Genomic DNA, 115,343 nt, shown 5'->3' on the forward strand with positions numbered 1-115,343 from the left:
GAGCACTCTTTACAACCTGTACCCTTAATCTGACCCTTATTTTCGGGACTATTACAAGGCCATGATTTCATTAATTTTTCTCATGCCCACAACAAAAAAGGTAAAACTACTTATTTGCATCTAATTAATTGAAAATAATGAGCTATTCTTAAATAAGTAACAGTGAACTGCCGAGTAGGTAGCTGATAATGTTTCGCTTACATGACGTGTGATAGTAAAGGTGTGATCTGCCGAGTAGGTAGCTGATAATAACGACAGTGAATTTTTGGTACCGAAGAAAGCGTGAACTGCCGAGTAGGTAGAGTACATTCACAACATCAACACTGTTACTTCCCAAACAGCCAGTCGGCTGTTTGTTTTAACCCCAAAAGAGGACTATATTCCTCAACACTATTGTAAAGTAGTTGATAATAAACGAACCACCTTCATTCGAGTACAAGAGCAATTTACTGCTGAATAAGTAGCTAGCTAAGGAAGAAGGTCTCTAACATCACACCCGAGCACCTTCGCTAACTGATAAGCTTTTTCAAGTGTGATGTTGACCTCTCCGCGCTCGATTCTCCCAATGTAACTTCTGTCGATATCCGCAAGTAACGCAAGTTTATCCTGAGAAATGGATTTGCTTTTCCTCATGAGACGCAGATTATTGCCGAAAGCTTTCGCCAACTCATTCATTTCATTCAACTCTTAAAATGAATGACTATCGACTCTTGATGCAAATATTACCACGGACTATAATCCGCACTTTTCGCTGCAGCAGAAGATTATGACTAAAAAAGTTCGAGTTAATCGTGATATCTACGAAATTATTTCACTACCGTCGATGAGCGAGTTTCGAGTTACGCAAATCAGAAACCTAATTACCGAGAAGTCCGGGCATTACAGTAACAAAGATACCGCAAGACTTTATGTGGCTCGTCAACTAGAAAACCTCGAGAAACAGGGGGTCCTGAAGAGCCAAGGTTTACGTCACAATAAAACATACAAGAAAACCTGTATGTTTGCGGAAGCGAACTTCATCTTGAGGGATAAGCGTGTTTCGACAAAACGGTCTACCAATGGGGGGCCAATTGATAGCGCTTCAGTCAAATCCATGCTGATAGATGAAAAAAAAGACATCGAATCTAACCTCACAATCGCACTTGCTGAAATTGATGAATACAAGCTCCTTATGAGTCGTTCAAAAAGTCTCCACAACCTTTTGCTACCATCACATGTAGATGCCGTCAATAAAGCTGCTGCATTAGTCGCGAAACTAAATGTCTGGACAGACGCTATCAAGCTTGTAACTAAACAAGAGGCAAAGTCGTGTTAAGAAAATGGCAAGCCGAGTGCATTTCATTAGCCCTATCGAAGTATAGGAGTGGACACGCACACTTTCTTGCTCAGGCTACACCTGGAGCGGGTAAGACAATCATGGCAGCGACGTTAGCAAAACAAATGTTCGACTCAAAGGAAATCGACTTCGTGCTGTGTTTTTCACCCTCAAAGGCTGTCGCAGACGGGATAAAATCAACTTTCTCACAACTACTAAAATGTTCATTCAATGGCGCGCTCGGTGAAACAGGCTGCTCTATGACTTACCAATCGCTTCGGTTCGTGACCAAACGCTTTTGGGATACCCTATCAAAATACAAAGTGCTTTGTATATTTGATGAAATCCATCATTGTGGCGGAGATAGTGAGCTCAACAGTAACTCATGGGGTTACCAGCTATTAAGAGACGTACAACATGCTGCAACTTTCACTCTCACACTAACTGGCACACCATGGCGTTCTGACAAGACACCAATTACGTTAGCGTCCTACACCGACCCCGAAGGAAAAATCGTATGTGATTATCGGTATTCGCTTGCTCAAGCAGTTCAAGATGGCGTTTGTCGTAAACCGAAAATAGCCTTGATTGATTGCGAAGAAGTAAAGGTTATCGAGAGCGAAGGTTTACGTTCATATAACACCATCGATGAACTGTTAAATGAAGGTGATGTAACATATGCTCTAATACTCAAAGACCAACAAGCACTTCTTCACTTAATCGGGGAAGCAGTTAGCCGGCTCATTAGTATTCAGGCAGAAAACCCAAACGCCGGTGGACTCATTGTGGCGTCTTCAATCCAAGAAGCTAATAAAATAGCCAGTATCTTAACTCATAGTTACGCGCAATCTTCGGTAGTCGTTAGCTACAGAGATACAAGTTCTCACGAAAAAATAAAGGAGTTCAAAGAGACCCATTCCAAGAACTGGATTGTTAGTGTTGGTATGGTCAGCGAAGGGACCGATATTCCTAGGCTGCAGGTCTGTTGTTACCTAACCAAGATTAAAACAGAGCTCTATTTCCGCCAAGTACTCGGTCGTATCCTCCGTGTCACAGAGTCACCTAATCAGGAAGCTTGGTTATACACCTTCGCCGAGTCGAACATGATTAGATGTGCAGAAGAAATTGAGACTGACATTCCGGATACCTGTTTATACCTAAACTACGACTGTCCAGACTCACATCCGTCTCGCGTGGATGAATCAAGCAAAACGAAAGCTTTAGATGCTCAGCTTTTTCCAGCATCGGTAGCAGAGATTTCATTTAACTGGAGTGATGACTTGTCTGCCTCTGAGCCACCTAATGGCAAAAGCACCGATTCATTTGAGTCAAGTATTCAACTGGCAAGATTCAATCAAAGAGTCATTGAAGCTTTTCGGGGAGTGTAGCCATGCTGGAAGTGCACTGGACTGATGCTACCAATTTGAGTCTGGTAAGAAGGAGTAGTTTTAAGCAAGCTCTCAGGTACTATAACAAAATGTACCTCAATCAGGACAACTCAAACATATTACCACCACTGCCATTTTTGTTTGACTCCGGTTTTTTGCTTTTAAGATAGTCCTCCCACCCAATATCCTTTGGTGGAGGACGTAGCATTTGGTCTGTAATTTTGACATCCTCTCCAAAAGGATTAGTCCATGTACTTAACTTGTCACCACTCGTTAATTCTGCTGCGAAAACAAAGTCCTCTATTGTAATAGTGTCATGGTTGTTATCAATTGCTTCTACAGATGCATGATAAATTAGATTTCTCAATGACCGCATATTTCCTTGGGAGAAAGCGTACAGCTTTTTTTGCAAGTCATCATTGGCAAGACCAACCTCTTTCTCAAAAGGTAGCGCTCTGTCAAGATGGCTCAGAAATGTCTTGAATACACCCTTACCTCCTTGATAGCTGAACGGTCGAAGTTCAAATTGGATTGAGAACCTTCCATGCAATTGTGAATTTGCTCTTAACACGACCTTTGAGTACGGCATACCAAAAAGAACGATCGGGCACTTCGTTCTATTGAGTATCATCTTGAGCCAGTTCCCCACTTGTGTGAGAACCCGATTTGATTTCTCTTCAACTAGATGCTGAAATTCATCAATAATTATCAATTTAACGCCAACAGCGGGGATTAAATCGGTAAGTTTTTTCGTAAGCCTCGTTAAATCGGTCGTATAAAGCGCTAATGGGTCTCCCATTTCGAGTAACAACTCCCTTGCCGCGTCCACAGGCTTAGCATTGTCTGGTAACTCTATATGCAGTGCGGGAACTATATCTCCATCTATCTCAGAGTCTCGCTGGTTCTGACCTAAATATTTTTTGATAATTGTCGTTTTACCTACGCCCGATGCACCAAAAACCATCATGCATGTAGGCTCAGATTCAAAATCTGACAGATCTCTACATCTATCCATATAGCGCAATATTTTTGTAACACTTGGCGTCGAAACGAACGCTCTTTTAGCTTTTGAAATGCGCGCTTCTCGAGTTTCATTCATCTGATGGTTTCTCAAACATAATCAATATCCCAATCTTCATCATCAACATTAGCAATTTCTTCTTCATATTTCTGAGACTGGACAGGGACATACTTGTCAGCACTAATAGCCTTTGCTCTTGCAGTATTCTCTTGATGTCTAGCTCCACGCCTCCGAGCGCTGACTTTCTTAGTCTTCACAATTGAACGATCAGCGATTTCTTCAATTTTTATCTCTGCATCAACTTCCTTGTCTTCATCATATTCTGCTGAATTTAATTCGGCTTGATACTTCATATTGTATTTATGTTGCCAGAGAGAGACTCTACTTGCATATTCATAATATATGGCGTTAACCGTGAAGTACTCGTTCTGATCTTCATCTAACACCCAAATAACCGCCATACACTCTGGATTATATTTGAACTGAACTTTATGATTTCCTTTCTTACCCCTATACTCAGCTAAACGTTCACTACTGTATGTCAGTTCTTTATAAACCGTTACACCGGCTTTGGTTAGTTGTTTGTGATCAACGATAGCGAATTTAAAGTCCAACTCATCTTTAGATCCTGTAAACTCTTCAGGCTCCCATTCTTGACAACCCCTTTTCCATGCTACATTAGGACAATTAGTTCCTCTCTGGTTAGAATTCTTATGATAAATATCTACTAACCAAATCAAGTAAATTTCTCTAATTTCATCTAGTGTAAGAGTAGCTTCACCCACCGAGTCATAACCTTCTCTCTGAAGGTATTGGCTAAAAGCTTTCCCAGGTAGATCGTCAAGTAGAGAAGTATTGATAGTACCGTAATTACGTTCGACATTCGGTTTATTGTCAGGCGTTTCGACTCTGTTTTGATGTACATTGATCAACAATGATTCGCATGCTTTATCAAAAGCTTTAGACAAAAACTCTTTACCATTATCAGTCACGAGTAAGTCAGGGATACCGTAACATAACCAATCATTCTCTACTGAGTCGAACGAGCTCAAAAGATCATCTTTCCGAAGTATTGCATTTTTAAGTGCGAGTGATACTGATACGTAGCTAGGTGGTTCAAACCCTAGGTAAAAACCAATAACTGCTTTACTGTAACAATCAACTAATTGAGTAAGCCAAGGTCGGCCCAATGGCACGCGATGTTCTTCATGTACAGCAAAGAGGTCCACCACCGTATGGTCTATTTCTACCCTCTCAAGGACGTAAGAAGTCAGTATTTTTTTCCCCATCCGACGGAACTCTCTTTTCGCAACTCGCTCGCCCTTCTTCGCGGCAAGTAATTCAAAAGGGGTCTTCTTTTTAACCCGTTTCCGAAGGGACTCATACGTGGGATACTTGTACTTCGTTCCATTGTTCAAATTATGCTGACGTAATTTTCTTCTCACGCGCTTGTAGGCGCTTTTTATACGTACTTTTCGTCCAGATATAACTCTTTCTACAGCTTGTTTCATCAATGCGTCAACGAATCCTGGTACTTTGACTTTACTATTACCCTTATCTTTATTCCTCGGAGCTAAGCTAACTGGATTAAAATCAGATGCTCTGAAAACCAACCACCACCGATATATTGATATCGCACTTGGAATATTCCTGTCATGCAACCGTTGCAGTGCAACACGGTGTGGTTCAATAGTCTTTGGAATGATCTTTTCGCACCTACCGGCTAAATAACGAAGTATACTTAAACGAAAAGTAATTTGAGTGGCTATATTGTCAGGAAACGCGGATATATCTCGATATGTTTCTTCATCAACATCACTGATATCGACATGCTCAGACTCCTGTTGTTCAAGTGTCGACTTCCGATGAAAATTCGAGAATGATTTCTTAGGCATAGCAACCCAAGTCAAACTCAGATTCGAGAGATAGTGGCTCCTCTAAACTTGTTTGGAGTAGGTTTCGAGAGAGCAAATCGCACAGAAATGGAAATACTTTTCTTCCATTTAGGCCAAGATGATTGCCTAAACTTTTCGCTGTTTGTGTACCATTCAGTTTTAAAGTCGTGAGGAGAGTTTGATGAAAGTGGTTTAAGTCATCTCTTGAGGCATATCGATGCAAAATTCTTAGATTGCTAAAAATGACCTCATCTAGTATTTCTTCTTCCGTAACCAACTCTAGTTCCAAACCCAACTCAAACGCAGCTTGTACCTTTGCTTCCCATTCACATTGAAATTCCGATTTTGAACTTTCCATATTAGATTTTACTTCATACAACGTAAATTCACCGGTATCAAACTGAACTAGAAAGTCTGGAACATAGGTATGGGTCTTGCCATCAAGGCAATATGAGAGTCGTATCGGCTGTGAGCAAAAACGAACGATGCTAGGCTCGAAATCGAAGTGATAACAAGCGGCACATTCTAAAAAAGACTCTACCGTGACTCTTTTTCCCATCTTTGCACTGACGTAACGGTGTATATTTTTTCCACGTGACTTAGTCAGGTTTCGGGCAGGAGTATCAAATGCACTTTCAAGTGCTATGAAAGTCGCAGTGGAAGGGAAAGGTAGAACAGACATCATGTTGCCTCTTCACGGTTTTGTCGTAAACTTACTTAAGTCTAGACTATGAAGAGGCAATATTAAATTATGGTCGAACCAAATATCAGATTATGGTTGTAAATATCAATTTATGGTTGTTTCAACACGAACTCAATATCACTGAATTATTCTTTACCGAATACGTTGTTTTCTTGCTCTTGTACGCGAATGAACGTAGTACGCTTAGTCAGTTCTTTAAGTTTGGCAGCACCTACGTAGGTACACGTTGAACGCACGCCACCAAGAATATCCTGGATAGTGTTGTTTACGTCGCCACGGTAAGGAAGTAAAACAGTTTTACCTTCTGCTGCACGGTAGTTAGCAACGCCGCCAGAATGCTTGTCCATTGCTGACTGAGAAGACATGCCGTAGAACTTCATAAATTTCTTGCCGTCTTGGTCGATAACTTCACCGCCAGACTGCTCATGACCTGCTAGCATGCCGCCAAGCATTACGAAATCAGCACCGCCACCGAATGCTTTAGCAACGTCACCCGCACATGCACAGCCACCGTCACCGATGATCATGCCGCCAAGGCCGTGTGCTGCGTCTGCACATTCAATGATTGCAGAAAGCTGAGGGTAACCAACGCCTGTTTTAACGCGTGTAGTACATACTGAACCTGGACCAATACCTACTTTAACGATATCGGCACCCGCTAGGATCAGCTCTTCACACATGTCGCCAGTCACAACGTTACCCGCAGAGATAGTTTTTGTTGGGAACTCTGCACGTACTTTTTGTACGTATTCCACTAAGTGCTCTGAGTAACCGTTTGCAATGTCGATGCAGATGAACTCTAGATCTTCGCTAAGCGCTAGGATTTCTTTTGTTTTCTCGAAATCACGTTCAGACGTACCTGTTGATACGAATACTTTGTTTAGCGTCTCTTTAGATGCACCTTTTACGAACTCTGCCCACTGCTCAACCGTGTAGTGTTTGTGCATTGCAGTCATTACGCCGTGCTGCGCAAGAGCCGTTGCCATTTCAAAACTACCCACTGAATCCATATTTGCAGCGATAACTGGTGTACCAGACCATTGACGACCACTGTGCTTGAATGTAAAATCGCGCGTTAAATTTACTTGAGAACGACTTTTTAGTGTTGAACGCTTAGGGCGAAACAGTACATCTTTAAAGCCTAACTTAAGTTCTTGTTCGATACGCATTGTAAAAATTCCTCGATTTATTAGTACATGTTCCAGTGGGCATATGTCTAAACATAATGCGTTGGCTAGCCGTTGGCAGACGGTTCACCTTTCTTCGGACACAAAAAAACCGGAGCGTTGGCAGACGCTCCGGTTTTCAGCATTATAGGTCGAGAAAAGTTTCCCGCAAGACTGATATTTTAATTTTTTTTGTGTTACTATTCCGACAAGCTACAAACCTAGCGCCTACGCAATATTCTATAAAGCCTCACATAGACACCTAACTCATTGATAAAAAACAGTTTATCCGAAAAAATCCGCTCAAACCGGCTAAGATTTCAATGAACGCAAACGATTTTATCCCGGTCAACATAACAGCAAACAGTCATCACCTGCACGCAAATCGTACAGCCAACGGGCGCAAAACCGATTTTCAAGAAACATTTTTTTACTCATCTTGGTAGAAAAACGGTCGTCAGAGTCCCTGGCTCATTTACTCTCACTATTAAAGAGGTGATTATTAGAAAATTGCCGAATACCTAGCAGAATGTCTGAAGCTAACATACCCGTTTCTCCATTCCTCAGCGCTTCTTGATCTGCTGCCAAGCTATGAATTAACGTTCCTAACACAGCGGAGTGAAAAGCCGAATGCCCCCCTATCAGTAGAGCTAGTATCGTCCCAGCTAACAAATCTCCGGTCCCTCCGGTGGCCATGCCCGGGTTACCTGCATGACAAACTACGGTATCCTTCCCGTTATCAATAAGGGTGCCAGCCCCTTTCAAAACGACAATCCCACCATATCTAGCTTGCAATTTTCTAATGGCTTCAAAGCGGTCTTGTTCAATTTCAGCAACAGAGCAACTTAACAGCATTGCCGCCTCCCCAGGGTGAGGAGTAATAATGCAATTGAGGGTATTTAACGGATAATACTCCTTGCTCAGCCAATAAAGCGCGTCAGCATCCAAAACGCAGGGAAGTTCTTTTTTGCTGACCGTATTAACGACCTGCTCATATACTTTGCCTCCCCATTTATCCCTGCCTAATCCCATACCAAGCGCGACACCTGAGCACCAATCTAATCGGCTTTGAAGTGACAACGAATTATGGCTACTCACCATCGCTTCAGGTAACAGGGAACGGATAGCCATAGCGCTATCCTCGTGACACTGCACAGCAACAAGTCCTGCTCCTGCCCTAAGAGCAGCGGCAGAGGCAAGGTAACATGCGCCGCTCATCCCAGAACCACTCCCTACAACCAGAGCTCGACCATGACTGCCTTTGTGAGCATCTCGTTTGCGGGGAATTAGTTGTTCTAACCAAGTTAGCTGACTCAGCGCCACATTTGAAGTAATGAGGTCATCAAATACATGCTCCACCCCCAATCCGGCGAAACATAAAACACCGGTATAAGCACGGGCCTTCCCGGTTACGAGTCCACGCTTCAGCCCGATAAAGCTGATAGTAGCGTCCGCTTTTACCGTGTGGCCAAGTAATGCGCCTGTATCAGTATCCAGACCTGACGGCGTATCAATTGACAATATGGGGCAACAAGCCTGATTGATTCTATCTATTAAGTGTGCATAAAAAGGACGGACCTCACCGGTAATTCCAGTACCGAGTAAGCCATCGATAATCACATCGACCGACTCAGGGATTTCGTTGCAAGGTGCATGAATTTCTCCTCCTGCGGCAACAAACGCCTCCATTGCACGTTTTGCATCCCCGCTCAGAGAGCTTGTCTCTCCGATTTGCCACAATAAGACCTGAAAACCCGCTTTGATGGCCAAACCACCCACAATATAACCGTCACCTCCATTATTCCCTCTACCACAGCATATTAAGATAGAACGAGCATCAGGGTAGCGTTCAACCAACAAATCGAAAACCGCCTGGCCAGCTCTTTCCATCAGAGTATACATGGCAAGTTGGAGGTGCTCTGCCGCCTCTTGTTCGCCAGCGCGAACCTGCTGAGAGGTATAAAGGTATTCCGGTAATCGGTAGAAAGTTTGAGAAGAGGAGTTCATAGGCGCGTCCTGCATAACACTCATCAGAAGTAATTAATGTTAGCAGACTGATCGCGCCAGTGTTGTGAGCAAGCTAGAAGGAATATTGAGGCCAGAAAATGTGGAGCGCAAATCTGAGAACGATCGCAAATATTGTGAGAGCAACACCTAACCGATATCGCTTATACTCCGCCACGCTCATCGGTACTCGTTTGTAAAACATGGTGACAACGCCCTTCCAGTCATGGCTACGTCGACCATATTGAATTATGCCCGTGATGATGAACAGTATTCCAGCCAACAAAAGTGCCTTCTCTGTCCAAAATAATCCTTGTTCCATCATATCGTTACTGACTCCTTAACTAGATACAGACTTAGTGTAAGTCGATAGCACGAATATATCTGTAGGACTATAGTCTAATAACAACTGACTTATTAAGTCGGATGCGATGTCACGCCATTCATCAATTTCCATGACCAAATGTTGATGTTGTTGAGTCGTCATTAGATTAAGTGACTGTGCGATGTATTTAGCCGCAACATCTCTGTTGTAATCTATCTTTCTTGCCAGTTGTACGCTGTAAAAACTTTCTGAATTATTGAGAAACCTTTGAAATTCAGGCTGATAATAGGCAAGGTCGTTACGTCTGTTTAGTAATTGACGCATGTAATACTGCATTTGCTGTCTGTGTGCCTGCCAGTCGAAAATAGTAACTTCCATATCGTCTGACCACGCTTTTGCTAACGCTTTCTGTTCATCAGTAAGATCACCATACCAGCGGACCATATTCTTCTCTATACGCTCTCGGTAAATTTCTCGAATCTCAACCTCACTAAGGCCCTGGTACTTTTCAACAAATCTTCGATCCTGCTTCTCGAAGTTTTGCAGTAGTTCTTTCACCTGTTCGTCAGACATCTGCAAAGTCAACGCATACAAGTCAGGGGTCACTTGATTCATTAACCGCTTGGTATGAATTTTGACATCATCCATCTGCTTCAATACATATCCTGCATCGATCTTCTTAGGGTCCTGGTTTCTGATTTGGGTAAGCTGTTCGAGATATTGAGGGAGCTCGTTTTCTTTATGCCACTGCCCCAGAAGCGTAATGCGTTCACTCAGAATATCCTCTTGCCCGTCACTCAGGGTCACGTAATCATCAATATACTCAACCAGCACCCAATCCAGATTGCTGTACAGAAATTTGGTTGTGCAGCCAGAGATGATGATTAGGCTGACCAAAACACTCAAACGTAGTTTGCTAAACAACAGTCTCATAGTCTGTCACTCGTCCTTGCTTTTACCGATGCCCTTTATACGATGGTTACCTTAAGATTAGTTTTAAATATCAAAAAGCGCCCATTTTGAGCGCTTAGTAATTGTGTTAAATCTGAGGTCTGGTGGTACTGTGCGTGGAAGGCGGAAGGTGTGGCAACGTAATTGGCGGCTGCTCACCGGTCAGCGACTTTAAGAATGCTGTTATCTTTCTCGACTCACTTTTGGTTAAACTTTGTCCCAATTGAATGTCAGCCATTACTTCAACCGCTTCCTGAAGGTCCCAGACCGAGCCATCGTGGAAGTATGGGTAGGTCAACTCTACGTTTCGCAACGTAGGAACCTTGAAGACGTATTTGTCAAACTCCTTACCAGTAATAGCGGCACGTCCAATGTCAGGATTATCCGTTTTAAATGCTTTGACCAGCCCCATCTTCTGGTACATTTGCCCACCAGCCAAAGGACCACTATGGCAAGCTATACACCCTTTTTGTTTGAACAGCGCATATCCTTCTAGCTGATCGACCGTCAATGCTGAATCATCGCCTTTTAACCATTTATCAAATTTAGAATTGGGCGTACGCAAAGTTTTCTCAAAGGTTGCTATTGCATCCGTCACTTCCGCAATTGTAAAGTTTTCACTTCCGTACGCCTTCTTAAACCACTGTTGATATTGAGGTATGGATTTTAGAGTTCCTATCGCAAGATCATGTGTAAAAGCCATTTCCTTGGGGTTTTCAATCGGCCCCGCCGCTTGTTCTTGAAGATCTTTTGCTCTTCCATTCCAGAATTGGACAAAGTTGAGATCCGAGTTCAGAACCGTCGGTGAGTTTATGGGGCCAATCGCCCATTTGTGGCCTATTGAGCTTGGTAGGTTGTCCACCCCTCCTTTTGCTACGTTATGACACGAGTTACAAGAAATCGTATTGGATGCAGATAACCGTGGTTCGAACCATAGCATTTTACCAAGTTCAACCTTCTGCTGGTCCAGCCCAACAACAGGCTCTATGATCTTAATAGGTTCTGCATCTTGTCGTTTTGCATTAACACTTAATGCCACACTCATAGCTACCATTGTAAACAGTATTTTATTCATTGCTTAGTCCTTTATCGCGTGTTTGCGGTTAGTAATTGCAAGCGAACAAATAGAAAACATGAAGGTTCTACTTATAAATTAATTCTATATTTATTGTTATTTTACATGGAGTTACTAACTCCATAAGCAATGAATACTAATAAAATGACCTTTAGCATTAAAATGCAAAAATTAGATTAAATTAATAGAAAAAAGGAATGTAAAAACCTATTGATCATCAGAGCCCTTTAAAAATCTGCCACAAGTATTTAGTGACATTTCTAACTGTACCTTTTAGTAACAAATTGTTTACCCATTTGATTGATTTAAATCAGTTTTATACATTTGAAAAAGAAAACTAGTGAACAAGGTCAGTTCAAGAATCTCTGGTTAACACTGTAAATCCTTTTAAACACGGTCACTTCAGCCAATTCTTACACCCCGCTACGTGTATAAAATGTAGGTTCGAGTCACAGATCTAACTTCCAGAACGTAATAATCGATATTCCTAAATTCAACTATCATTTCGCTAGTATTTGAAAAAAACTTAGGAGCTCCATGATGAAGAAGACGCTAATCTCATTTATGTTAACAACAATGTTCGCTTTGCCTACGTACGCTAACCTCATCGTTGATATGGAAGGCGTTGATGAAAAAGACTACATTTACGACTTACATAAATGTGAACAAGCCGCTGCTCAGGTTCAGAAAGGTCAAACATCCGGTGGTGCCGTAAGTGGTGCAGTTAGAGGAGCCGCAATAGGCTCTGCGGGTGTTGCCATAGCAGGTGGTTCTGGAACAGAAGGTGCGAAGAAAGGCGCAGCTGTAGGCTTGGCCGCCGGTGCACTGAACCGAAACCGTTCTGCAAGAGAAAATAACGACCAATACAAAGAAGACCAACAGACCGTAATGCGTAACTGTATGACTAATAGGGGTTATGTGGTGTTAAACTAGCTGTAGTATACTCATCATATACACATCAAAGCTATTAAATCCAAGGTATCTTTTTTCAATGAACGACCTCAATGCATTGCGTGTCTTTTTAACTCTGATGCAGACTCAGTCCACTCTAAAAGCCGCCAAATCATTGGGGCGTTCACAATCTTACATCTCTAAAACGCTCGGACAGCTTAGGGTAGATCTCGATGATCCTTTGTTTGTCAGAAGCTCAAACGGGCTTACACCCACAAGTTATGCGCTCTCAATACAGCCTAAGCTCGAAAAAGCGCTGTCTGAGATTAGCGACGCACTAAAACCTGCCGAGTTCAGTCCCAACAATCTTGACAAGATTACGCTCCACTTGGTCGAGCCCTACCTTATCTCTTGTGGTAAGGAAATCATAGATGCGATAAGAGCAGCAACTTCTGCACCAATCGAACTGCGCCAGTGGAGTAAGGTGTCTGAGTCGTTGCTATTAACTGAACAAGTTGATCTTGCCGTGCATGCACTTACAGACAAGCCTCAATCCATTTACCAAAAATATGTTCATACGGGTACGGGTGTCCTCTACGGTAATCTGGATGGTGAATATGTAAAATACGTTATTCCCGACTTCAACGAACATATCGATCTGTACAAAATGCTCAACAGTGACGCACAGGCAACCATTTTTGTTGATAACCACACGCTCATGACCCAATTGCTCGACAATTGTTACACTGTTCGCTATTACATTACCGAGCAGCCCGAAAAAGCGCAGGTTCAACTGGATATGGCTCTCCTCACCAAGGCATCTCGAAGGAATGAAGCAAAGATTCAGTGGTTGATGGCACTGATCGAACCGATACTGAAGCGCTATACACCAGCGCCATACTCGAAGCTATCCAATTGAATTTGCTCTACCTCTTACTGAAAAAAACCGGGTCATTCCCGGTTTTTTTTTTCGAGTAGATTAAGCACTAAGGGCCTGTTCCAGATCAGCAATAATGTCATCAATATGTTCGATACCAACAGATAGTCGTATCATTTCTGGTTTTACTCCGGCTTCAAGCTGTTCAGTTTCACTCATTTGTCGATGTGTAGTCGACGCCGGATGGCAAGCAAGAGACTTCGCATCACCAATATTCACCAAGCGCTTGAAGATAGCCAATGCATCATAGAAGCGTACACCCGCTTCGTAACCATCTTTTAAGCCGAATGAGAGTATCGCGGACGGCTTGCCCCCCATATATTTTTGGGCGAGTTCATAGTGTGGCGAATCTTCTAATCCAGCGTATGATACCCAACTGACTTTATCGTGATTCTGTAAGTATTGAGCGACCTTAAGCGCATTCTCCGTATGCCTCTCCATACGTAAAGGCAGGGTTTCTAAACCCTGAAGTAGCATAAATGCGTTCATAGGCGATAGTGCCGAGCCGGTGTTGCGCAATGGTACCGTTCTGGCACGCCCGATAAACGCTGCCGGACCGAAGGCTTCGGTGTAGACAACACCATGGTACGAGGGCTCTGGTTGATTAAATACCGGGAAGCGCTCTTTATGTTGGTCCCAAGGAAAGTTACCGGAATCGATGATAACGCCCCCTAGCGAAGTTCCGTGGCCTCCTACATATTTTGTCAGTGAATGGACAACAATATCCGCACCATGTTGAATCGGTTTGCACAGAACTGGCGTCGCTACCGTATTATCGACGATAACTGGCACGCCTTGTTCATGGGCCAACGTTGCAATACCAGCCAAATCAACGATGTTACCCGCAGGATTTCCGATAGATTCACAGTAAACTGCCTTTGTGTTTTCATCGATCAACGCAGCAATCGACTCCGGTTTATCATCTTTAGCGAATTTAACGGTGATACCTTGCTTTGGCAGCATATGCGCAAACAAAGTATAGGTTCCACCATAGAGCTGAGGTGTTGAAACAATATTATCTCCAGCCTCAGCCAGAGTTAGAATGGCGTAGTTGATTGCAGCACTTCCCGCACTGACCACCAGTCCAGCAATACCACCTTCAAGAGCAGCCATCCTCTGCTCCAGCACATCGTTAGTCGGATTCATAATACGTGTGTATATGTTTCCTGGAACCTCTAAGTTGAAGAGATCAGCGCCATGTTGTGCGCTGTCAAATTCATAAGCAACAGTTTGATAAATTGGCGTCGCTACAGACTTTGTTGTCGGGTCGGTCTGATAACCATGATGTATTGATAGCGTTTCGTCTTTCATTGTCCTTCCTTTCACCTCAGTGAGCATTTTTCATCCATTAGCCGTTCAGTATTTCACTAATGAATAAAAAAAACTTTGCGTCGCTCCAAAAAAGGCCGATCAAAACCATCTAGACTTAATTTGATAACTTTTAATGTCTCAGAATGAATGGACTCGATATGAATAAGACCAACAACAGGGCGCTCAACTCAGTGATCGGGGCACTTGTCGCCGATTCCGCATCAATGGGGTTTCATTGGTTGAACGATCAGGTCGCGATAAAAACCTTATCCAATGGAACCCCTGAATTTCACGCTCCGAACAAAAAGGAGTTTGCTGATCGCGGTTATTTTGCCCATGCGGGCAAAATCCCAGGTGACAATTCTCAATATGGAGCACAACTCGTCGCCATGCTTGACGCTATTGCACTAAAAGGAAGTTATGAAGAACAAAGTTATATCCAATCATTCAAAGAATGGTTTGATTTTGGGGGGAAGTGGCAAGGGTATATTGATGAACCAACAAAAATCACTCTTCTGACGCTCCATGAAAGAGAAGCCAATGAGCAACCTCTTTCGCAATGTGGTGCCGACAACTGCCAGCTCCCCGCTATTTCTAAACTGCCCGGTCTGGTCGCGTTACATCACAGTGATAGCACTTTGCTTTCGTTGGCTGAATCGGCCGTTCGTGTGACCAATAATAACAATGCCGCAGTCGAATACGGTATTGCTGCCGCTCAAATTATCAGATCTGCCATTGAAGGCAAAACCCCTACCCAATGTGTCCAGAGTGCACTAAATCTGTCTGAGCGGGTTGACGAAGCCATCAACGTTGCGCAAGAACTGGTACTAAAGCCTTCGTCAGAGGTTGCCACCCAGTTGGGTATGCACAGTTCCCTGGACGTCGCCTTTCCCGTTACATTGCATTTACTCCTCAATGCAACGAGTTATGAAGCGGCTGTCAGAGAGAACATCCTGTGCGGAGGAGACAGTTGCGGTCGAGCTATTTTATTAGGCGCGACCCTTGGCGCATGTTACCAAGGCGGAGCCAAGGACATACCCAGGGATTGGGAGACCAGAGTTACCATTCCTAAATCATTACTGGCCTGCCACAGGATATTATTTGATCAATAATTAGCATGCAACTTCAAAACTGATGACATATAGCTGCTGTTCGTTAGGGTAGATTTCTCGTATCACTTGCCTTAGTTGTGGCAACGTCATGTTCTCCTGAAGTGCATGCTGTTCATTAATGGTGTTAAAATTCAGCGATTCTATGGTAAGAATTTTCAACAGGCCGAAGACCCGACCTGTTTCAAAAGTAGCGACAGGGATAACTTTATTAAGTTCGAAATCGATTTCCGTTCTGTCGCGTATCGTGATCGTCTTTTTGCCTGACAGAATATCGGCTTCAAAGCGTTCAAAAAAAGTAATTTCGTTGCGCATCTACTGTTCCTAATTTACTAAACTTACTGTGCTACCAACTCTTGAAGCATGAACATCTAATCGCAGTGACATTTGCTCTTTCAACTCAGAAACATGCGAAATAATGCCTATAGTTCTGCCGGTCTGTTGCAATTCAACCAATGTTTGAACCGCCAGATCTAACGATTCGGGATCTAGGCTACCAAAGCCCTCGTCAATAAACAGGGTATCGAGTCGAATACCACCACTATATGACTGCACGACATCAGACAATCCAAGTGCCAGTGACAGTGCTGCCATGAATGACTCACCTCCAGAAAGCGTCGCCACATCGCGCCATTTTCCGGTATAAGCATCTTCGACAATAAGGTCGAGACCAGAGCCGGCATTACCCTTGGTACGCGCCTCTTTGCGCTTTAAATCGTAGCGCCCCTTGCTCATTAATCTCAGTCGTTGCGACGCCTGTATCAGAACATCATCAAGCAAAACACCAAGCACAAAGCGGTGAAGACTGATTTTATTGCCGGTACGCCCATTGGCAACGTCACTCAAGGTTCCTACGACCTGGTATTGCTTGTCGAGCTCCTCATTTTGCTGACGTAAGGTTTCGATTCGTTTGCGTACTTGCAATAAGCTGTTTTGCTGCGACTGGTATACTTGATACTGCTTAAGCACGGTTTGATAGGCCACATCAGCTTGCTGTTTATTCTCTGTTACTTGGTCTATCGCTGGCAATGACTGCTCGCTGAGCTGAGCTGTGAGTAAGTTCAGCTGCTCTGATATACGAATGCCTTCATGCTGATAATGTTCGATTTGTTTTGCCATATGCTCAGCACTTTCTTTGCTAAGTTTGGCATTCAAGAACGCTTGCTCTGACTCAAATACACTAGCGTCTAGTGCCACGTTCCATGTTGCCGACACGCTCTCGCGAGCAAGCTCCAGCTCTTCAAACTGTTTTTGCAACGTATCGAGGTGAGATTCAAACTTCGTGAGCGTTTCACTCGCCTGTTTTAATGCTTGTGCCGCATGTTCTAGCGCGGCGGCTTTTTGAACAAGTTCTGTCTCAATAGCTTGCTGGCGTCCCAGCACCGCTTGCGCTGTCGCATACCCAGTATTGTTGCTCGACTCTAATGAGCTGACTACGCCACTCAGTTGCTGAACTTGGTTAGTGGCCTCATTCACTTCGATGGTCGTTTGTTCAAGCTGCTGAGACAGTTCAACACGCTTTGCTGCCGCCTGCTGATATTGCGTCTGCAATAACTCGATGTTCAGCGCTTTCAATGCGGTAATGCGCGCGGATAAATCGGCAATCGTCAGCTGCACACCTTGAGCAAATTGACCAAGATCCTTCTGATGATCGACCCCCAAGGAATCCAGCCACTCCTGCTTGCGCGAGGTTTGAGTAGCGATTTGACCCTCAAGCTCAGCGAATGCCCGTTGATGGCGAGTGAGCTCATCTTTCGCAGAGGTTTCCATTTCTCTCAATTCATTAACCTGCTGTAGCGTCACCATTTCGCCTGCAAAAGTGGCAACATTGGGATGCTCTGTGCTGCCGCACACAGGACATGGGCTATCTTGCTCTAGGGAAGCGGCGAGCAAAGCGGCTTGTCCACTGTGCCAAGCAATTTCTGCTTCAGTACGCGTTTGACGCGTCTTGTTCACCACAGACTCTTGTAACGCTATTTTGCTGATCGACTCTGTTCGCTGTTTGTGTTTGGTCTCTAGCTGCGCATCTATCTGGCTAATCGCTTGCAGAGCCTGCTGCTTCTTGCTCTCAATATCTAAAGACAGGGTGAGTTCACTAAGCTGCGACTTTTGTTTTTCAGCATCGACGAAAGCACTATGCAGCGATTCTTCTTGTTGAGTTAACGCTTTGATTTGACCGGCAAGTGTGGTTTGAGATGCACTAACACTGCCAAGCTTTTGATTTGCCTGCTGCAGTTCAACTTTCTTGCTGTCGAGCTCTTTAAGGCGCTCGAGTAGAGCGTTTAATTCGAAGCGCTCTTGCTTCAACGGCTCAGCATTATCACTCGCTTTTTTCGCGTCATCATACGCGGCCTGAGCCTGTGACTGATTCTGCTTCGCAGCTGCAATTTTGCCCCGCCCAGTTTGCAAGCGCTCTGCCAATATGGCGGATTCTTTGGTCAAGCGCAGTTGGCTGTCATACTCCGACTGGATAGCAGTAGCAGCCTTATGAGCATTGAGCTGAGACTTAGCAAGTTCAATCGCTTCGCACCCTTGTTGATGCTTTAACTGCGCCTGTTCAAGTTCAGCTTTGACAGAAAACTTTTTGCCTAACTCAAGCGCGTTATCAAGCTCTTGCTGCGCTTTGGTTCTCACGTTTTCCGCTTGATTAAGTTCGCTTTCTGACCGTTCCAGCAGCGGTGCTAGCTCAATTAGCTGTTGCGAAAGCTGCGACTCCGACTCCACTGATGCAACATCCAGCGCACCTTTAATCTGGTTATCGAACTCTTCTTTAGCCTTGCGAATGCCTGCCGCTCTTTCAAACAACACACGCTCAATTGTGGTGTAAATTTGAGTTTGGAACAGTTGGCCAAAAATCGCTTCACGCTCTTTCGAGCTAGCAGTTAGCAGCTCTCGAAACTTACCTTGTGGAATAACCATGACCTGACGAAACTGCTTTACATCCAGCCCCATGAGCTCCTGAATGGCTGTGGCAACCGGTTTAGGTTTATTAGCAATAAGCTCGTCGTTATCAAGGTTAATAAGCTGCGCCGTGTGCGTTTTTTTGGTCATCCCTTCGCCGCGCTGCTTGGGCACCTCTTGATCAGGGCTACGGGTAATTTGGTAGCGAACCCCGGCCAGTTCAAACTCAAACGTAATGGTGGTTAACAGCTTGGCATCGGCATAGTCACAACGCATCTGATCGCCAGTACGCTCGCTGCCCGTAGTTTCGCCATATAGCGCATAACAGATCGCATCCAAGATAGAGCTTTTGCCAGAGCCAGTCGGCCCGTTGATCAAAAATAGCGGCGAGTCGCCCAGGGTGCGAAAATTGATATGCTCAACACCAGAAAAGGGGCCAAAAGCTTGCAGAGTCAGTGTTAACGGTTTCATAGAGTTACTGCTCCTGTTTCGCCTGCTGAAGGGTGTTTAGCACATCCGCAATCATCTCGGTTTGACTATCTGTCATGTCATCACCCTGCACTTCCAAAAAGAAGTCTTGAAACATATCGAGTTCCGAACGCCCTAATCTCGCTTGTCCCATTTCAGTTTCAACACCAATCAACATGCCCGGTTTCTCTAAGTGCAATACGTTTGGATACACCTCACGAAGCTTGGCCATTGGGTCTAAAATCGCATGCTTATCGGTAAGGCGAACCAGCAAATAATCATCGGATTTAGGGTCAGTTTTACCTTGCTCCAATAAGTCAGCCAAGTCACCTTCAATGATTCGCATATCATGTGGACTTGTGAGCGGAACACTTGTGATGACGGGTTCAGATATTTCAGAAGTAAACTCCACCAACGTCATCGCTTTATTGTGGTGCTGCTCAGAAAACGAGTACTTCATGATAGAACCAGAATAACGAATATGTTCCGCACCGCGCTTTTGCGCTTGATGAAGATGCCCCAAAGCAACGTAATCAAAGTGCTGAAAATGTTCGTAACTGACACGATCAGCTCCGCCGATAGATAGAGTACGTTCAGACTCACAGGTTTGTGCACCATCTATAAAGCAGTGGCTAAGCAGGACATTACGCTTATTTGGGTCTAAAACCGCATTCAACTGCTCAGCAAGGTGCTCGTGCGCCTCATCATGGTTGCTCACCGAAACTTTATAGTGATGTCTCACTTGCTCAGGATCGGTGTATGGCAAGCCGTAAAACAGCACCGATTCACCGTTTTTATCTTGAATTTCAATCGGAGTGGTAATTTGCGCTAACGAACTGATGATGTGCAGTCCAGCTTGGCCAAACTGTCTGGAGCCAAAGCCTAAACGTTTAGCGCCATCATGGTTTCCTGAAATCATAATGACTGGAATGCCAAGTTGCTGAATGACGTGGTTAAGAAACTCATCGAGCACTTCGATGGCAGCAGTTGGCGGCACTGAGCGATCGTAAACATCGCCTGCAATCAACAATGCATCGATATCATTCAAGGTGAGATAGTGAGTAATTTGCTCAAGTACGTGCTGCTGGTCTTCAAGCAAAGACACATTATGAAATTGCCGGCCGAGGTGCCAATCAGAAGTGTGGATAAATTTCATTCAGTTCAACTTGTTATCATCAGTTTCCTTTAGCCAAGAGTATATCATCCGCTGAAAACTTGCGGTTGAAAATCTGCGCTTACGCAAGAGTTAGCAGTAGCCGCCATTTTCTTAGCCGAAACTGCCAAAAAAAACCTAATTTATGAATTTTGAGGTGAGATTGGTTATAAATAATTTGTGACATTATGAAATTTAACTCATTACGCACAGGCGATAATCCAATTTAGTCTATACGATATCGTCAGACTTTCCGGGATCGCACAATTAGATATACAAACTATTTAGAGACGCAACCACAGCCCTAACTGGCTGATTTTACTCGCTTCATTTACCTGCCGCATAAAGTCAGGTAATCAAAAGACCTTTTCTTTCTAGTCAACTATTTTGGCAAAAAGGTCAAACCGGTTGTTTGTTTCTTGTTCCAGTCTATTCAGGGATGACGGACTGTCTTTTAATCCGATTAGTAACTTAGCAATTAACGCCAATTGATGGCGTTTATAACAATAATAAAGGAGATGCAATTGAAGGCTCCAGAGCGAAAAGACAGAATTGAAGACCTACTCCAGGGTGTGGCCAAAGAGGTGTATGCCTACTTGTATGAATGTGGACGTTCCTCTTCTGACGGTTGGGTTTCTGCCGTAACGATCCAGAAACAGCTGGGCTTAAAACACCACTGCACCCCACAGGGATGCCTCAATGATACGCCTAAAGCCTGGATTTTCGGTGTCATCATGCGCCGACTTCAGGACCAGGGGAAAGTAGAATACAAAAAGGTGGGCTCTCGGGTCACCTACCGAACTAAAAAGATTCTACATTAACAACATGGTTTAAAAAAAGGAGCTAAAGCTCCTTTTTCACCGGGAGCAGTAAACTAAAACAGGCGCCGCCAAGCTCACTGTGACTTACCTCCACGTCTCCCCCATGCCTCAACATTATGTGTTTTACAATTGCAAGACCGAGCCCATAGCCACCAGAAGCACGATCTCTGGCTTTATCAACGCGATAAAACGGTTCAAACAACATCGGCCAGTGTTCGGGTTCGATCCCTTTTCCGTCATCATGAACTTCTATCGAGATTACCTCATTATTGGGAACCACTTTAACGACTATTGTGTCATTGGCATAACGTTTGGCGTTACTAATCAAGTTCACCAATGCCCGACAAAGTAAAAACTTATCCATATCCACGTACAGTGAAGCCTGATAGCTTTGCAGCAAAAACGTTTGACCTAAATCTTTTTGCCACTTCTCATGGTTCGAATTCAGCCATTCTATCAGATCAATGTGCTGCAGATTGACTGCCGCATCGGGGCGCTCAACCCGTGCGTAATACAACAATTCATCAACCAACTTTTCCATATCTTCAGTATCTTCAATAATACTAAGAATCTGCTTTTTGGCATCTTCATCGCGAACTTGTTCTAGCAATATTTCACTTTGCCACTGAATCCTGAATATTGGCGTTCGCAACTCGTGGGCTACCGCATTAGTCAGGGCCTTATTACTCACCATCAAGTTAGCAATTTTGGTCGCCATTCGGTTAAAAGTGCGGTTGAGTTTTCCTAGACGAACCCAATGACGTTCAGAGGCACGAGCGTCAAAATTGCCGTTGGCGAATTCCATCGCTGTTTTTTCAAGAACCCTTAACCTGCGGCTCAAGAACCAAATAAGGACAAAACTAAACGCGACAAAACTGGCTAAGAAAAACAACCAGACCACTTGATTACCGAATTCTATCGCTTTGATAAGTTCTGAATCGGGGTCATCGGAAAGCTCAAAATAATGTGGGTTGTTATCAAACTTGAGCCAAAGATGATCCTCCTCATCAAGCATGAAATGGGTATCAATACTCTCAGTAAAATGTTCTTTAACATGCTCTGGCAAATCTGCTGCAGGGTACTCAGAAAGCAAACGGTGGGTCTTCTTGGCAAAGATCTCAAGCAGTTCAATCGCGTTCTCATCACTCTCATTGGTTGAGACATGATTCATAATATCCCGGAACGCTTCTACACGCAGATTCGCATCAACAAGATCAGGATCGGTCTTACCATAAATCAGATATTCATAACCATAAATGCTCGCTGCAAACAACAGGATCAAGCCGACCAGTGATTCTAAAAAAATTCGCCACACAGTAGGTAACCTTAGCTCTTCCAACCGTCTGCAACAAATAGGTAGCCTTTACCTCTTACAGTAATAATGCCTTTAGGGTTGGTTGCATCATCGGAGAGTTTTTTACGTAACGTAACGATTCGGTTGTCGATTGTCCGGTCAATCCCATCATAGTCAATGCCACGAAGTTGTCGGGTAAGGTAATCCCTCGATAGCACTTCACCAGACGATTTACCTAGTAGCCACAATAGGTCAAACTCACTGTCGGTGAGTAGTACATCAGCATTGTCATAACGACAACTTCTGCTCTTCTGGCAAATGATCAGGCTACCAAACTGCATCGTGTTTTCATCGGCGTGTATCTGTTCATCACTAGGTCGACGCAACAAATTACGAACACGCGCCAACAACACCCTTGGTTTTATTGGCTTAGACACAAAATCATCTGCGCCAGTCTCCAGAGCGGCGACATGGTCAAAATCGTCATCACTGGCCGTCAACATTAATATCTTACCTTGGTAACTGTCTCTTACTTCTCTACAAATCGATAGCCCGTCCTGACCGGGCAACATCAGATCCAGAATGGTGATATCAGGGTTAAAATCAGTAATCAGCTCTCCTGCTTCATTACCATCAAAAACTGTCTTTACCTCAAATCCTTGAGCCTTGAAATAGTCACCTAACATTACATTGAGTTTTGTATCATCTTCTACAATTAACAGTTTTTGATTTCCCATAATTTAGCTCACTACCTACACATAGATCGCAACAATACATAATTTTACATTGCACTACAATCCACTCAATGAGCAGCTATGATGGAACAGTGTTACACACAAAGCCGCTATATTATTTTGCTTTTAAACGATTAAATCTTGCATAACAATAACTTATAGAACATATCAAACAGATAAATTGAACAGCGTTCAATATTTTAACTCAGATTATTGTGATTCACCCCATGTATGGGTTTGTAATAACAGCTTCTACAGTTCTTTACATACAATAAGCCCCTCAATTAAGAGGGGCTGATGTTATAGCGGATTTTTATGTTTTTTGACTATTCATCTTCTTCTAAAGGAATCAGTTTCGTGTTTCCACCACGAATCTTTTCCCTACGATGTTGAATCATTGCATAGAAGCCTGGAATCAGGAAAGTACCGGCCAATAGCACACACAGTAATCCCCCCACCAGTGAAATACCCAGAGAGTTTTGACTCACGTGTCCGGCACCAGAAGCGAATATCAGTGGCACGATACCCAAGATGAATGACCAGGAGGTCATATTCACTGCGCGGAATCTCAACATACCGCCTCGTACCGCTGCATCATCTATAGCTACATCTTTGTCTTCTCGTTCTATTTTGGCAAATTCCACTATCAGGATAGCGTTCTTTGCCGCCAACGCTATGAGTAAAACAAGACCTATCTGAGCGTACAGGTTGAGAGGTGTCCCAGTCAGGTTTAAAGCGATAAACGAGCCTAAGGTTGCGACCGGCACCACCAGTATAATGGCCAATGGAATCGTCCAACTTTCGTATTGCGCCACCATAAACAGGTAAATAAAGATCAGTGCGAGAGCGAAGGCATAAATAGCCTGATTACCCGCAAGTATTTCCTGATATGCCATACCAGTCCATTCATACTGATAGCCCATTGGTAGCACTTCAGCAGCGACACGTTCCATTGCTGCAATAGCATCACCACTCGAATACCCCGGTGCAGCCTGACCCTGTATCACTGCACTGCGGTACATGTTATAACGCCATGCAACATCCGGTTCAAAGACCTGCTCGTAAGATACCAACGTACTCAGAGGAATCATTTCTCCCTTCGCTGAACGTACGTGGAACAGTTGTAAATCATCCATCCCACTACGGTATTCAGCGTCGGCCTGTACCGTCACCCGGAAGTTCTTTCCGAACATGGTAAAGTCATTCACATACAAGGAACCTAGGTTACCTTGTAACGTTTGAAATATTGATGAAAGTGGGATACCCAGTTGTTGGGCTTTCTCCCTGTCAATATCGACATAGTAGTGAGGCACATTGGCACGGAATGTACTGAACGTGTAAGCGATCTCTGGTTGTTGATTAGCAGTTTGAATCACATCCTGCATCACGAGCGCTAGATCTGTACGACTTCGACCCAGTGTATCTTCGAGTACAAACTCAAAACCTGACGCAGCGCCCATACCCGGAACCGCCGGTGGCCCCATCGCGAATACGACTGCACCTGGAATCTGTTGAGCAGCCATACCATTCACACGAGCGGCGATGGCATTCGCTGAATGGTCACCTTCGAAGCTGTTTCGCTCGTTCCAGTCTTTGAGTTTAATAAACAGAGAAGCACCGTTGGATGCCGCCGCACCAGTCATGAAAGCGTAGCCGTTCGCAACCGTAATACCATCAATGCCCGGTTCCCTTTCTACCAGGCGAACCAGTTTGTCAGTCGTGTCTGTAGTACGTGAAAGTGAAGCTGAATCCGGCAGTTGCACGTTAACCAGCAGAATGCCTTTATCCTCTTGCGGTACAAATGCTGTAGAGGTGTTCTTAGCCAGGAAAGTTACCGTACCAACCGCGACAATGAAGAACGTCACAAGTAGCAACGCCTTTTTCACCAAGAATCCAGCGACCTGCCCATAACGTAACGTAATGCGCTCTAGAAGACCATTGAATGTCTGGAACCAACGAGCCGTATTTCCGCCTCCTTGTTTCAGCACCAGAGAACACAAAGCAGGAGAAAGGGTTAACGCATTGATAGACGAAATAATTACCGAAATACAGATAGTCAGCGCGAACTGTCGATACATGATCCCGGTAATACCCGGTAGCAACGTAACCGGAATAAATACTGCCAAGAGTACCAATGTCGAAGTGATTATCGGCCCTGTTACTTCTTTCATTGCCATCAATGTGGCTTTGCGAGGCGAGATGTGAGGATTTCGCTTCATGATAGTATCAACGTTCTCGATAACCAGTATCGCATCGTCTACAACTATACCGATGGCAAGAATGATTCCGAACAAGGTCACCGTATTGATAGTAAAACCAGTCATGTTCATCACGGCAAAAGTACCAATTAGGGAAACCGGTATCGCCACCACTGGGATAAGCGTTGCTCTCGCACTACCTAAGAACAAATATGTCACTGCGATTACAAGCAATATCGCTTCAATCAGTGTTTTCACTACGCCCTTGATCGACTCAGCAACAAACACTGTAGTATCGTAGCTAGTTTCGTAAGCCATACCATCAGGGAAGTTCACGCTCAGACGTTCAAGCAAGTCCATAACGGCCTTACCACTCTCTAATGCGTTAGCATCTGACTGCAGGTTCAACGCAACAATAGATGCATCCTCGCCTCGGAATAACCCACTGCCATCGTAGAACTTTTTACCCAACTCAACTCTGGCTACGTCTTTCAGGTAAACCGTTGAACCGTCCGTATTCGCTCGTAGTACAACATTTTCAAACTCAGTTACAGACTCAAGACGTCCTTTAGTAACCAGGTTAAACTGAACTTCCTGAGGATCAGCGTAAGGTGCAGCGCCTACTCGACCTGCCGCAACCTGAACATTCTGCTCTGCTAATGCCGCATAAACATCAGAGGTGGTCATTTTAAGGTTTGCGAGCTTGTCTGGGTCCAGCCAAACACGCATGGCGTACTCACCGCCACCAATCACGTTGACTTCACTGATGCCTTTAACACGAGCGAGTTGGTCTTTCACATTCAGGTTGATGTAGTTGATCAAAAACTGATCATCATACCTTCCATCCGGTGAATAGAAATTTAGAACCATCAACAGATCAGGTGACCGCTTTTTAACGGTAACACCCACCATTCTCACTTCCTGAGGCAGTTTCGATTCAATCTGTGAGACCCGGTTCTGAACGTTTACCTGTGCCATATCCGGATCTGTCCCGATATCAAAGGTAACGTTGAGGTTATAAGAACCGTCGTTAGCACTTTTCGAGGACATATAAATCATGTTCTCAACCCCATTTACCGAGGTTTCAATTGGATCGGCGACAGCTTCTTCAACTACTTCGGCACTAGCGCCGGTATAGAAGGCCGTTACGCTGACTGAGGGTGGACTTATCTTGGGGTATTCAGCGACAGGCAGCACCATCAGAGAGATGGCTCCGGCCAACGTCAAAATTATCGATATGACCAATGCAAACTTTGGTCTTTGAATAAAGAAGCGACTTAACATGTATTATGCACCCTGCTCAGCTGATTTTTGATCATCAATTCGTACAGGGATTCCATTTCTCACACGTTGTAGTCCTTGCGTGATTACCACATCAGTATGTTTAAGACCAGATTGAATAATCACTCCAGAATCAACTTGCGGCCCAAGTGCTACATTACGACGTTCCGCCATATTGCCTTCAGTCACAACCATAACAAAGTCACCTTCTAAGTCGGTCTGTACTGCACGTCGAGGAACTGTCACTACATCATTAGCCTTCTTCTCCATCAACTCAACACGCACATGCTGTCCTGGCAATAGTCGTTGGTTTGGATTATCAACGACCGCACGCATTGCGAGTGTACCCGTATTGAGATTGATCCGGTTGCCAAGAAAATCGATTTTGCCGTGTTGTTCGAACACGCGACCATCCTCCAGAATGATGTTTACATCAACACCATTTGACTCATCCGAACCGTCTCCTTCGATTTGATCCATGCCAAGAGCCAGACGTTCGCGTTCACTAATACTAAATGAGGCGTAAATCGGATCCATGCTGACTAAAGTTGTTAACACGCCAGAAGAAGGAGAAAGCAAGTCCCCTTTACTGACTTTGCTGTCTGAGATTCGACCAGTAAATGGTGCACGGATTGAGGTATACGATAGGTTCACTTCAGCCACTTTGAGTTGCGCGCGTCCCGCTTCCAGCTGGGCTCTGGCACTCATCAAGGTTGCTGTCAATGCATCATATTCAGCTTGAGAAATGTTTTTATTCTTAACCAGGTTTTGGCCGCGATTATAGTCCAGTTCGGCTTTCTTTAATGCAGCTTGCGCTTCGGAGAGTTTAGCCTTTGCACTGGCAACTTGAGCTTCGAAAGAGGAAGGCTCAATAGAATAAAGAAGCTGCCCTTTCTCTACTATTTGGCCTTCTTTGAAATGTCGTTCCGTTAAATAACCAGACACTTGCGCAGTGATCGCCGTGTCCTCGACCGCGTCCATACGCCCGATATACGTCTTACTTTGTTGATGAGGAACCACCTCAACCGCCTGAGTTTGCACAAGCGGTGCTGGCGCATTTTGACGTGCATTGGTTGCTTCGCCGCATCCTGTTAGTAAAGCTACGGAAACAAGACTAGCAACTATTAATTTTTTAGGCATTGATACACCATTATTATCTTCTGATTGGAACAAGCTCTGGCAGACTAGCAAATTACAAGTCAGCTGAATGTCCGAGAAGTATTAATAGTTACCATGAAAGTGTTTCAAATTATAACAGTCTGTTTTTAAGCCGGTTTTTCTGAATTTTTCGGATAAGTCTGGTGATAAATGCTCATAAAATCGGCCCGTACTTCCTGCTCCAAGTGTGTGGCCATTTCTGTCGGGCAAAATAACATTACATGCACAATCTGCTCTCCGGTTGCACCACTTGAAATATGAACATGTGGTTCTGAACCGGGTAAGTCGACCCCAGCATGCTTCTCAATAACGCTGTTATAGCGCCGGGCGACGTCTATAAAACCTTCACTATGATGCTCAATCTTTGCGACTAGAGTGGGTAAAAGTGGGAATAAATTGTCAAATCCAGGCACCACAATTGAAAAATTGTGGTAGACATAACGCTTCATGAAATTGAGGTTCTTTACCGGGTAGGTGAAGAACATGCTATTAGGGAGAGTAATGGTCTTCCCTGTGAAATGATATTGACCGTGGTAGAGATCAATTTCCTGTACAACGGTAGCCATGAGATTATGCTCTATCACCTCACCGCTGATTTTTCCTACTTCTATCCAGTCGCCGATTCGAAAAGAGCGAGAACTGGCCCGTTGAATAGAGCCAGTGAAGCAAAGAATGATCTCTTTGGAAGCAACTACAATGGCCACTGCAATGGCAGTAACAGATAACGCGAATTGGCTAATTTCTGACTTCCAGACCAAAAACAATGTCACGACAAGAATGGCAAATGCACCATTCTTGGTTCGAGACATCCATTTTCGCTGTTCTTCCGAAATGAAAGCCACATCGCCTCGAATCCCGGACAAGATAATCCGGCGAACGATGAGGATAAACAGAACGATCAGGAAGCTAAGTAATAGTTTGTTTTCAATTAAGAATTCAATAACTTTTTGAGTATCTTCCATAACCGCCTGCAATCATTGGTGTTTTCCTAACGATAACGAATTGCGGTCTCTTTCGCAATTTGTACCACTACTTTCACCGCAGACTGCATACCCTGAACCGTTATAAATTCGTGGATACCGTGAAAGTTGTAGCCACCGGTGAAAACGTTAGGGCAAGGTAACCCCATAAAGGATAACCTCGCACCGTCAGTACCACCACGGATCGGTTTGATGTCGGGAGTCACACCACACGCCAACATTGCTTGTTTCGCAATATCAATGATATGTGGATAAACCTCTACCTGCTCACGCATATTTGAGTAGTTATCTTTGATAGTCAATGTCACTCTTGGTGACTTACTGCCACTATTGAATGTGTCGACTTTATCCATTAGATAGGCTTTCTTTTGGTCTAAACCATCTTGGTCAAAGTCACGAAGTATATAATGCAGCGTTGATTTCGCTACCGACATATCGGCGTTCGTTAGGTGATAAAAGCCCTCATAGCCTTCTGTATGCTCTGGAGTTTCGTCAACCGGCATCTCGGCCTGAAAGCGCGAAGCTAGTGTCATTGAGTTGACCATTTTGCCTTTTGCCGTCCCCGGATGCACATTCACTCCGCGGAACTCAACCGTCGCCGCAGCAGCATTGAAGTTTTCAAACTCCAACTCACCAACGGGCCCACCATCAACGGTATAGGCCCACTGCGCAGCAAACTTCTCTACGTTAAACAAGTCCGCCCCACGCCCAATTTCTTCATCCGGAGTGAAGCCAACTTTAATATCACCGTGTGGAATTTCAGGATGGCCAATTATGTACTCAACCGCAGACATGATCTCAGCGATGCCTGCTTTGTTGTCGGCGCCCAACAACGTGGTACCGTCGGTAGTAATAATGTCATGACCGTGCAGTTGATGTAGATCTGGATAGTGGATCGGTGATAAGACTTCATCCCCTTTTCCAAGGGCAATATCGCCTCCTTGGTAGTTTTCCACTATCTGCGGTTTCACATTGGCCCCAGAAGCATCAGGCGCCGTATCCATATGGGCGATAAAACCGATAGCCGGAACATCGTAGTCGACATTGGAAGGCAACGTTGCCATTACATAACCGTTGTCGTCCAGCGTTACATTAGTTAGCCCAAGGTCAGTCAACTCTTGCTTGAGAAATTGTGCGAATTGAGTTTGCCCTTTTGAACTTGGGCAACAACCTTGCGACGGGTCAGATTGCGTGTCAAACGTGACATATTTGAGAAACCTGTCGATAAGATTAGTCATAGTTCCACCTTGTGTTCTCGAAAAAATCTGTCCCCATCATACGGATAAAGTCGCGCTGCAATTTGCGATGAATCAGGTTTATATAAGTTGAAGAGAAAAATTCCTTCGCGATATACCCAAGTAATCAACATGTTGAGGTTATCGATCATGTACGCCTATTGACTACTCCCTAACCATCTCGCTCTAAGGGTGATGTCAGCGCTTTTCATTAGAGAAATAATGCAGGCTACAAAAAATGCCAACATTCATTACGAACAGCGATACTGACAATGACTATTAACAAACAATTTGTATTTAGCCCACAAGACCGAGAAAACGATAGTACAAAGCAGGTAGATGAATTAGAACGCCAGAGAATTGCGTTAGTGCTTAAAGCGCAACAACAAGGTGGTGTGGTAGAAAACAAGAACTCGTCGCTATAGTTACTTCACTTAACGTAACGCTGAGTTGCAAAGAAAACGGGCACCTTTCTGGTGCCCGCTTTAATATTCGTTCGCTTAGCGATTAATACCAATATCGCGTTGCATGTGACCAGACAGTTCGTTTGCGTAGTAAGTGTTCTCTACTTCGCCTTTACCAAACATAATATCTAGTAGGTGTGCAATCAATCCTTTGAAGTTTACCGCGTAGGTTTTCTTATCCATAGAGGGTGCTACAGCGATGGTGTTAATGTTCATTGCTTGTGCCATGATTGCCTCTCTTAAAAACTGGTTAACTCATTGTTGTTAGAGTCAATATTAGGCAATAAAACATTGTTTAAAAAATGACAAAATTTGAATATTCGGATTAGTTTTTCTAATAAAACACACTATTAACAAGGCAACATAGAAGTTATCCCTTTTGTTGGGATATTTATTCACCAGAGCTAACTTAGCCGAATAAAGATTCATTACTAGTCAGATTTCGTTATCTTTGTTGCATTTTGGTTAATAAAGAAGCCTCTCAAAAACAAGAGGCTCTACGCAATTTTAGTTAGCTATTTTTATCGGTTACTACCACGGTTTGTTTTTCACGATAGAGCGAAGCAATTGTCGCCAAAATCATGGTCGCTGAGATGACGCTTAAGGATATCCAGGTAGGAATTTCCCAAGCGGATCCAACGAGCGCCATTTTGATACCGATAAACACCATAATGAAAGACAATGCCGGTTTCAGGTAAACAAAACGGTTCATCATCCCTTCCAGTACAAAATACAATGAACGAAGGCCCAATAAGGCAAACACGTTAGCCGCCAGCACCAGGAACGGCTCTCTGGTCACCGCAAAAATTGCGGGAATCGAGTCGAGCGCAAACATGATGTCCATGAAGGCTATTACGGCAATAACCACCAACATTGGCGTAAATATACGCTTTCCATTTTTGACTACTGACAAGCGATTATCATGATAGTTGTCAGTTACCGGCACCAAATGGCGAATTAGACGCTCTGGAAGAGGGTTTACTTCATCTTCACCTTTATCTCTTGCCAGCTGTATTCCCGTCCAGATAAGGAATGTAGCGAACAGATACATTACCCAGTGGAACTGAGCCAACAATTGTGCACCTAATGCTATCATCACAGCTCTCAAAACCAGAGCACCTATCACCCCCCACAATAAGGCGCGCGGTCTTAAGTGCGCAGGTACTGCGTATTGATGGAAAATAATCGCAAACACAAACAGGTTGTCGACACTCAATGATTTTTCAAGCAGATAACCCGTCAGAAACGATACCGTTGCCTTCTCTGGACTATAGGCACTCACTGGTGCATAAAAATCCCAAAACAAATAGATAGTTGCTGCAAAACCAAAAGCAAGCAGAAACCAGAAGGCACTCCAAATCGCCGCCTTGCGTATCGTGACTTGGCCACCACGAGTTTGATAGATATCTAAAGCGACAAGCGCAATAGTCAGAATAAAAAATGAAATGTAAATTGACGGGGTCATACGTCCTCCACATGGAAGGACGAGGAGCTTAGAATTCGACCTTCCACAAACAAATACACAACCCGGCAAATAAATACCGGACATTTGATTGTGTTGGTCTCGTCAAAGCGTGTTGATTTACGCTCTTACTTGCCGGATAAGCCTCTTTCAACTCAGAAGCTTAACGAGATGACGACAAGTAAACGGGTGACTACTCCCCAAAACGAGCGGATTGTATGCCTCAATATTGAGGTTGTCTATCTTTTTTCTAAAGACCAAAAAAGAAAAAACCAGCATGTTAATCGATGCCGGTTTCACGTCTTGGTTTTGTAAAGTTTGATTATGCTTTTTCTTTACTCGTTGCTTTCTGGTTTGTCTCTTTCCAGTACTGAATACGACAACGATGTAGTTGAGCACGTCTCATTTTTTTCATGGGTTAACTCCTTCTATACTTTACGCAATTCACGTTACTAACCAAATGTAACAGTGAAATGACAGCCGTAAGACTTTTCTGTGACAGAGTAAGAGGAGCGAAGATACGACTCTGTGACCTGCTTCAGGACTATTCCTTTATCGAAGCCAAATCAACTTAATTTTCTCTTTGTCACTTGTCATTAAAAGCGTTTCTGTTGCTAACGTATTCTGAATCTCATTTTTTCTGATCCAGGTAAACTGTTTGGACGCTGAAATGGGATATAAGTTCAAAAATTCCACCAGTTTCTTATCCGCGATTTGAGCTCCGTCCGAATTGATCAATTCTTCGACAACAAGCTGTTTTCCATTTATTTTTACCGATTCCAATTGATAGTTATCTGAACGCAATAACGTTTGTAATCGAGTAAATGCAGAAACACTGAATGGCGTCTTGAATACTATCTTAGTGATATTCTTACCTGAAACCGTTAATTCAGCATCAAATTCAATGCCACGATAGTCGAGTTCAAAGCCACAAAACTGAGCACCCTCAGTTTCTCCACAATCGTATACATCAGTTAATTGATGTAAATCAGACAAGGTATTCAAAGCTAGAACCCCTGAAATATAGTTAGTTGGCCAGGACGTCATAGCAAATACGTACTGCGTAAATAACATCAATAATAAAGCGAGTATCATTTTCATAGTTCAATTATACTCAACCCGTACCTTTACTCCTCATCCTTTAACTTCTCATCCCCTATTTAACGTTTTGTGAGCTTGCCCAAATATTGAGGCGTAGTCACTAGGAATGATGTTGCTCTGTTTTATTCGCTTTATATTAACATCGGACTATTAAAACAACGGAATGAGCATGAAACATACGACCCTACTTGCTTGCATGCTATTAGCCTCTCCTTCGCTAATGGCATCACCCTATATGACAATATCAACGTCGACGACGAGTCGCGACTACCCTTTAGACACAGAAAACCCAGTCGTTGTTACGTTGGCCAAAGACAAATACGAGCTCAAAGTGAGCGGCATTGACGGCCATTGCCAACATACCTTGCCAAACAAAATAAAATTTAACACACCGATTCCTCTGCTTTGCGGTGAAGATTCGACGCTACCACTGAATATTCGCTTTACCGGAGATTATTCATTCCGTTACGACGGACAAAATCACACCCTGGTTTTTAAGCGTCAACCCAAGAAAGTCGCAAAAAAAGAGTTTAAGCGCCCCATCCCCAACGTAACCTGCGAAACATTCCAGGCTGAAACACAGAACATCGATATCGCAGGTACGTACCCGGACGGGACACGACTGCGCGATGTGCTCACCGGAAGCATTGTAACCGTCAAAAAGGGACAAGTAACGATCACGCCAAATGCCGAAAGCGGTGGATTAACACTGCTAGAGCCCATTGAATCGAACAAGGACGATCACAACCTAAACTACCGTAATGCTAATATCTATTTCGTTATGGTCGATCGGTTCAATAACTCAAACCCTTCAGCGGCTCAACCGTATGGACGACAGGCCGATGGTAAACAAGAGATTGGCACCTTCCATGGAGGTGACTTAAATGGCATTACTGCGAAGTTAGATTACATTAAGTCTCTGGGCACCAATGTGATTTGGCTGTCCCCCATCGTAGAACAGATCCATGGTTTTGTGGGCGGTGGTGACAGTGGTTCTTTCCCGTTCTACGCCTATCACGGATACTGGGCTCGTGACTTTACCAAGATTGATGAAAGCTTTGGTAATGACGACGATCTCAAACGTCTGGTTTCCGAAGCCCATAAGCGTGACATTAAAGTCTTGTTGGACGCGGTCGTCAATCACCCAGGCTACGCTTCATTGGCCGACCTGCAGTTCGACGGATTGAACGTTGTTGAACCTGTTCAACCTATGCCTCAACGCTGGGCTGAGTGGGCTCCTCAATCCGGTCAAAACTGGCACAGTTTTCACCAAAACATAAACTATCAAAACCCTGGATGGGCTGACTGGTGGGGCGCAGACTGGGTTCGAACCGGATTGCCTGGCTACGACCAACCTGGTTCCAGTGATACCACGCTCTCTCTGGCAGGACTGCCGGATTTTAAAACCGAATCAGATAAAAAGGTCACGCCCCCGCAGTGGTTGCTCGACAACCCCGGCACTCGAGTTCAGGCAAGAGAAAACTATACCGTCGCAGACTATCTACTGGAGTGGCAAACCGATTGGGTTAAGCGATTCGGCATTGATGGCTATCGTGTCGATACAGTGAAACACGTTGATGGAGAAGTATGGAAAAGACTGAAAGAGCAGGCGTCTGAAAGTCTGGATCAATGGCGAAGCAAGAACAATCAGTCTGGACAACCATTCTGGATGATGGGAGAAGTTTGGGGGCATAGCGCCTATCGTAGTCCATACTTCGATGACGGTTTTGACGCGCTGATCAACTTTGATATGCAGAAGAAGCTCGACAAGGGTGCCGCTTGTTTGTCACAAATGGCGGACGTTTATCAAGATTATGCTGACAGTATCCAGGCGTCAGAGGATTTTAATCCGGTCAGCTATATGTCATCTCACGATACTGAGTTGTTCTTTAGTCGATTCAAAGACTATGCCATGCAACGTAACGCCGCCAATGCGCTGTTGTTGAGTCCGGGTGCGGTGCAAATCTACTACGGTGACGAAGTAGGCAGAAACATAGGCCCATATGCCGATGACTTCCATCAAGGCACCCGATCTGACATGGTTTGGACACTTTCAAAAGAAAAGCAAGCATTGCTAGATCATTGGCAAGCAGTAGGTCAGTTTAGAGACAGGCACCCTGCAATCGGCGCAGGAAAACATACTGTGCTGAATAACGATGGTGCCTATGTGTTTGCGCGCGAATTAGGTGATGACAAAGTGGTTGTGGCTTACTTTGGAAAGTAACTCTCACAAAGGTTTCAGGCTCCCGCCTGAAACCTTTTTATATCGGGAGACGAACAAACGTCACGCCTCATTCACCGACAACAATTTTCCACTCGCTGACGCCAAACGAATGTGTTTGTCTAAATCCAGAACCGTGCTAGGCCAACGCGCTCCTAGCAATCGGTTTTTCGAAATTCGCGTGACACTAACGCTGTTCGACTGATTGCCTCCGAGTATATGGTAGGCGTCTTCATCTTCTGCCCAATAAAAACCCACATGCCCTTTCCAACCATTTTTACTACCGCGCCAAAACACCATGACAGCACCAAAACAAGGCGTTATTTCGCGACCAAAGTGGTTCCATTTTCTTGCGCCCAAAGGATTCGCGGGCAAAATCTCATCAGAGAGCTGCGAGCCAATACAGTGAGCGACAAAAAGCCCACACCATGGAATGTCATCATCGTTATAGGAGGTAATTTCCAGATCCTCCGCCCAACCAAGAATGGCCTCATTTGAACCTCTACCGGGTTGCTCTTGAGTGCCAATTAAGCCAAACGCTGCATGAGCCCATGGCATTGTTACCGGGATATCAAACTCGCTACCCTCATCAACCGTCTTATTGTTAAACAATACGGCTCTTGTTTGGGGGCCTACAATGCCATCAACAACAAGACCAAAACTCGACTGAAACGCCTTTATGGCCCGAATGGTGGCTCTACCATGAATACCATCAATAGGTCCTGGGTCAAAACCTTGTTCGGAAAGGGCTAACTGGATATCTCTGACGTTCATCTTGATTCACCTTTACTGTTTAATCCACGAGTAAACTAGTGAATAAAACAATAAAACCAAATCTGATTGTTTGCGGCCACCTTCCACATGAAAGTGAGGATTGTTATGCTTTTGTGGTCTAACTCTTCTGTGGACAAAACCTTCTTAGGGTGATCACTTAAATTATGAAAATACGAATAATTTTTGTATTGGAAAGTCGCTTAGCGAACAGCCCAACCCTACAGGCACAGAGCTCTTGGTCACAAATGTAATCTACTGGATAAAAATATGTCATAGCAGTGGAGTTGAACTCGGGGTTATTCAGACTCTCATTTTCCATGTCCTTATAAACAAATCATGTACAAAACCGAGTTGCGCTTTTGCCAATTTAGCAAAGTGTGAATTAATTGAAATATAGCAAGCCTCGCTTAGATAGTCGTCCAGTTTTACAGGAGCGTATCAATCTCGATAGTCTTTTGATCAGTATTGATGAGTTCATAATTCGTCCTCAATGTTTAAACACATTTCAGGGCGAGACACCGGATAGATACAAAAAAGCACCAACTATCGGTGCTTTTTTATTTTGAAAGAAGGGAATTTATGCCGCTTGCTGAGTATTGTAGTTACCTAACAAGGCGTCATAGAACTCACTGTCATTAAGAACACCCACTAGCTTGCCATCTTCAGCCAGCAAGATAGGTTGACCACTGCGTTTCTTCAACTCAATAGCTTCACGCATACCGATATCAGGACTAGTCACTACAATCGACCCTTGTTTAACCTGCTCGATATCGCCGTTTTCGCTATCCCACTCAATCAGGGTGAGGTCATCTCCTTTAACTAGCGATAGTTCATTGCTTGATTGGTCTATCCATACAGGCTGAGCCGAACAGACCTGCAAGCGGTTTTGTTCTTGTTTTAGCTCACCAACTGGCTGCATTAGAGAGCGGCCTTTAAGTACGTTTAGCGGATTCGTGTGAGCGACAAAATCACGCACATAATCGTTTTCTGGCGTTAGGATAATCTCTTCTGGCTCACCGTGCTGAATTAGACGCCCAGATTCCATAATCGCAATATTGTTGCCAATTTTTAGCGCTTCATCTAAATCATGGCTAACGAATAAAATGGTCTTGTTGAGCTTTTCTTGCAGCATGATGAGTTCATCTTGAAGCTGGGATCGAATCAAAGGATCAAGTGCCGAAAATGGTTCATCCATCAATAAGATGTCGGTATCCATAGCAAAGGCTCTCGCTAGGCCAACACGCTGCTGCATACCACCAGAAAGCTCGTGAGGGTATTTATCTTCCCATTCAGATAAACCGACCATTTCAAGCTGTTCACGAGCTTTTTTACGGCGCTCCGATTTGCCGACACCTTGTAGCTCCAACCCAAACGCCACATTATCAAGTACCGATAACCAAGGCATCAAAGCAAACTTCTGAAACACCATAGAAACACGGTGGGTACGCAAGCGGCGTAAAGTATCTTCATCGCAATATGCTAGGTCAACTTGCGCATCACCATCTTTAAGTTCAAGTGAGCCACGAGAGATCTCATTCAAGCCATTTACCGCACGTAGCAGGCTTGATTTACCCGAGCCAGATAGGCCCATCAGTACACAAATTTCGCCTTCTTTGACAGTAAGGGAAACATTATCAACGCCAACAACTTGTGCCGTTTCATCGATAATTTCTTGGCGAGTTTTGCCGCCATCTAATAGATCCAGTGCCAATTGTGGCTTGTTACCAAATACCACATTGAGGTTTTTAATGGTAATCGCATCCATAATTATGCTTCCCTCTGGTTTGGTGATTTGCACAGACGATCGAGGATGATCGCCACAAGAACAATGGCAAGACCCGCTTCAAAGCCTTGTGAAATGTTTACTGTGTTCAAAGCACGAACGACAGGTTTTCCTAAGCCATCGGCTCCAACAAGGGCAGCAATCACTACCATAGAAAGAGACAACATAATGCACTGAGTGACACCAGCCATTATGCTTGGCATCGCTGCGGGTAGTTCGACTTTGAATAGTAGTTTCATGCGAGTCGCACCAAAGGCTTTCCCTGCTTCTACAAGTTCTGCTGGTACTTTTGTGATGCCGAGATATGTCAATCGAATTGGTGCTGCGATTGCAAAAATAATGGTTGAGATCAGACCTGGCACGATACCAAGCCCAAATAAAACCAAGGTTGGGATTAGATAAACAAATGTTGGGACTGTCTGCATCAAATCGAGGATCGGTCTCAAAATGGTATACAGCCAAGGACGATGTGCGGCCATTATCCCAACAGGGACGCCAATTAATACAGAAATCGTTGTCGCGGCAAAAACCAAAACAAAGGTTTCTAGCATTTCTTGCCAGTAGCCAAGATTAAGAATGGTGAGTAGAGCACCAATAACAAACAAAACGAGTGGAATACTACGGTGCAAATACCAAGCAAGTGCAGCGGTAATCGCGATAGGCATAGCCGGTGGCATCCACTTAAAAATATCGACAGCAAAAAGAATGATTGTCTCGAGGAAAATGGCAATCGCATCAAATAGACCTGCTGCATTAAAGGTTAACCAATCAACCCCTGCTTCCATCCATTGACCCAATGGGATTTTGTTGTCTGTAATAAAATTCACAATACAGCCTTTGTGGTAATGATTCTTCTAACGTGTGAGAAAAGGTGGGCAATGAGCCCACCTAGCACATCATTAATTAAGCGTTTGAATTGATGTAGCGGGTTACAGCGCCTTGTGCATCTTCACCATTCATTGTTTTCACACCTTCTAGCCAGGATTCAACTTGTTGCGGGTTCGCTTTTAACCACTCTTGAGCTGCTTTGGCAGGTTTCACATTTTGGTTCAAGATAGCTTCCATCAGCTCGTTTTCCATTTCTAAGCTGAATTCTAGGTTTTTAAGCAAGTTGCCGACATTTTGACACTCATTTAGGTAGTCTTTACGTACGTTGGTGTAAACATTGGCGCCGCCGTAATTTGGACCAAAAAAGTCATCACCACCGTCTAGGTAAGCCATTTCGATATTGCTGTTCATTGGGTGCGGAGCCCAACCAAGGTAGACAATCCACTGATTACGACGCACTGCACGAGATACCTGCGACACCATGCCCGCTTCGCTTGATTCAACTAGGCTAAACTCTTTTAGGCCGAATGCATCACTGTCGATCATTGATTGAATTAGGCGGTTGCCATCATTACCTGGCTCGATGCCATAGATACGATCTTTGAATTTATCGCTATGCTTAGCCAGGTCCGCAAAGCTCGTTACGCCTGCTTCGTAAACATACTTAGGTACAGCCAATGTGTATTTTGCCCCTTCTAAGTTGGCTCGAACCGTTTCAACAGTGCCAGCTTCACGGTATTTAGCGATATCTCCCTCCATGGTTGGCATCCAGTTGCCAAGGAAGATATCGATATCACCGTTCGCCATTGAGGAGTAGGTAACAGGAACAGACAGTAAATCAGTTTTGGTTTGATAACCCAGGCCTTTAAGTATCTCAGACGTCACAGCCGTTGTTGCGGTGATATCTGTCCAGCCTACGTCAGCAAAACGAACGGTTTCACATTGATTGGCATAAGCGTTCATCGCAAGGCTGCTTAAAGCGATGGTAGAGAGTGTTTTTGTCATCATAGACATGGTGTATTCCTTGTAATAATTACTGACTTTAGGGATTAATCTAGCTCTCTAAGTGGAGCATTAGTTCGTTGCTTCTGATGCCAGTCTGGTGCAATCCAAACGGGCTGATTGGTCGATTCAAGCATTGGTTTACCTAGAATCATGTCAGCGGCACGTTCTGCCACCATGATGGTCGGCGCATTGAGGTTGCCGTTAGGGATCGTTGGGAAGATTGATGAATCAACCACACGCAAACCTTGCATTCCTCGAACACGACACGCCTCATCTAGCACTGCCATTGGGTCATCATCTGCGCCCATTTTGCAGCTACACGATGGGTGATAAGCACTTTCCACGCTCTCCTTCACCCACTGGTCGATGGCTTCATCGCTCGAAATGTCTGCTCCTGGTTGAATTTCTTCACCGCGGTAGTCATCCATAGCGGGTTGCATCAAAATTTCACGAGTAAGGCGAATACAGTCTCGCCAATCTTGCTTATCTTGCTCGGTCGAGATGTAGTTAAATTCGATCTTGGGTTTATCGTTAGGGTTAGCAGAGGTAATTGCAATTGAACCTCGGCTTTCGGGTTTGTTTGGCCCAACGTGAACTTGGAAGCCATGACCATCAAACGCTGCTTGACCATCGTAACGCATCGCCGCTGGCAAGAAGTGGTACTGAATGTTTGGCCATTTCAACCCTTCTCGAGAACGGATAAACGCACATGATTCAAAGTGGTTGGTCGCCCCTAAGCCTTTGCGAGTTAGTATCCATTCTGTTCCGATCAAACCTTTACTGATCAGACCGAGTTTACTGTTCAACGTGATTGGCTGTGAACAGTGATATTGGAAATAAACTTCAAGGTGGTCTTGCAGGTTTTCACCCACACCCGGCAATTCATGAATTAGCTCAACGCCCGCTTGTTGCAACACCTTCTTTGGTCCAATACCAGAAAGTTGCAACAGCTGAACCGAACCTACTGAACCAGCACTCGAAATCACTTCTTTATTGGCGAATGCTTGCTTAACAGCACCAGACTTTTCGTACTCAACCCCTAACGCACGCTTGTTTTCAATTAGGACTTTATGTACAACGACACCTTTGATGAGAGTCAGATTAGGGCGTTTTAGCGCACGCCTTAAGTAGGCGTTGGAAGTCGAAGCTCGCACACCGCCATCAACCGTCATGTGCATTGGGCCAAAGCCTTCTTGCTGATAACCGTTGTAGTCTTTGGTTTCGGGATAGCCCGCTTCTTTGCCTGCATCAATGAACGCTTGGTAAAGTGGGTTGCGCTTCATGTCATTGCCATTGCAGGTACCCACTGGGCCATCACCACCACGGTAATTATCTTCACCGCCGATCCAGCTTTCAGCCTTGCGGAAATAAGGCAGGCAAGATTGATAGTTCCAATCCTTTGCCCCGTGCGCTTCCCACTCATCAAAGTCACACGCATGCCCACGGACATAAACCATCCCATTAATAGATGAGCTGCCACCTAATACCTTGCCACGTGGACAATGAAGCTGACGACCATCGAGTCCTTTTTCCGCAACCGTTTCGAACTGCCAAGCATACTTTTCGGTATTCATTGGATAAGAAAGTGCCGTAGGCATTTGGATGAAAATGCTCTTATCGGTACCGCCCGCTTCAAGCAGTAGAACCTGATGTTGACCACTTTCACTCAGCCGATCCGCCAACACACAGCCGGCCGAACCTGCGCCGACGATAATATAATCGTAGCGTTGCATCATTTAATATCTCCGTGATTTCAGTTAGGCGTAAGGGCTGGCGTAATCACCAAGCTCAACCAATACACTCTTGGTCTGGGTGTAGTGCTTCAAAGTTTCTGGGCCATTTTCACGACCAATACCTGAGTGCTTGTAGCCACCTACCGGCATTTCAGCAGGAGAGTCTCCCCAAGTGTTGACCCAACAAATGCCAGCCTGCATTTGGTGAATAACACGGTGAGCACGAGAAAGGTTTTGGGTAAATACGCCCGCCGCTAAACCGTAATCAGTGGCGTTCGCTCGTTCAATGACGTCTTGTTCATCATTGAAGGAAAGTACCGACATGACAGGGCCAAAGATTTCTTGCTGAACGTGTGGCATGGTGTCATCACAATCAACAAATACGGTTGGCGTAACAAAGTTACCGCTTGCTAGGCCGTTGCCTGTCACTTGATAACCACCCGTGAGAAGCGTTGCTCCGCTTTGCTTAGCACTTTCAATGGCTAGCAGAACTTTGCCTAAATGATCTTTAGAAATAAGGGCGCCAATCTGGGTATCCATATCCATTGGATTACCCACAACAAGTTTTTCAGTGCGCACTTTAAGTTGCTCAATGAATTGCGGATAAATCAATTCGTGAACAAACACACGTGTACCATTGGTACATACTTCGCCTTGAGTGTAGAAGTTAGCGACCATCGCAGCAGAGACCGCATCATCCAACTTGGCATCATCAAATACGATCATTGGTGACTTACCACCAAGCTCCATCGTTACTTGCTTGAGTGTTTTGGCGCTGTCAGCCATCACCTGCTTGCCTGTACCTGATTCACCAGTGAAAGAAACCTTGGCGATATCAGGGTGAGCTGTAATCATTTGTCCAACACGGTGATCACCTTGAACAACGTTGAACACGCCATCAGGCAATCCAGCTTCCGTAAATATTTCCGCTAGTTTAAGTGCGCTAAGCGGTGTTTCTTCTGATGGTTTGAAAATCATGGCATTACCGGCCGCTAGTGCTGGCGCTGATTTCCACATTGCAATTTGAATTGGGTAGTTCCACGCACCAATACCAGCACAAATGCCTAAAGGCTCACGACGAGTGTAGAAAAACTGGCTTTCACTGAGTGGCTGCTGCTCACCCTGCATCGCTGGTACTAAGCCCGCAAAGTATTCAATTACATCCGCTCCGGTTGCAATATCAACTTCAATCGCTTCTTGCAGAGGCTTTCCTGTGTCTGCCACTTCAAGAGCAGCCAGTTCATCATTGCGTTCACGCAGAATCGACACCGCGTTTAGCAAAATACGGCTGCGCTCGATTGGGCTCATTGCTGACCAGGCCCTAAAGCCTCGCTTCGCTGACTCGATCGCATGTTCTAGATCTTGCTGACTTGCAATCCCAATGGTCGCTAGCGGTTCACCGTTCGCAGGGTTGTAGGTAACAAAGCTTTCACCAGACGTCGCTGACTGCGCTTTACCATCGATAAATAATGTTTTCATATCCATTTGAAGATCTGACTTTAAAGTTATTTTTGGGAGTAGAAAGTAAGTTGCTTGTCGAGGTAGTCGTTGATGATCTCTCGTGCTTTATCTGCATCTATGCCTTGTGGGTTGAGCGTGCCACGTAGCCAAATACCATCAATCAAAGCCGCAATACCATGAGCAACAATTTCTGCTTGGTGAGCGTCAAGAAGCCCTTTGAGTTCAATTCTAAGGTGGGAAATCAAGCGCTTTTCATTCACATGCTGAAGGCGTTTCAACTTATCGTCGTGCATTGAGTACGACCAAAACGCTAGCCATGTCTTAGCCACTTGATTTTCTGCCTGAAAGCCGACAAAGTTTCCATCGACAATCGCAATAATTCGCTGCTGATGCGCCTCCTTGGGTAGCTTGACCAGCTTTGCCATGATGGTGGACGAATGCTGACGAAGAATCTCGCGCATCGTCTCTTCTAGCAAACCATGTTTACCACCAAAATAGTGGTTAATGATCCCCGTCGACACCCCCGCTTCTTTGCTGATCAACGCAATGCTTGCGCCATGCAAACCGACACGATCAATGACCGCCATCGTTGCTTTGACAAGCTGAGGTTTCCTGATTTCTGGCATGCCAACTTTCGGCATTTTGAGTCCCTTTTCTTTTTTTATTGAACGTTCAATTAAATATAAAATGCCTCAAAACTATTTAGATCTCAAACTATTTATCTAAAAAAATCGATCTAACAACGTCAAAAAACACTAATAGCACTAAAGAATGTAACATGCATAAAACCTGTCAAAATCACACACTGGCGTGCGTGAATAATTTTAACAAAGCACATCAAGCATTTAATATCAGTCACTTAGACACAATCCTGACAACCAACTCAAACAGACAAGCTCTTAGGTGGCGCACCAATTACGTTGTGAATTCAGATGTGAACAAATGTTTAGAGTGCAAAATATATTCTGTTTCACCATCCGTTAGCCACCCTAATTTTGGGTAAAAACTACAAAGAGCTGTACGCCTTTACAACCGGAGTTACCAACCCCATATTGCGTTTGTTTTTGAGGTTCTAGCTAACAACGATACTTTATTTATGGCATTTCTCACCATTTCCGCTAGCAGCAAAAATCATCATGCTTACCCGCATGGGCTACTTGAGCACTCGATTAAAGTAACTAAGGTCGCTGTAGATACCGTCAAGAGTTACGTGTTCAGTGAAGAAACCATGTAACTTGTCATCATTGCTAGGTTGCTTCATGACAGAGCAAAAAAGGCCCATGAGGCCAACACCAACGATATTAAGTATTGCCCGATTAACAATGAGCTAACGACATTCAGTTTATTTGGTGAGTCTTTATCTAAAATCTATGATCACAACAAGTCCTGGCACACTATCCTTCTAGCCCGTTGGGCGCCAAGATATGCTGTAAAAGAGAACCGAGAGAGTCATAGCAAAAGCGGCAAGAAATGCCGACCAGATGTCGGCAGCAAAGAATGTAGATGATGCCCTATTCAGCCGCCTCTCAAGTGTAATTTGCATTTCGCTATGGGTAACGGCCGAAAAGTTTTGATGATCCTGGAGTGAAACTATGCCTGGGGGACAGGTGTTATCACTATAGCTGTCATCACTCTAGTGCTAACACGCTTTTGGACAAAAGCAATATAGTCTCCTTTTTTTAACTTCCCCCAGAATGCCGTCATCCTCACGCAAGTGAGGATCTCACAGAGCGCGTAGCTAATTGAAAAATAATGACTACATCGCGTAAATCACGTTCACAGCACGCTAAATGAGATCCCCTTTTTCAAGGGGATGACGGGGTTATTTTTGGGTATAGAAAAAAAAAGGAGCTTTCCTAGTGTCGTCTCCAATTAAAAAGGCGTCATCCTCACGCAAGTGAGGATCTCCCAAAGCGCGTAGCTAATTGAAAAATAATGACTAAGTCGCGCAAATTGCGTTCACAACGCGCTGTATGAGGACCCCTTTTTTAAAGGGGATGACAGTGGTTTTACGTAATACTTACTTGAAACAAAGAATGGGGCAAAACGACACCTTGTGTCGCGGAAGAACTTAAGGGGCGCTGTGACAGGTTACATTCGCTTTAACGGCTTAACAACACTATCAAGCCCTTCAATCTTTAACGCAAGGCAAAGCTTCAACAGGTCACCAAGTTCGCCGTTTGGGAAGCCTTTCTTATCAAACCACAATAAGTACTCCTCCGGCAGATCAATGAGGACTCGGCCTGCGTATTTGCCAAACGGCATTTGCATGCGCGCCAACTTAATAAGGTTTTCTTTCTCTAACATCTTAATTTTGTGACTAGTCAATTGGTTATAACACCGCTAATCTTAAAGACACTCAAGTCAAATTGCCAACAAATCATTCGTAACAGGGAGAAATGAATGCGGTCTGCGGTAGCTCTGTCTCTGACTCTTCTGATATCAACTACTACCAGTGCTAACTGGTTTAATGAACACACCATTGACAAATTTGACGGTGTAGAGACCCACAGAGCCTGGGGTTTCGGCGATGTTATAGGTAATGAATACGCTACCTATGGGATCCGTTGCGACAGCCGAGAAAAGCTGCTGGTCACGGTTGGGTTTGCCACCGAACTTGAAGACTACAACGCCCCCATCAGTATCGCCTTCAAAGTAGATAACTATGACCCGATTCGTTTCCAGGGGCAATTGTTTTCCAACACCAAAAAGTCTGGCTTTGTGCGAGCGCACAAAGAGAACTTACCTATGCTCAATCAACTGATTCTTCAGAGTCGAAAAGGTTTGCAGGTAGCGGTAAGGGTTTCCAATGAGCAGGAGAGCCAGTTTATAGACTATACAGTGCCGCTAAGAGGGTTTTCGAGATTTAGTAAAGGCACGAGAGACGCCTGCGGTGTGGGTACAGTTAGAATGCCTATGACGGCAAAAGATAAATCAGAGCTGCTAAAACTCAATCAGCAACTCACCGACATTAAACAGCGAATCGCCGAAATCGAGGCAAAGTATTCCACCGGGTTCTAATCCCGATAAAAAACGGCGAGCCAGATGGTTTTCTCAGTGGCGGAAGTGGATTTCACTCTGTGTTTGACATGAGCAGGAATGTTGATGTAGTCGCCTTCTCTAAGCACTACTTGGTTCCCACTTTCATACTCAATCACCCCTTCCCCCTTTAACACCGACACCCATTCATGCTCCTCCTGATCATACCAATCGCCTTCCGGTGTTGAATGGCCGTCAGAGACTATTCGTTCAATTCGTACACAGCTTCCGGTCTGTATATCCTCAAACAACTCTTCAGGCACAACATCAGGAATGGCAGTATACAGGTTGTTTGAGGACATAGCGTTTTCCATATTATTTAGGCATAGCCAATTAAGCCAGGCAACCAGAGAACAATACCAGGCATAACAATTAGCACTGCTATTGTGATCACATCAGCGACGAAAAATGGCAGGCAGCCACGAAAGACATCCTGTACCGAACATTCCGGCCTTACTCCAGCCACTACGAAGCAGTTTAATCCAATAGGCGGTGTGATCAAACACAGCTCTGCCATTTTGACCACAATGATGCCAAACCATATGGCGCACCCTACTCCCGAAACGCCAAAGGCTGAATCCACCGCAGCAACATCAGCGCCCCCGTTTAAGGCTATCACTGCTGGATAGACTACGGGTAACGTCAGCAGTAGCATACCTATCGCATCCATAAACATGCCAAGTACCGCATAGGCACAAAGTATCAACAGTAAGGTCAACATAGGGCTCTGCTCTAAACTGACAATCCAATCTGAAAAGACCGTTGGCAGGTCGGCAAAGCCAAGAAAGCGCACGTATATGAGCACCCCCCAAATGATGGCAAATATCATCGCTGATAATTTCGCGGTCTCCATCAAAGAGCTCTTGATCTCTTTCCAGCGACTGCCATGATAAAGCGCTATGACCAAAATGATAGACGCCCCCAATGCGCCAGCTTCGGTAGGCGTGCCAACACCACCATAGATACACACGACAATAATGCCGATAACGGCAAATATCGGCAAAGCTCCGGGTACAGATTCAAACCGTTGTTTCCAGGTATAGCCTTTAATCGGAGGACCAAAGTCTTTACGTGTTAGCGCCAAAAAGACCACTAGCCCACCATAAATAAGAGCAGACACGGCACCCGGAATAAAGCCAGCCATCAACAATGCGCCTACATCCTGCTCGACGATAATGGCGTAAATGACCAAGATAGCTGAAGGTGGGATCAACGAGGCCAGCGTACCGCCCGCTGCTACGACTCCTGCGGCAAAGCGTTTGTCATAGCCGAGTTTAAGCATTTCCGGTACCGCAATCCTGGCAAAAACCGCCGACGTAGCTACAGATGCTCCGGATACCGCGGCAAAACCTGCGGTCGAGAAAACTGTCGCCACGCCCATTCCACCCGGCAACCAACCAACCCAGCGCTTAGCCGCTTCAAACAGTGACCGTGTTAGTCCAGCATGGTAGGCCAGAAACCCGATTAGGATAAACGTAGGTATAAGCGAAAGCGCCAGCGAGGAAACTTTAGAGTGTGGAATAGTACCTGCCATTTTTACCGCGACAAGAAACCCTCTCTCGAACCCCAATTTGGCGGAAAATATCCACAGCAGCCCCAGAAAACCAGCAATGGCGGCGGCAAAAGCCACTCTTACTCCCAGAACCACAAACACTAACATCGCGCCAGACACCCACAAACCGATTTCGGTAGAGTCCATGCTGGCCATTGTTTCTAATAGTTGCGTCATTTTTTATCCACCGATTCTTCTTCACCAGTTACGCTTTCTGCCTCTTTTGCTGCGACATCGGCTGCAGTCTCTATTAAAGGAACCGCTATTGGCGCATCGCCTCCCTTTCGTATGGCCCGTCCATAACCCCATATCTGAAGAATTAAACGCAGTGCCAAGACCGTCAAAGCAACGGGTACCACCAGCTTTGCAGGCCATGTTGGGAGGTTGATATCGAGTGAAGAGTCACCGATAGAATAAGCTCGCCAGAAATGAAGATATGAGCCATAGATAAGTACCACTGTAACCAACAGCATTAATAGCGTGGTAAGCAACTCCGTAAACCACAGCCATCGTCCATGCATCCGGCCAATAACGATATCCATTCGGATATGGCCACCTAAGCGTTGTGTATAGGCAATCCCTAGAAAAGCGATGAATGCCATTGCCTGTTCAACCCAATCGATGTAACCACTAATTGGAGCTGAAAACAGCCAACGTCCCAAAATGTTGACAGTCGCGAGTGCAACCAGAGAAATAATGACCAGTCCGGCGATCAAATTTAACAACGACTCGAGTCGAAAAAACCACCGGTCTGCTTTGCTAAGTGACGTATCGTCGTGAAGTACTGACGCTGACATACCTTACATCCTTTTGGTATCTCGAAAATTGAATATGCGCCGGTCATTAACCGGCGCAAACATGGAAGGGCAATGGCTATTATTGACTGAATTGCTCAGCGGTAAACTCAAGAAGTGCCTGTGAATCAAAGTTTCCTTTATACTTTTTCACCCAATCCTGACGAACAGAAGCCGCAAGTTCATTGAGCTGCTTAGTCTGCTCTGGGGTAAAGGTCACCTGCATCACGCCTTCTTGCTCGATCGCTTTATCGAACTTAGCCGTGGTATTTTGCTCATAGTTCTGAACATAGAAATCCAGCGCTTCATCAACGGAAGTTAATAACGCTTCTCTGTGTGCTGGTTTCAACATTTCTAGCGCTTCAGTGTTAACTACAACCGGACAGTTTGCAGAACCCAAATTCAGATTAGTGGTTACCCAATTCGCGACTTTGTATGTGTTCGTGGCCAGATGGGCATGAGGGGCAAATGACGCGGCATCAATAACACCCGAATCCATCGACTGCCTCACCTCAGAAAACGGCACGCTGGTCTTAACTGCACCAAGTTTGCTCAGTACATTCATGATGCCACCTGGACCACGGACCCTCAGCCCTTCAAAGTCCTCAAGCTTCGCTAACTGATCGCTTTTACTCGCAATGTTATATTGAGGCAGTGGCGTAGGCATAAGCAAAGTGGCGTTCCAACGCGCGAGATCTTTCTTAACTTCAGGATGATTGAAAACCGCCATATAGATCTCACCGACCCTAGCCAAAGAAACGTCCAGGGAGAACGGTAATTCTGTCACCGTAATCGTCGGGTTTTTGTCGGTGTGGTAGAAAGAACAGAACTGAGCCATTTCAAATGCACCAAACGAAATACCATCGAGATTTTCACGTGCCTTGGACAATCCGCCGTATGAAAGCTTTAGTTTGAATTCCCCATTGGTCTTAGCTTCAACAAGCTCGGCTAGTTTTTCTACATTCTCTGTAAAAGCCCGTCGCTTACCCCAAAGTGATACATTCCACTCAGTCGCAGCTTCCACCTCTGTTGCAACAAAGCCCGTTAACACCAACGACGTAGCAATTATCGTTTTTAAGCCTTTCATCCACTTCTCCTAACTTATCTTTATATTCATCCATAAAGCCATTCCGATTAAGCCTCGGGCTAACTTAATGATAAGCGTAGAATATTTATTCAAACGTGCGGATTTTTTTACCAAAATTGATACGTTGAACAGATTTAGCAATTCTTAGATTCACACTAATGCAGTAGTAGCTGAATTCACTACCTTCGAATGTCCTCCGGCAAAAAGGGAAAATAAATACGATAAAATATGACCACTCTTGGGTATCACCGAATAACACATCTCTTTCCATTCGATTACGTTTTGGTCACGTCATCGGGGGTATATGGTGACCAACCTATTCTGGTCAAAATGGTCTGGAAAACTCAAGAAGATGGGCCAGAGGCGATTTTGTGTAGGGCTCTCACTGCCTTAGGTAAACCTGCAGATGTCACTCAACTTCTGGGGAACTACCACTTTATCGCGAGCGATGCGAGTCAGTACATTACCGGGACTGATATTCGTGTCGATGGAGGCTGGATTGGAGGCGTGACCAACAAACTTGCCGATGTACTGCTTAGTTGATGGCAAGTTTGTTGCGATCTTATAGGCTATCAAAGCACTGAATAGTGGTATCTATTCATTGGCTAGTTCTGCCAGTGCTTTTTTCGTGACCCAGTAAGAAAGGTTGATCAACAGGTTGGTTTGTAACGGCGTAAGTTCAACTACGCCACGCAAATTCTCGAAAAAAGTACCGTAATGAGGAAAGTCCTCAAGCCCATCCTGATTGCCAATTAGCCTTTTCTTTTTCGCCAGTGTCTTCGCTAGCTCTTGCTCACCGAGTGCATTTTCCCACTCTTTACTGCGGCAATTGTAGACCCAGGTAACCTCAACACGATGACCGGCCTTAATGCCGTAGTGGCGATTTTCAATCGTCGTCAATTGTGTTGTAGCATACAGAGCTTTTTGAGCCACATACTCACCGCTACTCGCTTCCTCTTCTACCTGTCGGGTAAACTGGTCGATGATATTTAACAGTTCACTCCGACCATTACCGAATACCACATTGGTATCAAACTTCGATAACTTAAACAGGTTATCGATCGGTACAAATAATGCCTTGAGTGACTTATTGATGCCACTCTTGATCGGGTTTTGGGTGTCTGGTTCGAAAGGTTTTTTAGTATTCACAAAAACCACGACTTTCGATACGTTCCTTGCAAGTAAAGGCATGATGCCTAAATTTTCCAGATGACCGCCGTCAGAATGTGGATACTCTTCAGGCACAGGGTTTTCACCGTCCGGTACGTTTAGAGGGATATGGTTAAATTCAGGAAAACCTAGCGCTCCAAATCCAAGTTTGCTCGTGATTTCCTGTGGCGCTGCCCCCGTACTAGCGACAATATCACTGAGCGAAAACGCGCGTTCGTCGGTAAAATCCAGGCCCACCACCGGAGCCTGCTTAACTAACATCTTGCCTTGTTCTCCAGCAGACGTGGTTTTGTAGGGGCCTTTGCAATCATAGCCACAACTTGTTACGTACCCTCCACCAAAGTAGTCATCCTGATTCCAGAAATCATCGTCTACATGCCCAACCCGAACACCAGAGTAATATGAGGTGTATTCCACATGGTATTTCTTGTCCGAGCTAAGCCCATCTTCATTAAGTAACGTGGCACCAAGAATTAAGAAAGGAGCCCCCTCACGAACCTGGTGGAAACTTGGTTTCACGGTGCCATGGAACCCTTCCAAAGCCTGATTCATAGTTTCTTCGTTGAAGGTAAAATAACGGCTTGGACTTTCCAGTCCATAGGGTTTTAAGAACACCTGCCCAAGAGAATAGGCAAAACTTTCGTCACCACGCAGATTGATGCCGCCCTCAACCAGATTTTTAACTAACGGTGATTCAGTAATGGCTTTTTGAAACGAGCTGGGCAAAACATTTTTGCAAATCGAACGAGTGACATCATCGGGGTCAAGTATCCGCCCAAAGTAGGTTTCTAGATTAGGGGCATAACTATATGGAACAGCCGCCCATCCCCCTCCGGACACTGCCGAAATGTATTTGACCCGGTCGATTAACCCCAGATCATGTAACGCTTTGAGCTGACCTAACGTGCACGCAGCCGAGCGAGTACCACCCCCAGAGAAAGCCACACCGATATCCCGCGCTACATGTGTACCACCATCTTTAAAGCACGCTAGTTCTTGCTCAGGAAAATGGTTCTGGTCTATCCATTTTTGGGACCAGTAGTCTATGTAGAATTTCTTCATTTTTTTGCTCCTAGCCGATCGTTGATACGATATAAAACTAGGTTAATATTTTGGGATGACCAAAGTATTTTCGAGAAGCCGTGCTTTAGAATGTTAGTTGTTGCTAAAAATACAACTCATATCAGCTTATACGACCTTAGCAAACGAGATGCTGTCTTCAAGTCAGTGGCTATTTGACCTTTAGAGCCAGACACCATGAGGCTACATGCCAACTCGTGAAATAATTGATAAGACCTAACTCGCCTTCGCCCCAACACTGCGTTTCTAGCCACCCAATGTTACCCCCAAAGACACAACGTCACCTCCTTGAACAAGATGATCTTCTAAAGCGGGTTACAAACGATAATTTTGTGAAGTACTAAAGTGTATTTTCCCTTTCTTGTTTCTAAACCAAATAATAACCCATCATTCCCTTGAAAAAGGGAATCTCATACAACGCGCTGTGAACTCAACTTACGTGACTTAGCTTTTGTTTTCAGTTAACTATGTGCTTTAGGAGATCCTCACTTTCGCGTGAGGATGACGGCTATCTGAGATGGGTTAAAAACAAAGGAAACTAGGTTGCTTTTGTCCAACACCGAGCTTGCTGCTATGGCCAGATCAGATTTGCGCCGAATCTTGCTTGGACCGCCGCCTTTTTAGGTTGATCGAGCCATACTTCACCATACGGCTCGTATCGCTGTATAAAAAACAACCAAAGCTACCCTTGTACGTGAATAAATCACCTATAATAAACAGGTAAAGATGTATGCTCTTACATAACCATACGTCGCATGACGCTTGCGATAAAAAAGCGTGGTAATTAGGGGTTACTGTAGAACTTTGGATATGAAAGCAAGAAGTCATACTGACTATTAATTTCTAGTTATATTAGAAGGTTAAATAGCGTTTCCCCTATGCTAAGGCAACACTTAGTGACTAATTGTAAACTCCGTACAATTTACTCTAGTCGATTAAGCGCTTCCTACCTCATTCAATTTTGCATAGGTCAAATTCCTTGCCTAAAGCAGGAGGGCATTCTCATGCTCCCAAGTAACAATTCTTCAGGAAACCCCTGGGGCGGAGGACAACAAGATCCCCCACTATTAAATAAAGCTTTTCATACTATTCTTCAGTACTTCAAGAAAATTCTTATAGGTGGCGGACCTTCAAGATTTTCTGCTCCAATAATTATTTTATTTTTAGCCCTTATTTTGTGGTCAACATTTTATACAGTTCCAAGTGACTCTGTCGCTGTCATACAACGCTTTGGCAAGTATGTCAATGATGTTCCTGCGGGGCTTCACATCAAGATCCCACTTGGTATTGACACGGTAAAAATAGTGCCCGTTAAGCGGCAGCTAAAACAAGAGTTTGGTTTTACGACGCCAGGAGCTAATGATCCTAATCAAAGTCCAAGAGTGAACGATCGTCGCCAAGAGACACAAATGGTCACCGGTGATTTAAATGCCGCCCTTGTGGAGTGGGTAGTTCAATATCGAATTTCTGAACCCATTAAGTTTTTGTTCGAAGTCCGAGAACCTAGTGAAACTCTTCGATATGTTTCTGAATCCGTAATGCGTGAAGTCGTCGGAGATAGAACTGTGGATGAAGTGATCACAATAGGTCGACAAGAAATTGAATATGAAGCTCTTTCAAAAATGCAGGCGCTATCAACTAAATATTCCTTAGGGATAAGTATTGACCAAGTGCAATTGAAAAACATCAACCCTCCGCAACCTGTCCAGGCATCATTTAACGAAGTGAACCAAGCTCAACAGGAAAAAGAAAAGCTTATTAATGAAGCTCGCCGAGATTACAACAAAGTGATCCCTTTGGCTTTAGGAGAAAAAGATCAAAGGATCAGAGAGGCTGATGGTTATCGACTAAAAAGGGTGAATGAAGCCGAAGGGGATACAGCTCGCTTTAATGCACTATTGTCCGAGTACGTTAAAGCGCCGGAAGTGACTAAACGAAGAATCTACTTAGAAACCATGCAAGCTGTATTACCGAATATTCGGGCCAAAATTATCATTGATGAGCGAGCAAACAATATTTTACCTTTACTCAATCTCAACAAGACACAAGGAGATGCACAATGAAACCGAATAAAGTAGGAATCATAACCGCATTAGTTTTTGGTGTATCTCTTAGCATATACAACGCACTTTACACCGTGAGTGAAGTACAACAGGTCATTATTACTCAGTTTGGGAAGCCAATAGGAGAACCTGTTGTGGATGCCGGGTTGAAGATAAAAATGCCTTTCATTCAAGAAATTAACACTATAGACAAACGAGTGTTGGAGTGGGATGGCAACCCTTCCGATATGCCAACAAAAGATAAGCTGTATATTTCAGTTGATTTATTCGCTCGGTGGCGAATAACCGACCCACTTCAATACTTTTTAAGAATCAAAGATGAACGCAGTGCACAATCTCGTCTTGACGACATTTTGGGGAGTGAGACGCGAAATGCTGTTGCAAAACATGAACTAATCGAAATAATTCGTACAAACAAAAATCGAAAACCGTTACGCGATTCCTTATTAATTGACACTGAAGGAGAATTAAAAATCGGCACACTTGTTCCTATCAAAAAAGGTCGACAACTAGTAGAACAAGAAATATTCTCTGCTGCTTCGGAAAAAATAAAGATATTTGGTATTGAATTGCTCGACATTCGATTCAAGCGTATTAATTACAATGAAAGTGTTCGCCCTAAAATTTATGAGCGAATGATTAGTGAACGTCGACAAATCGCAGAACGTTTTTTATCCGAAGGAAATGGGGAAGCTGCAAGGATTCGTGGTGACCGTATCAGAGATTTGAATAAAATCCAGTCTGAAGCCTATCGGGAAGTCGAAGAGATTCGCGGACAAGCCGATGCCAAAGCCGCCGAGATTTATTCGTTAGCTTACAATAAAAGCCCTCAAGCGAGAGACCTTTATGAGTTTACACGAACAATGCAGACTTACTCGACCATCATTTCAGAAAACACAATGCTTGTCTTATCTACCCATAGCGATTTATTCAAGTTTTTGAATAACATCGAAGGAAACTTGAGTACCACAGTTGACAAGCAATGAGTAAACGAGAAAAAAAAACTATCAATCTAACTCAACTACCAAGAGAATATATTGATTGGTTGTCTCAGCCTGTAACCCGTTTTACACATATTGAATCTGCTTCAGGCGTTATGCTGTTTATTTCCACGTTGCTTGCGGTTGTATTCGCCAACTCGAGTTTTGGTGAGGAGTTTTCTCAATTCTGGCAGGTTCCGTTGGGAATTACTGTCGGTGATTTATTATTTGAGCGCTCATTACACACATGGGTCAATGATGCCGGAATGACCTTGTTTTTTTTTCTCATCGCATTGGAACTCAAGCGCGAATTGATATTAGGTGAACTCCGTAACCCTAAATTGGCGGTACTTTCTATTGCTGCCGCCCTAGGTGGTATGCTGATTCCCTCTTTCTTCTATTTGCTTTTACAATTTGGTGAGCCCGGGCAGCATGGTTGGGGCACTGTCATGGCAACGGACACCGCATTTGTGATCGGATGTTTAGCTCTTTTAGGACAAAGTGTTCCAAATAGCTTACGCATATTCATGTTATCAATGGCTGTGGTGGATGATATCGGCGCTATCGTTGTTGTTGCTATTGGTTACGGTAGTGATATTGATTGGTTAGCCATCATTTGCGCATTGATAGGCTTTGCTGTTGTTCGAATCATGGGTTTTTTAGGGATTCGTAGTCTAGTCCTTTTTTCTGTTGTGGGAGGTGTGACCTGGCTAGCTGTTGATATGTCTGGCTTACATCCAACGATTACTGGTGTCGTTCTTGGATTATTAACACCCACAAGTAAGTGGGTGAGTAAACAACATCTTTCCATTATTTTCCATGCTGTGATGAATTCTTCTACAAGGAAGCAGTGGAGTGGCAATACCGCAGAAGGAGTAGCTTTGCGGACTGCAGCTGCCGCAGCTCGCGAAACACTCTCACCAGTTGAGCGTTTAGAAATGTTACTTCATCCTTGGGTCGGGTTTATCATCCTACCGCTTTTTGCCTTAGCCAATGCGGGGGTTTCGTTAACAGGAGCAAATCTAACGTCTCCAATTTCCCTCGCCGTGTTCGTGGGTTTTGTTTTCGGAAAGCCGATAGGTATTGTGTTGTTCAGCTGGATTTCAGTAAGACTCGGGTTAGCGACTCTGCCAGAAAACCTCAATTGGGGAATGCTATTGGGGAGCGGGATGTTGGCGGGTATTGGTTTTACGATGGCATTGTTCATAGCGGAGTTGGCTTATAGTCCTGACCAAATTAATGCTGCAAAACTTGGGATTTTCTCAGCTTCCATCTGTTCAGCTTTACTCGGTCTCATTTTTTTACGGTATTTTTCTGTGAAAGAAAAGCTGAACAACATCTGAAATGTATTGGTACACAGTCCGCGGTAGTCACTACCGCAGAATCCGCTAGCCCGTCACCTGAGAGATGAGGTTTCACTATGGCATGTTAGTTATGTTCGCTTGCAGTTGCTTCAGAACATACTGAAGAATGCCTCCTGAGTTGAAATATTCTAATTCCTTCGGGTTGTCGATACGTACAACAACAGGAATAGAATGTTCCGAACCTTCAGCGGTTACGACGATAATATTCATCTCTAGTAAGGGCTTAAGAGGTTCATTTGGAGCGATAAAAACAGTCTCATTGCCCTCTAGTGTTAGTGAATTTAATTCATCTGGCCGCGTCAGTTGAAGAGGCAATACGCCCATACCGACTAAATTACTACGATGAATCCGTTCAAAGGATTCCGCAATGACTGCTTTTATATTCAACAAAAGACATCCTTTTGCCGCCCAGTCGCGACTAGAGCCTGAACCATAGTCTTTGCCGGCAAATATTACCAAAGGAACATTAAGTTCGATTGACCTGCTGCTCGCATCAAAAATAGGAATGACTGGAGGCACTTTCTCACTGGTTGACATGTTACAGTCATCCAGTTTTGTATCGCCGTAACATCGCGTGACACCTCCTATAGTCGGGGAAGCGATTTTGTTTTCCAAACGTACATTTGAAAAAGTCCCACGAAACATGACGTGATGATTTCCTCTGCGTGAACCATAGCTATTGAAGTCTTCTGGGGCGATGTTTTTTGAAAGCAAATATTGACCTGCTGGGCTATTTTCTGAAATGAGGCCTGCTGGTGAAATATGGTCGGTTGTAATCGAATCCCCCAAAATGGCTAATACACGCGCAGATTCGATAGGAAAAGTGGGCGGTTGTATTTCCAAAAAAGGAGGGCGTTGTATGTAAGTTGAGTTTTCGTCCCAAGGATAGCAAGGGCTGTCTTTCATTGACAATTGTTCCCATTCTTCATCACCTTCAGTAATGTCGCTGTAGCTCAATCTAAAGTGGTTCTCATGTACTTGATTCAGCATTTCATCAAGCATGGTTTGGCTTGGCCACAGATCTCTTAGATAGACAGGCTCATTGTTACTATTTATAGCAATTGGGTCGTTTTCTAAGTCAATACAGGTCGTACCCGCTAACGCAAACGCAACAACTAATGGTGGTGAGGCAAGCCAGTTTAGGCTAACAGATGGGTGTATTCTGCCTTCAAAGTTTCGATTACCTGATAATACCGCCGATACGTTCAGGCGGTTTTCTAAGATCTCGGTTTCAAGATTGTTTTTCAGTGGGCCAGAGTTACCAATGCATGTGGTGCAGCCGTAACCAACTCGATGAAATCCCAATAGGTCGAAGTAGTGTTGCAAACTCGTATCATTGAGATATCGAGCGACAGCTAATGACCCGGGGGCGAGAGAAGTTTTGACGTAGCTAGGAACGTTCAACCCTTTTTTAACAGCTGCCATAGCCACCAATCCCGCAGTCAGCATAACGGCTGGGTTCGATGTGTTGGTGCATGAGGTGATGGCTGCAATGACAACATCACCATGGTTTAAGCGCTTAGATGAGACTGAGCGTTCTGACCGATGACTAGAGCCTGAAACACCTTCAATAGCGCATTGGTCGAGAGTCGCTTGCTTGATGGCACTAACGTCAAGTCTGTCTTGAGGTCGTTTTGGTCCTGCTACTGAAGTGACGATAGCAGATAAATCCACCACAACATTTTCATCATACTCTGGTGAGGGGCTGTTTGTATCCCACCATAGCTCTTGCTCTTGAGCGTAAGCGCGGACTCTATCAACGAGTGAAGAGGATCGGTTTGTAAGAGTTAAATAGGCGATAGTATTTTCGTCAATTGGGAAAAATCCGCAAGTAGCGCCATACTCTGGAGCCATATTGGCAAGCGTTGCTCGGTCTGCCACAGATAGAGTCGCTAAGCCGTCACCATAGTACTCTACGAATTTACCGACCACGCCATGAGATCTTAACCTTTCCGTAATCGTCAAAACCAAATCAGTCGCAGTTACACCAGGACGTAATTGCCCATCAAGACGCACTCCGACAACTCGTGGGATTGCGATATTAAGAGGCTGGCCGAGCATTGCGGCTTCAGCTTCTATGCCTCCCACTCCCCAACCCAGCACGCCTAACCCGTTTACCATAGTCGTGTGGCTATCAGTTCCAATAACAGTATCTGGTGTTAACACTCCTTTTTCGTCTTCACGAACAACTTGAGTTAGATACTCTAGATTAACCTGATGGCATATCCCCTTACCGGGCGGTATCACGGTCAAGTTACGGAAATTTTTTTGTGCCCACTTTAAAAATGTATAGCGCTCTCTATTTCGTGCCATTTCATATACACGATTTGTATGTATCGAAGATTCTGAACCTGACTGATCAACAATTAACGAATGGTCTATGACAAGATCTACCGGGCATTTAGGTGTTACATAGCTCGGATCCCCACCTTCATGAGCTACAGAATCTCTTATTGCGGCTAAATCGACTAAAGCAGGTATCCCGGTATAGTCCTGCATCAGTACTCTGCTAGGATAGAAACTAAATTCTAATGAGTTACTAATGCTCTCGGAATCGAACGTCGTATTTTTAAAAAGCAATGCTTCAATAATCTGAGATGACTCTTTTAAATCTGAGGCTTGTCGCATTACATTTTCAATGAGAAGACGCTTAGTAAAGGGAATTTTGGACAGAATTACTTGATAATCTTGAGCAATTTTTTTTAATGACCAGTATCTATATTCAATGTCTTTTACATTCAGAGACCTTTGATATGTTTGGCGCCATGTTTTTTCGTTGGTGGGTATCATGATTTGTTTCCTCTCAATGATGGTTGACCTTTATAAAAGGAACCTCCTTGTCATAGACATGTTTTCCTGGACACTTTTATATTTCCCATATCCAAATAGCTTTAATCACCTGAATATCTATAACCTGAAAGGATCAGAGTTGAAATTCTAAAAGAAATAAGAAGTTGGAATGGACTTTTGCCATCAAACAATAACTAGACTCCAAAAATGAAGGAAAAGCTTGTGATTGCTATGCCTTCTAGCGTATCTTGATGAGAGCCGCATTGATTACGTGCGGACCTTTCTCACCGAGTTCAACTTCAAACCTTACTTTTTGTCCTTCCAACAGGACCTTAAACCCATCAGATGAAGTCGAACGGAAATGGACAAAAATATCCTTGCTATCACTATCTTTGGTGATAAATCCAAAGCCTTTATTCTCGTTAAACCATTTTACTGATCCAATTTCTCTGTCAGACATATATACCTAGTCCAGCCCTATATGGTAAGACTTTGATAACTTCAGATATTTCATAGTCACTCAGTAGGACTGTCTCAGAAGTTAAACGAAAAAATTCGAGAATTACTGTGAAAGGAAACTTGTTTTATAATGAAAAAATAACTCAAATTGGCGAAACTACTTTAAGTATAAGCCTTAATTTGAAAATAGTTAGTTTAGTCTTCGGTCATATTTTCATTTGGTTGTAAGGTTATGATTTTAAAAACATCAGTACGTTTCTAAGGCATTAGTTAACAAAAACGACTTCATACATCGTAACATCTAAATAGATATTGACTTGATGTCCGCGGTGGATAAGCAGTCTAAGTTGTAACGAACGGCACTTTCCATACTTAGAATATTTCGCGATTTACTAATTTAGCTGGTACTGTAACTAACTTCTGTCCAAGGACGTGGCAGCTTCATCATCGCTAGCACATTTCTGTCCCAAGGCGAGTTAGCGTCCTTGCTTGTAACAGAATTTACAGCTTCGTTTTGACTTAGATTATCTTATTCAATTGTGTCTACCAAATGAGTTACAATTCATACTGATCTTCTAGTTAAATGTTATAAATTTAACAACACCAGTAACCATTGAAGATTTGACCTGCATTCATCATTCCTATTAATGGAGTCGAAAACTGGTTCAATGAACTACTTATAAGCACCACTAGTCGAAAGGACATCAATGCAAACGAGAAACGCATTTTTTAATTACTGAGTCCGACTATACTGTTTGGGTCAACGTAAGAAAACGCGATCACTGGTAACAAATACCATCTACATGACGCCATTTCGTGGTAAATGGTTGTTCATCATTGATAATCAATCAGTTGAAAAAGTGCTAGAAAAATTAGATAGCAGGAACACTACCTCTACCCCTTTACAAAAGTACTATCTAAGACACATCATTTCAGATGGAAAGCGGATAATAGAGAATGAATAAACCGACGATGATTTAGGTTTTACCTTAGATACTACTTCGCGACTCTGCTCTAGATAGAGCAGGATCAATAATTGCTGTTGACCTTAGGATAAGAGCGTAACTCTTTTCAAAAGAATCAAGTAAAAACAGGAGCTGTACATGCTAATTACATTTCGCTGTAAAAGCTATGCTAACGTCACAATGTTCGGTGACATTGGGCTGCAAATGATAAAGATGATGGGTCATAGTGGCACATTACCTGGTGCTATTCTTGCTTCAGATCTCCCTGAGGCACTTTCTAAATTGACGTTGTCACTCGCTGCCGAAAGCACAGCAGCTCAAAAAAACACCTCTGCCACTGGTGATGTTGAAGATGATGAAGAGGAAGCCCTATCTGAACAGGCAGTAAGCCTGAATCTCCGAGCCATTCCATTAATAGAATTATTAAAGTCTGCAATAGATGCTCAATGCGACGTAATGTGGGATACCCCATGACTTTTGCATCAGAGATATCAGGGTATTTCGTCTAATGTAAATATTATGCAATTGATAGCTTTCCTAACCGTCTACTCCACGTGCAATATTAAAATGTCTACCGGATACATGTTCGATGATACTTGTTGTTATAACTACGCTTCAGAATTACATCACATTGTTTACTGATGTGTGATACAGCTAACGAGTGAAATACATCAGTGATCAGGATTCACGTTGCTTTTTAATATTAAACCCGATTTCATTAGGCTAAGTACCCTAAGAAACTTTTGTGAAATGATAGGTTAGAAATGAAAGCAATCCTTGGGGCTAAGTTGTTTCTTTTTCCAGCAAAATACCGTCAAAACCTCCACTATACTACTTATGCACACAGTGCAATGGAAACAAAAAAGCACCCCATCAAGGAGTGCTCTCTTCTTATTCCCAATCCAGAATAACTTTACCAGACTGGCCGCTGCGCATGACGTCGAAGCCTTCCTGGAAGTCATCAATCTTGTAGTGGTGCGTGATGATTGGCGTCAGATCCAGACCAGATTGGATTAGTGAAGCCATCTTGTACCATGTTTCGAACATTTCACGGCCGTAGATGCCCTTGATTACCAGACCTTTGAAGATCACTTGGTTCCAATCAACCGCCATGTCTGATGGTGGAATACCTAATAGAGAGATCTTACCGCCGTGGTTCATGTTGGTTAGCATGCTGTTGAAGGCAGAAGGTACGCCTGACATTTCTAGACCTACATCGAAGCCTTCTGTCATACCTAGCTCAGACATAACGTCTTCTAGCTTCTCTTCCATTACATTTACTGCACGTGTAACACCCATCTTCTTAGCAAGATCTAAACGGTATTCGTTCACGTCAGTAATTACAACGTGGCGTGCACCAACGTGCTTAGCAACTGCAGCTGCCATAATGCCGATTGGGCCTGCACCTGTAATCAGAACGTCTTCACCCACTAGATCGAAAGATAATGCAGTGTGTACCGCGTTACCAAACGGGTCAAAGATAGAAGCTAGGTCATCAGAGATTTCAGCCGGGATCTTAAATGCGTTAAACGCTGGGATCACAAGGTACTCAGAGAACGCGCCAGTGCGGTTTACACCGACACCTGTTGTGTTACGACAAAGGTGTGTGCGACCGCCACGGCAGTTACGACAGTGACCGCAAGTAATGTGACCTTCACCAGATACGCGATCACCAATTTCGAAACCACGTACTTCCTGACCAATGCCAACGACTTCACCCACGTATTCGTGACCTACAACCATTGGAACAGGAATGGTGTTTTGTGACCACTCATCCCAGTTATAAATGTGTACGTCAGTACCACAGATAGCCGTTTTCTTGATGCGAATAAGAAGATCGTTATGACCCACTTCAGGTTTCTCAACCTCGGTCATCCAGATGCCTTCTTCTGGCTTTAGCTTTGATAGCGCTTTAATTTTCATAGTGTAACCTTACTTACAGAGCCCAGATTCTTTAATCTGAGCTCCAAAACTCTTAGATAAGACCCATGTCTTTGCCAACTTCGATAAACGCATCAATCGCGCGATCCAGTTGCTCACGAGAGTGAGCCGCGGACATCTGCGTACGGATACGTGCCTGACCCTTTGGAACTACAGGGAATGAGAAACCGATAACGTAAATGCCTTTTGCCAACGCGCGCTCTGCAAATTCTGCAGCCACTTTTGCATCACCCAGCATGATTGGAATGATCGCGTGGTCCGCTCCACCCATAGTAAACCCTGCTGCTTCCATACGAGTACGGAAATGCGCTGCGTTTTCCCATAGACGGTCGCGCAGGTCGCCACTTTCTTGCAGCAGATCAAGAACACGAATGGATGCACTAACGATGGCAGGAGCAACTGAGTTTGAGAACAGGTACGGACGCGAACGTTGACGCAGCCAGTCGATCACTTCTTTCTTACCAGAAGTATAGCCGCCGGACGCACCACCCATCGCTTTACCGAGCGTACCTGTAATGATGTCGATACGGTCTACCACATCGTGAAACTCATGAGTACCCGCGCCGTTTTTGCCCATAAAGCCAACCGCGTGAGAATCATCAACCATAACCAGTGCACCGTACTTGTCAGCAAGGTCACAAATAGCAGGAAGGTTCGCTACAACTCCGTCCATAGAGAATACGCCGTCAGTCACAATAAGCTTGTGACGTGCACCTGCTTCCGTAGCGGCAATTAATTGCTGCTCCAGTTCTTCCATGTTGTTGTTCGCATAGCGGAAACGCATGGCTTTACACAGACGCACACCGTCGATGATTGACGCGTGGTTAAGCGCATCAGATATGATCGCGTCTTCTTTGTCCAGAATCGTCTCGAACAGGCCAGTATTTGCATCAAAGCAAGAGGTGTAAAGGATGGTGTCTTCTTTACCCAGAAATGCCGATAGTTTTTGTTCCAACTCTTTGTGGATGTCTTGAGTACCACAGATAAAGCGCACTGACGCCATACCGAAGCCGTGCTTATCCATTCCTGCTTTACCCGCTTCAATAAGCGCTGGGTGGTTAGCCAGACCAAGATAGTTGTTTGCGCAGAAATTCAGTACTTCTTCACCCGTTGAGATCTCAACAGACGCTTGCTGCTGTGACGTGATGATACGTTCAGACTTGTACAGCCCTTCAGCTTTGACTTCTTCAATCTGATCTTGGATTTGCTTATAAAACGCGGAAGACATATCGGATTCCTTTTTTCTATCCTATTTATCAATAGGTTATGTAGGGGATAAGACAATTACAGTTTATTGATCACTGTTTATCTTGAATGAATTCATTCTAGTTCATTGAGGTGCAAACGATTATCCCTTAAGATGGAAAACCATTAGTGAATCTGAGGCAACAATTGTGTTTAATCACAAATTAATTAGCTTGTTACCGGATCTGGCGTCTTACATTCTGGTAGTCAATGAGGGCAGTTTTACTGCCGCAGCCAAAAAGCTCGGTGTCACACCATCGGCACTCTCTAAAACCATCACTCGGTTAGAAAGTGCCCTTTCTGTTAAACTGTTTGAACGCACAACTCGTAAACTGGTGATCACTCAGGCAGGACGGAAAGTGTATGACCAGAGTGTATTGATGATTAATGCTGCCCAGCAAGCCGTCGATGTCTCTCACTCTGACCATACCGAACCTAGCGGTTCTATCACCGTTGCGGCTCCTGAAGCATTTCTCAACTCGGTCTTGCAACCTTTTATTGCCCCTTTTTTGCAGCAGTATCCAGAGATACAACTCAAGGTGCGCGCCATAGACGGGGATTTTGATCTGTTGAATATGGGAATTGATGTGGCTTTTAAACTGACTGATAAACCCGATGAGAATCTGGTCATGAAAGAGCTGGGACCGACCAATCTGGTTCTTTGCGCCAGCCCTGACTATATCAATGATAACGGTTTGCCCGCTTTTCCTGAAGAACTACAACGACATGACTGCCTCTATCTGGCAGAAACCGACCGGGACAATGTATGGGATTTTTTTAAAGATGATGAATTCCACACCGTTAAAGTATCTGGTCGTTATGCCATTAACCACTCACAGATGCGCCTGCACGGAGTCAAACAAGGATTAGGGATTGGGATCTTCCACGACTTTGTGATTAAGGAAGCTATTAATGAAGGCAGTGTTGTGGCAGTGCTCTCAGACTGGACCATTAAGAGCAATTACCATGGGGCCATTGCATTGCAGTACGCCCAAACCAAATATATGCCTGCAAGGCTACGAGTCTTCATCGATTACGTCACCAGGGAATTACCAGCCAAACTGTCAAACTAGTCCCTAGCTAATGGAATTAAAAACTATGTTAAAAGGCACCCACCATATCGCCATCATCTGCTCCGATTATCCGACGTCAAAGCGGTTTTATACCCAGACACTCGGATTGACTGTGATCGCTGAAAACTACCGTTCCCAAAGAGATTCATACAAACTTGACCTCGCCTTGCCTGATGGGACTCAAATAGAACTGTTCTCTTTTCCTGATGCGCCAGCCAGGCCGAGCTTTCCAGAGGCTCAAGGATTAAGGCACCTTGCATTCAATGTTGACGATATTGAACGAGCCGTTACAACACTGACTGACAAGGGCGTGGCGGTAGAACCAATCCGCACGGATGAATACACCGGCAAACGTTACACTTTTTTTCAGGACCCGGATGGACTACCTCTGGAACTTTATGAAGAATAGTAGTCAGGAGCACAGTTTCATTAGCCCCTCCCCCGCACCCGAGCCGTCTGTAACCAAGTTAGTCAACCTCAGACACTGCAACGCTGTTGTTTAAATAAACAGCAGCATGTTTCAGCCGACCTCAAGACCATCGCTCACATTTAGCATACTTATCTGAAAATTAAAAATCAGACGAAACTTTTATCCATTCAAATCTGGCTGTAAGGTTTTATTTACTAATTAGTCATTTGTCATATCTAGCAAAATTTAACATTTTATTTACACTTATAGTATCCAGACGTATTCGTCAGCTGCCTGTCACTGAACTGAATAGCGAAAGGCAGCTCGTACCACCCACTCCTACCCAGAGTCGGTGTAAAGGAGTTCGAGATGAACGTACAAGCATTACCCATGCACCGTTTTATCGACTACCAAGGCAAGTTAGTTAGCCCGCTACCCGACTGGGCCGATAACCAGACCTTACTGCAGCTTTATCGCGACATGGTAGTCGCCAGAACATACGATGCCAAAGCGGTCGCTTTACAGCGAACCGGTAAACTCGGCACATACCCTTCTCATATGGGGGCGGAAGCCATCGGTATCGCCATTGGGCACGCGCTTAGCTCCAGAGATGTGTTTGTTCCCTATTATCGGGATATGCCAGCTATGTGGGTTCGGGGTATTCCAATGGAAAAAAACCTTCAATACTGGGGCGGTGACGAGCGTGGTAGTGACTTCGCCTTCACAACGAGTGATAACCCCTGCCGCGATCTCCCTTTCTGCGTCCCAATAGCGACTCAATGCACCCATGCTGTGGGCGTCGCATCGGCATTAAAGATACAGGGAAATCATCAAGTCGCACTGGTGACCTGTGGCGATGGTGCAACTTCCAAAGGTGATTTTCTCGAATCCCTGAACTGTGCCGGTGCCTGGAACATACCTTTGGTGTTTGTCGTTAACAATAACCAATGGGCCATCTCCGTGCCCCGAGCACTACAATGCGGCGCTGACTACCTCGCTGACAAGGCAAAAGGCGCAGGTATTCCGGGTATCACAGTCGATGGCAACGACGTTATCGCAATGCTGGATGTTCTTACTAATGCCATCGGTAGTGCTAGGAAAGGCAAAGGGGCTACATTAGTAGAAGCTATCAGCTATCGACTCAGCGACCATACAACCGCTGATGATGCCAGTCGCTATCGCAGTGATGAGGAATTGAAACAAGCATGGGAATATGAACCCATCGCCCGCCTAAATACCTATCTTATGTCTCAGGGTTTATGGTCTGAAGACAAAGAACATGCACTTATTGACGAAGCTAAGGCCCTAGTAGAACAGGCTGTCACACGTTATTTGAACACGCCTCCTCAACCACCAGAGTCTGCTTTCGACTATCTTTATGAACAGCCTACAAAAGAGTTACACCGGCAACGAGATGAACTGATTCATAAGACAATGCGTATGCAGGGAGGTAAGCATGGGTAATCTCAACACCTCCGTAAATGTAACCGAAGCGACGCTGGTCGAAGCGGTCAATTTCGCCCTGCATTATGAAATGGCCAACGATCCAAGCGTCGTTCTGCTAGGCGAAGATGTGGGCGACAACGGAGGGGTATTCCGCGCTACCGTTGGGCTCAAAGAAAAATTTGGTCTGCGTCGAGTGATCGATACCCCGCTGGCAGAAGCCCTTATTGGCGGAGTGGCTGTTGGTATGGCAACACAAGGCTTACGACCAGTCGCTGAATTCCAGTTCCAGGGTTTTGTCTTTCCTGCGATGGAGCATCTTATTTGTCACGCAGCGCGAATGCGAAATCGCACCCGGGGAAGACTGACCTGCCCTGCCGTGTTCAGAGCGCCGTTTGGCGGCGGGATCCATGCTCCAGAGCACCATTCAGAAAGTGTTGAGGCGATGTTTGCCCACATACCCGGTCTGCGCGTTGTCATCCCGTCGTCACCTCAAAGAGCTTATGGGTTACTACTAGCGGCCATTCGTTGCAATGATCCGGTGATGTTCTTTGAACCCAAACGCATCTACCGCACAGTCAAATCGAACATAATCGACAACGGAGAGGCACTGCCGCTGGACACCTGCTACACATTACGTAAAGGGCGTGATGTTACGTTAGTGACCTGGGGAGCGTGTGTCATAGAATCACTACAAGCAGCTGCTACGCTATCAGAACAAGGGATTGAGGCAGAAGTGATCGACCTCGCCAGCATCAAACCTATTGATATGGACACCATATTTAAATCTCTGGAGAAAACAGGACGTTTACTGGTGGTACATGAAGCCAGCCGAAGTTGTGGTGTGGGCGCTGAAATCATTACCCGAACATCAGAACACGCAATGTGTTTGCTCAAGGCACCACCGAAGCGTGTCACCGGTCTCGATACCGTGATGCCCTATTATAAAAACGAAGATTATTTCTTAATTCAGGAAGAAGACATTGTTCTCGCCGCGCGCGACATTGTGGAGGGCTGGAAATGAAATCATTTTTACTGCCAGATTTAGGGGAAGGGCTCGCAGAATCAGAGATCGTGCAATGGCACGTTGACGTGGGTGACAAGGTGGAAGTCGACCAGGTGATTTTAACCGTTGAAACGGCAAAAGCCGTTGTCGAAGTGCCTGCTCCTTATAGCGGAAAAATCATCAGCAGGCATGGCGACGAAGGCGATGTTATTAATATCGGTAGCCTTTTAGTAGAAATAGAAGAAGCAGTGACCGAAACCTCGACGGCCAATCAAACCCAAGGCAGCGAGGATGCTGCCACTGTCGTTGGTAGTGTGTCCAGTCAGACGCATCATGTAGACGTGGACGATTTCTGGGTTGGCCCTTCGCATCACTCCGGCAACACAAAGCCTGTCACAGCGATGCCTTCTGCCCGCCTGCTAGCTAAAAAGTTGGGCGTGGACTTGCTGCGCGTTAAAGGCAGTGGACATGATGGTGTTATTACTGACAGCGACATCTACAATGAAGTTGGAAAACAGACCCCTGGGACGGAAGTGCTTAAAGGGGCTAGACGTACGATGGTGGGTACCATGTCGGAATCCCATCATAATGTGGCTTCGGTTACCATTACTGAAGAAGCACTGCTCTCTCAGTGGAGTAAAGATGAAGATATCTCTGGTCGATTAATCACTGCAGTTGTTCATGCCTGTAAGCAGGAGCCCGCTCTCAATGCCTGGTTTGATGCCGATACAATGACACGCTGTGTCCATTCTAATGTAAATATTGGGATAGCGGTTGATAGTAGTCACGGGCTATATGTACCGGTACTCAGAGATGCCGACAAATATGATCAAGCCGGAATGCGCAAATGGCTTAACGAAACCGTTGCCGGGATCCGGGCACGTCGAATTGGGCGAGAGCAGCTGCAACACGCCACCATTACCCTCTCTAACTTTGGCGCCATCGCCGGGATATTTGCAACTCCAGTGGTCTCACCACCACAAGTGGCCATCGTTGGTGCCGGTCGCATCATTGACAAAGTCATATTGGAAGATGGCGTGGCTAAATCGGTGAAGGCACTGCCTCTTTCCATCACATTCGACCATCGGGCCTGCACCGGGGGCGAAGCCGCCAGATTTGTTAAAGTTCTGGTGCAGCACCTGCAGAGGCCACAGGCTCAATAATTGGCATACGACCGATTAGAGCAGGGGCTAATCTTCAATATCGATGCCCAATTCTGCTCTTTTGGTGCGGCTCAAACCTAAAGCTACGATTCGGTAGGACTGTGACAGATAATATTTGAGGTCATCGTCTAATGGCCCTGAGGTATCTACCTGCTGAATCCATTTCATCCCGCGGGTGGCAAAATACGGAGCCGGGCGATAGCCTTCACAGTCACGAAGAAAATCAAAATTCAGAGGAGATGTCTTAAAGGTATAGGCTGGCCCCGAATCCTCGCTCCACCCTCCGATTGCAAATACCTTTCCACCCACCTTCCAGACATGTGCATTCCCCCATTGAATAACATGTGAGGTTGCAGGGAAAGACGCGCAGAACTGATTGAAGGTGTCGTAATCCATAAACTAATTTCCAAAATACAGCTATGTAACAATGAGTTAAAAGTCCGCCTGCCGAAGGGTATACTCGATAGTCCCGTCGTCCGACACAATAAATGTCCATTGGCTACCATCTTCAATAAAAACGAACTGATCGACCTTATCTGTAGGCTTCAGCCGTTGTTTGAATGTCTGAAGATCGTTGACGGATATCTTGAAATGGCCTGTAGCGGTATTCAAATCAAAGTCGTTGGATACCGTAATTGATCGGGTCGAAACAGGCAGAATATCCGGCATCCAACCCCGTTCAAACAGCCGATCCTGTTTTGCTTGTTTCAGAGTATCATAGTCGCTGGTTACAACGTCCAAACAGGCCGTTAAAACAATCAAAACCGACAATAAATACGTGTTGTTCATCAAGGCACCAGAAGAGAAACTTTTATACCCCTACTATTCTGGATCCCATTTTTCCCTTTTTCAATCAACTATTTGTATAAATTTCTTCTCAATTTATCAGGGTAGTTTGTCAATCAGTTCAGGCATCACTTCAAACAAATCACCGACCAGACCATAGTCAGCTACCTGAAAGATAGGCGCGTCGGGGTCACTGTTAATGGCAACGATAACCTTGGAGTCTTTCATCCCCGCCATATGTTGAATTGCCCCTGAAATGCCTACTGCTATGTAAAGCTCTGGGGCGACTATCTTACCCGTTTGCCCAACTTGCAGATCATTGGACACAAACCCTGCATCTACCGCCGCTCTTGATGCGCCAATAGCACCACCAAGTTTATCCGCGAGCTTCTCTACCATGGCAAAATTTTCTTTACTTCCCAGCCCTCGGCCACCAGACACAACGACACGCGCGGCGGAAAGCTCCGGACGTTCACTTTTGTTTTTTTGAGTCGAGACGTATTTTGATAGTGCGTTGTTGACCGACTCTTTCATTTCAATCACTTCGGCAACCTTCCCGCAGTCGGTCTCACCGCACTCAAACGCCGAACTGCGTATCGTCATGACCTTATGCAGATCAGTAGTCGTCACCGTGGCCAGGGCATTCCCCGCATAGATAGGACGAATCACCGTATCTGTCGAAACAATCTGTATAACATCGGATAATTGTCCCACATCGAGCAAAGCCGCGACCCGAGGCAAAAGATTTTTCCCAAACGTGCTGGCTGGTGCGAGGATATGGCTAAAATCTTTCGCCAATCTCAACACCAAAGGAGCGCAGCTTTCTGCAAGTAAATGAGCAAATTGTTCGTTTTCTGCTATCAACACCTTCGAAACGTATTGCGCCTTAGCGAGGGTGTCAGCAACGTTGTGGCAAGCTGACCCCATGACCAGAACAGCAACGTCGTCCCCGAGACAGCTTGCAGCACTGAGCGTTTTGTATGTATCTAAGCTCACCTTTTCGTTATCATGTTCAGCAATGACCAGAATTCGTGTGTCCATAGCCTTCCCCCTTGATTCAGTCAAATCATGCTACCTAAAGCACGTTAGCTTTATTTCGCAACTTGTCGATCAGGTCATCCACAGACGATACTATTTCACCCGATTCCCGTTTGGGTGGCGCTGTCACCTCAACAACCTGTTGTCTCGGCTGCAGATCGACATTAAAGCTCTCCGCTTCTAATATATCTAACGGCTTGCGCTTGGCTTTCATAATATTGGGTAACGAGGCGTACCGCGGCTCGTTGAGCCGAAGATCCGTGCTTACAATAGCAGGTAACGACAATTCCAGTGTTTCCAAACCGCCATCGATTTCCCTTGTCACTTGTGCAGTGCCGTCTTCGATAACCAGTTGAGAGGTAAACGTACCCTGTGGTGTATCGGTCAACGCCGCCACCATTTGAGCTACCTGGTTGTTATCACTGTCAATCGCCTGCTTTCCTAGAAGCACTAACTGAGGCTGTTCTTTCTCCATCAGCGCTGCAAGTACCTTAGCAACGACCAGTGGTTCCAGTGTTGTAGGGCCGTTGACATGAATGGCTCTGTCAGCACCCAGAGCCAGTGCGCTACGTAAAGTTTCCTGAACCGAGTTATCGCCAATACTGACCACAACGACTTCTTCGGCAACTCCGGATTCCTTAAGTCGAATCGCCTCTTCCACAGCGATTTCACAAAATGGATTCATAGACATCTTTACGTTGTTGGTCTCCACACCGCTTCCATCGCTTTTTACCCGTACTTTGACATAAGGATCGATCACTCGTTTGATTGCTACCAAAACCTTCATAGCCTCTCCTTTTTTTACTCGCCAAACTGGTCACTGCCCTAATTATTGAGCTTAGTAAAGTTTACGTTTACGTCAACTGCACATTCGTTATTGCACTATAGTTAAACCAATACTATTAAATCGTAATAAACGGACAATGAGGTGGGCAGCGTGGAAAGAGAATGCATGGAGTTTGATGTAGTCATCGTAGGAGCTGGTCCTGCAGGGCTATCTGCAGCAATTCGTTTGGCTCAACTTGCAGAGCAGCAGCATACTACCCTGACGATTTGTGTCATTGAGAAAGGTGCCGAAATTGGTGCCCATATCCTATCCGGTGCGGTGTTTGAAACTCGCGCTCTTGATGAACTAATTCCCGACTGGCAACAGCTAGGAGCCCCTGTCAACAACCCAGTAACCGAGGACCAATTTCTCTATCTCACCACCCTATATAACCACATAAAAATACCCGATTTTTTGACGCCGAGTTGCCTCAAAAACAGCGAGAATAACCATGCAATCAGCCTCGGCAACTTATGTCGCTGGTTGGCGCAGCAGGCCGAACAATCAGGCATCGAAGTGTTTCCTGGCTTTGCGGCATCCAGTATTCTCTATGACGCTGAGGGTGCTGTTTGTGGCGTCTGCACATCGGATATGGGCCTGGATAAACAGGGCAACAAAAAGGCAAACTTTGAGCCGGGTATTGAACTTAAAGCCAAGTACACCGTTTTTGCAGAGGGAGCACGTGGAAATTTGGGCAACGAGTTGTTCTCTCGATTCAAACTGGATGCAGATCGCCAGCCACAGCACTACGCACTAGGCTTCAAAGAAATATGGCAATTGCCCGCTACGCAGGCATATTACTCAGCGGGGACGGTGATACACGGTGTGGGCTGGCCATTGCATCTGTCTGACACTACCGGAGGGAGTTTTGTTTACCATCTGGAAAATAATCAGATCGCGGTAGGACTGATCGTTGACTTGAATTATGCCAACCCCAACCTGAGTCCGTTTGATGAGTTTCAACGCTTCAAACACCACCCTGCTATCAGTCGTTATCTTGAGTTCGGCGAGCGCATCGCTTTTGGTGCCCGGGCCATTGCCAAGGGCGGCCTGCGATCTCTGCCAAAACAGCAGTTCCCCGGAGGCCTGCTGATTGGCTGTGATGCCGGGACGCTCAACATGGGAAAAATCAAAGGCAGTCATACTGCAATGAAATCCGGAATGTTGGCCGCTGAGTCAATATTCGAACAACTTTGTGCCGTCACCCCTGACAAAGAAGCGGATTATCAATTCCATTTTGAGAAATCCTGGCTGTTTGATGAGTTGCAGCAAACTCGGAATTTTGGTGCTAACCTTCACCGATTTGGTGAACCTCTCGGCGGTTTACTCAATACCGTCGAACAAAACTGGTGGCCCAAATTGTTCAGACGGCCTGTACCTTGGGATGTGACCGATATCAGAGAAGACCGAGATAGTCTGGTATACAAAGAACATGCGAAACCCATTTGCTATCCCAAACCTGATGGGGAAATCAGTTTTGACAAACCGTCGTCTGTGTACCTGTCAGGTACACAACACGAAGAGGATCAACCCTGCCACCTGCATATTCTCTATCCTAATCTGGTCCTGGAATCTCATCTACCTGATTACGATGAGCCCAGCCAACGATACTGCCCAGCCGGTGTCTATGAAATAGTGGAATTAGAAGGAAAAAAACAGCTGCAAATCAACGCTGCCAACTGCCTGCATTGCAAGACCTGTGACATCAAAGATCCGTCTGCCAATATTAAATGGACCCCGCCAGAAGGTGGCGGGGGTCCAAATTATCGTGAAATGTGAGGGTTAGCGTGGGTGCTAAATAACCAAACCACCATCGACTTCAATCACACGGCCATTAACGTATTCGTTCTCTAGAATGAAGCGAACCGTGTGGGCGATTTCCAATGGATCCGCCATACGACGCACCGGCACCATGTTTTCCAGCCTCTCGCGAGCTTCTGGCTTCATCTGCGCCGTCATTGACGTCTCAACAACACCGGGAGCGATAGCGGCGGCGCGAATCCCATAACGCGCCAACTCTTTACCCCACACAGAGGCCATCGTCGCGACAGCGGCTTTCGAGGCGGCATAATTTGTCTGCCCCATGTTACCCGCTCTGGATACGCTTGAAATATTGATGATCACACCTCTGGAGTCGGTTTCTATCATTTTTACTGCAGCTTCACGGCCACACAGAAACGTACCGGTCAGGTTGACATCAATCACCGCATTGAACTGCTCCAATGACATTTTGCTGATTTCACCGTCTTTAGATTTGACTAACAGGCCATCCCGAAGGATCCCTGCATTGTTAATCAATCCATTTAACACACCAAAATCAGTGACAATGTCACTAAATACTCGTTCCACCTCCTGTTCATTGGTGACATTAACCTTATAAATTTGCGCTTTTACCCCTAATGCTTCGCAGAGCTCTTTGGTCTCCGTCAAAGCCACTTCATTGACATCGAGCAATGCCAGACTCACTCCCTGCTTAGCCAGGCTAGTCGCCATAGTTTGGCCGAGTCCCTGACCAGCGCCGGTAATGGCGATAACGCTCTGTTCAAGTTGCATCTAAGTTTCCCTCTTACTTACAGAAAAATATTCAAACAGACTGGAGAAATCTAACTCTGCATTTCCATTGCGATTATGAAACGCATAAAGATTGCGGGCTAACGAACCCATTGGGACTGAAGACTGGCTATTTGCCGCCACCTCAAGCCCTAACCCCAGGTCTTTCGACATTAACTTACACATAAAGCCCGGAGCATATTGGTGGCTCGCTGGTGCGTGCTCCATTACTCCCGGGCAAGGGTTATATAGTTCCAAAACCCAATTTCTGCCAGAACTCTGAAGCATAATATTTGAGAGTACCTCAGGATTGAGACCATTATCGACACCCAGACTGAGCGCTTCACAGGTCCCGGACATCACCACGCCGAGCAGCAAATTATTGCAAATCTTGGCCATTTGCCCATCGCCCGCCTTACCTGCGTGAAAAATGTTTTTCCCCATATGACAAAGCGCCGATTCTGCCATCTGGAACCCACTTTCCGTCCCACCGACAATAAAGGTCAAAGTGCCCGCTTTAGCACCTGCTACGCCGCCCGATACCGGAGCATCAACAAATTCAAGACCCTTTTTGTGAGCTTCGGAGGCAACTAGACGCGCAGAGTCAGGATCGATCGTAGAGGAGTCAATAAGAAATGTCTGCTCTGAGACTAGATTGATGATGCCCTTGCCGCCGTTGTGATCGCCCAAATACACGGCACGAACGTGTTCGCCGGCTGGTAACATGGTAATGACAATATCAACGTCAGTAACCGCCTCTTGAAGGCTAAGGCTGACGTTTGCTCCCAATTTGCCCAGAGGCTCAGCCAACTGTGGGAGTAAATCAAACACGTTTACAGTCACACCTGCTTTGAGCAGGTTCCCGACCATAGGTGCCCCCATATTGCCTAATCCAATAAAGGCAACTTTTGATTTTGAACCTTGATTCACAGCGACTCTCCTTAGTAATGCCCCAATGACGCTAATGGGTGTTCATCATCACGCCATAACGAAGTGAACATTTCATCAATAACTGCGGTATCCACCTGTTCAACAGATTGAAAACGCCAGTTCGGATTACCGTCTTTATCCACCAAACGTGAGCGGACGCCTTCCTGAAACTCACCAAGCAATACACTTCGAAGTGCTAATATGAGTTCGAGGCGGAAGACGTCCGCGAGTGACAAGTGAGCATAGTTATGGATTTGACGGAAGCAGATGTGCGCGGTGACGGCACTTCCTTGTGACAGGTTTTGCTTAGCCATTTGCAACCATTTTTCGTTACCCGGTAACGCCAAAATGTTACCAACTACATCATTAACGCTGTCCGCATCGCAGGCTTGATAGATGTCGGTCAACCGATCCGCCAATTGAGGTTGAGGTTTCTGGTCTCCAACGTGCTGCTCGAGGTCGGTCAGGCACTCAGAAACGAACTCGTAACTGTCCTCCACACTATCCCAGTCTGCATGTTGGAGTTGCTTTAGCAGGCTTGGCTGCTCCTGATTAAGAACAAGATGATCGGCAAGATGAATGTCCATTGCGTCTGAAGCATTCAGCATCACGCCAGTCAATCCTAAAAAAAGCCCCAGCCTTTGCTCTAAGTGATTCAAGAAGTATGTCGCCCCGACATCGGGAAATAAACCAATACTGATTTCTGGCATTGCAAGACGAGAATTGGGGGTCACAATTTTATGGCTGGCGCCCATAAAAAGCCCCATTCCGCCACCCATAACGATCCCTTCGCCCCATGCGATGATAGGCTTGCAATAAGTATGGATGAGATAGTCACACTGATACTCAACGCTGAAAAACGCCTCACAGTACGCTTTAGCGTCTTCCATCGGAGAGTGCTTCATCACGTCGTGCATAGCCCGGACATCTCCACCAGCACAAAACGCTTTCTCTCCAGCGCCATCCAGCAGTACACAGACGACATTGTCGTCTTCGTGCCATTTGGCTAACTGGTCGTTAAGGAGCACCAACATATTATGAGTCAAAGCGTTGAGCGACGTTGGATTGTCTAATGTCGCTACCGCTATGATATAATCACCGTTGTCGCATTTTAGTTCTTCAAAACTTACCGTATCGGACATGGTTCTCTCCTACCCGTTTTTCCAGTTCGGCGGTCTTTTTTCTAAAAATGCATTGACCCCCTCTTTTTGATCTTCAGTATCAAACAGCCGAATAAACAGCTCGCGCTCTTTGACCAACCCATGAGAAATAAAGTGGCTTCGTGTGTTCTGGATAAGCGTTTTGCATGCGGAAACAGAGCATGGTGACTGATAAGCCACTTGTTCGGCCAACGCAATGGCACAATTTAGCGCCTGACCTTTGTCGACCACTTCTTCCACCAATCTAATTTGCAACGCTCTGTCCGCCGATACCTGTTCACCGCACAAAATGATACGCTTAGCCCAACCTTCTCCGACCAATGCGGTCAAATTCTGTGTGCCTCCTGCACAGGGCAACAAGCCTACTTTGGCTTCTGGCAATGCCATTACCGCCTGTGCTTCCGCAATGCGAATGTCACAGGCCAGTGCCACTTCCAGCCCTCCTCCCATGGCATAACCATTGATTGCAGCGATTGAAACGCCCCTAAAAGCAGACAGCGCTTCGAACGCTTCGCCAAATATGCGCGACATGGTACATGCGCTTTCTTTATCACCACCAGCAAACACCTTAAGATCGGCCCCAGCAGAGAAAAACTTCTCTCCCTGACCGGTGATCACCAGAGCATAAACTTCTTTATTTGCACTGAGCGTCGACACCAACTCCCTAAGTGCCGTTAAACTGTCTAACGTCCAGGTATTGGCTGGTGGGTTGCAAATCGTAATCACAGCAACGTGATTATTGATGCTATGCTGAATCAAATCACAATCAGACATCGAGTCTCCTCCATGTAACCATCACTACTCAATCGTGCGACTGTCGCTCAGAACACGACGGGCGATAATCAATCGCATTATTTCATTGGTACCTTCTAAAATTTGATGAACTCTCACATCACGAAAATGCCGCTCTATAGAGTACTCTTTGATATAGCCATACCCACCAAACAGTTGCAGCACCTGGTCGCAGACCTTAAATCCAACGTCCGTTGCAAATCTCTTAGCCATGGCACAATAGGTCGATGCATCACTATGACCGGCATCGAGCTTAAACGCCGCCAGCCGTACCATTTGCCGTGCCGCTACCAATTCTGTTGCCATATCAGCCACTTTAAATTGTAGTGCCTGAAACTGATCGAGTGTCCGACCAAACTGTTTTCTTTCTGTCAGGTATTGGGTCGCCTGATTCAACGCATGTTGTGCCGTCCCCACCGAACAGGAGGCGATGTTGACTCGTCCGCCATCAAGGCCTTTCATTGCCAGAACAAACCCCTGTCCTTCGGCCCCAAGTAGATTTGCAGCAGGAACCCGAACATTGTCAAAAGTGATGGCCCGAGTTGGCTGACTGTTCCACCCCAACTTCGGTTCCTTACGGCCATAACTGATTCCCTCGGCGTCTGCAGGCACAACGAAGGCAGAGATACCTTTCGGCCCGCTTTCTCCGGTTCTTGCCATCACAACCAGTACCTCAGTCTCACCAGCACCAGAGATAAAGGCTTTTGCGCCATTCAGAAAATAGTCACCACCTTGCTTAGTCGCACTCGTCGTCAGGGACGCCGCATCGGATCCCGCGTTTGGCTCAGTCAAACAGTAGGAACCAAGCCACTCTCCCGTGGTGAGCTTAGGGCAATACGCCTGCCTGACCAATTCACTGCCAAAACTGGCCACCATCCACGTCACCATGTTGTGAATCGTCATAAAAGCAGTAGTGGAGGTGCATCCCTCACTAAGGCGTTCAAACACAATTGACGCATCGAGGCGGCTCAACTCTAATCCACCCTGCGCTTCGGGAGCATACAGAGACATCAACCCCAACTCCCCGGCTTGTCTTAGCTCTGATTTAGGAAAAAGGCACTCTTCATCCCAGCGCGCTGCATTTGGGGCGAGTTGTTCATCAGCAAATTGTTTCGCTGTCTCTGCGAAAGCACGTTGTTCCTCATTGAGTTCAAAATCCATGGCAGCATCCCCCACTGTTAGCGCAAGTGAATGGTCAGGTTTGGTCCGTCTGGAATATCATCGTCAAACCATCGAGCCGTTACGGTCTTCGTTTCGGTATAGAACTTAACGGCTTGTTTACCATAGGCATGCAGGTCTCCATAAAAGCTCCCGCGCCATCCTGTAAATGAGAAAAACGGTAAAGGCACTGGGATCGGAACATTTATGCCTACCTGCCCGACCATAACTTCGTGCTGATACTTGCGTGCAGCAGCACCACTGGCGGTGAAAATAGAGGTGCCGTTCCCATAGGGGTTGCTGTTAACTAATGACAGAGCCTCTTCCAGAGTCTCTACTTCCATACAAACTAAAACGGGTCCGAAAATCTCTTCCTTGTATATGGACATGTCCCGGGTTACACCTCTGAATAGTGTTGGTCCAACCCAGTTTCCATCGGGCAAACCGGACACATGGCACTCACTACCGTCAAGCAAACACTCTGCGCCTTCCGCTTGCCCCTGTTGAATCAACGTCAGAACTCTCTGCTTGGCTGTTGCACTAATCAAAGGACCGTAGGCCGCGTTGTCATCGTCCCAAGCGCCTGGATTCACTTTCGACATCGCATTGGCCAATTCGGGGATCCATTGATTTGAAGTGCCCACAAACACAGCGACTGAAATGGCCATACATCGCTGACCCGCAGCCCCCACCGACGATCCCACCAAATGGTTGATGACCTGCTCTCTATTCGCATCTGGCATCACCACCATGTGGTTTTTTGCACCTGCAAACGCCTGTACCCGTTTATGGTGAGCAGTGCCTGTCTGATAGATATACTGAGCAGTAGGTACTGAACCTACGAACGACACTGCTTTAATTTCTGGATGAGCAAGCAGGTAATCTACTTGCTCCTTCCCGCCGTGAATGACCTGAAGGACACCTTCGGGCGCACCCGCTTGCTGGAATAGTTCAGCCAGTCGAATAGCCGTCAACGGTACTTGCTCAGACGGCTTCAGTACAAAACTGTTGCCTGCCGCAATAGCAATGGGGAACATCCAGAGTGGGATCATGGCCGGAAAATTAAATGGCGTGATACCGCAGCAAACACCAAGAGGCTGCACAATGGAGTAGCCGTCAATATCCGTTGCGACATTTTCAACCGTTTCACCCATCATGTTACTGGCAATGTTGGCCGCTTGCTCAACAACCTCTATCCCCCTCCACACATCGCCCTTAGCATCAGCAATGGTTTTGCCCGTCTCCGTAGACAACAACTGAGCAATCGCATCGTGCTGTTCTTTCAACAACTGCTGATAGCGCAACATCAACCTGGCACGCTCCGAAACGGCTACTTCTTTCCACTGTTTTTGCGCAATCAGCGCTTGTGACACGGCATGTTCCATTTCACTTTCCGTGCTCAATGGAAGTTTAGCGATAACTTTATTGTCGGCTGGGTTGGTAACCTCCAGCCACTCGGTAGATTCTGACTGACGGCATCCACCATTGATAAATAACGGAACGTTATGAGTCATGACTTTGTCCTTTTGTTTAAACCGGAATCTCTATAGCAAGAGCGGTCGCTTCACCTCCGCCAATGCACAAGGCCGCAATGCCCCTTAAAGGCCTGTCTCCGTGGGAACGATCGGACTTCTGAGACATCAGACTGTGAATCAGAGTCACCAAGATCCTTGCGCCACTCGCTCCTATGGGGTGACCCAAAGCACAAGCGCCACCATTTACGTTAACTTTGACTGGATCAAGATTTAGCTGCTGCATGGCGATTTTGGTAACGACAGCAAATGCTTCGTTGATTTCCCATCCATCGACCTGTTGTGCACTCCAACCCACCTTATCTAGCAGGTCGTGAATCGCATTAACCGGTGCCAGAGTAAATTCAGAGGGCTTTCTCGCTGCGGTTGTTTGTCCTTTGATCTTAGCCAAAGGCTCCAATCCCATAGACAAGGCCATTTGCTTCTCCATCAGGATTAACGCGGCGGCTCCATCTGAGATGGCACTTGAGTTGGCAGCAGTAATGCTGCCATCTGGCCTGAATGCAGGTTTCAGGCGAGGGATCTTCTCAATGTTGATTGATTGTGGGAGTTCATCTGCCTCTAACAAAACAGTGTTGTCCACAGAAATCGGACACACTTCCGCTTCAAAAGCACCGCGTAATTGGGCCGTCATAGCACGCTGCGCCGACAGGACAGCCCACTCATCCATTTGCTCTCGACTAAACCCCAACTGGTCAGCAATCTGTTGGCCATAAACCCCCATGAGATGACCTTCATAAGCGTCTTGTAAACCATCCAGAAACATATGGTCATAACAGGTGCTGTGACCGATTCGAATCCCTTCTCGTGCCTTAGGTAATAGATATGGCGCATTAGTCATGCTCTCCATACCACCAGCGATCACACAGTTCATCTCCCCCGATTGAATCAGGGTCGAAGCTAGCATCACTGTCTTCATTCCTGAGCCACACACTTTGTTAATTGTGGTACAGGGTATTGAGTCCGGTAGCCCTGCTCCCAAGGCTGCCTGTCTGGCGGGAGCCTGTCTACAACCCGCCGTCAGTACGCACCCCATAAGCACTTCATCCACTAATGCTGCGTCAATAGCCGTTATGCCCATAACGGCTGAGATGACCGTACTGCCAAGTGCAGTAGCCCCGACTGGTGTTAATTTGCCCTGAAACTTTCCTATGGGAGTACGCTTAGCGGCAACAATCCAGACTTCACGTTGGCTCATTTCTTTCCCCACTAATTCCTTGACGTTTGTGTAAGCATAGCACTAACATTTACGTAAACGTAAAGAAACAAGTTGCTAACTTGTCAAATTTCCTTTACTCACCTTCTTGATAGGCAGTGGTCGAGTGAAGCATGACAAAGCCCAACAATTCGGAGAGCAGTAACCGATGGACACTTTTAAGATCAGCGATCTCGCCAAAGAATTTGATATTACAACCCGAAGTATCCGGTTTTATGAAGATGAAGGGCTGTTGCAGCCTGAACGCAAAGGAACAATGCGTATCTACCATCGCAGAGACAAGGTACGCCTGAAACTGATTCTAAGGGGCAAACGTCTGGGCTTTGCTTTAGCAGAAATCCGTGAACTGTTTGAGCTATACGACACCCATCAGGGGGATAGCCAACTAACCAAAATGCTAAAGATCATCGACGAGAAGGAAGCCGTATTGAAGCGCCAGCTCGAAGACATCAATACGTTACTGGAAGACTTATCCGTTGCCAGAAGGCGCTGTGAAGATGCGCTGGGACACAAAAAAGCAAGTTAACGATTTAACGCTGCCAGGCTAACGGAGCAGAAGTAGAGTTTCTTCCAGTTGAAGGGAGGTTCTATGACTAACCAATACACACCACTTAACTTTGGGCTCGACGAGTCCATTAACCTGCTTCGTGAACATGTTAGCGGCTTTGCCCGCGAGTACATTGCGCCGATCGCTTCGACAATAGATGCGAACAATGCCTTTCCCAACGAGCTCTGGCCCCAACTTGGCGAAATCGGGCTTTTAGGTGTTACGGTATCTGAGCAATATGGCGGAGCCGGAATGGGCTATCTGGCTCATGTCGTTGCACTTGAAGAAATCAGCAGAGCATCAGCCTCCGTGGCGTTAAGTTATGGTGCCCACTCTAACCTTTGCGTTAACCAGATATTTTGTAATGGCAACGATGCGCAGCGAGCTCGCTACCTGCCGAAGCTCGTCGATGGCTCTCACATTGGTGCTTTGGCGATGAGTGAAGCAAACGCAGGTTCTGATGTCGTCAGCATGCAACTAAGAGCTGAGCGCTTTGACGATCATTTCCTATTAAACGGATGCAAAATGTGGATCACCAACGGCCCTGATGCCGATATTCTGGTGGTGTACGCAAAAACTGACCCTAATGCAGCGCAACACGGGATCACAGCCTTTATCATTGAAAAGCAGTTTGACGGATTCAGTCACGCCCAGAAACTCGACAAACTCGGCATGCGTGGTTCAAATACCTGTGAACTGGTTTTTCAAAACTGTAAAGTCCCTATCGATAACGTACTTGGTGAAGTCAATAAGGGGATTGAAGTGCTTATGAGCGGCCTCGACTATGAACGTGTCGTTCTGGCAGCTGGCCCTCTTGGTATCATGCAGGCATGCCTCGATCTCGTTATCCCTTATGTTCACGAAAGAAAACAATTTGGACGTGCGATTGGCGAGTTTCAGTTAGTTCAGGCCAAACTTGCTGACATGTACACCCGTTGCAACGCTGCACGCGCCTACCTGTATGCTGTGGCAAGCGCATGTGACCGAGGTCAAATAACCCGAAAAGATTCTGCAGGAGTCATACTTTACACGGCTGAACTAGCGACTCAAATGGCACTCGATGCCATCCAGTTGCTGGGAGGAAACGGATATATCAACGAGTTTCCCGCTGGTCGTCTACTCAGAGATGCAAAACTGTATGAAATTGGCGCTGGAACCTCGGAAATCAGACGTATGCTCATCGGCCGAGAACTGTTTGATGAATCCAATTAATCGGGGGAGCCATGGGCAAATTAGTCAGTAAAATAAAACCTCAATCAGAGCTGTACATTAATAATCAGTCTGCCATGAATGCATTGGTCGCTGATTTGGAAGCCAATGCTGCCCAAATCGAGCAAGGTGGGGGTGAAAAGGCCATTGCCAGACAGCGCGCCAAAGGCAAACTTCCTGTCAGGGAACGCATTAATGCCTTACTGGATAACAATTCAGCTTTTCTAGAAATCGCTAAGTTCGCAGCGTTCAAAGTATATGACGACGATGTCCCTTGCGCTGGTGTCGTGGCGGGCATTGGTTATGTCTCCGGCATCATGTGCATGATCATAGCTAATGATCCATCCGTAAAAGGCGGAACATACTACCCCCTAACCGTTAAAAAACATCTGCGAGCCCAGGAAATCGCCTCTCGCTGTCAGTTACCCTGCATATACCTGGTGGATTCAGGTGGTGCCAACTTGCCTCATCAGGCAGAGGTATTTCCAGATAAAGAACACTTCGGGCGAATCTTCTTTAATCAAGCTCGTATGTCAGCTAAGGGCATTCCGCAAATAGCGGTGGTGCTAGGTCTGTGCACCGCTGGCGGAGCCTATGTACCCGCCATGGCTGATGTGTCCATCATGGTCAGGCAACAAAGCACGATTTTTCTTGCTGGCCCACCACTGGTCAGAGCGGCCACGGGGGAACAAGTCACCGACGAGGAGCTTGGCGGTGCAGACGTGCATTGTAAGAAGTCGGGCGTCGCCGACTACTGCGCAACCGACGAAAAAGATGCTCTGGTTTTGGCCCGGCAAGCCGTAGCCAATTGTAATGTGAGTTCGCCCTTGCTTACTGCCTCCTCCGTTGAACCTTGCTACGATCCTGCCGAAATCTACGGGGTGGTAAATGCAGATCTACGGTTATCATTTGATGTTCGTGAGATAATTGCACGTATCGTCGATGGTTCAGAGTTTGATGAGTTTAAAGCCCTGTTTGGCATTACACTCGTCTGTGGTTTTGCCCGAATTAACGGTCACCTGATCGGTATCGTCGCCAATAACGGCATTCTTTTCTCCGAGTCTGCACAAAAAGGAGCGCATTTTATAGAGCTATGTGCCAAGAGAAAGATACCGCTACTGTTTTTGCAAAACATCACCGGATTTATGGTCGGCAAACAGTATGAAGAAGGCGGCATTGCGAAACACGGAGCCAAGTTAGTCATGGCGGTCTCTTGTGCCGATGTCCCTAAATTTACCATTATTATTGGCGGCTCTTACGGCGCGGGTAACTATGGAATGTGTGGCCGCGCATATGACCCAACCATGATGTGGATGTGGCCCAATGCCCGCATTTCTGTCATGGGAGGGCTACAGGCAGCCAACGTACTCGCTCAGGTGAAAAGAGACGTCAAGAGCCGAACTAACGAGCACTGGTCAAGAGAAGATGAGGCGACTTACAAGCAAAGTATTATCCAACGTTACGACACCGAGGGCCATCCTTACTATGCCAGCGCAAGGTTATGGGATGATGGAATTATCGACCCAAAAGAGACACGCAACGTGCTATCTCAGGCGTTAAATGCGGTGGCAGGTGCCTCTATCCCGGATAGTGAGTTTGGCATATTCAGGATGTAAGGAGCCATCATGGAAACAGACAAACCTGTACTCATCAGCGTCGATCACCTAGGTATTGCTACCATCACCTTGAATCGGCCAGAGAAAGGAAATGCATTTGATGATCGCATCATTTCATTACTGTTGACCGCATTGAGCAATCTCGCCAATAACCCAGAGGTTCGCTGCTTAGTCTTAACAGGAAGCGGTAAGCACTTTTGTTCTGGTGCGGATTTAGCCTGGATGAAGTCGATGGCGAGTAAAAGCGAAATCGAAAATCTTGAGGATGCCAAACGCTTAGCTCACTTAATGCGTTGCCTTGATACCTTACCGATACCTACAATTTCAGTGGTCCAGGGAGCGGCCTACGGAGGTGCGCTTGGTTTGCTGTGTTGCAGTGATATGGTTATTGCCCAAACAGACAGTCAGTTTTGTCTTAGTGAAGTCAAGCTTGGGCTAGTGCCTGCTACCATCTGCCCGTATGTGGTCAGAACCTTGGGTGCACGCCACGCTCGTCGTTTTATGTTAACGGCCGAAATCATTCCAGCACAACGCGCTTTGGAACTAGGTTTGGTACATGAACTTCTCGACGCCGAAGCGATTGAAGGGTATCTGAGCAAAATCACAAAACGCATTTGTCACAATGGCCCTGTCGCTCTTCAAACAACCAAAGCATTAATTCACCACTGTCACCAGCATACTATTGATGGAACACTCTCTACATTGACCAGTGAGGTCATTGCTAAAGCCCGAGTCTCCCCTGAAGGACAAGAAGGAATCCGCGCTTTTTTCAGCAAAACTAAGCCAGACTGGGTCACTAAGGAGTGAGGCTGTGGTCATCGATTCTGTAGCAGCATCAATTCTACTCCCCCAGAAAGTTAATATTGTGGAGGTAGGGGCACGAGACGGGCTGCAAAATGAAGCCTCCGTATCTTTGAAAACAAAGGTCGCATTAATCAATGCCCTTTCAATTTCAGGCTTGCGACATATTGAAGCAGGGGCGTTTGTGTCTCCCAAACGAGTGCCACAAATGGCGGATTCCGCCGAAGTCCTCAAACAAATCACTCGTCACAAGGGCGTGACCTACTCTGCCCTGACACCAAATGTTCAGGGACTGGAAGCGGCCATTTCCGCAGGCGCATCTGAAGTCGCCGTGTTCGCCTCCTGTTCCGAGTCCTTCAGTCAACGCAATATTCATTGTTCAATAGCAGAGAGCATTAACCGTTTTGTGCCTGTTATCAACGCGGCGAACACCGCTGGGCTGAGAGTTCGGGGCTACCTTTCCTGTGTCGCAGACTGCCCCTATGATGGCGCCACTTCCCCCGCACAAGTCGCTGCCATTGCTAGTGAGCTCAGAAACCTGGGCTGCTATCAGATCTCACTTGGAGATACGATAGGTACCGGAACACCGTTAAGAATTGCTCGCATGTTAGAGCATGTCTCAAAGGGCATCAGTTTTGATCAGCTTGCGGTTCACTTTCACGATACCTACGGCCAAGCGCTTGCCAATATTTATCAGGCTCTCACTATGGGCGTTAACACCATCGACAGTAGCGTAGCAGGCTTGGGAGGATGTCCTTACGCAGCAGGCGCGTCAGGTAACGTCGCCACAGAAGAAGTGCTCTTTCTTTGTGAAGGATTAGGCATTGAAACCGGTGTAGACATCAACGCCATTGCCCGCGCAGGTTGGCAGGTATGTCAACAATTAAATAGAACACCAGTTTCTAAAGTGTCACAAGCATTACGCAACGCCTACCTAGAAAATATATCGAAATAAATCCAGCCGGTTAACTTTCTATAAATCCTATAAAGATCAATAGGTTCAATTTATATATATTTCTAATAATAACGACTTTCTATAACCAGAGCACCATTCCAATAAAATTAAGCTAAACTAAAGTTCAAACGAGTGAGGGAACACTATGTTAGATAGCTGTCTTAAATACCTTTGTGAGCGTATGAACCAGTCAATAAATGCAACATTCGAATTATCCGACAACCTTATTGTTGTCGCCTGCCCCTCTAACAATAATAAGGAAGATGTTAATAGCAATGAAAACAAAGTCCTTATTTTTATTAGTGGGATTGAGAAAGATCCCTTTTCAAAGAATAGCAATAGAGGTGCGTACCCCACCCAGCAGAAAACAGCAATGACAAGTAAACCACTCTATCTCGCTATTTCTGTAGTGGTTGCAGCGAATTTCACAGCTACCAACTATAGCGATGGATTAAAAATTTTGTCTCACCTCCTCGCATTTTGTAATAGAAACCCATTATTTACACGACAAAATTCTCCGGACCTCCCTGAGTTCGTTGAACAAATAGGGCTTGAAATGGAGACCCTTTCGGAAGGCGAACTCAGTCATATGTGGAGTATGCTAGGGTCAAACTACCTTCCCTCCTGTGTCTATCAAGTGCGAATTGTTATCCCTGATTCCGATACATTACTCCGACAAGCTGGACAACTTAACCTAGTTAAATCTAACCTGGTCAAAGAGGATAAATAATGGCCCGTTACACAAATTATTTGGCAATTTCAGTTAACCACCGTTACTTCGAGGACAGTGGCAAGACAATTCCGATAGAGGTGAAACCCACCGACACGACTGCCCATTGGCTCCAGCAGTACCATATGTTTCTTAAACCGACATCGAGCGGGATCTGCATCATCGCTGATCTAGATATGCTCGAGAGTATTCCTCCCCCTGATGAACCAGTAAACTTGATATTCAAGATATTCAGTGGTGACGTCTTTTTCCGTAACTATACCGAGATACCAGTCAATAGGGAGTTATGTTTTGCTTTGTTTGAATTTAATGACTATCGTTCATCTGCCCAAATAGCCTCTCCTAAACACTGGCTAAACTCTCAGGACATTTTTGACAGTAACTATCGCCATTCTATTTCCGAGTTTGAACTAAGCCATAAGTTAGTCGGAGTTGTTAATATTGAGTTATCTCGATCGCATTTTTACGATAAAAATAAAAGCTATACTTTAGACTTCCCAAACATTTCGGCTTTTTGGCAGTACTACGTCCCCACTATAAACCCCATTTCCGATTATCAAATTCTTGATAAAACTGGAAAGTACAACTTCGAAAATATTGGCGAAGAGATGCTTAGCAATCGACGATACGTAATTTATCGTTCCAGTATAGCTTTACCAGTGACACTGAGGTCCGATCTATCCTTTCAACTCAGAAATAACCACAAAATTGTTTATCGCAGACTCGCTAACGCCACCCCTGAGCATATAGAAATTACACAAATAGACGAAGAAAAACATCGACTGTGCCATATTTATTTACCTTAGAGGTTATTGATAAAAATATAACAAAATCAGCGCATTAATATGAAAATCATCACCTTGACAGCCCAAATGACACCATCTATACCTAAACTAAAGTTAATGCTTAGCTTTTTTTTTACTACATTAGTATTAGCAACATGCCTCGCTATGACAGCAGTACTGAGTGATGTCATTCTCAGCAAATTGCGAGCATTCGGTCACCATTCAATCTAACCAAAAGGATTTAACTATGGGTGTGATGAAAACACCAGGCGTTTATATCGTTGAGAAAAACGCCTTCCCCAATTCTGTTGTCGAGGTTGCTACTGCCGTTCCGGCGTTTATTGGCTATACACAGAAAGCGGTTAATGGCGGAAAGTCACTGAGTAATGTTCCTTGGCGAATCACTTCTATGTCTGAGTTCCGTCAGTATTTCGGTGGAGCACCTCTGCCAACTTTTGAAATCAGCGAAGCTGAAGAAGGTCCGGAGGCACAAGTTGACTTTCGTCAGCAAGACACAGCCTATCAGATCAAGCAATCGAACAATCGCTACACACTTTATCATAACATGTTATTTTTCTTCCAAAATGGCGGCGGTCCCTGCTACATAGTTTCTGTCGGTAGCTACCAGGATGATATCGCTCCTGACAAGCTCAAAGGAGGCATAGATCCGCTGATTAAAGAGCCTGAAGCAACCATGTTAGTCATTCCTGAAAGTGTGCAGTTGGCAGAGGATGACTGCATTAATGTACAGCAAGCCATGCTAGGGCATTGCGGTGGCAAGATGAAAAACCGGGTGGCCATTCTCGATATTTGGGAAGGTTTTAAAGACAGGCAAGCCTCTAGCGGTGATTGCGTAGAGAATTTCCGCTCGAAACTAGGTATTAATTACCTGGACTATGCATCAGCTTACTACCCTTGGCTTGATACCTCTATCGTTCAGGATAGTGATGTTAGTTTTCACAATATTAGTAACTTAGATAAGCTTTCTGAATTATTAACAAATGAAGTGAATAGCGCATTCAAGGATTTGGAAGGTCTTTCAGAGGACGAACTGAAAAGTGGTGGCAACAAGCTACGAGCAACCCGAAAACAGCAGATGCTTGATGAGATCGCCAAGTTAGCAAATACCGATTTATCCGACCAGGAGCAAGTCTTGGTTGATAAAGTATTACAAACGATGAGCCCGCTTTACCAAACCATCATGAGCGAGGTGAAACATCAACAAAATATCCTGCCACCCGCTGCCGCCATGGCCGGCATTTATACCATGGTAGACAACTCTCGAGGAGTATGGAAAGCACCAGCCAATGTGAGTCTGAACGCCGTCATCGCCCCTACCGTCAACATCAGCGACGATGAACAGGAAGATCTCAATGTGACCACCCAAGGTAAATCCATTAACGCAATTCGCCCCTTTGTAGGTGAAGGTACTTTAGTTTGGGGCGGACGTACGCTTGATGGTAACAGCCTCGACTGGCGCTACATTAACGTTCGCCGCACTATGATCATGCTAGAAGAATCGATAAAGCTTGCCTCCAAGGCTTATGTGTTTGAGCCAAATGTCGCCAGTACCTGGGTTTCAATGGAAAGCATGATCAGCAACTTCCTATACGGAATCTGGAAACGTGGAGGGTTGGCGGGTGCCGCACCTGCTGAAGCGTATAGCGTTAGCGTGGGTCTCGGGAAAACCATGACTGGCGATGACATCCTAGAGGGCATTTTGAGGATCACTGTTCTTGTGGCGATCACTCGCCCTGCAGAGTTCATTGAAATTACGTTCCAGCAGAAAATGCAAGAATCATAGTCCCTAAGTTTTAAGCATAGAGGGCATTTCGCTGTAGTCCTTCGTTACTAATTAATTGTAAAAGGAGACAACCATGGCAGATGATGGTTCAGCTCAAACAGAAACCGTATGGCCGATGCCTAAATTTCATTTTGAAGTGAAATGGGATGGTGGTGCCGGAGCCGATGCAAAGATGGTTGCAGCATTTCAAGAGATTTCCGGTCTGGATACTGAAGCACAACCCATCGAATATCGAGCCGGTAATAGCAAGGTATTCTCAACCGTTAAAATGCCAGGCATTGTAAAAACCAGTAATGTCACTTTGAAAAAAGGTATTTTCAAAAGTGACAATAAATTTTACGACTGGTACAGCAAGATCAAGATGAACACTATTGCTCGCACGGCTGTCACCATCAATCTACTTGATGAAGGTGGCTCCCCAGTAATGAGCTGGAAATTGAAGAATGCCTGGCCAACCAAGGTTTCCGGAACCGATTTGAAATCGGACGGCAATGAAGTCGCCGTAGAGACTATCGAACTTGCTCATGAAGGGTTGGAGATTTCGACCTAACTATAGACACCTGGCCACCTTCTACTCGGTGGCCAGGCCGGAAATTTTGAGCACACACTGGACATGGGAACTGATACAGCATGGAAGATGAATGGCCCCTACCTGCTTTTTATTTCAGCGTAGTAATCGGAAACAACAAGGACGACTCTGCATTTCAGGAAGTTTCTGGTCTGGAAGCACAAATCGAGACGGATGAATATCGAGAAGGCGGCAATAATCTCGTCTACCATCTGCCCAAGTCGATCAAGCATTCAAACCTTTTACTGAAAAGAGGGATAGCGGAGTCAGGTTCTGCGCTGGTCAAGTGGTGTCAGGATATTGTCGGGGCACAACTATCCAAAGCAATTGTACCGAAAACTGTATCTGTCCGACTACTTGATAATTCAGGATCTCCCTGTCGAGTATGGGTATTGTACAACGCCTACCCAGTCAAGTGGCGAGTTGAAGGCTTTAGCTCTACCAAAAATGAAGTGGCCATTGAAGAAATCGAACTCTGCTACAGCAGAGCCAGCCGAACAAAATAAAGGGTGAAGAGGTAATTCTGTTTATGCCTATCGAAATTAAGCAAATGTCCATTCGCTCTAATGTAACGACTGAGAAAGAAACGACGTCTAAACAACAAGAGCACAGCTGCGACGATTCAAGTAACAACGGTAATACATTATCTAACTATACAGTGCAACACACCGCTCAATTTCAATCAATTAAGTGGGTGCATAGAAAGCTGCAACAGGAAGTCAGAGAACGTTAAACATGGTAGACAAACTCAAGATTGAGTCGATCGCAGCATCCGGTAACGCTGCCACAACCTTTGTAGCGATGCTAAACCCGAATTCCATTAAGCATGGCTTCGGCATTGGGTATACCGACGACCCTTGCAAGCACCAACAAGCACAGGGGGATATCGCTCCCACCGTTCAATTTCAGGGATATCAAAGTGAAAAGCTTGATTTCGAAATTATGATCGATGCAACGGGTGTGGTTGAGTACAAAAAAGGTAAGTCAGTTCAGGACCAGCTTACTCTGCTAAAGAAAGTCGCTTACGCGTACAATGGCAAGCAACATGAGCCAAACCCAGTAAAAATAAGTTGGGGAACAACCCTCAGTTTTCGTGGACGACTCACTTCCATGGCGGTGGCATACGTGTTGTTTGATTCTAGTGGCGTGCCATTAAGAGCAACGGTTAGTCTGAGCTTCACACAATTTCTCACCGAAAAAGAAAAAGAAGCACTAGCCAAGAAATCCTCTCCGGACCTTACGCACCATGTCATTTTCAAAGCAGGAGACACTCTTCCTGGATTATGTCATCAAATATATAACGACAGCTCTTACTACCCCAAGGTTGCGGCTTTTAACAAGCTGCCCAGTATCCGCAATATCAATCCGGGCACCCGGCTGTATTTCCCACCATTGAGTCAATAACGAGGTCATATGGCAGAGTCTCCTATCTCCACCAACAGCGGCGTTACCTCATTTAGCATTAAGGCGAATGGGAACACGATAGACAGCAAAATAGGTGTGTTGGCTATCGACGTGTTTTATCAAGTTAACCATATCGCTTACGCAGAGATTTCGTTGAACGACGGCAATGTAGCAGCACAAACGTTCACAAACAGTTCTGGTGAGACGTTTAAACCTGGCTCTGTTATTACGATTGATGCTGGCTACAGCGGCAAAGAAGAAACCATATTTGAGGGTGTCGTAACCGGACATGCCATCCGCATCACTGATGACAATCTCTCTACCTTACAAATCAGTTGCAAAGATCAAGCGATCGCTATGACGATATCCCGACATAGTCAAAGCTATCTGCAAAAAAGCGATAGCGACATTGTCAGCTCCCTTATTAATAAGTATTCAAACGTTACCAATAAAAACGTCGAAAAAACCACACAAGAGCATGATGAACTCGTCCAGTTTCACTGCAGTGACTGGGATTTTATGCTGACCCGAGCAGAAGCAAATGGACTAGTTGTGGTGAATCTACAAAATACACTCAAGATCGCATCCCCTTCAGTCTCCGACCCTGCTGCACTCGTAGTTACCTACGGCACAGACCTCATCAACCTGTCTGCAGAAGTCGATGCACGCTCACAATTAAGCAAAGTCACGACCACCGCCTGGGATCCGAGCCAACAAAAAATGCTCACCGGACAATCCCCCGTAGCTTCAATTTCCAAGCAAGGGAATTTTGGCGCTCAAGAACTGGCCAAAGTATTGTCGATCGATGACTATCGTATGCAGACTTCCGCCGCATACACACAGGAAAGCCTCACTAACTGGGCCAAAGGGCAAAGGACAAAGTCTTTACTGTCTAAGGTACGAGGGACCGTTACTTTTCAAGGAAACGCAAAAGCGAAAATTGACACTTTGATTGAGCTAGCTGGTGTTGGTGACAGATTTAACGGCTCTCATTATGTAGGAGCCGTTCACCACAGAATCGACCGTGGACAATGGTTGACCACTGTCGACCTTGGTTTGTCCCCCATGTGGTCTACTGAACACCGAGATCTCGGCGCGCCACCGGCCTGTGGCTGGTTACCGCCTGTTGATGGTTTGCAAATTGGAGTTGTAAAGAAACTGGATAGCGACCCCCAAAGTCAATATCGAGTTCAGGTTGAAGTTCCCGCTTTAGGCGATGACAGTAACCTACTGTGGGCAAGGCTTTGTTCTTATTACGCTACTAATCAGAGTGGCAATTTCTTCATACCTGAAATAGAAGACGAAGTTGTTCTGGGTTACTTAAACCAGGACCCAAGTCAGCCAATCATACTTGGGAGCCTGTTCAGTAGCAAAAAAGCCATGCCATATGACCTCACGGCAGACAACAACACCAAAGCAATCGTCACCAGGAGCAAACTTAAAGTAGAGTTTGATGACAAGGATAAAGTAGTCACGATTACTACGCCTGGAAACAACAGCATTACCATCAGCGACAAGGATAAATCTATCAAACTTGCTGACCAGAACAGCAACATCATCGAAATGAATGAAAGCGGAATCAAACTCGACTCTCCCAAGAACATTACTATCTCAGCCAAGGGAGATATCTCTTTGAAGTCAACAGGCAGCACGAACATACAGGCCCAATCAGACGTGGCCATTAAAGGGCTCAATGTGAGTGCCGAGGCGCAAACGGGCCTCACAGCGAAAGGATCCGCAACCGCTGAGCTCTCCGCTTCCGGAATGACGACCATTAAGGGTGGAATGGTAAAGATCAACTAATCCGCTAAATAAGAAAAGGAATCAACAATGCCATTTGCTGCAAGAATTACGGATATGCATGTATGCCCAATGGTCACTCCGGGGCTACCTCCGGTCCCACATGTGGGCGGGCCTGTCATAGGTCCCGGGATACCAACCGTGTTAATAGGTAGCATTCCAGCATCCGTCGTGGGTGATATGTGCACCTGTGTTGGCCCTCCATCAACCATAGTGACAGGCTCGATGACGGTTATGATTGGAGGCAAACCCGCAGCACGAATGGGTGATACCACTAACCATGGTGGCAATGTCGCTATGGGCTGCCCGACCGTCATGATCGGCGGTTAATATTTCTACAAGGAAGTGAGTTATGGACAGAGACAGCGGATTTCTGGGAACAGGTTGGGCATTTCCCCCTAGTTTTTCATACGACGATCGTAGTGCCGCTCTTTGCAAAAATGAAGTGGACATCAGGCAAAGTCTGACCATCCTGTTATCGACAGCACCGGGCGAACGCATTATGCACCCTGATTTTGGTTGTGGTATTAATCGGTTTGTCTTCGCTGAACTTACCAAAACAACCCTGACTGAAATGGAATATGAAATTCGTCAGGCTGTGCTGTTGTTTGAATCACGTATTGACCTCGAGATGATCACGCTCACGCCGGATTCAGTAGCAGGCAAAATTGTCATTGATTTGCACTACAACATCATCACAACAAACACACGTGACAATATGGTTTACCCATTTTATCTCCAGGAGGGCACTCTCATTGCTCCCGAACTTATGCCCGTATTCGAGACTGGAGAAGGTTCATGACCTATCAAAGTGAAAGGCGTAATCGAGCACTTGAAACTGGATTTTTCCGGCCATATGAGTTGAGTTTTCAACAACTCATTATCTGGGCAAAAAAATTTGCCGGACTGATTCCGTACCGAAATAAGGAGGCTGCCTTTGATGGGGACTGGAGCGTTATGTTTGAGCGTAACGAACTCGTTGTGTGTGCCGCCGTACTGAGCACTGACGAGACTGAGTTAAAAAAACAATTTAAGCGCAGTTTTATTATCGGAGAACAGGAAGGCCTTGCATATATTCTTCATCTTTTCAATCTGTTAGATAGCTGGTATCAAAATCTACCTAGCTCTCCGGCATTAAGTCATGATCTTAAGTTGAGTCTTCTGGGCCACTACCAGACTGAGTTGTGTAAACCGCTAGCGCATCTGTACCAATGCACACCAAAAAACTTACATTCTCAGTTTGAACACTTAGACTCACTTTGGCAATTACCCGATCATACACTGACAGAACATACTGTCACTGCATCATCCAGTATCCATGAAGAATCTCTACACTGCTTTTCTAAGATACTATCGGTTATTAGTGACCTGAAGCAAGAATGTCGAGAAACATTCGATAAGTCGCAGCACCATGGAGAGCATCCACCTCAAATCGCCCTTTATCTGGCTTTTTTGAAACTGTTTGAACGTGCACAATTAAAAATAAATGAGTTTACAGATAAGCACTTACAGTTTTACTACCGCGATGTACTCGCTCAAAAACCGCTGCTGGCTCCGGAGGAACCGATATACCTTAAGTTGACCCAAAACAAGGCAAGTAACACCGCTGTGTTCATAGGCAAAGACCACATCTTTACACCAGGTAACACTACGACATTCGAGCCAATAATATATCGCAGCGCCTATTCAATGGAGATAACAGACGCTGAAATCGACCGGGTATTCAATTTAACATTTCGTAGAAATCCACTCATTTCTCCCGAAACTGAACTCGGATTGATCTCCGGAGTTAGCCAGCACAAAGCGTCGGCAACACCAGAACCGTCTGAGGGCAAAAGTAAACAAACTAAATCATTTGAAATTTTTGGACACAGCGCCAACCTCGACGAAAGTCAAAGCCAGCAAATGGGGTTAATTATTTCTGATCCACTTTTTTCGCTGGAGAACGGCTTCCGGGAGCTTACATTACAATTCGAACTGCAGGAAGTCGGCAGTAGCCAGTTGTATCAGCGCTTATCTGAATTTTATCTACAGTATGTCGCCGACACGCAATCGACAACGATTGAAATCCAGCCCGATGATAATGGTCGTCAGCTTGCCGATGATGCCATCGAGTTAGTCGTTAACGAGATCATTCAACTGCAAGCATCCGTCTTGGGTGATTGGCTTTATAACATTCCCATGGGGAGGTTACTAGCTAAGGTCAATTCCTCCGAACTTGTTGCCAGGATTGATGAAGATGCGACACTGCAGACCAGAGAGGCTTACCGCTGTGTTTTATTGGCGCTTCTGGATGACATCGCCAACAATCCTTCACCTGAAGCTTCGACCACATCCCAAAAAGAATGTTTTTTCAAGATACTGGGGCAACTAGTGGTGCGCTATGCCCTGACAACAGGAGAGTGGTTAACGTCAGAAGACAAGAACAAAATTTTCTCTCTGACTCAAACATTGATTAACCAAAAAACCATAGACGAAACAGTCGAAGACACGCTGGCGTTGTTGCTAAACCACTCACGCATCCATACATTCTATCAGCTGTTCGAAAATGCTTTTGAGGCATACCTCTCTACCGAACAAGGTTGGGAAATGGCAGACCACGCTCAATTCGTCCCTATTGAGAACAATACGAACCACCAAATGGGGGGCGAACTCAATCTTCGCCTTGAGCCTGGTTTCCCCAAAACTGCCGCACTCGGTCCTGATGTCCACAATAGTGAGGGAGCGTTCAAAGATCCGGCGATCAAGCTAAGTTTGAAGGCCCAAAGTAACTGTTTCGCCTATAGCGTGTTCAGCGGATTTGAGTTTTCGGGACTCAGAATGGCGTGCAATGTCAGTGGTGTCACTCAGTTACAACTATTCAACCAAGACGGGCAAGCTGATCCCAGTCAGCCGTTTTTTCCACTGGGAGCTCAACCAAACGAAGGCTCCTACCTGGTCATTGCAGGCAAGGAATTGGCCTCCAAGCCACTTCGACACCTGGACGTTAATCTGGAGTGGAGTGGATTACCCGGCAACTGTGATGGTTTTAGATCACACTACGCTGAATATTCATATGATTATAGTAACCACAGTTTCAAGGTAACCGCTGAAGTCCTTAATAATGGGGGATGGGAAAAAATTGGTCAGCATCAACATACCTTGTTTTCACCAAAAACTGGTCCACTCGAGCGCAACGTCACATTATCCTTCGGCTCTGTTCGCAACAGTTACACTCCGAATCGTCATGATTGGCCCGCTCTTCCTTACGGACCTCAGTCGAGTATACGCAACGGACTGTTTAAAATTACACTAAGCGCCCCATCAACCGCATTTGGACACAATGAGTATGGGCTGGTTTTAAGTAAGACCCTTTCCCAGAACGTCAAGGCGAAGAATCAACAGCCCCTACCCAAGGCGCCTTACACGCCTAAGCTCAATCGAATATCTGTGAGTTATAGCGCACTACAAGCCATAGATCTGGGAGACATGTCCGCCAAAAACCAATGTCGCATTGTTCACCTTCATCCATTTGGGTCAGTCGATATCTATCCGCGAAATAACAAACACAAATTTGCATATCCACGCCTGCTTCCCCAATATGCTGAAGACGGTCACTTAATGGTTGGCATTAAAGGTGCAGAACTGTCCGGTTACCTCAATTTGTACTTTCTTCTCAATGATGACTCAAAACTCCTCACTCCCTATCCGTCTTCAGAATCTCAGTGGTATTACCTGGTGGGTGATCATTGGCTACCGCTCCCGGCCAAGCACATTATTCACGATACCACTCACGGTTTCTTAACATCGGGGATTATAACTTTAGATATTCCTGAAAGAATCGACACTGTGCACAATGTTATGCCCTCAGGTTTATTCTGGATAAGGGTAAGTACAAATAGGGGCATCAACCTGTATCCGAAGTGCCACCAGATTGCGACTCACGTCATTCAGGTAACAGGCGAAATGCAATCTGATTCAACTTTAAGCGACTTTGCTACATGGCAAAGCTTACCGATGCCCGCTAATTTGGGTGCCATCACACAACTCACTCCTTTCGCACACCAAAATACAAAAGAAACACACAAACAGTGGGTCATTAGAACCAGTGAACTATTACGTCATAAAGGAAAAGCCATTACTCCATGGGACTACGAACGGCTGGTACTACAGCAGTTCCCTGAGGTTGATTCGGCAACCTGTTTTCCTGCAAGACGGTATAACTCCGGCGTACCCTGCCCTGGAAAGGTTTTGATCACGGTAATACCAAAAGAGCGTTTATGCGAACACAACCCATGCAAATTTCGGCGTTTGGATTCCGCCACACTCATGAAAATAAGAGATTACTTAGCGCATATTGCTCGTTCACACTCTCGTATTGAAGTACGCAACGCAGGCTACGAAACGATTCAGATTCGCTGCTCCGTAACATTTTTAGAAGGAGTACATCACGGCCTGGCGATCCGTCGACTCGAATATGCGGTCATGGAAGCACTTTGTCCATGGAATCCAGAAGGAATGAATCAGGGTTTAGGCTGGGAACTCTCTTTGACAAAATTGTCTGCGTTCATCCGAAAACAGGACAACGTGACCAACGTCAGTGGGCTATCTGTGTTGAAGATAAGCCATCTTACAACCAACCACTATGAACTTCAGGATAGCGCACGCAATGACGAACCAATCAAAGCACAGTTGCCCTGGTACATTCTTGTTCCAGCTGCACACCACTTCATTACCATTGCGCCTGCAAGTCAAAGACCAGCACCCGTACCGGCTGGTGTGGGTAATTTGGTTATTGGTGAGCAATTTATTATTGACGAGACTCCTACTCCGGGTCTGTCACGAAAGTCATCAGGACAGACCTCCTCGACACAAAATAAAGGGGCGGACTAATCATGCCAAAACGTAACCGAAGTACCCTTAAAAACTTTTTCCTTCCTGGAACGATGCCGTCATCGGAGCATTTTTCTGACCTTATCGATTCCTGCGTCAATCAGGTAGAGGATGGATTCGAAAAACCACCCGCGACGGGTTTACAGCTCACCGCACTCGATCAGGAACACTTACTAAGTTTCTACCAGCAAAGTGACCGTGATACTGCACTTTGGCATCTGGGTTTGGACGCTAAAAGCACCAACCTGCACTTCAGAGCCAACCAAAACTCTAATATCACGGACGACGGCAGCTCTAATGGGCCGAGAACAAACTTAACGCTTACACCACAAGGATGCGTCGGCATTAACACCGATACACCAAAACACGCCCTTGATATCCACGGCACAATTTCGTCCCAAGGACGTTTCGGAACCGAAACCATCGATACTCTTATCCCAGCAGACGGTGAATGGCATGACATCACCGACAGCTTCGAGGGCTGTCAGATGTTAGAGGTGGTTGCAGGTGTTGGCATAAGACACACGGGGCGTTATGCCATGATCCACGCCATTGCCATCAATACTTGCGCTCCCAGTCACTGGTGGTGGCAGTGGAGAAAAAAGAATCCCATAAAAGCACAGCATGCCTTCTTCCGCTCCCCCGCCGACAAACTAAAACTTCGTTGGCTTCACGAGACAGAAAAAGGAACGGAAAGGCCGTATAAGCTGCAAATTCGGACCAATACCAGTTACGGAGACAATCGCTACATCCGCTATCACATCACCAAACTTTGGAACGATGACTATATGGCGAGTTGTGAGATATCCCAAGAGGATAAACCGGCCTGATAATGTCTGTGACCATATCTAAGCAAGAACATAACAATGACCCGGATAGGTTCGAACGCCTGTTCCAGTTGGGTATTACCTACATCCAGCAATTAAGCGGCAAAGTATGGACAGATTACAACACCCATGACCCGGGTATCACCATTCTCGAACAGGTCTGTTTTGCGCTCACTGACATCATGTATCGTAGCGATTTCGCCATTAACGATCTGCTAGCTGACGACCATGGAAACATCAATTACCATCAATATGGCTTAGCAACTGCTCCAGACATTCTGTCTGCGCCCCCACAACAACCGGAAGAGTATCAAGCATATATTGCTCGGTCAGTACCACAGCTGGAACAGATATGGTTCCATACCAATAAGCGGACACCGCATGCTGGACTGTACGACGCATCAGGTATACTGCAGCGCTTCTATCGTCGCCAGCAACAATCCTCTCGGGGAAATGATGGACAGTCGCTTTCGATGAAAGGGCAACAAGACAAAGCGAAACAGAACCTTATAGAAACGTATCACCGGGTTAGGGGCTTGGCTGAAGACCTGCAAAGCATCACGATAATGGGCGAATCAGCGATCCATCTCATCGCGTCAATTCAGATTAGCAATGACAACACAGAACCTAATCAGTTAGCCGCCCAAATTTATCAGCAAGCTGCGCAATGGCTAAGGCATCGCTCAGGGAGTGACGTTCACGAACTGTATGATATTCTGCTTAGTTATGATGGTGTACAACAAATCAACGAACTCGGTTTCGCCATTGTTCATGATGGCATTGATGGACAAACACCCGTCTCAGATTTTCCTGAGCATGCCAGCCTTATCGTCCCCGAAACCCAGTCGGACATTCTGCTGACGCTAATACAGAACCAAAATAAAGTTCAGCTCGATGCCGCTGACGTCGCTATCCAAATCGATCGACTTTTTCAGCAATACCCATCCGGAAATCAATCCCCCGTTATCGGGCCGGTTTTGCCAACGGGTACACACCGTGACCTCAGTCAATATGAATCGATACAAACTCTGTTTCCACGCAACTATCAACTTGCTGTAAGAAACAGCTTCAACAGAAACGTGCATTCTCTATCTCAGCGTCATCAACTGCGCAGTTATCTACTGTTGTTCGACCAATTAATGGCCAATTTCTGTGAGGATCTTAATCAATTACCAGCGCTGTTTTCTACATACGTCAACCATCAGTCAAGTTACCACAGCGCTATACTTGACCAACTACGGTTTAATGGTATCGACGAACATTACCCTCCAAATGCAAAGAAACGCCTGAACAAATTACAAGCAGAATTTGATGACTTCCCGGAGAGGAAAAATCGAGTCTATGATTATTTGATCGCTCTCTATGGCGAACATTTCCCAGATCGTTTCCATCGTACATTCAGTCCGTATTTCCCAGAGCATGACATCGACTGGCAATTACTCGCATTAAAACAGAATTTCATTGTCAATATCACAACAGTTACCAACCGACGTGGACTGGGCGACAACCTATTTTACGCGCATCATACTGGAGGATATGCTCAACGTCTGATCTCCCTGCTTGGTTTGAAGGTTCATACTGGTGATTCTGACGGTTCTGGTCTCAATATCAGCGAATACCTCCTCAATGTAGTTACGGATGAAAACTACATTCAAAGTGATATCGGAAAGAAAGCAATGTTTGAACTGCACTCCACGGTTCTTCCCCACTTTGAACCCTTGCCAGAAAGACCGAAAGGCCTTGCCCTCTCTGCTCAACAAAAGCGTCAACTTCGAGCTTCCGTCTACGCACTAAGCTCTCAAACATTACCCGAGTCTTTACTTCAGTACGGGATTGATAATCAGCGCTATCAAGTACTCACTCAATCCAAAGCGGGCGATTACCGACTCTTTTTTGATATGGGCAGTCATCATCAGCAACGCTGGTTATATATTGGTCGCTACAGTCAAAAACAAAAGCTGGAACGTTATTGTCATTGGTTGCAGTGCTGGCTGATCGAACTGAACCAGCACTCTGAAACCCTATATGTTGTTGAGCCAATTATGCTCAGACAACCTAAGACCGACCTGTCATCGCTTGCTAATACTGTGTACATCGTTCTACCAGGATTCACTGCTCGTCACTGTGACGTGATGTTTCGTCAGCAAGCCGAGCAGATTATCCGCGCAAACACACCCGCTCACCTTTCCATTCAGGTACTTTGGCTTGATTTTTACGCATTCTATGAATTTGAAAATCACTATCACACATGGAGAAAGCAAAAAGCACTCGCGCTTCAAAAGCCGAACAGTACAAACACAAAACATTGCGACGCAGTGGCTAACAACCTGTCTGAATTTCTAAGTAAACCTGAGGTAAGCAGTGAGGTGTTAATTCTATGAACAACACGCCAAGATTTGCCGAATACAATCGACAACAACAGCATGCAATAAGAAACGCAGAGTTCGAAATCAGTTTTGACTCGGCCAAAACCGCTGATCAATTCGAACTAAAGGTTTTCCAATGGCTATCTCAAGAACTATTTCCATCCATAGATGAAATGCTAAGTAAGCACTGCTCGGCTAATACCGTGATATCCATTGACAAGCTCAACATTGATATAGGTGATGTCGAAGAGGCTGAGCTTTACCCTGTGTTGCGTGACCGCATTATTCAGAGCGTGTATCAGGCAGTTTTTGAACGGACCCGTCCAGAGAATAACGAGCTAAGACAGCCTTCTTTCCCGGAGCCAACAAGTCGCCCTAAGGCACTGACTCAAAAACTCATTGATTACCGTTGGAACCAAGCCTGGAACTTCATTGTATCCGGCCAGTTACGCTGGCCTCAACAGGTCAAGGCGCAATTATCTGAAACCGGCTTAATCGAACTATTGCTCGATAATCCCAAAAGGATTGATAGTGCTCTTAACCAAGCTCAAAATCGTGACATTCTCTGTCTCAGGCTTGCGTTGCAATTACCGCCCGTAGCACTGGCCAAACTGCTACCAAAGCTAAACACCGTCAACCGCTGCACACTGATACTCGTCTTGCTGCAAAGGCCAGTCGATATTAATTCATCGTTGGGCAAAATACTCTCTAAGCACTGGCAAGACCTCTTGGACAAGGCATTAACGCAAAGGAGTTTGTCTGAATTACTTCCACACTGGGAAAAACTGTTTACTGTTTATGGTTCACAGTTACTGAAGGTGATTTATAAACACTCAAAAGAGGCTCACCTACCCTTATTGCTGGTCCAGTCTCTCAACAATGACGAGCGATTAAACTTACTCAATCAATTAGAGCCGACCGAATATCCGTTTTTGAAACAACTGCTCAATTGCCCTCAGCTCTGGCTCGGTACAAGTGTCACCTGTCCATTAACAACGTCTCATCTAGGAACGGTATCTACTTCTGTGACGGTGAAGCAACATCTATGGCTTTTTACCTTTCACTTCGTTCTGGTTGAGCGTGGTAGTCGTTTTAACAAGCAACAATATATGACTAGCCTTTTGGTTCGTATGGCATCGCTTTCCAACGGAGACTTGTCGGTACTCATCAATGACCTTCAAGTCTCTCTGAATGCCGTACCCTCTGACAGTGCCCTGCGACAGCAAATGGCAGAACTATTAAGTGTCATTCATTCCCAATTGAGCCAACAAGATCCATCAACCGACCCTGCCATTTACAAACGGTCAAATGATGTATTCTGGATGGTGCATCAATTTATAAACGCCAAGGCTAATCACACAGCCATCATTCAGTTGGAAAAAGTACTCACAGACCCGGCATTATTGCAGCAATTTGAATGGTATTTCGCAACGACTCCCATGCTTCGACAGCGTCTATGGGAACAACTTTCACACACCTCACTGAGAAACCTTATAAAGGTTTTATCTAATTACCCTAGTGACTTTAACAGCGTCACACAGCATAAAAAGAATACACAAGGACTCAAAGTCGAGTGGGATCAGCTTGCCATAAAATACTACGCCAAAGGTAATCCATCGATATCGTCACCCCCTTTGGCTTCACTGCTTCTTGTCCTGCAACACGGTGATGAACAAAGCTTACTGCAAGTACTACCTAAATATTACTCACCGCTCAGAAATGCTTTGCTTTGGATAGGACAACTGGCGTCAGTGAGGCAACACTGGGCTGAGCACTATTCCGACTCGACACTGTTTCACTTTACCGAATCTATTGAGCCCAGAGCACTGAAAACGGTGCAATTGGTGATGTCCCAGCGCACACACTTCGGTGACGCCATTCAATCTAAAACAACATCAACAAGGTTAACCAACGCAGCAATACGCCAAAGCGTTTGGCAGTTTACACTCAGCTATTTGATTTTGGACAGAGGCAGTGAGTTTAATCGAAGAAGCTACCTCTTAGCACTGACCCACCAAATGGCGTCAAGGAGAAATGTCCATCATGATGAACTTGTGCAATCCATCATGACCGCCTTGAAAGCACAGAAAGATCACCCACTTTTTGATTCATTATCGGCCCTGCTGCCCGAGGTTATTGATGGTCACCGTTCTTTTCCTGAGCATGAGAGCCCTACCTTGATATCTCTCAATCACGTGGAGCGAAATCAGGTTCTGTATTTTGTATTTGATGAACCGTCTATCCCCGTGGCGGTCTTTGTCACTTTGATCACTGCTGACCCGGTTCAATGGAAACGATTAATCAAGCAAGACATCCCTGGTATAGAATCTCAGCGATTGAGCTCGTCGATTCTCAAGCTGTCTCAAATGAACACGGTTCGCAAACGCTGGACCCAGCGATTTGATACAAATACCCTTCTGCAACTTTTAACGCTAGCCAACCACCATCTTGCATCTAAAGTTAACGTCCTATTTGACCTGTCTCTATTGCTGTTCGAGTCCCTTAAACACTGCACTTCGTCATCATTGCATCAAACTCATTCAACAGTCATTGAGCATCTATGGAATTGGCTCTTTTTAAGCGCTCCACATTGGCAAGCTCGTCAAGTAAGTTCCGAAGAGCTAGCCAAGTGGTATATCCACGAGTTAGCCGAACACCATAGGATCAATATCAACAACCTGCGCACCACAATATTAGCCCTCTCAAGGCGACGTGACCTAGCGTGTTCTAGCACAACTCAGCAAAACTTAATCGTCAACATAGGTAGAAAGCTCAATGCGAATTCTGAAATAGAATTGTCGAAGTTAATTAATGACCTACAGAATAGTAACAAAAAACTCGAGTTGGTTGATGGGCAGATCACGCAACTACTCGCCTGGATATCAAAACCTTCATCACCAGATCATAAGCGATGGCTAAAGGGAGACGTGGATTCAATACAACGGATGATTGCATCTTTGAGTCCGGGGAAAGTTTCGAGAGTAACGCCCTATTTGCCCGTCGTTAGTTATCTCACCACTAATCTGGATATTTCTGTTCAATGGCTCTATCAAACAGTGCTGTCATCGACTCCGCCTAATGACATCAATGACTGGGTCTCCCTACTCATGCGCAAGCTTACTTCTGCGCGTCCGAACTGTTCTGAACGACATCATTTGACACAATTACACTCGCTGATAAACCAGGCCAACCCAGGACTATTTTCCTCTAATCCACAACATCTTTGGTTAACGGCAACTAAAACTAAAAATGAGGCCATTGCCACCATTAGCCACTGGCTCCAGCGACAAGAGGAGACGTCTCACCCGGATGAGGTTGCATTCGCCATCTCCCATCATCACACTGCGTTGTGGCATCAGCTTTCTGTCGACCTGCTCAATAAAGAGTCATTACTTCATTGGATTCGTAACCTAAATGGACAACTTCACATCCGCTTTGTTGGTGGAAAATATTCTGAACTCACACCTGTTATCGTCGAGCTTTATCATTCGCTATGCACATGGTCTGGCAATAATAAACAGCTTATAACTGCGTTCTGGGGCCTGATCTATCAACGATGTCTTATCAAGGGGTTTTCAGGTAACTATACCGATCTGCTAGCTACTATTCTCAAAGATCTGATGCAAAACTCGTTGATAGCTCGTAACCTTCAGGCAAATCAGCCACAGGAGGCGTTAACGGAACTTAGCGCCTTGTTTGGTTTGACTAATCAGTCACCACTACGCCTCTTAATTGATGACATTGTGAGTCGAAAATCCACATTGGTAAATATTAAACCTGAGCCACCCACTAAACTCGATCTTTCTCATCCCGTAGTTCAGCGTCTCAATAATGCCATCGAACCCTTTGACCATAACACCAGTTCTGAACCTATTGTCTGGAAAGACCCAAACCAGCAAGAAGAGAAGGAGTCAGAGCCTATTCTGGTTATGAATTCTGGACTAGTTTTGGCGTCAACCTATATCCCTGTCCTGTTTCAACGATTATCCCTTACTAGCGATCAAGCGTTCACTGCTGGTGAAGCTCAATTACAAGCTATGTTTTGCCTTCAATATCTGACAAATGGCACTAATGCTGCGCCCGAATATTTGCTGATGCTGAATAAGCTTCTTTGTGGAATACCTCTTTCGACACCGATTCCTTCTGAGATTGCTCTACCAAATGGCGCAGACAAGATTATCGAAGGTTTGCTTAACGCCATGATTGGCCACTGGAGTGCGATAGGAAACACAACAGTTGAAGGGCTTAGAACAACGTTTCTGCAACGTGAAGGTCATCTGACAAATCAGGATAAGCACTGGGAACTCAATGTCATACCCGGTACGTTTGATGTCCTATTGGATCAACTTCCGTGGAGCTTCCAGACAATCAAATACCCATGGATGGACAAACCACTGTTTGTCACATGGCGCTAAGGAAAACGCATCATGAATGATTTCATCCTAAATCTGATATATGGCCAACACCAGCCACTCTATCGTATATGCTTCAGAACGCTCTTGGTGTTTATGATGTGCTGGGGCTTGTTGTTAACAGTATCAGCGCGATCGGAGCCCACCTCTACAGCAAAGACTGAGAGCATAACCTGCAGTGGTCAGCTACCTATGAAAGACAAGCGTTATAATGGTCGTGTTATTCAACAACAATTGGGGGCTTTGTACCAAGCGGACAGCAATTTTCAGGCCGCACTCAAGTCAAACGGTCGTATGCTTACCGACGGAATTTTTGGTCCCGTGACACACCAATGGCTAGTCAACTTCTGCAATGATTACAATATAATTTCAACGATGGAACAAAGCACGTTCGCCAATATGGGCTTTGTCGAAATCACTCTTCAGGATCTGACCAGAGCAACCGAAATCAACACGCTATTCCCTAGTTGGCGAGACAACGTGGCTCCGAACCTACTACTAAACTTGAATTCCGCGCAACTGTTAACTCTGCTCGCCCCGGAACTCCTATCTGACTCAACGTTAGAAGCAGACAGTTCCAGTGCAGTTCAGGCAGCCATCGAAAGTTACTATTATCAGCTAACCAATGATGACCTAGATCGGCAAAGTACACTAGAAGCATTAACTGCATTGAGCAAAAAGCAGTTTACCCAAAGGAGTGAACTTAATAATCAGTTTGTCACGCTCATCGATCAGTTAGACGTGACCTTCAGCCCCTCATTAGACATTAATAAGTTAATCCAGGCTCAAGCGACGGAAAACGCGACACAGATCAGTAGTGAGACCGAAAGTAAGACTACCACTCAAACCGACACCAGCGCCAAAGCGACCAGTGACGGCGTTGACAGTTCGGCTAATACCAAGGATACCTCAACGACTCCCACCTCAGATGACGACGGTAAAGTCACCCAAACCTCCACAATCAGCACCACAAATACGACTGCCCCCCTTATTTACTGGCAGTTAAACAAAGATGCCCTAACCCAAGCTCTAGAAGACCAGCGCATTTACACCATACCTTCTGCACTACAGAAGAAGTTAACGCCCATCGTAAATCAAGTGTTTGCCAGCGAGTACCTCATCAAGGCTGCGATGGTTCTTGAAGGGATAGATGTCAGTTCCGAAGACGCAATTAACGTTTTTTCTGTCGCCAAAAAGTCCGGGCTGGCTCCGGAAATTAATACGCCTTTGGTCTGGGGTGCGACACCAGGTTGCGGTTGTCAGGACAGCCGTACCTCCATATTTAGTGACGCGACATTCTACGGATTCTTTCCCTACTGGTATCAAGCTGGGACACAACAAACGATAAACTTCAGTCAGCTCGACAGAATCGGTCTGTTTGGTGCCGTGGCAAAACCAAGTAGCAGTGGCAGCTTGCTAGTTCTCCCGCCCAACTGGAGCAATGAACCAGCAAACACCCAGTTTGTTCGCGTGGCCCACCGCTATCGGAGCCAGGTCGATCTTGTTATCACCACACCTCGCAACCTCGATTATGTCGAATTGCTAAATCTCCTTGATCAGAAGTTGATTGAGCAAATTGTCGATGCCGTCAGTCAGCCCGTTAATACTACTATCGTCAATCGCCTGAAGCCTTGGTTAACATTGGGTATGAAACCTGTACCCAGCTTAGGTGACGGCGTAACATTGGACATCGATTTGTCGGTTCTAAATACCGCCGAAAGTCATCAGCAGTTTTTGACATTTGTGCGTAATCTCAAACTCGCCCTTCTCAAAAAGGCCAATTCGGGAGTTTCGAACAACGAAGAGGTCACGGCATCCGCAGATGATCGCTATTTTCTTAACGTCATTGTACCTGTTAACCAGGCCACCTCTTCAAACGCTTCGAATTTTTATCAGTTTGATAACCTCAACCTACTGAGTGAGTTAAGTAACTTACTGATTATGCGCCCTAGTGTGCCTGCCAGTGACTCGAATGCCGGGAAATCATTAACACAAGAGCAAAAAGCGCAATATGAAGTCCGTCAGATCCAGCAATTGCACCAGTGGTTAAGCACCCAAAGTAACCAGCTCAAAGCAGAAGAGCTGTTTAAGAAAATTGTACCCATGCTGATCACTCAGGTTAATAGGGACACAGAGGTCGAACTGACTCAGCTCATACATCTATCCAGCTGGAATTTTATTGGCGCCGCGTACCAACCCATCCCGCTGAATCAACTCAGCCAGCAGCTCATTGACACCACATTCTATCCTGACACCTCTGCTCTCCCTCCGGCGCTGGAAGCCATCGAGCAACAAATCGTTTCCCTAATGAACTGGATATGCCCAAACCGCTGGTTGCTTCGTTTGATTCTTCTTGCTGTATTTTCTGGCATCACCGCGGTATTACTAATCAGCCGTTGGTATTACCCACTGCGTGACTATCTGATTCAACTGCCGTTTGTTTTACTTTGCATCGGTTCACTTTTGATGCTGATGCTAGTATTTGTCTCTGACCCTTATTTCAAAGAATATCAGGTACCCATCCTACTTGGATTTATGGGTCTCATCGTGTGGATTTTATTGGTGGTGAGATGGTTGACGGTTGAAGGGGACAGGCCGTGATGTCTATTTTATAAAGAACATACCAATACTTTTAAATAAGACTACCAACAATAGCTCTAAATACTGTTGTATTTCTCATCAAATGAGATTATTTGAGCAGGAAAGAAGCTCGCTCGAAAGTTTAGTTAGTCCCCAATTTCGCCCGTAAGGCCAAACAAAGAGTTTCTCCCTTTCTCAATGTTCTTTCAATCTGACGTAATTCTTCATCAGTTCACTAAGCTACTCCAAACAGATTGATAGGAGCTATGATCACCCCATTCGACCCGAGGAATGTGCATGATAGACATATATTACATGCCTTGATCTTCTCTCATCGTAATAGCAATTATAACTAATATTACCATTTACAGCGTACCCCGTTCTTCTCCCATTACCTATCAATATAGTTCGATTTTGCCCAACCACTATTTCAGACTGATAGTTCCACAAGTATTGCTCTAACTGTTCATTAGACATGTGAGCAAACGCCCTACTACTATATCTTAACTCTGCCCTATCATAATACTCATGAGACAAACGTTGAATCACTTCAGGATTTTTAGTTCCTGAGCCCGCCCGCTGAGTAACACAAGTATCTTTTAGTTCGGAGGCTTTTCCTCCATCTAGCTTCCTTTGATCAACACGATTATCAATTAATTGTATTGCTTTCTTCTGTGTTCTATTTAGTTGTGGTGAATTACTTAGACTTGAGTTAACTCTATCTCGTTCTATTTGTTCCACATAACTACCCATATATACCTCCTTCAAATTGCATGACAAAACCTAGTGTATGGAGAAGCTATACTTAACCATTCTTTACAGCTTTATTACCCATCTCTGTCGCCTCGGTCTCCAATGCAGGGCTATCGTTGACCGCTTTTCCGCCAACAGTCGTTGTCGGTTTCACCCTACCCTGCATCTGCTGAACAACATGTCCGAGCTCGTGTGGCAGGTGCTTTTCCTGTCCGGGACCAATATGAATATCACTACCCTGTGCGTAGGCATGTGCCTGTAAGGCTGATGGTTTGCCTGAGTTATAATGCACTTTTACATGATCAAGGTTCAGTCCACTCAGGTGTTCCATTCCGGATTTAAGATTGTCAGGGAGACCAGTATGATTTGGCTTCCGCTGGATAGCGTTAGGCTGGCGGTTGTCTTCCAGAATATGTGCAGCTGAACCTTTCGATACACGCTGAACTGGTGGCTGACATGCGTTGGTCCTGGTCGTCTTAGGCTCTGAATACACCTTGTTTTCCCCCACTGTTATTGCCGCTTAAAGGTAGTCTAGGATCGAATATTCAATATGCAAAAAAATGCATCTATGCCTTTTTATACAACAAGCTTATTGTCCTTTTTGAACTCCTGACGGATGCTGGTTACCAGATCCTGATGATAGACCGTACGTTCATTTCTACGAATTGCGGTTAATGCACATTGGCGGAGTACGTTGATAATCTGTCCTCCTGCAAGATGATAATTATTGGCGATCTGTTTCAGCTCAACATCGTCAGCCAGTTCACACACGTTGTGAAAAGCGTTTTTCCAAAGTTGCAACCGTTCTTCGGGGCCGGGCATGGTAAAGTGAACCATATTCTGAAAACGCCTCGTAAACGCTTCATCCATATTCCGCTTTAGGTTGGTAGCAACAATGACGGTTCCTGGAAAATCCTCTATTCGCTGTAGTAGATAGCCAGTCAATTGATTGGCATGACGATCGTTGGAAGAGCTGGCTTCTGTTCGCTTGCCAAACAAGGCATCACCCTCGTCAAAAAACAGAATCCAGTCTTTGTAACTGGCAGCGTCAAATACCCGAGACAGGTTTTTTTCCGTTTCACCGATATATTTCGAAACGACCATAGACAAATCCACCCGATACACCTGCCTTCCTGTCGACTTACCCAACAGCGCCGCAGTAAGTGTTTTCCCCGTACCTGGAGGACCAAAGAATACAGCGCGGTAACCAGGTTTTACTTTATGGGCGAGCTGCCAGTCGTGCATTAATGTGTGACCATAGGATAACCAGGCCCTGATCTCTTCTATCTGGCTCATAACACTGTGTTCCAAAACCAATTCAGACCAATCCAGTGGAGTGTCTAAAGGGTGAGCGGGAAAACTGGAACTGAGTTCAGGCCTGTGTTGCTCACCTGTGACAAAGTAGTTGAGCCAATGCTCTGTCAGCCTATATACCCCTGCCAAGCCTGGAATTCCCGACTCGGTTGGCAAAAGCTCAGTCACCTGTTCTGCCATGAGCCGGTGTTGAGAAGAAAGTATCGACAATGTACGAGCATGCCATTCTGGGTTATTGGCGCTAATAAGAAAGTTGAGCGTTTGACCCGTGGGTACAAAGCCACTGTAGGTTCGATCGGATACACCACCAAACTCTGTGAATGGTCTATCGATCATACCGTTTAGACCAAAAAATAAGTCAAGAGAGTCGGGGCGAATGGCAGGTGCCATAGCTAATGCGAGCGCCAGACGTTCATAGATATCCAATTTCCATTCAATCACAATGTCCGCATAATGACTGCTGCCTGGATGAACAGGCGGTGGTTCAATATCTATCCAATGCTCTTCGTGTCCCTCTTGTTTTAAGTAGCTGCAAATGACCTGACTAATGACGTGAGTTAACCAGTCCACTTCTTGGTACAGTGCTAAAATATTCGCTGTAGTGTGATCCGGTACCGTTCTAGAAAACTCACCTTCGAGCAATCCCATTACATCTCTCCCTATCCTTTTTTTCACATGCCTTCACCTTCTCAGGCCCGGCACCTTCCATATGCAACTTAGATTGATAAATCATACGAAAGTATAGGTCATGACTAATGCCCGGGTTTATTTCTCGTCAACCGTCAAGAAAATACGCGAGCATTCAGACATGTAGAGACTATAAACCTGGAGATTTCACCGGGCTTGATCACACTTTTTGGAAAAACCATGTATAATGCGCGGCTATCAAACCGGTGATACTGAATTTAAGTACCACATAATCTAACTGGACGATGTCGTTCGCCCGGTCTCACCAATAAAAGGTATAAGTATGTCTATTGAAGCAACTCTGCTTGAACGCTGCGAAAACAAATGTGAACTATGTGCTGCAGAAACTGCACTTAAGCCCTTCGCAGTGGCACCTCATACACAAATCACGGTTGATCACGCAATTATGCTTTGTGACGCTTGCACAAGCCAAATTGAAAACCCAGAGACCATGGACGTTAATCACTGGCGCTGCCTGAATGACAGTATGTGGAGTCAGGTAGCTCCTGTTCAGGTTATGGCTTGGCGTCAACTTAAGCGCCTTTCTGCGGAAGGTTGGGCAGTTGATCTGCTCGATATGATGTACCTGGAAGAAGACGTAGCGAAATGGGCGGAATTGGGTCTTGATGAAAATATTGAGAAGCCGCGCGATGTGAATGGCGTTGAATTGAAAAAAGGTGATGACGTTACAGTAATCAAAGACCTGCCAATCAAAGGGTCTTCTCAAGTGATCAAACAAGGTACTGTGATCCGCGGTATCAGCGTTAACGCAGATGATCCAAAGCACGTACAAGGCAAGGCAAATGGACAGGCTATGTATGTCATTGCTGAGTACTGCCGTAAGAAGTAATCAAGCTTGGAGATACGAATTTGAAAAGCAGCCTAAGGGCTGCTTTTTTTGGGCAACGTTACAGGTTAAAACGCGTTTCTATAGGGGCGTGGTCTGAACCATTAATATGACGAATTCGCTCTCGGCTGCAGATGGTTTGGTCGTCAGAGCGAGCATTACGAATCCAGAAATGGTCAATTGCGATAACTGGCTTTGCCGGTAATGTCCAACGCTTGATAAACACCGGCCAACTCGCCACTGGCCAACTTTCAAAACCAGGAAGCATATTGTTAAAGCGCGAGGTCGTACTGGCGAGATTGAAATCCCCCACTACCAGGACCGTCTCAAGTGGAGACGCTTCTGCCATAGTTCGTACATCTTCTATAACTTCATTTCGTTGCAACCAAAGCGCCTTTGTTCTTGGAGATGGTGGGTGAGCGGCAATGAGAAACAGGTTTTTGTCCTCAGATGCCCGCCACACAACTCGAATTATGTTATGTCCGGAGATAGAAGTAACGGTATTCATCCCATACATGGGAGAACGACTCAGTATCATCTGTCCACTCGGATAACCCACTCGCCTTTGACCTCCATACTGATAAGGATAAAGATCACCTAGCAGCTTTAACTGTTCTCCATGTATTGGGGATACTTCCTGCAAAACAAGAATATCCGGGCGCTGTTCACGGGCAAAATCGATAAAGACGCCAATCTGGTTATTATCATAGTAAGTGTTGTATTGAAGTACGGAAACCGCATCAGGGCGGCATTCCTGTTGGCTGTTGTTCATTGGTATCGCGCCAAACGTAACCGCCGATATGATCCCTGCGCAAAATGAGAATAGCGAAAACTTAACAGACCGCGACACCAACATAATGGCAGTCAGCAGTAAATAATATAGAGGTATAAAGACGACAAAGGCAGCCAGATTCTCTAGCTGCCAGTTAAGGTCAAACAAATACAGAGAGTACCCCATTAAGATGGGGAGAATGGTAATAGCAATTAGCAGTAGCTTTCGCAAATCAACTCGTCCAGAGGCACACTGTATTATTCAGTGTAGCTTCTTTTAATAGCGAGATGATTCGCAGCAGCAATGAGGTGAGAGTTAGCTGCGTCATATACCTGTTAGCTATCCTCTGAATGTGTGAGCTCTTCACATTCAGTCAGATCAAAGCCAATCTCGATGGCATCTAACCACTCAAGTGCTTCTTCGTGAGTTTGAGTTTCCATAATTTCATCCTGTAATTAGAGCAAGAGATCTGCCGTGTATTTCACAGAGCAGTATGCACTTGAACACTCGTCATGAGTTTTACCTAACGTATATGACAAATTTAAGAAACCCAAGATAAATCGATGATTAATTTGATACATCTCATTGTTAAACGTTTGCCTTTGATGCTACTTCACGCACCCAATGTAACCTGTACATCTATATTTACACCTGATAAATTAATGTTTACATTTCACTTGTTATTTAGCGCATTAGTCTGCATAATCTCGCAAAAGATAGCAGGTTCAACTCACAATGGCCTAATTGTGTTGTTCAAAATGCCAAATCACCACTATATGTAAAGTTATTTGTACAATGAAATCAAAAATTCTCGGTAGCACACTCATTATTGCGGGAACCACAATTGGTGCCGGTATGCTTGCACTCCCCATTGCGTCCGCAGGTATCGGTTTTGGAACCTCCCTCCTTCTCATGCTCGCACTCTGGGCACTGATGGCCTACACCGCGCTCCTTATGGTGGAATTGCATCAGTATGCTGACCACAATGCGACACTACACACACTGGCGAAACAGATTCTGGGAAACAAAGGCAAATATGTCGCGAGCTTCGCTATGTTGTTTCTTTTCTATGCATTATGTGCAGCCTATATTGCCGGAGGCGGAGGCCAATTTGCAGACCGTCTGGAGATGGTGTTTGGCGTTGAACTATCGGGCACTACAGCAACCCTGTTGTTCACCCTATTGGTAGCGCTTACGGTCACAATCGGTACACATGCCGTTGACAAGCTAAACCGTGTGCTCTTTACCCTCAAGCTTATTGCAATGGGAAGTGTTTTGTTCTTGCTTGCACCGAACGTGACTCAAGGCTATTTGACCAGCATGCCGTTACAGCAAGGTCTAATTGTGGCCTCTATTCCTGTCATATTTACGTCTTTCGGTTTCCACGGCAGTATTCCAGCGATCGTCAACTACCTCGAAGGTGATACCAAAGCGTTAAAAAAAGCGATCGTAATTGGATCTAGCTTGCCACTCGTCATCTATGTGTTTTGGCAGATAGTCACGTTAGGAGTGGTTCAGCAAAGCACTTTGGTGGAAAATACCGGGCTTGCTAGTTTGATTAATTTGCTGGCAGACACGGTGCATGTTGAGAAATTGGCCACAATTATCGGCATATTCGCCGACCTCGCATTGGTGACGTCATTCCTGGGAGTTAGCCTGGGTCTGTTTGAGTACCTACGCGATCTTGGCAGCAAGTTTAACAAAACAAAAAACACGAGCCAGAAGGGCCATACGCTTACATTTGGTCAGCGTGCGGCAGCGGCAGCGGTTACTTTTGTCCCTCCGTTGTGCTTTGCTCTTTTCTACCCACAAGGCTTTATTATGGCATTAGGATATGCGGCTATTGCACTGGCAATCCTGGCCATCTTTCTCCCTGCTTTGATGGTATCGATAACTCGTAAAGCACCGGTTGCAAACACCGGATACCAAGTCGCGGGAGGTCACTTTGCACTGTACACTTCGTTAGTTTTCGGTGTTGTTATAGTCGGCTCGCAACTGCTAGTCACCTTCAAAGTTCTACCTAGCCTAGGTTAATTTAGTGATCGACATCACATATAAAATGAATACATATTAAGGTATTTCATAAAACGTCGATATCATATCAAGATTGAAGGCCCTCAATTGAGGGCCTTTTCTTTATATCAAAGCTGACCTCAATCCCAGGAAGCTTAGATATTGAAAGTCTATTCAAAATAACAAAATCACTCCCGGAGCTACCATGAGAGAAGTGAAATTCAGAAAAATCGACGCATTGTTTATCAAAATGTCGATTAATGACAAAATGTGGGTCTCGTTCGCCCTATTTTTGATCGCATTAACTTTTTCGGCGGTCGGTCGCTATCATGACACCATTTCAAATGCGGAGCTCCATGCTATTGCATCGACAGAGGCCAAACTCAATGCCTACCTTGATGTCACTCAATCAAACAATCAACTGGCAAAACTTGGTGTAACACAAGCAGCAAGCCAAGTATCAAGTCTGTCTAACGGGTCCGTGACTGCAATCTCTCGTGGACAAGATGGTAAGCACTACGCTTTAACGGTGTCAGTGCATCAGCAGCTAGAGCAAGCAAAATCGTCAGCGCTTATGTCATTAGCAACGACTTACTTGTGGGTGATTCCCTTCGCTGTGTTCAGCTATTGGCTAGCAACTTTCCTGGGCGGTGCACTATGGACACTTTATTCTACAACCAAGAAAATTGCTGAAGGCGACTTAACTTCACGTCTGAACTTTGTCGCTGGTCGCGATGAATTTGGTACCATCGGTGTTGCATTGGATCAGGCGATGGATACGCTGACAGAACTTGTCACTACCGTTAAGTCTTCAGCAACCAGTCTCGAAGAGACCGCTTCTTCTTTTCACGAGGAAATGGCGCGAAGCAACAGTCAGATCAGTAACCAATACGCTTCTCTTGATTCCGTAGCGACGGCTATGGA

98 protein-coding genes and 2 pseudogenes (2 of these 100 cut by a window edge) are annotated in these 115,343 nt (G+C 45.4%); 45 read left to right on the top strand and 55 right to left on the bottom strand.

All coding sequences use genetic code 11. The features are described 5' to 3' along the window. On the top strand, nt 1-33 hold the final stretch of the coding sequence (gene cas6f / locus C4S60_RS00520) for a type I-F CRISPR-associated endoribonuclease Cas6/Csy4 (RefSeq protein WP_103878363.1). Its footprint begins 567 nt before the window's first position; only the last 33 of its 600 coding nucleotides appear in the window; its start codon lies off the left edge, out of view; the stop codon is at nt 31-33. A 435-nt stretch (nt 34-468) separates the two neighbouring features. Here the strand turns inward: cas6f and C4S60_RS00525 are convergent, their stop codons facing one another. Then, entirely contained in the window at nt 469-675 is a 207-nt protein-coding gene (locus C4S60_RS00525) for a helix-turn-helix domain-containing protein (protein WP_103878364.1), read from the bottom strand. A 91-nt stretch (nt 676-766) separates the two neighbouring features. Here C4S60_RS00525 and C4S60_RS00530 point away from each other — a divergent pair, with 91 nt between their 5' ends. Together C4S60_RS00530 and C4S60_RS00535 are read left to right on the top strand one after the other, a co-directional pair. Continuing rightward, nucleotides 767-1,315 (top strand): hypothetical protein, encoded by a 549-nt coding sequence (locus tag C4S60_RS00530; protein ID WP_103878365.1) that lies wholly within the window; start codon nt 767-769, stop codon nt 1,313-1,315. Continuing rightward, a complete protein-coding gene (locus C4S60_RS00535) occupies nt 1,309-2,703 on the top strand; it encodes a DEAD/DEAH box helicase (protein WP_103878366.1) in 1,395 nt (464 codons plus the stop codon). The genes C4S60_RS00530 and C4S60_RS00535 overlap by 7 nt, the downstream gene beginning before the upstream one ends. Before the next feature lie 100 nt (nt 2,704-2,803). On the opposite strand, the gene C4S60_RS00540 is transcribed toward C4S60_RS00535, so the two are convergent. From C4S60_RS00540 to C4S60_RS00575, 8 genes are all read right to left on the bottom strand, one after another. Next, nucleotides 2,804-3,802 (bottom strand): TniB family NTP-binding protein, encoded by a 999-nt coding sequence (locus C4S60_RS00540; protein ID WP_103878367.1) that lies wholly within the window; start codon nt 3,800-3,802, stop codon nt 2,804-2,806. 11 nt (nt 3,803-3,813) lie between these two features. Next, entirely contained in the window at nt 3,814-5,619 is a 1,806-nt protein-coding gene (locus C4S60_RS00545) for a Mu transposase C-terminal domain-containing protein (protein WP_103878368.1), read from the bottom strand. Beyond that, nucleotides 5,612-6,301 carry a TnsA endonuclease N-terminal domain-containing protein gene (locus C4S60_RS00550; protein WP_103878612.1) on the bottom strand — a complete coding sequence of 230 codons (690 nt, stop codon included), beginning with the start codon at nt 6,299-6,301 and terminating at the stop codon, nt 5,612-5,614. Before C4S60_RS00550 ends, C4S60_RS00545 begins: the two co-directional genes overlap by 8 nt. A 146-nt stretch (nt 6,302-6,447) precedes the next feature. Continuing rightward, entirely contained in the window at nt 6,448-7,491 is a 1,044-nt protein-coding gene (locus C4S60_RS00555) for a GMP reductase (RefSeq protein ID WP_103878369.1), read from the bottom strand. A 468-nt stretch (nt 7,492-7,959) separates the two neighbouring features. Beyond that, nucleotides 7,960-9,495: an NAD(P)H-hydrate dehydratase gene (locus tag C4S60_RS00560; protein WP_103878613.1), complete on the bottom strand. Its 1,536-nt coding sequence runs from the start codon at nt 9,493-9,495 to the stop codon at nt 7,960-7,962. A 73-nt stretch (nt 9,496-9,568) separates the two neighbouring features. Then, nucleotides 9,569-9,814, bottom strand: coding sequence for a hypothetical protein (locus tag C4S60_RS23730; protein ID WP_103878614.1), 246 nt, complete (start codon nt 9,812-9,814; stop codon nt 9,569-9,571). Between the two features lie 18 nt (nt 9,815-9,832). Then, complete coding sequence (locus tag C4S60_RS00570) at nt 9,833-10,750, bottom strand: DUF6279 family lipoprotein (RefSeq protein WP_103878370.1); 918 nt, start codon at nt 10,748-10,750, stop codon at nt 9,833-9,835. A 106-nt stretch (nt 10,751-10,856) separates the two neighbouring features. Beyond that, complete coding sequence (locus tag C4S60_RS00575; protein ID WP_103878371.1) at nt 10,857-11,843, bottom strand: cytochrome-c peroxidase; 987 nt, start codon at nt 11,841-11,843, stop codon at nt 10,857-10,859. Nucleotides 11,844-12,380: 537 nt separating this feature from the next. On the opposite strand from C4S60_RS00575, the gene C4S60_RS00580 reads away from it, so the two are divergent. Both C4S60_RS00580 and C4S60_RS00585 read left to right on the top strand, forming a co-directional pair. Beyond that, complete coding sequence (locus C4S60_RS00580; protein ID WP_103878372.1) at nt 12,381-12,776, top strand: RNA polymerase subunit sigma; 396 nt, start codon at nt 12,381-12,383, stop codon at nt 12,774-12,776. A gap of 58 nt (nt 12,777-12,834) precedes the next feature. Continuing rightward, nucleotides 12,835-13,653 carry a LysR family transcriptional regulator gene (locus C4S60_RS00585; RefSeq protein WP_103878373.1) on the top strand — a complete coding sequence of 273 codons (819 nt, stop codon included), beginning with the start codon at nt 12,835-12,837 and terminating at the stop codon, nt 13,651-13,653. Between the two features lie 60 nt (nt 13,654-13,713). Here C4S60_RS00585 and C4S60_RS00590 read toward each other — a convergent pair whose 3' ends face one another. After that, nucleotides 13,714-14,982 (bottom strand): O-acetylhomoserine aminocarboxypropyltransferase/cysteine synthase family protein, encoded by a 1,269-nt coding sequence (locus C4S60_RS00590; RefSeq protein ID WP_103878374.1) that lies wholly within the window; start codon nt 14,980-14,982, stop codon nt 13,714-13,716. A 158-nt stretch (nt 14,983-15,140) separates the two neighbouring features. Here C4S60_RS00590 and C4S60_RS00595 point away from each other — a divergent pair, with 158 nt between their 5' ends. After that, complete coding sequence (locus tag C4S60_RS00595) at nt 15,141-16,094, top strand: ADP-ribosylglycohydrolase family protein (protein WP_103878375.1); 954 nt, start codon at nt 15,141-15,143, stop codon at nt 16,092-16,094. On the opposite strand, the gene yqfB is transcribed toward C4S60_RS00595, so the two are convergent. The 4 genes and pseudogenes from yqfB to C4S60_RS00610 form a co-directional block, all read right to left on the bottom strand. Then, a complete protein-coding gene (gene yqfB / locus C4S60_RS00600; protein ID WP_103878376.1) occupies nt 16,095-16,406 on the bottom strand; it encodes a N(4)-acetylcytidine aminohydrolase in 312 nt (103 codons plus the stop codon). Nucleotides 16,407-16,415: 9 nt separating this feature from the next. Then, nucleotides 16,416-16,961 (bottom strand): annotated as a pseudogene (locus tag C4S60_RS23915) (SbcC/MukB-like Walker B domain-containing protein); the annotation flags it as partial. A gap of 1,799 nt (nt 16,962-18,760) precedes the next feature. Next, a pseudogene (locus C4S60_RS23920) lies at nt 18,761-19,463 on the bottom strand (AAA family ATPase); the annotation flags it as partial. Between the two features lie 4 nt (nt 19,464-19,467). Further along, nucleotides 19,468-20,616, bottom strand: a complete 1,149-nt coding sequence (locus tag C4S60_RS00610) for an exonuclease SbcCD subunit D (RefSeq protein ID WP_103878378.1) — start codon at nt 20,614-20,616, stop codon at nt 19,468-19,470. A 521-nt stretch (nt 20,617-21,137) separates the two neighbouring features. Between C4S60_RS00610 and C4S60_RS00615 the strand changes: the two genes are divergently transcribed. Continuing rightward, nucleotides 21,138-21,434 (top strand): hypothetical protein, encoded by a 297-nt coding sequence (locus tag C4S60_RS00615; RefSeq protein WP_146060829.1) that lies wholly within the window; start codon nt 21,138-21,140, stop codon nt 21,432-21,434. Nucleotides 21,435-21,456: 22 nt separating this feature from the next. Here the strand turns inward: C4S60_RS00615 and C4S60_RS00620 are convergent, their stop codons facing one another. From C4S60_RS00620 to pepT, 6 genes are all read right to left on the bottom strand, one after another. Beyond that, nucleotides 21,457-22,749, bottom strand: coding sequence for an ATP-binding protein (locus tag C4S60_RS00620; protein ID WP_103878380.1), 1,293 nt, complete (start codon nt 22,747-22,749; stop codon nt 21,457-21,459). A gap of 11 nt (nt 22,750-22,760) precedes the next feature. After that, a complete protein-coding gene (locus tag C4S60_RS00625; protein ID WP_425275101.1) occupies nt 22,761-23,468 on the bottom strand; it encodes a response regulator in 708 nt (235 codons plus the stop codon). A 320-nt stretch (nt 23,469-23,788) separates the two neighbouring features. Beyond that, nucleotides 23,789-26,944 carry an efflux RND transporter permease subunit gene (locus C4S60_RS00630; protein ID WP_103878382.1) on the bottom strand — a complete coding sequence of 1,052 codons (3,156 nt, stop codon included), beginning with the start codon at nt 26,942-26,944 and terminating at the stop codon, nt 23,789-23,791. Between the two features lie 3 nt (nt 26,945-26,947). Continuing rightward, nucleotides 26,948-28,081, bottom strand: coding sequence for an efflux RND transporter periplasmic adaptor subunit (locus C4S60_RS00635; protein WP_103878383.1), 1,134 nt, complete (start codon nt 28,079-28,081; stop codon nt 26,948-26,950). Nucleotides 28,082-28,206: 125 nt separating this feature from the next. Then, on the bottom strand, nt 28,207-29,061 hold the full coding sequence (locus C4S60_RS00640; protein ID WP_103878384.1) for a mechanosensitive ion channel family protein: 855 nt from the start codon (nt 29,059-29,061) through the stop codon (nt 28,207-28,209). Nucleotides 29,062-29,087: 26 nt separating this feature from the next. After that, nucleotides 29,088-30,317 carry a peptidase T gene (gene pepT, locus C4S60_RS00645; protein WP_103878385.1) on the bottom strand — a complete coding sequence of 410 codons (1,230 nt, stop codon included), beginning with the start codon at nt 30,315-30,317 and terminating at the stop codon, nt 29,088-29,090. A gap of 269 nt (nt 30,318-30,586) precedes the next feature. Between pepT and C4S60_RS23605 the strand changes: the two genes are divergently transcribed. Further along, nucleotides 30,587-30,739 carry a hypothetical protein gene (locus C4S60_RS23605; RefSeq protein ID WP_167390944.1) on the top strand — a complete coding sequence of 51 codons (153 nt, stop codon included), beginning with the start codon at nt 30,587-30,589 and terminating at the stop codon, nt 30,737-30,739. 75 nt (nt 30,740-30,814) lie between these two features. On the opposite strand, the gene C4S60_RS00650 is transcribed toward C4S60_RS23605, so the two are convergent. The 3 genes from C4S60_RS00650 to C4S60_RS00660 all read right to left on the bottom strand — a co-directional run bounded on the left by C4S60_RS00650 (nt 30,815) and on the right by C4S60_RS00660 (nt 33,341). Next, entirely contained in the window at nt 30,815-31,006 is a 192-nt protein-coding gene (locus C4S60_RS00650; protein WP_103878386.1) for a hypothetical protein, read from the bottom strand. Nucleotides 31,007-31,289: 283 nt separating this feature from the next. Continuing rightward, complete coding sequence (locus C4S60_RS00655) at nt 31,290-32,243, bottom strand: TerC/Alx family metal homeostasis membrane protein (RefSeq protein ID WP_103878387.1); 954 nt, start codon at nt 32,241-32,243, stop codon at nt 31,290-31,292. Nucleotides 32,244-32,792: 549 nt separating this feature from the next. Beyond that, nucleotides 32,793-33,341 (bottom strand): hypothetical protein, encoded by a 549-nt coding sequence (locus tag C4S60_RS00660; protein WP_103878388.1) that lies wholly within the window; start codon nt 33,339-33,341, stop codon nt 32,793-32,795. A 169-nt stretch (nt 33,342-33,510) separates the two neighbouring features. On the opposite strand from C4S60_RS00660, the gene C4S60_RS00665 reads away from it, so the two are divergent. Next, entirely contained in the window at nt 33,511-35,565 is a 2,055-nt protein-coding gene (locus C4S60_RS00665) for an alpha-amylase (RefSeq protein WP_103878389.1), read from the top strand. 60 nt (nt 35,566-35,625) lie between these two features. Here C4S60_RS00665 and C4S60_RS00670 read toward each other — a convergent pair whose 3' ends face one another. The 7 genes from C4S60_RS00670 to betI form a co-directional block, all read right to left on the bottom strand. Further along, nucleotides 35,626-36,336 carry an NlpC/P60 family protein gene (locus C4S60_RS00670; RefSeq protein WP_103878390.1) on the bottom strand — a complete coding sequence of 237 codons (711 nt, stop codon included), beginning with the start codon at nt 36,334-36,336 and terminating at the stop codon, nt 35,626-35,628. Between the two features lie 577 nt (nt 36,337-36,913). Beyond that, nucleotides 36,914-38,101: a choline ABC transporter ATP-binding protein gene (gene choV, locus C4S60_RS00675; RefSeq protein WP_103878391.1), complete on the bottom strand. Its 1,188-nt coding sequence runs from the start codon at nt 38,099-38,101 to the stop codon at nt 36,914-36,916. 2 nt (nt 38,102-38,103) lie between these two features. Then, nucleotides 38,104-38,946 carry a choline ABC transporter permease subunit gene (choW, locus tag C4S60_RS00680; RefSeq protein ID WP_103878392.1) on the bottom strand — a complete coding sequence of 281 codons (843 nt, stop codon included), beginning with the start codon at nt 38,944-38,946 and terminating at the stop codon, nt 38,104-38,106. Nucleotides 38,947-39,022: 76 nt separating this feature from the next. After that, the gene (locus C4S60_RS00685) at nt 39,023-39,961 is read right to left on the bottom strand and encodes a choline ABC transporter substrate-binding protein (RefSeq protein ID WP_103878393.1); all 939 of its coding nucleotides are present in this window, start codon (nt 39,959-39,961) and stop codon (nt 39,023-39,025) included. 35 nt (nt 39,962-39,996) lie between these two features. After that, nucleotides 39,997-41,688 carry a choline dehydrogenase gene (gene betA, locus C4S60_RS00690; RefSeq protein ID WP_103878394.1) on the bottom strand — a complete coding sequence of 564 codons (1,692 nt, stop codon included), beginning with the start codon at nt 41,686-41,688 and terminating at the stop codon, nt 39,997-39,999. Between the two features lie 21 nt (nt 41,689-41,709). Continuing rightward, on the bottom strand, nt 41,710-43,170 hold the full coding sequence (gene betB, locus C4S60_RS00695; RefSeq protein WP_103878395.1) for a betaine-aldehyde dehydrogenase: 1,461 nt from the start codon (nt 43,168-43,170) through the stop codon (nt 41,710-41,712). 20 nt (nt 43,171-43,190) lie between these two features. Next, nucleotides 43,191-43,787 carry a transcriptional regulator BetI gene (betI, locus tag C4S60_RS00700; RefSeq protein ID WP_103878396.1) on the bottom strand — a complete coding sequence of 199 codons (597 nt, stop codon included), beginning with the start codon at nt 43,785-43,787 and terminating at the stop codon, nt 43,191-43,193. A gap of 455 nt (nt 43,788-44,242) precedes the next feature. Between betI and C4S60_RS23405 the strand changes: the two genes are divergently transcribed. Further along, nucleotides 44,243-44,380 (top strand): TraI domain-containing protein, encoded by a 138-nt coding sequence (locus C4S60_RS23405; RefSeq protein ID WP_146060830.1) that lies wholly within the window; start codon nt 44,243-44,245, stop codon nt 44,378-44,380. Nucleotides 44,381-45,237: 857 nt separating this feature from the next. Here C4S60_RS23405 and C4S60_RS00705 read toward each other — a convergent pair. After that, entirely contained in the window at nt 45,238-45,453 is a 216-nt protein-coding gene (locus C4S60_RS00705) for a DUF3820 family protein (protein ID WP_004748751.1), read from the bottom strand. Between the two features lie 96 nt (nt 45,454-45,549). Here C4S60_RS00705 and C4S60_RS00710 point away from each other — a divergent pair, with 96 nt between their 5' ends. Further along, nucleotides 45,550-46,167 carry a hypothetical protein gene (locus tag C4S60_RS00710; protein ID WP_103878397.1) on the top strand — a complete coding sequence of 206 codons (618 nt, stop codon included), beginning with the start codon at nt 45,550-45,552 and terminating at the stop codon, nt 46,165-46,167. On the opposite strand, the gene C4S60_RS00715 is transcribed toward C4S60_RS00710, so the two are convergent. The 4 genes from C4S60_RS00715 to C4S60_RS00730 form a co-directional block, all read right to left on the bottom strand. Next, nucleotides 46,164-46,487 carry a cupin domain-containing protein gene (locus C4S60_RS00715; protein ID WP_103878398.1) on the bottom strand — a complete coding sequence of 108 codons (324 nt, stop codon included), beginning with the start codon at nt 46,485-46,487 and terminating at the stop codon, nt 46,164-46,166. The genes C4S60_RS00710 and C4S60_RS00715 overlap by 4 nt on opposite strands. Before the next feature lie 17 nt (nt 46,488-46,504). Next, a complete protein-coding gene (locus C4S60_RS00720; RefSeq protein ID WP_208623225.1) occupies nt 46,505-47,914 on the bottom strand; it encodes a TRAP transporter large permease in 1,410 nt (469 codons plus the stop codon). Then, a complete protein-coding gene (locus C4S60_RS00725) occupies nt 47,911-48,534 on the bottom strand; it encodes a TRAP transporter small permease subunit (protein ID WP_103878399.1) in 624 nt (207 codons plus the stop codon). Before C4S60_RS00725 ends, C4S60_RS00720 begins: the two co-directional genes overlap by 4 nt. Nucleotides 48,535-48,613: 79 nt before the next feature. Beyond that, a complete protein-coding gene (locus C4S60_RS00730; RefSeq protein WP_103878400.1) occupies nt 48,614-49,618 on the bottom strand; it encodes a C4-dicarboxylate TRAP transporter substrate-binding protein in 1,005 nt (334 codons plus the stop codon). A gap of 228 nt (nt 49,619-49,846) precedes the next feature. Here C4S60_RS00730 and C4S60_RS00735 point away from each other — a divergent pair, with 228 nt between their 5' ends. Continuing rightward, nucleotides 49,847-50,161 carry an SDR family oxidoreductase gene (locus tag C4S60_RS00735; protein ID WP_103878401.1) on the top strand — a complete coding sequence of 105 codons (315 nt, stop codon included), beginning with the start codon at nt 49,847-49,849 and terminating at the stop codon, nt 50,159-50,161. A 51-nt stretch (nt 50,162-50,212) separates the two neighbouring features. Here the strand turns inward: C4S60_RS00735 and C4S60_RS00740 are convergent, their stop codons facing one another. Continuing rightward, nucleotides 50,213-51,850, bottom strand: a complete 1,638-nt coding sequence (locus C4S60_RS00740; RefSeq protein ID WP_103878402.1) for a patatin-like phospholipase family protein — start codon at nt 51,848-51,850, stop codon at nt 50,213-50,215. Nucleotides 51,851-52,872: 1,022 nt separating this feature from the next. Here C4S60_RS00740 and hflK point away from each other — a divergent pair. The 3 genes from hflK to nhaA are packed head-to-tail and all read left to right on the top strand — an operon-like array spanning nt 52,873 to nt 56,254. Beyond that, complete coding sequence (hflK, locus tag C4S60_RS00745) at nt 52,873-53,931, top strand: FtsH protease activity modulator HflK (RefSeq protein WP_103878403.1); 1,059 nt, start codon at nt 52,873-52,875, stop codon at nt 53,929-53,931. Next, a complete protein-coding gene (gene hflC / locus C4S60_RS00750) occupies nt 53,928-54,917 on the top strand; it encodes a protease modulator HflC (protein ID WP_103878404.1) in 990 nt (329 codons plus the stop codon). Before hflK ends, hflC begins: the two co-directional genes overlap by 4 nt. Continuing rightward, nucleotides 54,914-56,254, top strand: coding sequence for a Na+/H+ antiporter NhaA (gene nhaA, locus C4S60_RS00755; protein WP_103878405.1), 1,341 nt, complete (start codon nt 54,914-54,916; stop codon nt 56,252-56,254). Before hflC ends, nhaA begins: the two co-directional genes overlap by 4 nt. 75 nt (nt 56,255-56,329) lie before the next feature. Here nhaA and acnA read toward each other — a convergent pair whose 3' ends face one another. Then, the gene (gene acnA, locus C4S60_RS00760) at nt 56,330-59,065 is read right to left on the bottom strand and encodes an aconitate hydratase AcnA (RefSeq protein WP_103878406.1); all 2,736 of its coding nucleotides are present in this window, start codon (nt 59,063-59,065) and stop codon (nt 56,330-56,332) included. Between the two features lie 238 nt (nt 59,066-59,303). Further along, on the bottom strand, nt 59,304-59,525 hold the full coding sequence (locus C4S60_RS00765) for a cold shock domain-containing protein (RefSeq protein ID WP_103878407.1): 222 nt from the start codon (nt 59,523-59,525) through the stop codon (nt 59,304-59,306). Between the two features lie 1,102 nt (nt 59,526-60,627). On the opposite strand from C4S60_RS00765, the gene C4S60_RS00770 reads away from it, so the two are divergent. Continuing rightward, nucleotides 60,628-60,963, top strand: coding sequence for a DUF1840 domain-containing protein (locus tag C4S60_RS00770; protein WP_103878408.1), 336 nt, complete (start codon nt 60,628-60,630; stop codon nt 60,961-60,963). A 417-nt stretch (nt 60,964-61,380) separates the two neighbouring features. Here C4S60_RS00770 and tdh read toward each other — a convergent pair whose 3' ends face one another. Together tdh and C4S60_RS00780 are read right to left on the bottom strand one after the other, a co-directional pair. Next, nucleotides 61,381-62,412: an L-threonine 3-dehydrogenase gene (gene tdh, locus C4S60_RS00775; RefSeq protein ID WP_103878409.1), complete on the bottom strand. Its 1,032-nt coding sequence runs from the start codon at nt 62,410-62,412 to the stop codon at nt 61,381-61,383. Between the two features lie 52 nt (nt 62,413-62,464). Further along, a complete protein-coding gene (locus C4S60_RS00780; protein ID WP_103878410.1) occupies nt 62,465-63,658 on the bottom strand; it encodes a glycine C-acetyltransferase in 1,194 nt (397 codons plus the stop codon). Between the two features lie 166 nt (nt 63,659-63,824). Here C4S60_RS00780 and C4S60_RS00785 point away from each other — a divergent pair, with 166 nt between their 5' ends. The 5 genes from C4S60_RS00785 to C4S60_RS00805 all read left to right on the top strand — a co-directional run bounded on the left by C4S60_RS00785 (nt 63,825) and on the right by C4S60_RS00805 (nt 68,769). Beyond that, entirely contained in the window at nt 63,825-64,748 is a 924-nt protein-coding gene (locus C4S60_RS00785; protein WP_103878411.1) for a LysR family transcriptional regulator, read from the top strand. A 25-nt stretch (nt 64,749-64,773) separates the two neighbouring features. Then, nucleotides 64,774-65,157, top strand: a complete 384-nt coding sequence (gloA2, locus tag C4S60_RS00790; RefSeq protein WP_103878412.1) for an SMU1112c/YaeR family gloxylase I-like metalloprotein — start codon at nt 64,774-64,776, stop codon at nt 65,155-65,157. Nucleotides 65,158-65,526: 369 nt separating this feature from the next. Beyond that, nucleotides 65,527-66,621: a pyruvate dehydrogenase (acetyl-transferring) E1 component subunit alpha gene (gene pdhA, locus C4S60_RS00795; RefSeq protein ID WP_103878413.1), complete on the top strand. Its 1,095-nt coding sequence runs from the start codon at nt 65,527-65,529 to the stop codon at nt 66,619-66,621. Continuing rightward, nucleotides 66,614-67,624 carry an alpha-ketoacid dehydrogenase subunit beta gene (locus tag C4S60_RS00800; RefSeq protein ID WP_103878414.1) on the top strand — a complete coding sequence of 337 codons (1,011 nt, stop codon included), beginning with the start codon at nt 66,614-66,616 and terminating at the stop codon, nt 67,622-67,624. The genes pdhA and C4S60_RS00800 overlap by 8 nt, the downstream gene beginning before the upstream one ends. After that, a complete protein-coding gene (locus tag C4S60_RS00805) occupies nt 67,621-68,769 on the top strand; it encodes a dihydrolipoamide acetyltransferase family protein (RefSeq protein WP_167390945.1) in 1,149 nt (382 codons plus the stop codon). Before C4S60_RS00800 ends, C4S60_RS00805 begins: the two co-directional genes overlap by 4 nt. 27 nt (nt 68,770-68,796) lie before the next feature. On the opposite strand, the gene C4S60_RS00810 is transcribed toward C4S60_RS00805, so the two are convergent. The 4 genes from C4S60_RS00810 to C4S60_RS00825 all read right to left on the bottom strand — a co-directional run bounded on the left by C4S60_RS00810 (nt 68,797) and on the right by C4S60_RS00825 (nt 71,380). After that, complete coding sequence (locus C4S60_RS00810; RefSeq protein WP_103878416.1) at nt 68,797-69,165, bottom strand: MmcQ/YjbR family DNA-binding protein; 369 nt, start codon at nt 69,163-69,165, stop codon at nt 68,797-68,799. A 36-nt stretch (nt 69,166-69,201) separates the two neighbouring features. Further along, a complete protein-coding gene (locus C4S60_RS00815) occupies nt 69,202-69,558 on the bottom strand; it encodes a YbbD-related protein (RefSeq protein WP_103878417.1) in 357 nt (118 codons plus the stop codon). 96 nt (nt 69,559-69,654) lie between these two features. Next, on the bottom strand, nt 69,655-70,596 hold the full coding sequence (locus tag C4S60_RS00820; RefSeq protein WP_103878418.1) for an electron transfer flavoprotein subunit alpha/FixB family protein: 942 nt from the start codon (nt 70,594-70,596) through the stop codon (nt 69,655-69,657). Between the two features lie 34 nt (nt 70,597-70,630). After that, nucleotides 70,631-71,380, bottom strand: coding sequence for an electron transfer flavoprotein subunit beta/FixA family protein (locus C4S60_RS00825; RefSeq protein ID WP_103878419.1), 750 nt, complete (start codon nt 71,378-71,380; stop codon nt 70,631-70,633). A 150-nt stretch (nt 71,381-71,530) separates the two neighbouring features. On the opposite strand from C4S60_RS00825, the gene C4S60_RS00830 reads away from it, so the two are divergent. Further along, nucleotides 71,531-73,198: an electron transfer flavoprotein-ubiquinone oxidoreductase gene (locus C4S60_RS00830; RefSeq protein WP_208623226.1), complete on the top strand. Its 1,668-nt coding sequence runs from the start codon at nt 71,531-71,533 to the stop codon at nt 73,196-73,198. Nucleotides 73,199-73,213: 15 nt separating this feature from the next. On the opposite strand, the gene C4S60_RS00835 is transcribed toward C4S60_RS00830, so the two are convergent. The 7 genes from C4S60_RS00835 to C4S60_RS00865 are packed head-to-tail and all read right to left on the bottom strand — an operon-like array spanning nt 73,214 to nt 80,739. After that, nucleotides 73,214-73,972 (bottom strand): SDR family oxidoreductase, encoded by a 759-nt coding sequence (locus C4S60_RS00835; RefSeq protein WP_103878421.1) that lies wholly within the window; start codon nt 73,970-73,972, stop codon nt 73,214-73,216. Beyond that, nucleotides 73,973-74,851, bottom strand: a complete 879-nt coding sequence (gene mmsB / locus C4S60_RS00840) for a 3-hydroxyisobutyrate dehydrogenase (protein WP_244182991.1) — start codon at nt 74,849-74,851, stop codon at nt 73,973-73,975. It abuts the gene before it with no gap. A 59-nt stretch (nt 74,852-74,910) separates the two neighbouring features. Next, nucleotides 74,911-76,041, bottom strand: a complete 1,131-nt coding sequence (locus C4S60_RS00845) for an enoyl-CoA hydratase/isomerase family protein (RefSeq protein WP_103878423.1) — start codon at nt 76,039-76,041, stop codon at nt 74,911-74,913. Between the two features lie 9 nt (nt 76,042-76,050). Next, nucleotides 76,051-76,833 (bottom strand): enoyl-CoA hydratase, encoded by a 783-nt coding sequence (locus C4S60_RS00850; RefSeq protein WP_103878424.1) that lies wholly within the window; start codon nt 76,831-76,833, stop codon nt 76,051-76,053. A 24-nt stretch (nt 76,834-76,857) separates the two neighbouring features. Further along, nucleotides 76,858-78,012 carry an acyl-CoA dehydrogenase family protein gene (locus tag C4S60_RS00855; protein ID WP_103878425.1) on the bottom strand — a complete coding sequence of 385 codons (1,155 nt, stop codon included), beginning with the start codon at nt 78,010-78,012 and terminating at the stop codon, nt 76,858-76,860. 17 nt (nt 78,013-78,029) lie between these two features. Beyond that, entirely contained in the window at nt 78,030-79,523 is a 1,494-nt protein-coding gene (locus C4S60_RS00860) for a CoA-acylating methylmalonate-semialdehyde dehydrogenase (protein ID WP_103878426.1), read from the bottom strand. Nucleotides 79,524-79,539: 16 nt separating this feature from the next. After that, complete coding sequence (locus C4S60_RS00865) at nt 79,540-80,739, bottom strand: thiolase family protein (RefSeq protein ID WP_103878427.1); 1,200 nt, start codon at nt 80,737-80,739, stop codon at nt 79,540-79,542. A 166-nt stretch (nt 80,740-80,905) separates the two neighbouring features. Here C4S60_RS00865 and C4S60_RS00870 point away from each other — a divergent pair, with 166 nt between their 5' ends. From C4S60_RS00870 to C4S60_RS00965, 20 genes are all read left to right on the top strand, one after another. Further along, nucleotides 80,906-81,283, top strand: a complete 378-nt coding sequence (locus tag C4S60_RS00870) for a MerR family transcriptional regulator (protein ID WP_103878428.1) — start codon at nt 80,906-80,908, stop codon at nt 81,281-81,283. Between the two features lie 63 nt (nt 81,284-81,346). Next, the gene (locus C4S60_RS00875) at nt 81,347-82,516 is read left to right on the top strand and encodes an isovaleryl-CoA dehydrogenase (RefSeq protein WP_103878429.1); all 1,170 of its coding nucleotides are present in this window, start codon (nt 81,347-81,349) and stop codon (nt 82,514-82,516) included. A gap of 11 nt (nt 82,517-82,527) precedes the next feature. Continuing rightward, complete coding sequence (locus tag C4S60_RS00880) at nt 82,528-84,129, top strand: carboxyl transferase domain-containing protein (protein WP_103878430.1); 1,602 nt, start codon at nt 82,528-82,530, stop codon at nt 84,127-84,129. 9 nt (nt 84,130-84,138) lie between these two features. Beyond that, nucleotides 84,139-84,936: an enoyl-CoA hydratase-related protein gene (locus tag C4S60_RS00885; RefSeq protein ID WP_103878431.1), complete on the top strand. Its 798-nt coding sequence runs from the start codon at nt 84,139-84,141 to the stop codon at nt 84,934-84,936. Between the two features lie 31 nt (nt 84,937-84,967). Beyond that, nucleotides 84,968-85,885 carry a hydroxymethylglutaryl-CoA lyase gene (locus C4S60_RS00890; RefSeq protein ID WP_103878616.1) on the top strand — a complete coding sequence of 306 codons (918 nt, stop codon included), beginning with the start codon at nt 84,968-84,970 and terminating at the stop codon, nt 85,883-85,885. A 145-nt stretch (nt 85,886-86,030) separates the two neighbouring features. Next, the gene (locus tag C4S60_RS00895; RefSeq protein WP_103878432.1) at nt 86,031-86,615 is read left to right on the top strand and encodes a Pvc16 family protein; all 585 of its coding nucleotides are present in this window, start codon (nt 86,031-86,033) and stop codon (nt 86,613-86,615) included. Beyond that, nucleotides 86,615-87,421 carry a hypothetical protein gene (locus C4S60_RS00900; RefSeq protein WP_103878433.1) on the top strand — a complete coding sequence of 269 codons (807 nt, stop codon included), beginning with the start codon at nt 86,615-86,617 and terminating at the stop codon, nt 87,419-87,421. The genes C4S60_RS00895 and C4S60_RS00900 overlap by 1 nt, the downstream gene beginning before the upstream one ends. A gap of 226 nt (nt 87,422-87,647) precedes the next feature. Continuing rightward, nucleotides 87,648-89,204, top strand: a complete 1,557-nt coding sequence (locus tag C4S60_RS00905) for a phage tail sheath C-terminal domain-containing protein (protein WP_103878434.1) — start codon at nt 87,648-87,650, stop codon at nt 89,202-89,204. A 73-nt stretch (nt 89,205-89,277) separates the two neighbouring features. Beyond that, nucleotides 89,278-89,754 (top strand): phage tail protein, encoded by a 477-nt coding sequence (locus C4S60_RS00910; protein ID WP_103878435.1) that lies wholly within the window; start codon nt 89,278-89,280, stop codon nt 89,752-89,754. An 80-nt stretch (nt 89,755-89,834) separates the two neighbouring features. Further along, complete coding sequence (locus C4S60_RS00915; protein ID WP_103878436.1) at nt 89,835-90,278, top strand: phage tail protein; 444 nt, start codon at nt 89,835-89,837, stop codon at nt 90,276-90,278. A 23-nt stretch (nt 90,279-90,301) separates the two neighbouring features. Next, nucleotides 90,302-90,505, top strand: coding sequence for a hypothetical protein (locus C4S60_RS00920; RefSeq protein WP_103878437.1), 204 nt, complete (start codon nt 90,302-90,304; stop codon nt 90,503-90,505). A 2-nt stretch (nt 90,506-90,507) separates the two neighbouring features. Further along, nucleotides 90,508-91,176, top strand: coding sequence for a CIS tube protein (locus C4S60_RS00925; protein WP_103878438.1), 669 nt, complete (start codon nt 90,508-90,510; stop codon nt 91,174-91,176). A 9-nt stretch (nt 91,177-91,185) separates the two neighbouring features. Continuing rightward, nucleotides 91,186-92,979: a type VI secretion system tip protein VgrG gene (vgrG, locus tag C4S60_RS00930; protein WP_103878439.1), complete on the top strand. Its 1,794-nt coding sequence runs from the start codon at nt 91,186-91,188 to the stop codon at nt 92,977-92,979. 27 nt (nt 92,980-93,006) lie between these two features. Then, nucleotides 93,007-93,306 (top strand): PAAR domain-containing protein, encoded by a 300-nt coding sequence (locus tag C4S60_RS00935; protein WP_103878440.1) that lies wholly within the window; start codon nt 93,007-93,009, stop codon nt 93,304-93,306. Between the two features lie 22 nt (nt 93,307-93,328). Continuing rightward, nucleotides 93,329-93,778, top strand: coding sequence for a GPW/gp25 family protein (locus C4S60_RS00940; RefSeq protein WP_103878441.1), 450 nt, complete (start codon nt 93,329-93,331; stop codon nt 93,776-93,778). Continuing rightward, nucleotides 93,775-97,848 (top strand): hypothetical protein, encoded by a 4,074-nt coding sequence (locus C4S60_RS00945; protein ID WP_103878442.1) that lies wholly within the window; start codon nt 93,775-93,777, stop codon nt 97,846-97,848. Before C4S60_RS00940 ends, C4S60_RS00945 begins: the two co-directional genes overlap by 4 nt. 2 nt (nt 97,849-97,850) lie before the next feature. Beyond that, nucleotides 97,851-98,678 (top strand): hypothetical protein, encoded by an 828-nt coding sequence (locus tag C4S60_RS00950; RefSeq protein WP_103878443.1) that lies wholly within the window; start codon nt 97,851-97,853, stop codon nt 98,676-98,678. Nucleotides 98,679-98,680: 2 nt separating this feature from the next. Beyond that, nucleotides 98,681-101,056 (top strand): hypothetical protein, encoded by a 2,376-nt coding sequence (locus C4S60_RS00955; RefSeq protein WP_103878444.1) that lies wholly within the window; start codon nt 98,681-98,683, stop codon nt 101,054-101,056. Further along, nucleotides 101,053-105,456 (top strand): contractile injection system tape measure protein, encoded by a 4,404-nt coding sequence (locus tag C4S60_RS00960; protein ID WP_103878445.1) that lies wholly within the window; start codon nt 101,053-101,055, stop codon nt 105,454-105,456. Before C4S60_RS00955 ends, C4S60_RS00960 begins: the two co-directional genes overlap by 4 nt. 12 nt (nt 105,457-105,468) lie before the next feature. Then, entirely contained in the window at nt 105,469-108,054 is a 2,586-nt protein-coding gene (locus C4S60_RS00965) for a hypothetical protein (RefSeq protein ID WP_103878446.1), read from the top strand. A gap of 249 nt (nt 108,055-108,303) precedes the next feature. Here C4S60_RS00965 and C4S60_RS00970 read toward each other — a convergent pair whose 3' ends face one another. The 3 genes from C4S60_RS00970 to C4S60_RS00980 form a co-directional block, all read right to left on the bottom strand. Then, nucleotides 108,304-108,786 (bottom strand): hypothetical protein, encoded by a 483-nt coding sequence (locus C4S60_RS00970; protein ID WP_103878447.1) that lies wholly within the window; start codon nt 108,784-108,786, stop codon nt 108,304-108,306. Nucleotides 108,787-108,838: 52 nt separating this feature from the next. Further along, complete coding sequence (locus tag C4S60_RS00975; RefSeq protein ID WP_103878448.1) at nt 108,839-109,279, bottom strand: eCIS core domain-containing protein; 441 nt, start codon at nt 109,277-109,279, stop codon at nt 108,839-108,841. 83 nt (nt 109,280-109,362) lie between these two features. Further along, a complete protein-coding gene (locus C4S60_RS00980) occupies nt 109,363-110,748 on the bottom strand; it encodes an ATP-binding protein (protein WP_103878449.1) in 1,386 nt (461 codons plus the stop codon). Nucleotides 110,749-111,070: 322 nt separating this feature from the next. On the opposite strand from C4S60_RS00980, the gene C4S60_RS00985 reads away from it, so the two are divergent. Beyond that, on the top strand, nt 111,071-111,637 hold the full coding sequence (locus C4S60_RS00985; RefSeq protein ID WP_103878450.1) for a PhnA domain-containing protein: 567 nt from the start codon (nt 111,071-111,073) through the stop codon (nt 111,635-111,637). A gap of 58 nt (nt 111,638-111,695) precedes the next feature. Here C4S60_RS00985 and C4S60_RS00990 read toward each other — a convergent pair whose 3' ends face one another. Further along, a complete protein-coding gene (locus C4S60_RS00990) occupies nt 111,696-112,637 on the bottom strand; it encodes an endonuclease/exonuclease/phosphatase family protein (protein WP_146060831.1) in 942 nt (313 codons plus the stop codon). 564 nt (nt 112,638-113,201) lie between these two features. On the opposite strand from C4S60_RS00990, the gene C4S60_RS00995 reads away from it, so the two are divergent. After that, nucleotides 113,202-114,440, top strand: coding sequence for an aromatic amino acid transport family protein (locus tag C4S60_RS00995; protein ID WP_103878452.1), 1,239 nt, complete (start codon nt 113,202-113,204; stop codon nt 114,438-114,440). A 184-nt stretch (nt 114,441-114,624) separates the two neighbouring features. Further along, nucleotides 114,625-115,343: the 5' portion of a methyl-accepting chemotaxis protein gene (locus tag C4S60_RS01000; protein WP_103878453.1), read on the top strand. Its footprint extends 709 nt past the window's final position; only the first 719 of its 1,428 coding nucleotides appear in the window; its start codon is at nt 114,625-114,627; the stop codon falls past the right edge of the window.

Source organism: Vibrio hangzhouensis (genome assembly GCF_900107935.1).
In the GTDB taxonomy this organism is placed as follows: domain Bacteria; phylum Pseudomonadota; class Gammaproteobacteria; order Enterobacterales; family Vibrionaceae; genus Vibrio; species Vibrio hangzhouensis.

What these genes read in the sequence shown, in the direction of transcription:
- C4S60_RS00525 (WP_103878364.1), bottom strand. Translation starts at nt 675, where the DNA reads ATGAATGAGTTGGCGAAAGCTTTCGGCAATAATCTGCGTCTCATGAGG.
- C4S60_RS00530 (WP_103878365.1), top strand. Translation starts at nt 767, where the DNA reads ATGACTAAAAAAGTTCGAGTTAATCGTGATATCTACGAAATTATTTCA.
- C4S60_RS00540 (WP_103878367.1), bottom strand. Translation starts at nt 3,802, where the DNA reads ATGAATGAAACTCGAGAAGCGCGCATTTCAAAAGCTAAAAGAGCGTTC.
- C4S60_RS00545 (WP_103878368.1), bottom strand. Translation starts at nt 5,619, where the DNA reads ATGCCTAAGAAATCATTCTCGAATTTTCATCGGAAGTCGACACTTGAA.
- C4S60_RS00550 (WP_103878612.1), bottom strand. Translation starts at nt 6,301, where the DNA reads ATGTCTGTTCTACCTTTCCCTTCCACTGCGACTTTCATAGCACTTGAA.
- C4S60_RS00555 (WP_103878369.1), bottom strand. Translation starts at nt 7,491, where the DNA reads ATGCGTATCGAACAAGAACTTAAGTTAGGCTTTAAAGATGTACTGTTT.
- C4S60_RS00560 (WP_103878613.1), bottom strand. Translation starts at nt 9,495, where the DNA reads ATGAACTCCTCTTCTCAAACTTTCTACCGATTACCGGAATACCTTTAT.
- C4S60_RS23730 (WP_103878614.1), bottom strand. Translation starts at nt 9,814, where the DNA reads ATGGAACAAGGATTATTTTGGACAGAGAAGGCACTTTTGTTGGCTGGA.
- C4S60_RS00570 (WP_103878370.1), bottom strand. Translation starts at nt 10,750, where the DNA reads ATGAGACTGTTGTTTAGCAAACTACGTTTGAGTGTTTTGGTCAGCCTA.
- C4S60_RS00575 (WP_103878371.1), bottom strand. Translation starts at nt 11,843, where the DNA reads ATGAATAAAATACTGTTTACAATGGTAGCTATGAGTGTGGCATTAAGT.
- C4S60_RS00580 (WP_103878372.1), top strand. Translation starts at nt 12,381, where the DNA reads ATGATGAAGAAGACGCTAATCTCATTTATGTTAACAACAATGTTCGCT.
- C4S60_RS00585 (WP_103878373.1), top strand. Translation starts at nt 12,835, where the DNA reads ATGAACGACCTCAATGCATTGCGTGTCTTTTTAACTCTGATGCAGACT.
- C4S60_RS00590 (WP_103878374.1), bottom strand. Translation starts at nt 14,982, where the DNA reads ATGAAAGACGAAACGCTATCAATACATCATGGTTATCAGACCGACCCG.
- C4S60_RS00595 (WP_103878375.1), top strand. Translation starts at nt 15,141, where the DNA reads ATGAATAAGACCAACAACAGGGCGCTCAACTCAGTGATCGGGGCACTT.
- yqfB (WP_103878376.1), bottom strand. Translation starts at nt 16,406, where the DNA reads ATGCGCAACGAAATTACTTTTTTTGAACGCTTTGAAGCCGATATTCTG.
- C4S60_RS00610 (WP_103878378.1), bottom strand. Translation starts at nt 20,616, where the DNA reads ATGAAATTTATCCACACTTCTGATTGGCACCTCGGCCGGCAATTTCAT.
- C4S60_RS00630 (WP_103878382.1), bottom strand. Translation starts at nt 26,944, where the DNA reads ATGTTAAGTCGCTTCTTTATTCAAAGACCAAAGTTTGCATTGGTCATA.
- C4S60_RS00635 (WP_103878383.1), bottom strand. Translation starts at nt 28,081, where the DNA reads ATGCCTAAAAAATTAATAGTTGCTAGTCTTGTTTCCGTAGCTTTACTA.
- C4S60_RS00640 (WP_103878384.1), bottom strand. Translation starts at nt 29,061, where the DNA reads ATGGAAGATACTCAAAAAGTTATTGAATTCTTAATTGAAAACAAACTA.
- pepT (WP_103878385.1), bottom strand. Translation starts at nt 30,317, where the DNA reads ATGACTAATCTTATCGACAGGTTTCTCAAATATGTCACGTTTGACACG.
- C4S60_RS23605 (WP_167390944.1), top strand. Translation starts at nt 30,587, where the DNA reads ATGACTATTAACAAACAATTTGTATTTAGCCCACAAGACCGAGAAAAC.
- C4S60_RS00650 (WP_103878386.1), bottom strand. Translation starts at nt 31,006, where the DNA reads ATGGCACAAGCAATGAACATTAACACCATCGCTGTAGCACCCTCTATG.
- C4S60_RS00655 (WP_103878387.1), bottom strand. Translation starts at nt 32,243, where the DNA reads ATGACCCCGTCAATTTACATTTCATTTTTTATTCTGACTATTGCGCTT.
- C4S60_RS00660 (WP_103878388.1), bottom strand. Translation starts at nt 33,341, where the DNA reads ATGAAAATGATACTCGCTTTATTATTGATGTTATTTACGCAGTACGTA.
- C4S60_RS00665 (WP_103878389.1), top strand. Translation starts at nt 33,511, where the DNA reads ATGAAACATACGACCCTACTTGCTTGCATGCTATTAGCCTCTCCTTCG.
- C4S60_RS00670 (WP_103878390.1), bottom strand. Translation starts at nt 36,336, where the DNA reads ATGAACGTCAGAGATATCCAGTTAGCCCTTTCCGAACAAGGTTTTGAC.
- choV (WP_103878391.1), bottom strand. Translation starts at nt 38,101, where the DNA reads ATGGATGCGATTACCATTAAAAACCTCAATGTGGTATTTGGTAACAAG.
- C4S60_RS00685 (WP_103878393.1), bottom strand. Translation starts at nt 39,961, where the DNA reads ATGTCTATGATGACAAAAACACTCTCTACCATCGCTTTAAGCAGCCTT.
- betA (WP_103878394.1), bottom strand. Translation starts at nt 41,688, where the DNA reads ATGATGCAACGCTACGATTATATTATCGTCGGCGCAGGTTCGGCCGGC.
- betB (WP_103878395.1), bottom strand. Translation starts at nt 43,170, where the DNA reads ATGGATATGAAAACATTATTTATCGATGGTAAAGCGCAGTCAGCGACG.
- betI (WP_103878396.1), bottom strand. Translation starts at nt 43,787, where the DNA reads ATGCCGAAAGTTGGCATGCCAGAAATCAGGAAACCTCAGCTTGTCAAA.
- C4S60_RS23405 (WP_146060830.1), top strand. Translation starts at nt 44,243, where the DNA reads ATGGCATTTCTCACCATTTCCGCTAGCAGCAAAAATCATCATGCTTAC.
- C4S60_RS00705 (WP_004748751.1), bottom strand. Translation starts at nt 45,453, where the DNA reads ATGTTAGAGAAAGAAAACCTTATTAAGTTGGCGCGCATGCAAATGCCG.
- C4S60_RS00710 (WP_103878397.1), top strand. Translation starts at nt 45,550, where the DNA reads ATGCGGTCTGCGGTAGCTCTGTCTCTGACTCTTCTGATATCAACTACT.
- C4S60_RS00715 (WP_103878398.1), bottom strand. Translation starts at nt 46,487, where the DNA reads ATGTCCTCAAACAACCTGTATACTGCCATTCCTGATGTTGTGCCTGAA.
- C4S60_RS00720 (WP_208623225.1), bottom strand. Translation starts at nt 47,914, where the DNA reads ATGACGCAACTATTAGAAACAATGGCCAGCATGGACTCTACCGAAATC.
- C4S60_RS00725 (WP_103878399.1), bottom strand. Translation starts at nt 48,534, where the DNA reads ATGTCAGCGTCAGTACTTCACGACGATACGTCACTTAGCAAAGCAGAC.
- C4S60_RS00730 (WP_103878400.1), bottom strand. Translation starts at nt 49,618, where the DNA reads ATGAAAGGCTTAAAAACGATAATTGCTACGTCGTTGGTGTTAACGGGC.
- C4S60_RS00735 (WP_103878401.1), top strand. Translation starts at nt 49,847, where the DNA reads ATGACCACTCTTGGGTATCACCGAATAACACATCTCTTTCCATTCGAT.
- C4S60_RS00740 (WP_103878402.1), bottom strand. Translation starts at nt 51,850, where the DNA reads ATGAAGAAATTCTACATAGACTACTGGTCCCAAAAATGGATAGACCAG.
- hflK (WP_103878403.1), top strand. Translation starts at nt 52,873, where the DNA reads ATGCTCCCAAGTAACAATTCTTCAGGAAACCCCTGGGGCGGAGGACAA.
- hflC (WP_103878404.1), top strand. Translation starts at nt 53,928, where the DNA reads ATGAAACCGAATAAAGTAGGAATCATAACCGCATTAGTTTTTGGTGTA.
- nhaA (WP_103878405.1), top strand. Translation starts at nt 54,914, where the DNA reads ATGAGTAAACGAGAAAAAAAAACTATCAATCTAACTCAACTACCAAGA.
- acnA (WP_103878406.1), bottom strand. Translation starts at nt 59,065, where the DNA reads ATGATACCCACCAACGAAAAAACATGGCGCCAAACATATCAAAGGTCT.
- C4S60_RS00765 (WP_103878407.1), bottom strand. Translation starts at nt 59,525, where the DNA reads ATGTCTGACAGAGAAATTGGATCAGTAAAATGGTTTAACGAGAATAAA.
- C4S60_RS00770 (WP_103878408.1), top strand. Translation starts at nt 60,628, where the DNA reads ATGCTAATTACATTTCGCTGTAAAAGCTATGCTAACGTCACAATGTTC.
- tdh (WP_103878409.1), bottom strand. Translation starts at nt 62,412, where the DNA reads ATGAAAATTAAAGCGCTATCAAAGCTAAAGCCAGAAGAAGGCATCTGG.
- C4S60_RS00780 (WP_103878410.1), bottom strand. Translation starts at nt 63,658, where the DNA reads ATGTCTTCCGCGTTTTATAAGCAAATCCAAGATCAGATTGAAGAAGTC.
- gloA2 (WP_103878412.1), top strand. Translation starts at nt 64,774, where the DNA reads ATGTTAAAAGGCACCCACCATATCGCCATCATCTGCTCCGATTATCCG.
- pdhA (WP_103878413.1), top strand. Translation starts at nt 65,527, where the DNA reads ATGAACGTACAAGCATTACCCATGCACCGTTTTATCGACTACCAAGGC.
- C4S60_RS00800 (WP_103878414.1), top strand. Translation starts at nt 66,614, where the DNA reads ATGGGTAATCTCAACACCTCCGTAAATGTAACCGAAGCGACGCTGGTC.
- C4S60_RS00805 (WP_167390945.1), top strand. Translation starts at nt 67,621, where the DNA reads ATGAAATCATTTTTACTGCCAGATTTAGGGGAAGGGCTCGCAGAATCA.
- C4S60_RS00810 (WP_103878416.1), bottom strand. Translation starts at nt 69,165, where the DNA reads ATGGATTACGACACCTTCAATCAGTTCTGCGCGTCTTTCCCTGCAACC.
- C4S60_RS00815 (WP_103878417.1), bottom strand. Translation starts at nt 69,558, where the DNA reads ATGAACAACACGTATTTATTGTCGGTTTTGATTGTTTTAACGGCCTGT.
- C4S60_RS00820 (WP_103878418.1), bottom strand. Translation starts at nt 70,596, where the DNA reads ATGGACACACGAATTCTGGTCATTGCTGAACATGATAACGAAAAGGTG.
- C4S60_RS00825 (WP_103878419.1), bottom strand. Translation starts at nt 71,380, where the DNA reads ATGAAGGTTTTGGTAGCAATCAAACGAGTGATCGATCCTTATGTCAAA.
- C4S60_RS00835 (WP_103878421.1), bottom strand. Translation starts at nt 73,972, where the DNA reads ATGCAACTTGAACAGAGCGTTATCGCCATTACCGGCGCTGGTCAGGGA.
- mmsB (WP_244182991.1), bottom strand. Translation starts at nt 74,851, where the DNA reads ATGGGGGCACCTATGGTCGGGAACCTGCTCAAAGCAGGTGTGACTGTA.
- C4S60_RS00845 (WP_103878423.1), bottom strand. Translation starts at nt 76,041, where the DNA reads ATGTCCGATACGGTAAGTTTTGAAGAACTAAAATGCGACAACGGTGAT.
- C4S60_RS00850 (WP_103878424.1), bottom strand. Translation starts at nt 76,833, where the DNA reads ATGTCTGATTGTGATTTGATTCAGCATAGCATCAATAATCACGTTGCT.
- C4S60_RS00855 (WP_103878425.1), bottom strand. Translation starts at nt 78,012, where the DNA reads ATGGATTTTGAACTCAATGAGGAACAACGTGCTTTCGCAGAGACAGCG.
- C4S60_RS00860 (WP_103878426.1), bottom strand. Translation starts at nt 79,523, where the DNA reads ATGACTCATAACGTTCCGTTATTTATCAATGGTGGATGCCGTCAGTCA.
- C4S60_RS00865 (WP_103878427.1), bottom strand. Translation starts at nt 80,739, where the DNA reads ATGAGCCAACGTGAAGTCTGGATTGTTGCCGCTAAGCGTACTCCCATA.
- C4S60_RS00870 (WP_103878428.1), top strand. Translation starts at nt 80,906, where the DNA reads ATGGACACTTTTAAGATCAGCGATCTCGCCAAAGAATTTGATATTACA.
- C4S60_RS00875 (WP_103878429.1), top strand. Translation starts at nt 81,347, where the DNA reads ATGACTAACCAATACACACCACTTAACTTTGGGCTCGACGAGTCCATT.
- C4S60_RS00880 (WP_103878430.1), top strand. Translation starts at nt 82,528, where the DNA reads ATGGGCAAATTAGTCAGTAAAATAAAACCTCAATCAGAGCTGTACATT.
- C4S60_RS00885 (WP_103878431.1), top strand. Translation starts at nt 84,139, where the DNA reads ATGGAAACAGACAAACCTGTACTCATCAGCGTCGATCACCTAGGTATT.
- C4S60_RS00895 (WP_103878432.1), top strand. Translation starts at nt 86,031, where the DNA reads ATGTTAGATAGCTGTCTTAAATACCTTTGTGAGCGTATGAACCAGTCA.
- C4S60_RS00900 (WP_103878433.1), top strand. Translation starts at nt 86,615, where the DNA reads ATGGCCCGTTACACAAATTATTTGGCAATTTCAGTTAACCACCGTTAC.
- C4S60_RS00905 (WP_103878434.1), top strand. Translation starts at nt 87,648, where the DNA reads ATGGGTGTGATGAAAACACCAGGCGTTTATATCGTTGAGAAAAACGCC.
- C4S60_RS00910 (WP_103878435.1), top strand. Translation starts at nt 89,278, where the DNA reads ATGGCAGATGATGGTTCAGCTCAAACAGAAACCGTATGGCCGATGCCT.
- C4S60_RS00915 (WP_103878436.1), top strand. Translation starts at nt 89,835, where the DNA reads ATGGAAGATGAATGGCCCCTACCTGCTTTTTATTTCAGCGTAGTAATC.
- C4S60_RS00920 (WP_103878437.1), top strand. Translation starts at nt 90,302, where the DNA reads ATGCCTATCGAAATTAAGCAAATGTCCATTCGCTCTAATGTAACGACT.
- C4S60_RS00925 (WP_103878438.1), top strand. Translation starts at nt 90,508, where the DNA reads ATGGTAGACAAACTCAAGATTGAGTCGATCGCAGCATCCGGTAACGCT.
- vgrG (WP_103878439.1), top strand. Translation starts at nt 91,186, where the DNA reads ATGGCAGAGTCTCCTATCTCCACCAACAGCGGCGTTACCTCATTTAGC.
- C4S60_RS00935 (WP_103878440.1), top strand. Translation starts at nt 93,007, where the DNA reads ATGCCATTTGCTGCAAGAATTACGGATATGCATGTATGCCCAATGGTC.
- C4S60_RS00940 (WP_103878441.1), top strand. Translation starts at nt 93,329, where the DNA reads ATGGACAGAGACAGCGGATTTCTGGGAACAGGTTGGGCATTTCCCCCT.
- C4S60_RS00945 (WP_103878442.1), top strand. Translation starts at nt 93,775, where the DNA reads ATGACCTATCAAAGTGAAAGGCGTAATCGAGCACTTGAAACTGGATTT.
- C4S60_RS00950 (WP_103878443.1), top strand. Translation starts at nt 97,851, where the DNA reads ATGCCAAAACGTAACCGAAGTACCCTTAAAAACTTTTTCCTTCCTGGA.
- C4S60_RS00955 (WP_103878444.1), top strand. Translation starts at nt 98,681, where the DNA reads ATGTCTGTGACCATATCTAAGCAAGAACATAACAATGACCCGGATAGG.
- C4S60_RS00960 (WP_103878445.1), top strand. Translation starts at nt 101,053, where the DNA reads ATGAACAACACGCCAAGATTTGCCGAATACAATCGACAACAACAGCAT.
- C4S60_RS00965 (WP_103878446.1), top strand. Translation starts at nt 105,469, where the DNA reads ATGAATGATTTCATCCTAAATCTGATATATGGCCAACACCAGCCACTC.
- C4S60_RS00970 (WP_103878447.1), bottom strand. Translation starts at nt 108,786, where the DNA reads ATGGGTAGTTATGTGGAACAAATAGAACGAGATAGAGTTAACTCAAGT.
- C4S60_RS00980 (WP_103878449.1), bottom strand. Translation starts at nt 110,748, where the DNA reads ATGGGATTGCTCGAAGGTGAGTTTTCTAGAACGGTACCGGATCACACT.
- C4S60_RS00985 (WP_103878450.1), top strand. Translation starts at nt 111,071, where the DNA reads ATGTCTATTGAAGCAACTCTGCTTGAACGCTGCGAAAACAAATGTGAA.
- C4S60_RS00995 (WP_103878452.1), top strand. Translation starts at nt 113,202, where the DNA reads ATGAAATCAAAAATTCTCGGTAGCACACTCATTATTGCGGGAACCACA.